This is a genomic window from Trichococcus sp. (assembly GCF_049684335.1).
Lineage (GTDB): Bacteria > Bacillota > Bacilli > Lactobacillales > Aerococcaceae > Trichococcus.
In genome coordinates this window covers 1-97082 of the sequence record NZ_JBAVFV010000004.1, presented here as the reverse complement: position 1 = coordinate 97082, position 97082 = coordinate 1, and the positions used below count along the sequence as shown (strand labels likewise).

At 45.0% G+C, this 97082-nt stretch carries 105 protein-coding genes, 2 pseudogenes and 1 other annotated feature; of the genes and pseudogenes, 11 read left to right on the top strand and 96 right to left on the bottom strand.

Annotated features, from left to right (window positions below; genetic code table 11):
- The 4 genes from WBM30_RS01065 to WBM30_RS01050 form a co-directional block, all read right to left on the bottom strand.
- Positions 1 to 652: amino acid ABC transporter permease (locus WBM30_RS01065; protein WP_424898962.1), on the bottom strand; the 652-nt coding region annotated here is incomplete at its 3' end.
- The gene (locus WBM30_RS01060) at positions 649 to 1371 is read right to left on the bottom strand and encodes an amino acid ABC transporter permease (protein ID WP_424898961.1); all 723 of its coding nucleotides are present in this window, start codon (positions 1369 to 1371) and stop codon (positions 649 to 651) included. The genes WBM30_RS01060 and WBM30_RS01065, both read right to left, overlap by 4 nt.
- Positions 1371 to 2204 carry a transporter substrate-binding domain-containing protein gene (locus WBM30_RS01055; protein WP_424898960.1) on the bottom strand — a complete coding sequence of 278 codons (834 nt, stop codon included), beginning with the start codon at positions 2202 to 2204 and terminating at the stop codon, positions 1371 to 1373. The genes WBM30_RS01060 and WBM30_RS01055 overlap by 1 nt, the downstream gene beginning before the upstream one ends.
- 41 nt (positions 2205 to 2245) lie before the next feature.
- Positions 2246 to 2968: an amino acid ABC transporter ATP-binding protein gene (locus tag WBM30_RS01050; RefSeq protein ID WP_424898959.1), complete on the bottom strand. Its 723-nt coding sequence runs from the start codon at positions 2966 to 2968 to the stop codon at positions 2246 to 2248.
- A gap of 470 nt (positions 2969 to 3438) precedes the next feature.
- Between WBM30_RS01050 and WBM30_RS01045 the strand changes: the two genes are divergently transcribed.
- Positions 3439 to 4656, top strand: a complete 1218-nt coding sequence (locus WBM30_RS01045; RefSeq protein ID WP_424898958.1) for a haloacid dehalogenase-like hydrolase — start codon at positions 3439 to 3441, stop codon at positions 4654 to 4656.
- Positions 4657 to 4706: 50 nt separating this feature from the next.
- Here the strand turns inward: WBM30_RS01045 and WBM30_RS01040 are convergent, their stop codons facing one another.
- The 4 genes and pseudogenes from WBM30_RS01040 to WBM30_RS01025 all read right to left on the bottom strand — a co-directional run bounded on the left by WBM30_RS01040 (position 4707) and on the right by WBM30_RS01025 (position 9401).
- Entirely contained in the window at positions 4707 to 5117 is a 411-nt protein-coding gene (locus WBM30_RS01040) for a zinc finger domain-containing protein (protein ID WP_424898957.1), read from the bottom strand.
- Between the two features lie 165 nt (positions 5118 to 5282).
- A complete protein-coding gene (locus WBM30_RS01035; RefSeq protein WP_424898956.1) occupies positions 5283 to 6650 on the bottom strand; it encodes an Nramp family divalent metal transporter in 1368 nt (455 codons plus the stop codon).
- Positions 6651 to 6853: 203 nt separating this feature from the next.
- Positions 6854 to 8305 carry an MFS transporter gene (locus WBM30_RS01030; protein ID WP_424898955.1) on the bottom strand — a complete coding sequence of 484 codons (1452 nt, stop codon included), beginning with the start codon at positions 8303 to 8305 and terminating at the stop codon, positions 6854 to 6856.
- 562 nt (positions 8306 to 8867) lie between these two features.
- Positions 8868 to 9401, bottom strand: a pseudogene (locus tag WBM30_RS01025) (SDR family oxidoreductase).
- Between the two features lie 249 nt (positions 9402 to 9650).
- Here WBM30_RS01025 and WBM30_RS01020 point away from each other — a divergent pair.
- From WBM30_RS01020 to WBM30_RS01005, 4 genes are read left to right on the top strand one after another with little or no spacing between them, the layout of a single operon-like run.
- Positions 9651 to 10529: a helix-turn-helix domain-containing protein gene (locus WBM30_RS01020; protein ID WP_424898954.1), complete on the top strand. Its 879-nt coding sequence runs from the start codon at positions 9651 to 9653 to the stop codon at positions 10527 to 10529.
- A 28-nt stretch (positions 10530 to 10557) separates the two neighbouring features.
- Positions 10558 to 11502, top strand: a complete 945-nt coding sequence (locus WBM30_RS01015) for an FAD:protein FMN transferase (RefSeq protein WP_424898953.1) — start codon at positions 10558 to 10560, stop codon at positions 11500 to 11502.
- Between the two features lie 53 nt (positions 11503 to 11555).
- Positions 11556 to 12164 carry an NADPH-dependent FMN reductase gene (locus WBM30_RS01010; RefSeq protein WP_424898952.1) on the top strand — a complete coding sequence of 203 codons (609 nt, stop codon included), beginning with the start codon at positions 11556 to 11558 and terminating at the stop codon, positions 12162 to 12164.
- 18 nt (positions 12165 to 12182) lie between these two features.
- The gene (locus tag WBM30_RS01005; protein WP_424898951.1) at positions 12183 to 13379 is read left to right on the top strand and encodes an NAD(P)H-dependent oxidoreductase; all 1197 of its coding nucleotides are present in this window, start codon (positions 12183 to 12185) and stop codon (positions 13377 to 13379) included.
- Between the two features lie 226 nt (positions 13380 to 13605).
- Here the strand turns inward: WBM30_RS01005 and WBM30_RS01000 are convergent, their stop codons facing one another.
- From WBM30_RS01000 to WBM30_RS00975, 6 genes are all read right to left on the bottom strand, one after another.
- The gene (locus WBM30_RS01000; protein ID WP_424898950.1) at positions 13606 to 13893 is read right to left on the bottom strand and encodes a putative quinol monooxygenase; all 288 of its coding nucleotides are present in this window, start codon (positions 13891 to 13893) and stop codon (positions 13606 to 13608) included.
- A gap of 8 nt (positions 13894 to 13901) precedes the next feature.
- Positions 13902 to 14540, bottom strand: a complete 639-nt coding sequence (locus WBM30_RS00995; RefSeq protein ID WP_424898949.1) for a nitroreductase family protein — start codon at positions 14538 to 14540, stop codon at positions 13902 to 13904.
- Positions 14541 to 14559: 19 nt separating this feature from the next.
- Positions 14560 to 14973: a MarR family winged helix-turn-helix transcriptional regulator gene (locus WBM30_RS00990; protein ID WP_424898948.1), complete on the bottom strand. Its 414-nt coding sequence runs from the start codon at positions 14971 to 14973 to the stop codon at positions 14560 to 14562.
- A 558-nt stretch (positions 14974 to 15531) separates the two neighbouring features.
- Positions 15532 to 15924, bottom strand: coding sequence for a 30S ribosomal protein S9 (gene rpsI, locus WBM30_RS00985; RefSeq protein ID WP_086626929.1), 393 nt, complete (start codon positions 15922 to 15924; stop codon positions 15532 to 15534).
- A gap of 13 nt (positions 15925 to 15937) precedes the next feature.
- Entirely contained in the window at positions 15938 to 16381 is a 444-nt protein-coding gene (gene rplM, locus WBM30_RS00980) for a 50S ribosomal protein L13 (RefSeq protein ID WP_086627527.1), read from the bottom strand.
- 208 nt (positions 16382 to 16589) lie between these two features.
- Positions 16590 to 16943: a hypothetical protein gene (locus tag WBM30_RS00975; RefSeq protein WP_424898947.1), complete on the bottom strand. Its 354-nt coding sequence runs from the start codon at positions 16941 to 16943 to the stop codon at positions 16590 to 16592.
- A gap of 248 nt (positions 16944 to 17191) precedes the next feature.
- On the opposite strand from WBM30_RS00975, the gene WBM30_RS00970 reads away from it, so the two are divergent.
- Entirely contained in the window at positions 17192 to 18304 is a 1113-nt protein-coding gene (locus WBM30_RS00970) for a PLP-dependent transferase (RefSeq protein ID WP_424898946.1), read from the top strand.
- A gap of 304 nt (positions 18305 to 18608) precedes the next feature.
- Here the strand turns inward: WBM30_RS00970 and WBM30_RS00965 are convergent, their stop codons facing one another.
- The 54 genes and pseudogenes from WBM30_RS00965 to pth all read right to left on the bottom strand — a co-directional run bounded on the left by WBM30_RS00965 (position 18609) and on the right by pth (position 61750).
- Complete coding sequence (locus WBM30_RS00965) at positions 18609 to 18875, bottom strand: chorismate mutase (RefSeq protein ID WP_424898945.1); 267 nt, start codon at positions 18873 to 18875, stop codon at positions 18609 to 18611.
- Positions 18876 to 18886: 11 nt separating this feature from the next.
- Positions 18887 to 19660 (bottom strand): tRNA pseudouridine(38-40) synthase TruA, encoded by a 774-nt coding sequence (gene truA / locus WBM30_RS00960; RefSeq protein WP_424898944.1) that lies wholly within the window; start codon positions 19658 to 19660, stop codon positions 18887 to 18889.
- Positions 19661 to 19786: 126 nt separating this feature from the next.
- Entirely contained in the window at positions 19787 to 20584 is a 798-nt protein-coding gene (locus WBM30_RS00955) for an energy-coupling factor transporter transmembrane component T family protein (RefSeq protein ID WP_424898943.1), read from the bottom strand.
- Positions 20574 to 21485, bottom strand: coding sequence for an energy-coupling factor ABC transporter ATP-binding protein (locus WBM30_RS00950; protein WP_424898942.1), 912 nt, complete (start codon positions 21483 to 21485; stop codon positions 20574 to 20576). Before WBM30_RS00950 ends, WBM30_RS00955 begins: the two co-directional genes overlap by 11 nt.
- Positions 21461 to 22300: an energy-coupling factor ABC transporter ATP-binding protein gene (locus WBM30_RS00945; RefSeq protein ID WP_086626922.1), complete on the bottom strand. Its 840-nt coding sequence runs from the start codon at positions 22298 to 22300 to the stop codon at positions 21461 to 21463. Before WBM30_RS00945 ends, WBM30_RS00950 begins: the two co-directional genes overlap by 25 nt.
- 394 nt (positions 22301 to 22694) lie before the next feature.
- Positions 22695 to 23075, bottom strand: a complete 381-nt coding sequence (gene rplQ / locus WBM30_RS00940) for a 50S ribosomal protein L17 (RefSeq protein WP_086987328.1) — start codon at positions 23073 to 23075, stop codon at positions 22695 to 22697.
- A 26-nt stretch (positions 23076 to 23101) separates the two neighbouring features.
- Entirely contained in the window at positions 23102 to 24046 is a 945-nt protein-coding gene (locus WBM30_RS00935) for a DNA-directed RNA polymerase subunit alpha (RefSeq protein WP_068558946.1), read from the bottom strand.
- A gap of 81 nt (positions 24047 to 24127) precedes the next feature.
- Positions 24128 to 24514, bottom strand: a complete 387-nt coding sequence (rpsK, locus tag WBM30_RS00930) for a 30S ribosomal protein S11 (RefSeq protein WP_424898941.1) — start codon at positions 24512 to 24514, stop codon at positions 24128 to 24130.
- A 27-nt stretch (positions 24515 to 24541) separates the two neighbouring features.
- On the bottom strand, positions 24542 to 24907 hold the full coding sequence (gene rpsM, locus WBM30_RS00925) for a 30S ribosomal protein S13 (protein WP_086626920.1): 366 nt from the start codon (positions 24905 to 24907) through the stop codon (positions 24542 to 24544).
- 20 nt (positions 24908 to 24927) lie between these two features.
- Positions 24928 to 25041, bottom strand: coding sequence for a 50S ribosomal protein L36 (rpmJ, locus tag WBM30_RS00920; RefSeq protein WP_062470716.1), 114 nt, complete (start codon positions 25039 to 25041; stop codon positions 24928 to 24930).
- Positions 25042 to 25074: 33 nt separating this feature from the next.
- Positions 25075 to 25293: a translation initiation factor IF-1 gene (gene infA, locus WBM30_RS00915; protein ID WP_068558953.1), complete on the bottom strand. Its 219-nt coding sequence runs from the start codon at positions 25291 to 25293 to the stop codon at positions 25075 to 25077.
- Positions 25294 to 25428: 135 nt separating this feature from the next.
- Positions 25429 to 26073: an adenylate kinase gene (locus WBM30_RS00910; protein ID WP_086987668.1), complete on the bottom strand. Its 645-nt coding sequence runs from the start codon at positions 26071 to 26073 to the stop codon at positions 25429 to 25431.
- Positions 26074 to 26140: 67 nt separating this feature from the next.
- Positions 26141 to 27433, bottom strand: a complete 1293-nt coding sequence (secY, locus tag WBM30_RS00905) for a preprotein translocase subunit SecY (RefSeq protein ID WP_424898940.1) — start codon at positions 27431 to 27433, stop codon at positions 26141 to 26143.
- Positions 27433 to 27873, bottom strand: coding sequence for a 50S ribosomal protein L15 (rplO, locus tag WBM30_RS00900; protein ID WP_086626918.1), 441 nt, complete (start codon positions 27871 to 27873; stop codon positions 27433 to 27435). Before rplO ends, secY begins: the two co-directional genes overlap by 1 nt.
- A 33-nt stretch (positions 27874 to 27906) precedes the next feature.
- Entirely contained in the window at positions 27907 to 28089 is a 183-nt protein-coding gene (rpmD, locus tag WBM30_RS00895) for a 50S ribosomal protein L30 (protein ID WP_086626917.1), read from the bottom strand.
- Positions 28090 to 28102: 13 nt separating this feature from the next.
- Positions 28103 to 28603 carry a 30S ribosomal protein S5 gene (gene rpsE / locus WBM30_RS00890; RefSeq protein WP_424898939.1) on the bottom strand — a complete coding sequence of 167 codons (501 nt, stop codon included), beginning with the start codon at positions 28601 to 28603 and terminating at the stop codon, positions 28103 to 28105.
- A gap of 20 nt (positions 28604 to 28623) precedes the next feature.
- The gene (rplR, locus tag WBM30_RS00885) at positions 28624 to 28980 is read right to left on the bottom strand and encodes a 50S ribosomal protein L18 (protein WP_086626915.1); all 357 of its coding nucleotides are present in this window, start codon (positions 28978 to 28980) and stop codon (positions 28624 to 28626) included.
- 64 nt (positions 28981 to 29044) lie between these two features.
- Positions 29045 to 29581, bottom strand: a complete 537-nt coding sequence (gene rplF / locus WBM30_RS00880) for a 50S ribosomal protein L6 (protein WP_424898938.1) — start codon at positions 29579 to 29581, stop codon at positions 29045 to 29047.
- A gap of 40 nt (positions 29582 to 29621) precedes the next feature.
- Positions 29622 to 30020, bottom strand: coding sequence for a 30S ribosomal protein S8 (gene rpsH / locus WBM30_RS00875; RefSeq protein WP_086626913.1), 399 nt, complete (start codon positions 30018 to 30020; stop codon positions 29622 to 29624).
- 34 nt (positions 30021 to 30054) lie between these two features.
- A complete protein-coding gene (locus tag WBM30_RS00870; RefSeq protein ID WP_072763659.1) occupies positions 30055 to 30240 on the bottom strand; it encodes a type Z 30S ribosomal protein S14 in 186 nt (61 codons plus the stop codon).
- Positions 30241 to 30260: 20 nt separating this feature from the next.
- Positions 30261 to 30800 carry a 50S ribosomal protein L5 gene (gene rplE, locus WBM30_RS00865; protein ID WP_086987322.1) on the bottom strand — a complete coding sequence of 180 codons (540 nt, stop codon included), beginning with the start codon at positions 30798 to 30800 and terminating at the stop codon, positions 30261 to 30263.
- 26 nt (positions 30801 to 30826) lie between these two features.
- The gene (gene rplX / locus WBM30_RS00860) at positions 30827 to 31135 is read right to left on the bottom strand and encodes a 50S ribosomal protein L24 (protein WP_068558971.1); all 309 of its coding nucleotides are present in this window, start codon (positions 31133 to 31135) and stop codon (positions 30827 to 30829) included.
- Positions 31136 to 31169: 34 nt separating this feature from the next.
- The gene (gene rplN / locus WBM30_RS00855; RefSeq protein WP_068558973.1) at positions 31170 to 31538 is read right to left on the bottom strand and encodes a 50S ribosomal protein L14; all 369 of its coding nucleotides are present in this window, start codon (positions 31536 to 31538) and stop codon (positions 31170 to 31172) included.
- A gap of 42 nt (positions 31539 to 31580) precedes the next feature.
- Positions 31581 to 31847 carry a 30S ribosomal protein S17 gene (gene rpsQ / locus WBM30_RS00850; RefSeq protein ID WP_086987321.1) on the bottom strand — a complete coding sequence of 89 codons (267 nt, stop codon included), beginning with the start codon at positions 31845 to 31847 and terminating at the stop codon, positions 31581 to 31583.
- A gap of 27 nt (positions 31848 to 31874) precedes the next feature.
- Positions 31875 to 32069 carry a 50S ribosomal protein L29 gene (rpmC, locus tag WBM30_RS00845; protein WP_086626910.1) on the bottom strand — a complete coding sequence of 65 codons (195 nt, stop codon included), beginning with the start codon at positions 32067 to 32069 and terminating at the stop codon, positions 31875 to 31877.
- Complete coding sequence (gene rplP, locus WBM30_RS00840) at positions 32059 to 32493, bottom strand: 50S ribosomal protein L16 (protein WP_068558979.1); 435 nt, start codon at positions 32491 to 32493, stop codon at positions 32059 to 32061. The genes rpmC and rplP overlap by 11 nt, the downstream gene beginning before the upstream one ends.
- 3 nt (positions 32494 to 32496) lie before the next feature.
- A complete protein-coding gene (rpsC, locus tag WBM30_RS00835; protein ID WP_086987320.1) occupies positions 32497 to 33153 on the bottom strand; it encodes a 30S ribosomal protein S3 in 657 nt (218 codons plus the stop codon).
- 3 nt (positions 33154 to 33156) lie between these two features.
- A complete protein-coding gene (rplV, locus tag WBM30_RS00830) occupies positions 33157 to 33513 on the bottom strand; it encodes a 50S ribosomal protein L22 (protein WP_107994920.1) in 357 nt (118 codons plus the stop codon).
- A 20-nt stretch (positions 33514 to 33533) separates the two neighbouring features.
- Positions 33534 to 33815, bottom strand: coding sequence for a 30S ribosomal protein S19 (gene rpsS / locus WBM30_RS00825; protein ID WP_068558985.1), 282 nt, complete (start codon positions 33813 to 33815; stop codon positions 33534 to 33536).
- Between the two features lie 53 nt (positions 33816 to 33868).
- Positions 33869 to 34699 carry a 50S ribosomal protein L2 gene (gene rplB, locus WBM30_RS00820; protein WP_086626907.1) on the bottom strand — a complete coding sequence of 277 codons (831 nt, stop codon included), beginning with the start codon at positions 34697 to 34699 and terminating at the stop codon, positions 33869 to 33871.
- A gap of 34 nt (positions 34700 to 34733) precedes the next feature.
- Positions 34734 to 35018 (bottom strand): 50S ribosomal protein L23, encoded by a 285-nt coding sequence (gene rplW, locus WBM30_RS00815; RefSeq protein WP_068558989.1) that lies wholly within the window; start codon positions 35016 to 35018, stop codon positions 34734 to 34736.
- A complete protein-coding gene (gene rplD, locus WBM30_RS00810; RefSeq protein ID WP_068558991.1) occupies positions 35018 to 35641 on the bottom strand; it encodes a 50S ribosomal protein L4 in 624 nt (207 codons plus the stop codon). The genes rplW and rplD overlap by 1 nt, the downstream gene beginning before the upstream one ends.
- 26 nt (positions 35642 to 35667) lie before the next feature.
- The gene (gene rplC, locus WBM30_RS00805; protein ID WP_086626906.1) at positions 35668 to 36306 is read right to left on the bottom strand and encodes a 50S ribosomal protein L3; all 639 of its coding nucleotides are present in this window, start codon (positions 36304 to 36306) and stop codon (positions 35668 to 35670) included.
- Between the two features lie 38 nt (positions 36307 to 36344).
- Complete coding sequence (rpsJ, locus tag WBM30_RS00800) at positions 36345 to 36653, bottom strand: 30S ribosomal protein S10 (RefSeq protein WP_068558995.1); 309 nt, start codon at positions 36651 to 36653, stop codon at positions 36345 to 36347.
- Positions 36654 to 37118: 465 nt separating this feature from the next.
- Positions 37119 to 37526, bottom strand: coding sequence for a P-II family nitrogen regulator (locus WBM30_RS00795; protein WP_424898964.1), 408 nt, complete (start codon positions 37524 to 37526; stop codon positions 37119 to 37121).
- Between the two features lie 174 nt (positions 37527 to 37700).
- Positions 37701 to 38903, bottom strand: a pseudogene (locus WBM30_RS00790) (ammonium transporter); the annotation flags it as partial.
- Between the two features lie 571 nt (positions 38904 to 39474).
- A complete protein-coding gene (gene tuf / locus WBM30_RS00785) occupies positions 39475 to 40662 on the bottom strand; it encodes an elongation factor Tu (RefSeq protein ID WP_086987318.1) in 1188 nt (395 codons plus the stop codon).
- A 120-nt stretch (positions 40663 to 40782) separates the two neighbouring features.
- A complete protein-coding gene (gene fusA / locus WBM30_RS00780; protein ID WP_424898936.1) occupies positions 40783 to 42873 on the bottom strand; it encodes an elongation factor G in 2091 nt (696 codons plus the stop codon).
- A 117-nt stretch (positions 42874 to 42990) separates the two neighbouring features.
- Positions 42991 to 43461: a 30S ribosomal protein S7 gene (gene rpsG / locus WBM30_RS00775; RefSeq protein ID WP_086626904.1), complete on the bottom strand. Its 471-nt coding sequence runs from the start codon at positions 43459 to 43461 to the stop codon at positions 42991 to 42993.
- A gap of 46 nt (positions 43462 to 43507) precedes the next feature.
- Positions 43508 to 43924 carry a 30S ribosomal protein S12 gene (rpsL, locus tag WBM30_RS00770; RefSeq protein ID WP_424898935.1) on the bottom strand — a complete coding sequence of 139 codons (417 nt, stop codon included), beginning with the start codon at positions 43922 to 43924 and terminating at the stop codon, positions 43508 to 43510.
- Between the two features lie 333 nt (positions 43925 to 44257).
- Positions 44258 to 45736 (bottom strand): lysine--tRNA ligase, encoded by a 1479-nt coding sequence (gene lysS / locus WBM30_RS00765; protein ID WP_424898963.1) that lies wholly within the window; start codon positions 45734 to 45736, stop codon positions 44258 to 44260.
- 107 nt (positions 45737 to 45843) lie between these two features.
- Positions 45844 to 46872 carry a tRNA dihydrouridine synthase DusB gene (gene dusB, locus WBM30_RS00760; protein WP_424898934.1) on the bottom strand — a complete coding sequence of 343 codons (1029 nt, stop codon included), beginning with the start codon at positions 46870 to 46872 and terminating at the stop codon, positions 45844 to 45846.
- Positions 46873 to 47059: 187 nt separating this feature from the next.
- The gene (cysK, locus tag WBM30_RS00755; protein WP_424898933.1) at positions 47060 to 47986 is read right to left on the bottom strand and encodes a cysteine synthase A; all 927 of its coding nucleotides are present in this window, start codon (positions 47984 to 47986) and stop codon (positions 47060 to 47062) included.
- 109 nt (positions 47987 to 48095) lie between these two features.
- Positions 48096 to 48998, bottom strand: coding sequence for an Hsp33 family molecular chaperone HslO (hslO, locus tag WBM30_RS00750; RefSeq protein ID WP_424898932.1), 903 nt, complete (start codon positions 48996 to 48998; stop codon positions 48096 to 48098).
- A gap of 159 nt (positions 48999 to 49157) precedes the next feature.
- The gene (gene ftsH, locus WBM30_RS00745; RefSeq protein WP_424898931.1) at positions 49158 to 51293 is read right to left on the bottom strand and encodes an ATP-dependent zinc metalloprotease FtsH; all 2136 of its coding nucleotides are present in this window, start codon (positions 51291 to 51293) and stop codon (positions 49158 to 49160) included.
- A gap of 122 nt (positions 51294 to 51415) precedes the next feature.
- A complete protein-coding gene (hpt, locus tag WBM30_RS00740; RefSeq protein WP_107994914.1) occupies positions 51416 to 51955 on the bottom strand; it encodes a hypoxanthine phosphoribosyltransferase in 540 nt (179 codons plus the stop codon).
- Positions 51956 to 51973: 18 nt separating this feature from the next.
- Positions 51974 to 53371: a tRNA lysidine(34) synthetase TilS gene (gene tilS, locus WBM30_RS00735; protein ID WP_424898930.1), complete on the bottom strand. Its 1398-nt coding sequence runs from the start codon at positions 53369 to 53371 to the stop codon at positions 51974 to 51976.
- Between the two features lie 88 nt (positions 53372 to 53459).
- Complete coding sequence (locus WBM30_RS00730) at positions 53460 to 53939, bottom strand: S1 domain-containing RNA-binding protein (protein ID WP_086987310.1); 480 nt, start codon at positions 53937 to 53939, stop codon at positions 53460 to 53462.
- An 87-nt stretch (positions 53940 to 54026) separates the two neighbouring features.
- Positions 54027 to 54461: an FtsB family cell division protein gene (locus WBM30_RS00725; protein ID WP_424898929.1), complete on the bottom strand. Its 435-nt coding sequence runs from the start codon at positions 54459 to 54461 to the stop codon at positions 54027 to 54029.
- A gap of 107 nt (positions 54462 to 54568) precedes the next feature.
- Positions 54569 to 54847, bottom strand: a complete 279-nt coding sequence (locus tag WBM30_RS00720; RefSeq protein ID WP_424898928.1) for an RNA-binding S4 domain-containing protein — start codon at positions 54845 to 54847, stop codon at positions 54569 to 54571.
- Positions 54834 to 55892 carry a MazG nucleotide pyrophosphohydrolase domain-containing protein gene (locus WBM30_RS00715; protein WP_424898927.1) on the bottom strand — a complete coding sequence of 353 codons (1059 nt, stop codon included), beginning with the start codon at positions 55890 to 55892 and terminating at the stop codon, positions 54834 to 54836. The genes WBM30_RS00720 and WBM30_RS00715 overlap by 14 nt, the downstream gene beginning before the upstream one ends.
- A 25-nt stretch (positions 55893 to 55917) precedes the next feature.
- Positions 55918 to 57540, bottom strand: a complete 1623-nt coding sequence (locus tag WBM30_RS00710; protein ID WP_424898926.1) for a putative polysaccharide biosynthesis protein — start codon at positions 57538 to 57540, stop codon at positions 55918 to 55920.
- Positions 57530 to 61066 (bottom strand): transcription-repair coupling factor, encoded by a 3537-nt coding sequence (gene mfd, locus WBM30_RS00705; protein WP_424898925.1) that lies wholly within the window; start codon positions 61064 to 61066, stop codon positions 57530 to 57532. The genes WBM30_RS00710 and mfd overlap by 11 nt, the downstream gene beginning before the upstream one ends.
- Before the next feature lie 114 nt (positions 61067 to 61180).
- Complete coding sequence (pth, locus tag WBM30_RS00700) at positions 61181 to 61750, bottom strand: aminoacyl-tRNA hydrolase (RefSeq protein WP_424898924.1); 570 nt, start codon at positions 61748 to 61750, stop codon at positions 61181 to 61183.
- Positions 61751 to 62137: 387 nt separating this feature from the next.
- Between pth and WBM30_RS00695 the strand changes: the two genes are divergently transcribed.
- Both WBM30_RS00695 and WBM30_RS00690 read left to right on the top strand, forming a co-directional pair.
- Entirely contained in the window at positions 62138 to 63115 is a 978-nt protein-coding gene (locus tag WBM30_RS00695; protein WP_086987304.1) for an L-lactate dehydrogenase, read from the top strand.
- Positions 63116 to 63554: 439 nt separating this feature from the next.
- Entirely contained in the window at positions 63555 to 64400 is an 846-nt protein-coding gene (locus WBM30_RS00690; protein ID WP_424898923.1) for a nuclease-related domain-containing protein, read from the top strand.
- A gap of 416 nt (positions 64401 to 64816) precedes the next feature.
- Here WBM30_RS00690 and WBM30_RS00685 read toward each other — a convergent pair whose 3' ends face one another.
- Together WBM30_RS00685 and glmU are read right to left on the bottom strand one after the other, a co-directional pair.
- Positions 64817 to 65797, bottom strand: coding sequence for a ribose-phosphate diphosphokinase (locus WBM30_RS00685; RefSeq protein ID WP_424898922.1), 981 nt, complete (start codon positions 65795 to 65797; stop codon positions 64817 to 64819).
- A gap of 96 nt (positions 65798 to 65893) precedes the next feature.
- Positions 65894 to 67270 (bottom strand): bifunctional UDP-N-acetylglucosamine diphosphorylase/glucosamine-1-phosphate N-acetyltransferase GlmU, encoded by a 1377-nt coding sequence (gene glmU, locus WBM30_RS00680; protein WP_424898921.1) that lies wholly within the window; start codon positions 67268 to 67270, stop codon positions 65894 to 65896.
- 206 nt (positions 67271 to 67476) lie between these two features.
- On the opposite strand from glmU, the gene WBM30_RS00675 reads away from it, so the two are divergent.
- Complete coding sequence (locus tag WBM30_RS00675) at positions 67477 to 68010, top strand: cupin domain-containing protein (RefSeq protein WP_424898920.1); 534 nt, start codon at positions 67477 to 67479, stop codon at positions 68008 to 68010.
- Positions 68011 to 68116: 106 nt separating this feature from the next.
- Here WBM30_RS00675 and purR read toward each other — a convergent pair whose 3' ends face one another.
- The 12 genes from purR to WBM30_RS00615 all read right to left on the bottom strand — a co-directional run bounded on the left by purR (position 68117) and on the right by WBM30_RS00615 (position 80087).
- Positions 68117 to 68944 (bottom strand): pur operon repressor, encoded by an 828-nt coding sequence (gene purR / locus WBM30_RS00670; RefSeq protein WP_424898919.1) that lies wholly within the window; start codon positions 68942 to 68944, stop codon positions 68117 to 68119.
- A 158-nt stretch (positions 68945 to 69102) separates the two neighbouring features.
- Complete coding sequence (locus tag WBM30_RS00665) at positions 69103 to 69912, bottom strand: metal ABC transporter permease (RefSeq protein ID WP_424898918.1); 810 nt, start codon at positions 69910 to 69912, stop codon at positions 69103 to 69105.
- Entirely contained in the window at positions 69858 to 70565 is a 708-nt protein-coding gene (locus WBM30_RS00660) for a metal ABC transporter ATP-binding protein (RefSeq protein ID WP_424898917.1), read from the bottom strand. Before WBM30_RS00660 ends, WBM30_RS00665 begins: the two co-directional genes overlap by 55 nt.
- A gap of 18 nt (positions 70566 to 70583) precedes the next feature.
- Positions 70584 to 71537 carry a metal ABC transporter solute-binding protein, Zn/Mn family gene (locus WBM30_RS00655; protein WP_424898916.1) on the bottom strand — a complete coding sequence of 318 codons (954 nt, stop codon included), beginning with the start codon at positions 71535 to 71537 and terminating at the stop codon, positions 70584 to 70586.
- A gap of 145 nt (positions 71538 to 71682) precedes the next feature.
- Complete coding sequence (ispE, locus tag WBM30_RS00650) at positions 71683 to 72543, bottom strand: 4-(cytidine 5'-diphospho)-2-C-methyl-D-erythritol kinase (RefSeq protein WP_424898915.1); 861 nt, start codon at positions 72541 to 72543, stop codon at positions 71683 to 71685.
- Positions 72544 to 72782: 239 nt separating this feature from the next.
- Positions 72783 to 73040, bottom strand: a complete 258-nt coding sequence (locus WBM30_RS00645; RefSeq protein WP_086987295.1) for a Veg family protein — start codon at positions 73038 to 73040, stop codon at positions 72783 to 72785.
- A gap of 264 nt (positions 73041 to 73304) precedes the next feature.
- Positions 73305 to 74204 (bottom strand): 16S rRNA (adenine(1518)-N(6)/adenine(1519)-N(6))-dimethyltransferase RsmA, encoded by a 900-nt coding sequence (gene rsmA, locus WBM30_RS00640; RefSeq protein WP_424898914.1) that lies wholly within the window; start codon positions 74202 to 74204, stop codon positions 73305 to 73307.
- Positions 74201 to 74800 (bottom strand): ribonuclease M5, encoded by a 600-nt coding sequence (gene rnmV, locus WBM30_RS00635; protein WP_424898913.1) that lies wholly within the window; start codon positions 74798 to 74800, stop codon positions 74201 to 74203. Before rnmV ends, rsmA begins: the two co-directional genes overlap by 4 nt.
- Complete coding sequence (locus tag WBM30_RS00630) at positions 74797 to 75579, bottom strand: TatD family hydrolase (RefSeq protein WP_424898912.1); 783 nt, start codon at positions 75577 to 75579, stop codon at positions 74797 to 74799. Before WBM30_RS00630 ends, rnmV begins: the two co-directional genes overlap by 4 nt.
- Positions 75580 to 75693: 114 nt before the next feature.
- Complete coding sequence (metG, locus tag WBM30_RS00625; RefSeq protein ID WP_424898911.1) at positions 75694 to 77712, bottom strand: methionine--tRNA ligase; 2019 nt, start codon at positions 77710 to 77712, stop codon at positions 75694 to 75696.
- Between the two features lie 189 nt (positions 77713 to 77901).
- Entirely contained in the window at positions 77902 to 78669 is a 768-nt protein-coding gene (locus WBM30_RS00620; protein ID WP_424898910.1) for a MerR family transcriptional regulator, read from the bottom strand.
- A 104-nt stretch (positions 78670 to 78773) separates the two neighbouring features.
- Positions 78774 to 80087 carry an NlpC/P60 family protein gene (locus WBM30_RS00615; RefSeq protein WP_424898909.1) on the bottom strand — a complete coding sequence of 438 codons (1314 nt, stop codon included), beginning with the start codon at positions 80085 to 80087 and terminating at the stop codon, positions 78774 to 78776.
- A 319-nt stretch (positions 80088 to 80406) separates the two neighbouring features.
- Positions 80407 to 80621: a binding site (T-box leader), on the top strand.
- A 70-nt stretch (positions 80622 to 80691) separates the two neighbouring features.
- Here WBM30_RS00615 and tyrS point away from each other — a divergent pair.
- Both tyrS and WBM30_RS00605 read left to right on the top strand, forming a co-directional pair.
- Positions 80692 to 81954 (top strand): tyrosine--tRNA ligase, encoded by a 1263-nt coding sequence (gene tyrS / locus WBM30_RS00610; protein ID WP_424898908.1) that lies wholly within the window; start codon positions 80692 to 80694, stop codon positions 81952 to 81954.
- A 1-nt stretch (position 81955) separates the two neighbouring features.
- Positions 81956 to 82495 carry a GNAT family N-acetyltransferase gene (locus tag WBM30_RS00605; protein ID WP_424898907.1) on the top strand — a complete coding sequence of 180 codons (540 nt, stop codon included), beginning with the start codon at positions 81956 to 81958 and terminating at the stop codon, positions 82493 to 82495.
- Between the two features lie 60 nt (positions 82496 to 82555).
- Here the strand turns inward: WBM30_RS00605 and WBM30_RS00600 are convergent, their stop codons facing one another.
- The 14 genes from WBM30_RS00600 to WBM30_RS00535 form a co-directional block, all read right to left on the bottom strand.
- Complete coding sequence (locus WBM30_RS00600; protein ID WP_106448970.1) at positions 82556 to 82738, bottom strand: hypothetical protein; 183 nt, start codon at positions 82736 to 82738, stop codon at positions 82556 to 82558.
- 20 nt (positions 82739 to 82758) lie between these two features.
- Positions 82759 to 83463 (bottom strand): NAD(P)H-dependent oxidoreductase, encoded by a 705-nt coding sequence (locus tag WBM30_RS00595; protein ID WP_424898906.1) that lies wholly within the window; start codon positions 83461 to 83463, stop codon positions 82759 to 82761.
- Between the two features lie 154 nt (positions 83464 to 83617).
- On the bottom strand, positions 83618 to 84700 hold the full coding sequence (locus WBM30_RS00590) for a Gfo/Idh/MocA family oxidoreductase (RefSeq protein WP_319996121.1): 1083 nt from the start codon (positions 84698 to 84700) through the stop codon (positions 83618 to 83620).
- A gap of 69 nt (positions 84701 to 84769) precedes the next feature.
- Positions 84770 to 85633 carry a sugar phosphate isomerase/epimerase gene (locus tag WBM30_RS00585; RefSeq protein WP_319996122.1) on the bottom strand — a complete coding sequence of 288 codons (864 nt, stop codon included), beginning with the start codon at positions 85631 to 85633 and terminating at the stop codon, positions 84770 to 84772.
- Positions 85626 to 86639 carry a Gfo/Idh/MocA family protein gene (locus tag WBM30_RS00580; protein WP_424898905.1) on the bottom strand — a complete coding sequence of 338 codons (1014 nt, stop codon included), beginning with the start codon at positions 86637 to 86639 and terminating at the stop codon, positions 85626 to 85628. The genes WBM30_RS00585 and WBM30_RS00580 overlap by 8 nt, the downstream gene beginning before the upstream one ends.
- A gap of 19 nt (positions 86640 to 86658) precedes the next feature.
- On the bottom strand, positions 86659 to 87834 hold the full coding sequence (locus tag WBM30_RS00575; RefSeq protein WP_119092371.1) for a Gfo/Idh/MocA family protein: 1176 nt from the start codon (positions 87832 to 87834) through the stop codon (positions 86659 to 86661).
- A gap of 5 nt (positions 87835 to 87839) precedes the next feature.
- On the bottom strand, positions 87840 to 88682 hold the full coding sequence (locus tag WBM30_RS00570; RefSeq protein WP_119092370.1) for an AraC family transcriptional regulator: 843 nt from the start codon (positions 88680 to 88682) through the stop codon (positions 87840 to 87842).
- Positions 88683 to 88932: 250 nt separating this feature from the next.
- Positions 88933 to 90675, bottom strand: coding sequence for a glycoside hydrolase family 3 protein (locus WBM30_RS00565; RefSeq protein WP_424898904.1), 1743 nt, complete (start codon positions 90673 to 90675; stop codon positions 88933 to 88935).
- A 54-nt stretch (positions 90676 to 90729) separates the two neighbouring features.
- Positions 90730 to 91578, bottom strand: a complete 849-nt coding sequence (locus tag WBM30_RS00560) for an HAD family hydrolase (protein ID WP_424898903.1) — start codon at positions 91576 to 91578, stop codon at positions 90730 to 90732.
- Positions 91579 to 91677: 99 nt separating this feature from the next.
- Positions 91678 to 92523 (bottom strand): SDR family oxidoreductase, encoded by an 846-nt coding sequence (locus WBM30_RS00555; RefSeq protein ID WP_086987278.1) that lies wholly within the window; start codon positions 92521 to 92523, stop codon positions 91678 to 91680.
- An 18-nt stretch (positions 92524 to 92541) separates the two neighbouring features.
- Entirely contained in the window at positions 92542 to 93597 is a 1056-nt protein-coding gene (uxuA, locus tag WBM30_RS00550; RefSeq protein ID WP_424898902.1) for a mannonate dehydratase, read from the bottom strand.
- 32 nt (positions 93598 to 93629) lie between these two features.
- Positions 93630 to 95045 (bottom strand): glucuronate isomerase, encoded by a 1416-nt coding sequence (gene uxaC, locus WBM30_RS00545; RefSeq protein ID WP_424898901.1) that lies wholly within the window; start codon positions 95043 to 95045, stop codon positions 93630 to 93632.
- A gap of 43 nt (positions 95046 to 95088) precedes the next feature.
- Positions 95089 to 95736, bottom strand: coding sequence for a bifunctional 2-keto-4-hydroxyglutarate aldolase/2-keto-3-deoxy-6-phosphogluconate aldolase (locus WBM30_RS00540; RefSeq protein ID WP_086626862.1), 648 nt, complete (start codon positions 95734 to 95736; stop codon positions 95089 to 95091).
- A gap of 256 nt (positions 95737 to 95992) precedes the next feature.
- Positions 95993 to 96766 carry an IclR family transcriptional regulator gene (locus WBM30_RS00535; protein WP_424898900.1) on the bottom strand — a complete coding sequence of 258 codons (774 nt, stop codon included), beginning with the start codon at positions 96764 to 96766 and terminating at the stop codon, positions 95993 to 95995.
- Positions 96767 to 97082: the final 316 nt, after the last annotated feature.

Sequence of the window (97082 nt, the reverse complement as noted above, 5' to 3'; positions counted from 1 at the left end):
GTTCTGCATTGCGCTTGTGCCAGCTTCTGACGACTGCTGAAAGCGTGAAGCAGATGATGAAATATACCAAAGCAAGGAAGCCATAGACCAAAAATACTTCTGAAGTTTTTGTCACTTTTCCGAGAATAACTTGCCCACTTCTTGTGAATTCCATGATCCCCAGTCCGGCAAGGAAAGACGTATCCTTGATGGTTGTGATCACTTGCGACAACAACGAAGGGATGATTTTCTTGAAAGCTTGCGGCAGAATGATGTATCTCAAAGTCTGCATGAATGAGAATCCTTGCGAATGCCCAGCTTCAAACTGCCCTTTCGGAATGGAATTCAAGCCTCCGCGCACGATTTCGGCAACAACGGCCGAGGTGTACAGGAACAGGGCGAAAGAACCTTTCAAGGTGATCGTGCTGCCCGGTATCAAGAAGGAACAGGAAAGCATCCACAACAGCAACGGTGTATTCCGGAAGAGCTCGATGTAGGCACCGGCCAACTTTCCGAACACCTTTTTCTCATAATTACGCAACAGGCCCAACACCGTACCGAAGATGATCGAAAGGATGACGACACCAATCGAAATCAGCAATGCCAGTTTCAAACCTTCCATCATGAACGACACATTCGATGGTGTGAAGACTGTTCTGATCGATTCCATCATTCCATCACCTCCGGAATATCTAAGACAACGTTGACGACAACCGAATCATTGTCTTTCAGTTTTTGCTCGTATTTCCGCGCAAATGTTGCAAGCGGGAAGCAAAGCAGGAAGTAAAGCAAACCGGCTACTGCGTAAGCAGGACCGTAGTTCAGACTTGAAGAAGCATAAGAATCGGCTACATACATCAGGTCCGCTCCGGCAATGATCGCCAATACGGAAGTATTCTTGATCAAGTTGACGGCTTGATTGGTCAAAGGCGGCAAAATGATTTTGACCATCTGCGGTAAAATGACGTAACGCATTGTTTGGATGTAGTTGAAGCCCTCTGAGTAAGCTGCCTCTTCTTGGCCTTTCGGAACAGCGAGGATCCCTGCACGAACGACTTCAGCGATGTAGGCTCCGTGATATATCCCTACACCGACTACCCCGATAGTAAATTCACTCAACACCAAGCCTGCCATGGCAAGCCCGTTATACATGAAGAAGATTTGGATGAGCAACGGGATATTCTGAAACATTTCTACGTATATTCTGGCAACAGAACGAGGCAATCGGCCTTTTGCCGTGGACATGGTCCCCACGACAACCCCGATGACCAAAGCCAGCAATAACGCCAACACAGCGACTAGGAGCGTCCGGATAAATCCGGCTCCAAAGTCGCTGCTGTTTTCAAGAAGGCTTTCCCAACGCCAGAGAGCGAATGGATTGGTACTTCTCATTATTCGCCCAAGCCCCACTCTGTAGTCAATGCATCAAGAGTGCCGTCTTCTCCCCATGCAGTGATTAAGTCATTAACAGACGTTGCCAATTCTGTGTTTGATTTTTTGGTCGCAACACCATAATCTTGTGTAGCAAAACGATCTTTAAGAATTTCAGTAGAGTCATCCAAGTAACCAGCCAAGATAGATCTGTCCACACTGAAAGCATCCACACGGCCAGAATCCAAAGCAGCTTTGATTTCTGGGTAAGTCGCGAATTCTGAATAGCTCAAAGTGATGCCGTATTGTTCAGCTTCAGCAGTAATCGCATCGGCCGTTGTCGAGCTTTGGGCAACCCCTACTGTAGCGCCGTCCATGTCAGCCAATCCTTTGTAACCTTTGTCTTTCTTAACCAAAAGGCCGACTGCATCCACGTAATAAGCATCAGAGAAGTTATACGTTTCTTTACGTTCTTCTGTTACAGTGAAAGTTGCGATGATCATATCCACTTCACCGTTATCCAATAATGGACCACGCGTTTTAGCGGTTACTGGAACCAGTTCAATTGCTTCCGCATCGCCTAAAATTTCTTCAGCGAGTTTCTTAGCGATGTCGATTTCAAAACCTTCAATTTCGTTTGTTTCAGTGTTTCTTAATCCAAAATTCGGTACATCTTCTTTAACGCCGACTTTCAATACGCCAGCTTCTTTGATTGACTCTACAGTCACTTGACCGGAAGCATCCGTTGCAGAACCAGCCGCAGAATCTGCTGTATCCGTAGCGTCACTGCCACACGCACCCAAGAACAATGCAGCTGATAAACATAATGAAACCCATAGATTTTTCTTTTTCATACCCAATTCCTCCTAATAATGTTGTATTCCGAAAAGTTCGGTTATCTTAAAATTTTACCCAGGAATGCTTTCGTCCGCTCATGCGTCGGATTATCGAAGAAGTGCTCCGGAGTGCCTTCCTCTACAATCATGCCATCAGCCATAAATATGACCCGATCGGCAACCTGTCTTGCAAAGCCCATTTCATGCGTCACGACAACCATCGTGATGTTCATGCTGGAAAGTTTGATCATGACGTCCAATACTTCCTGAACCGTTTCAGGATCCAATGCTGAAGTAGGTTCATCGAAAAGAATGATTTTCCGCTGTGAGCAAAGCGCTCTTGCAATCGCAACCCTTTGTTGTTGCCCGCCTGAAAGCGTTGAAGGATAAACATTCGCCTTTTCGCGCAAGCCAACGATATCCAAATATTCGTAAGCCATTTCTTCCGCTTCTTTTTTTGATTTCCCCTGCAGCTTCATAGGGCCGATTGTCAGGTTCCCTAACACTGTCATATGTGGATACAGATTAAATTGTTGAAAAACCATTGCAGAGGAATGGCGCACAATGTCCAACTTGTTTTTAGTTGTGACTTCTTTACCGTCTATAAAAACTTTTCCGTCTGTAGGTTCTTCGAGGAAGTTCATACAACGGACTGTTGTACTCTTACCGGAACCAGAAGGCCCAATAATAACTACTTTTTCCCCTTCGGCAACTTCTAGGTTGATATCCTTCAACACATGGTTGGCGCCGAAATACTTATTTACGTGCTCTAACTTAATCAATTTTGCCTCAACCCCTTTTGTGCTCGTCATCATACTACTATTATTTCAAGAGCATGGATTGGATCCTTATCAAGAAAGGACCGCTTCTTATTATTATACCATTAATCAAAATTATAATGAAAGCATGATTAAAAATCAATTAAATTATTCCGCGAAATTGTTAGATTTCCTAACATGGATTTCCTGTATACTTACTAAATAGTTAAAATAAAGCCTATTTTGTGCCTGTTTTATGAGAAACCCTTCCACAGAAATTACTTCCATAAAAAAAAATCCGCGTAAATGAAACTTTTTTAGAAAAAAAACACCATTCGCTATATATTGAACTATAGACAATATATCAGTAATTCTCATTTCATTTCACTATAATTACTCGAAGCAGTCAAAACGGGCACATTTCAGTATCTCTTTCAGCCATTTTTTGATAAAATGACTGCAGATGAAAATTCCATGATAAAGGGGTACTTACTTTGCCAGAAAAACATAATAAAATCCTTTCTTCCAAAAACTGGGCACCGCATACTCACCAAGCGCTGAATGCTGTCATCGCTGCCTACGGGAACCAAAACAGCTCTTTTGACCCAGCTGACCCTCCTTACGTTGTATTTGATTTCGACAATACCTCCGCCATCATGGATATCGAAGATACCTTGATGCTTTACATGTTGCTGCATTTGGATTATCGTTTAACACCCGATCAATTCCATGCAATTCTGACGGATGGCCTTGAGAATGTCAGCGCGACAGAGGATACGCTCCTTGAAAAGACCAATCCGCTTGCTACGATCGGCAATATCGCTCACGATATCAAATCGGCCTACGCTTGGTTGTATAAGCAATATGAAGGTTTTATGCAAGGTGGGACCCTTTCATTGGAAGAATCTAAAAAAACTTCTTACTATGAAGAATTCGCCGCAAAAATCCGCCTGTTCTACACGGTCATCAACAGCGACTTCAAAAGAAAAGCCGGCTATCCTTGGATGACGTATCTTTTCGCACAACGCACAAGCGAAGACTTGCGCCAATTGGCTTACCAATCCATCTCTTATTGGTTGCAGTTTGGCAAATTCGAACGCGTGACCTTGACGAGTCCGGCTGAATTGCCGAGCAAAGCCGGCGTCATCGTTTCCCATTACGATACAGGATTGGCGTTCCCTACCGAATTGAAGGAACTCTATCACGTCTTGAAGGCGAACGGCATCGTCGTCTACGTCATTTCAGCTTCACCGGCAGATGTCGTCCAGGTCGCCGCAACGCACCCGGACTTCGGTTACGGGTTGGACAACGAGCACGTCATCGGCATGTATTACAAGAAGGATGAGGACGGCCTGATCCAGCCTTGCATGCAGCCTGGCAAAAACATCACCAAAGGCCCCGGCAAAACAGCCGTCATCACGGAGCAACTGATGCCGAAGCACAACGAAAAACAGCCGCTGATGCTCTTTGGGGACAGCACCGGCGACTACGATATGATGGTGGAACTGCAGGACGCCAAACTCTGCGTCCTCTTCAACCGCTACATGAACGATGATACCCAAAAATTGGCGCGCGAAGCTTTCGACACAATCGAGGACTCGAACCCGCGCATCGTTCTGCAAGGACGCGACGAAAACAAAGGCAGCCTGCGCCCTTCCGAAAAGACGATCCTTTTGGGAACCCAAGAAGAAGTATTGATCCACGAAGCGTAAACAAAAGAAGCCTCGGCACAATAAAAATTGTGCGGAGGCTTCTTTTTTGTTTATAAAATGATGCGCGATTCGAATTTTTGATGACAGGTCGGACATTTCACTGTCTTTTTGCCGCGTTTGACAGGCAAACGCAAAGTCGTCCTGCAGTTAGGGCACTTACGGAAACGGGCCACTTTGATTTCCTTGAACCTTCTGAAAAACAGTTTCAGCTTTTTCTGGTTCGGCTGCCACCACTTCAGGAATTTGCGGTTTTCTTCCGCGCGTTTATAGATTTTTTTCGAATAGACCCGGAACAGCGCCAAAAAAATCAAGAGTTGCGCCACGAAGACCAACACACCAAAGTCTGTTATTGCACCCAAAAAGTACAGCACCATCCCCGAAATGATCAACGCATTGTAAAGCTGATCCACGCCGTATCTTCCGCGCATAAAATTCATTATTTTTCTTTTCAATTTTTCCAATTATTTATCCCCTTGTCTGCCAAGCAGCGCAATCATTCCAGTCGTTTGCTTTTATTGCTCTGCTGAATCGGATTTCTCTTTTTCATTATAGCATAGGAATTGCCCGGAATTTCTGAAAAAAATTTATAAAATACGCTCACTTTTTATCGGCTACGATTCACAAAATCAAAATATATACGAAGCAACCTCAAGAATCAATTGAATATTCAACACGGTCAGAAAAATCGTACAGCTCCAGCCTAAGATACTTATCCATAGCGGGTTTTTGAACCGCTCACCCATGATTTTTTTAGAGCTGGTGAAATATACGAGCGGAATCATGGAAACCGGCAAGGCGATGCTCAAAAACACTTGCGAATAAATCAATAATTTATCCAATGCTGCTTCGCTGCCGCCAAAGTAGATTGTACAGGCCAAAACTGGAAGTACAGAAAGCATCCGCGTAATCATGCGGCGTACCCATGCTGGAATCTTCATGTGGATGAAGCCTTCCATAATAACTTGACCCGTCAAAGTCCCCGTTATGGTTGAGTTCTGTCCGGAAGCAAGCAACGCCACAGCAAAAAGTGTGCTTAATACTGGACTGGCCACCGCTCCCGCCATGCTGGAATTCTGCAGACCATCATATAATGAAGAGAATGTACCCAGTTCATCTCCATGACCAAAGAAAAGGGCGCTTCCCAGTACGAGCAGCATACAGTTGATTATGAATGCTGCAGCCAACTGGATATTTGAATCCCAAGTCGTAAACCTAACCGCTTTCGCGATATTTTCCTCATCACTTCGATCATATTTCCTCGTTTGGGAAAGAGACGAATGAAGATAGAGGTTGTGGGGCATGACCGTCGCACCGACAATGCCTAATGCCATCATCAATTGACCATGCTTCAAAATTTGTCTTTGCGGAACGAACCCTTTCAGCATTTCCGGCACATCCGGTTGCGCAAGGATGACTTCATACAGGAAGACAACCATGATCACTGTGATTAATGCAATCACGATCGCTTCTATTTTTCTGAATCCCAACCTCATCAACAGCAAAAGCAATAAAACATCAAAAATAGTCATCAACACACCCGCAACCAGCGGTATGCCGAAAAGTAGATTTAAAGCGATTGCCCCACCAATTACTTCTGCGATATCCGTCGCCATGATAGCCAGCTCGGTCACGATCCAAAGAACAAATCCCAATTTCACCCCGGTATGCTCCCGCGTGGCTTGGGCCAAATCCATTTGTGCAACAATCCCCAACTTAGCAGCCATATATTGAAGAAGCATTGCAATCAAACTGGAAACGAAAATGACTGACATTAATAAATACCCATATTTTGCACCTCCGCCGATTGAGGTGATCCAATTTCCGGGATCCATGTAGCCAACTGCAACTAGAGCTCCCGGCCCGGAGAAAGCCACTAAATTTTTCCAAAAACTATCTGATGCGGGAATGGAAACTGAATCATTGATTTCCTCCAAACTAGCGGCATTCGTATCTTTTGTATACTTTTCATATTCCTTTTCAAATTTCTGTTCCATAATGAACCTCCCGTCTTTCGGCTTACCTAAACTATAATGAAAATACACCTAAAACGTATATTTGTCAATCCTTAAAAACTTCAAATCTATCGTTCTCCACTCCAAATATGAATCTGGCTATGTGTAAGCTAGCAACAAAATTGAAGTGGGATGAGTGCAAAAATAGGGCTGCCTCAAAATGAGACAGCCCCTTCTAGTTCCAATTAATTTTTTGTTGCTTTACGGCGTTCTGACAAGATCGCCACGTTCTCTGCAACTTTTTCCTTAGTCAACGGATAGATGAACCATAGACATAACGCAACGCCTGTGTACCCGATAGCCGGCACGAGTGTAGCCACATCGTAGATGCTGTTAAGAACAGAAGCTTCTTGTGTTGCCGCAGCTGATGCATAACCGATAGCAGCCAGTGCGAAACCGCCCAATCCGCCAGCCAATGCTTGTCCAAGTTTTCTTGAGAAGGAGTAGACGGCGTATACTGTACCGCTATCCGCACTTCCGGTTTTGACTTCTTGGTAGTCGATGATGTCTGTGATGAATGCCCAGATAACAACGTTGAAGTAGTTCATTCCCAGGCTTGCAAGAAATGCCATCGGAAGGAAGACCATTACATTATCCGTATGCATAAAGTACAGGACTGCATATACAACTGCTGAGAAGAACAACGCTACTGTCGCTGATTCTTTTTTACCAAAACGGGAAGCGATTTTATTTGCAAAAGGTGCAATCATCAGCGTACCGATAGTACCAAGGATACCGGCAACAGCCAATGTTTTGGAACTCTTGAAATAATCAGCGTACAGATATGCGTTCATCGTGTTCACCAACAGCATGGACAACAACAGGAAGATCGCTGCAGCGATGATTCCGCCTAGTGCGCGGTTTGTTGACAAGCCTTTGACAAGAACAGCCATTTCTTTACCGAAAGATTGTTTTTCAGTTGCCGGTTTTTGCGGAATCTGTACGCGTTCGATTGTGAAGTGGTAGCAGAATTGGTAAAGCGCAAAAGCTAGAACTGCAAAGATAGCGGCAATGATCGTGAAACGTTCCGGAATAACCACTTGTGCACCGTTCGCATCAGTCGTATAGACGAACAAAGGAACAAAGAATGAGATGAAGATGCTGGCAATGCTGGCGCCCATGCTGCGGAATACAGAAAGTGACGCACGGTCTTCAGGTTTCTCACTGATTACGGATGCCATCGATCCATAAGGGATGTTGATTGCTGTGTAGCAGATGCTTCCCCAGAACAGATACGTAACAAAAATGTAGACGATTTTTGCAGTCATAGACCAGTTTTGAACGACTGATAAGAACATCAGGAAACCGGCGATAACAGCGAATGGTGCTACACGTTTGATCCAAACACGGAAGCGGCCGTCTTTCGAAGGCTTCAGGGTATCAACGAGACGTCCCATCCCCATATCGGTAAAAGCATCGATAATTCGTGCTGACAAGAACAACGTACCTACAACTGCTCCGCTAATTCCTAATACTTTTGTATAGAACAACATCAAGAAAGAACTTGAGAAAATGAAGAACAAGTCATTTGCCATATCCCCCGCCATATAGGCTATTTTATCCAGTAATCCGAATTCCCTTACATTTTTTTTGTCATCGGTTACATTTTGTACTTTATTTGCGCTTGCGTGTTGCATTTCATGACCCCTTTTCTTATATTGATAAATCGACGCCGAACCAGTTGATAAAATGGATGGAAACAATATCACATCGCGATACTCGGTTGCGATTAAAAAACTATAAACGTTTTCAAATGAAACGACGTAACATTTACACACAGAATATACCACGCATTTTTTCCGCTTACAACGGATTTATTATTAACAATTTGTGAACGTTTTTCACGATATCTGTTAGGTTCTTGTTCTGCCAATGATGTAACCGATATCAAAAAGACCGACTATCTGCATGTTAACATGGATAGTCGGTCTGAAAATTAACGCTGTATTTTGACTTTCGTCACAATTGTTTCATTTTTGAAATCCGATAGAAAAAAAGATTCCTTATTATCCTACTATTGAAGAATAAGCTTATTTTTTGATATTACTTCGGATCCAAACCAAGTAAAGAACGAATGCACCCAAAACAACCACAATCGGCCATAAATCTGGAATAAGAAAGCTCCCTGATACAGTTCCCGTCACAAAAAGAACAAGAGCATTTGAACGCTCTCGTCCTTCCTTTTTCTTATTTTTGAAATTATAAATCAATAACGTCGCCGCCCGTCACGCCATAGATTTGGGCGGTAACATAGCTGGCGTTGTTGGATGCTAAGAAGACATAGACATGCGCCAGTTCAATCGGCTGTCCAGGCCTTCCCAACAAGGTTTTCTGCCCGAATTCCGGAAACGCGCCGTCCAGTTGCCCATGATCCAACTGCAACGGCGTCCAGATTGTACCCGGCGTCCCCCCGTTCACACGGATGCCTTTCTTGGTGAATTGTTTCGCCAAACTGATCGTGAAGCTCGCGATTGCGGACTTGGTGGCGGCATAATCCATCAAATGGGTACTCGGATCATAAGCTTGGATTGATATAGTCGTGATTATCGCGCCTCCCACCGGCCTTCTCTATATAATCCGCGACTTCTTCCGCCTCGCGTTCTTCGCCAGGGAAAAATTGAATCGCCACATCGGCAGCATCTTATCTCGCAAAGCGGGAGTGTCTTGATCCTAATCTGCAAATTTTCCAGTATGATACAACTCGCGTGGATCCTTCAAAATAGGTTCAGTCATCTCATTCACTCCTTTGTCTTTGTAATAATAGTCTAATACACTTACTTACACTTTGGAAATGACAAGCCTTTTCAAGAGATGTGATGCCTCTTCCAACCATCATTCTATATAATTTCTTATATATTCTATTGACCCTTATATTCAGTAAGTGTATAATCGCTTATATAAGAAATGTGAAACAAAGCACAATATCAACTCGAATATTCGCTGCTGCCATCCTAGCCGCTTCGATTATTGATGGAGGAAAAAATGAATATTGAACGATTTATTGAAGCCCGTAAAGCGTTGAACCTCTCGCAGATGGAACTGGCAGATGGTATCTGCACCCAAGCTACTTTGAGCCGCTTCGAGAACAATGGGCACGTCCCGAACCTTAAGATTCTGATCAAGCTGTGCAACCGACTGAACCTACCCTTGGGAGAATTGTTCCCTAAAGTAGGCGTCAAGTATACAGAAGCGACAGAAAAAATGAACAAAGCAGAATTCTTTCTGATCACAAGCGAATACGACCAAGCTTCGGACCTGCTGCAGAGCATCTCCGTGAGTGAAATCGAAGAGAACAGCCTGGCACTGCGCTTCCATTATTTGAACGGCTTCATCATGATTGCACAGCAGTTTCCAGTGACGGATGTATTATTCACCTTTGATCAAATCTTGCTGTCTGATGATGTGGACGACGTGGAAATCTATCGCCTGCTGGCTTATACCGGTATCGGCATGGTCTACAGCCGTGAAAAAAAAATGGAAAAGGCAGAGTTTTATTTCAGTAAGGTCCTGGAAAAAATTTACGCTTATCCAATCAACACGATGGAGGATGTATGGCGTGTACTGAATATTGTTTTCCAAAGCGGCACCTTCTATTCCCTCATAAATGAGATTGAGTTGAGCAATGCACTGCTTTCCTATGCTGTTTCCATTTGTTCAGAAAATCACGTGACCTACTATCTTGCCCGCGCAGCCATCCAGTTGGCCAAAAATGCCATCATCCAGGAGAGGTCGCAGCAAGAAGTGCTGGAATTGATCTACGATGCCAGAGCCTATTCAAAAATCAACAAAAACACGATTGCGCTGAAAGAATTGGCGCAGTTGGAAAGCGAGATCCTTTCAGGGAATCCCGCAACAGAATGACACGTTTATCCTCAAGGTGGTGGAAAATATGGAACAAAGAAAGGCAACGGTCCGTCTGATGGGAACGATCATCGATCTGCTTGTGACACACACGCGCCCGGATGTTATTTTGGAGGAGGCAATCCGACGCCTGCGGATATACGAACAACGTTTCAGCGCCAACGATCCAACGTCGGAGCTGATGCAGATCAACCATTTGGCAGGCAAAGCCCCTCTTGCTGTCCATCCTGATTTGTTCCAGTTGATTAAGGTGGGGAAATACCATAGCTTAGCTCCCGGCAGTCATCTGAATATCGCGATTGGACCGTTGGTGCAGACTTGGCGGATCGGTTTCGGTGATGCCAAAGTCCCGAATACCGAAGAGATTCAGCGGCTTCTCGCAATCACAGATCCCAACAAAATCCTCTTGTCCGAGGAGGACCAGACCGTTTTCCTTCAGCAAGAAGGCATGTCCATCGACTTGGGGGCCTTGGCAAAAGGCTATATCGCCGATCTGCTGACGGCATACTTCAAGGAAGCCGGCGTAGCTTCCGCTCTCATCAATTTGGGCGGAAATGTCATCGTGTTCGGACCATCCCAGAATCATGAAGATCCCTATTGGCGCATCGGCATCCAAAACCCACTGCTCCCCCGCGCGCATTATAGCGCGATATTGAAGATTCAGAACCAATCAGCGGTTACCTCCGGTGTATATGAACGGCGGCTTGAAGCCCAAGGCAAGCACTATCACCACATTCTGGACCCCAAAACCGGCTATCCGGCAGAAACGGATGTCATCAGTCTGACTGTTGTCGCCGATGACTCTGTCGATGGGGAAATCTGGACGACCCGCTTGTTCGGCCAACCTGCCGACGTGATCCTTGCCACATTGGACGGGTCAGAAGCAATCGACGGAATCCTGATCATGAAAGACGGCAGCCTCATCTGCTCCAAAGGCTTGAAAAACCGGTTGCAACGTAAACAGCCCGCCTAATCACCTGTTTAAATGAATCATAAAAAAACTAATATTTGGAAGGAAGTATTCATATGAATAAATTAATCGGCCTCGTCGGCACAAATTCAGACCACTCCACCAACCGTATGCTGCTGCAATACATCCAAAAACATTTTTCGGATAAGGCAGACATCGAAATCATCGAAATCAAGGACCTGCCAATCTTCGACAAACCGGTAGACATGCAGATCCCGGCTGAGGCGAAAGCCTTGGCGGAAAAGATCGAAGTAGCTGACGGCGTCATCATCAGCACACCAGAATACGATCACGCAGTTCCCGCTTCCCTGATGAGTGCCTTGAGTTGGTTGTCGTACGGCATCTATCCCTTCGTCGACAAGCCCGTCATGATCACAGGGGCTTCCTATGGCGTACTGGGTTCCTCACGGGCGCAAGCGCATTTGCGTCAAATCTTGGATGCTCCGGAATTGAAAGCCCGCATCATGCCAAGTTCTGAGTTCCTGCTCAGCCATTCTTTGCAGGCTTTCGACGCAGACAACAACCTCAAGAATCCGGATCAGGTCCAAGAACTGGAAGGCTTGTTCGAGGACTTCCTAATGTTTATCAACATCATGAAACAACTATCGCACACACACGCCGCACACGTAAAAGCAGCTGAAAACTTTTCTTGGGAAAATAACTAGAGATCGGAGACAAACATCATGAAATTAGTCGGTATTGTAGGTTCCAACGCGGAAGTATCATATAACCGCATCTTGTTGAAATACATCAAAAAGCAATTCAGCCCCTTGTTCGACCTGGAGATTTTGGAAATCAAGGATATCCCTTTGTTCAATCAGAGTGATGACCAAACAAACAGCGCTGCTGTGCAAAAGTTGAGCCAAAAAATCCTGCAGGCGGACGGCGTCATCATCGCCACTCCTGAACATAACCATACAATCCCTGCAAGCTTGAAGAGTGTACTGGAATGGTTGTCCTTCAAAATCCATCCATTGGAAAACAAACCGGTCATGATCGTGGGAGCTTCCTACTATGACCAAGGCTCTTCCCGTGCCCAACTGCACCTGCGTCAAATTCTCGATGCACCCGGCGTCAATGCCATCGTCCTTCCGGGTAATGAATTTTTGCTGGGAAAAGTCAAAGAGGCCTTCGATGAACAGGAAAATCTGAAAGACAAACGCACCGTCGATTTTCTGGGCAGCTGTCTGGAAAAATTCACCCAATTCATCACGCTGGTCTCTGCTGTTGAAGGACCGAAAAAACCGGTGCTCGAGCCGGAAGACCTGTACGCCACCGGAAAGATCGCAACAACGATTGAAGGCGTCGATAAGGAAGCCGATGACTGGTTGGAACAAGCCGCTGAACTTGTGGGCGCTGTGGAAGGCAACACCTATGTCAAACTGGACCGCGGCTTGTTGACCGTGGATCAACTGAACTACTTCCTGGCTTCGATGCCGATGGAATTGACGTATGCCGACAGCAACAACCAATTCCTCTACTACAACTATACAAAGCCTGCCGAAGAAATGCTCGCTGCGCGCGTGCCCGGCCAAGTCGGCAACCCGCTTTCCAAATGCCATCCGGAGAGAGTGCACAAAGGCGTGGAATGGGTCCTTCAACAATTGCGTTCCGGCACAATGGACGCTTTCCGTGTCAACGTTCCGACGCACGGACCTGACAAGTATGTCGTGCATAACTATGAAGCGCTGCATGACAAAGATGGCAACTATGCCGGCGTCAACGAATACATCCTGGACTTCAAACCGATCATCGACTGGTATCTGACCCAAACCGGCCAAAAACTGATTGGCGATGTCGATGCCGTTTCCAGTGCTTCTGTAAAAGACCATCACAGCGATGACGTCGATGCCGGGACGAGCGCATCGGTTAAAGCATAATCACTGTACAAAGGCCGTTGCAAATATTTTTCGCATAATAAGTTTGAAATAATGAAAAACTGCTTCCCAAGGATGCTTTTTCATCTCCAAAGGCAAAATCTATATATCAAAAAGACCTCACGCTTCAGGCATGAGGTCTTTTTGGACTAAAACTAATTATACTTATTTTAAAGGAATGCAATTTTATCAAGCATCTTTTGGAATTTGGTTATTGAGAAGATTTTGATTACTCTTTTACAAGACTAACCGTAATTTTAGGCGCGCTACGACTATAATTAGGAACTTTCTCAGCGAAATTTTGTAAGTGAGACATTTTATTATGTAACTCAATCGCTTGTGGGTTTTCCCATTTTTCAACCATTACAAAATTATATTCATCTGTAACAGCTTGGTAAAGTTGATAAGATAAGCAGCCTTCTTCTTTCCTGGATGCCTTAATTAGTTCTGAAATTTCATTTAAAAATTGTTGTTTTTGCTCGGGTATAATATAAAATTCTGCATTGATTACTATCATTTCTCCACCTACTTAAAATTAGTTATTTTTTCTGGCGCAAATCTTACGGATTCGTAGCCTTCTTCCATTGCCTTACCGATGGATAAGATCATGACCGGTACGTATCTTTCTTTGTCCAAATCAACCGCTTCTGCCAACTGATCCGCTTCAAATCCTCCGATAGGGTTCGTATCATAGCCATGAGCACGAGCCACAAGCATGAATTGCATCGCCGCCAAACTTGAATCTATTTTTACGACATCGTTCATCTGTTCTTTTGAAAAGTTCTTGTAGTAAGGAATGATGGCGGCTAATTGTTGGTCACGGACTTCGGCGGACATTTTGCCTTGTTCGACAGCTGCCGCGTAGATTTCTTCCCCATACTCGTAGCATTGCATATCGCCGAATATCAGAACCATCGCTGACGAAGTATCATTTTGTCTTGTGTTGAAACGGATCAGCGGTTTTAATTTGGCTTTTGCTTCCTCGCTCTCAACAACCACAAAACGCCAAGGTTGCATGTTTACGGATGAAGGTGTCGTCGTGGCTTCCTGTATCATTTCCAGCATTTCTTCTTGGCTGATTTTAAAATTTTCATCATAAAGACGGATTGATTTTCTTCCGAATACGATATCCGAAAAATCGTTATTGATAAGTTTGTTTGTCATGTTCATAGCCTCTTTCTTTTTATCTTTTCAAGTATAGTTTGTTTAGTAAATTGGATAATTGTTCTGCTTCCTCATCGCTTAATGTCAGCGACAGGGAAGATTTCCCCTGATCATGTTCTTTACCGCAGGCTGCCAAATCTTGGATTGCCTTGTCTGATAATTGAACAAAGATTTCCCTGTTATTCTCTGCGTTCCGATTCCGGATAACATAGCCCTTTTGTTCCAATATTTTCAGATGGCGCGTGATTGCGGCACTGTCTATCTTCATTTCTGTCTGGATCTGATTTTGGGAGCACGTTCCTTTGTCTTTCAGGAACATCAGCATCTCATACCGCGTCAAACTGAAGCCTGTTTCTTTTTCGAACAGCGTATTGATTTCCTGATTTGTGAGCTTGATCTGATAAAGCAGCCTGCTTACTTCTCTCAAGTTCATAGAATTTCACCTCGATTATGCAGATTTTCTTGACTAACCAACAATTGACTCGTCAACTGTTGATTAGTCAATCATAATGCATGATCTGACTTTTGTAAAGTAAGTTGCTTGATAAAGCTGCAATAAAAGTTTTCCAATTTGAACTAGACAAAGAAAAAAGACCCCACTCTTTCGAATTGGACCTCCAAATTTGTAATATAAAAAACATTGTGGATAACTATAGGCCGACACCTTCAAAGTACTGCAAATCGGCTTACTTATTATAAATCTTTGGGCCTTTGCGCATGTTCTTAATGTCATTTTTCGGCGTGTCAATTTGTTTAGACCTTCCGCCACCTTGTTTATTCTTGATTATTTCTAACATTTTTTCTTTTGGATTCACTGTTTACACCGCCTTTGTTAATGGAACACTCCATACTTTCATTCTATTGAATTTATGCCATAAAAAAAGCATCAGCAAAATGCCGATGCTTTTAGGCTGTTAATTGATTTGTCAAATCGGTCTTTTGAACCAAATTGAAGCAAAAAACTTTTTTGAAAACGTTGATACAATAAATATTAACGTTTTGAGAATTGTGATGCTTTACGAGCTTTTTTCAAACCTGGTTTCTTACGTTCAACCATACGTGGGTCACGTGTTAACAGACCAGCTGCTTTCAATGGTCCGCGGAAGTCAGGATCTACTTCTAATAATGCACGAGAGATACCGTGACGAGCTGCTCCAGCTTGTCCAGTGAATCCGCCGCCGTTTACGTTAACGAAGATATCGTAGCTGCCTAAAGTACCTGTAAGGTTTAAAGGTTGTTTGATTACTTCATATAAGTAAGCGAATGGGATGTATTCTTCCATGTCTTTTTTGTTGAAGATGATTTTACCTGTGCCAGGTAATAAACGTACGCGTGCAGTCGAATTCTTACGACGACCAGTTGCGATATATTGTGCTTGTGCCAATGAAATTCCCTCCTTAAATTAGGTTAGTGATATCTAAAACTTCTGGTAATTGAGCTTCGTGTGGGTGAACTGCTTCACCGTATACGTGTAACTTAGTGAATTGTTTAGCACCTAAAGAGTTCTTAGGTAACATGCCTTTAACAGACAATTCAACTAATTTTCTTGAATTCTTAGCACGTAATTCACCAGCTGAAATTTGTTTTAGCCCACCTGGATAACCTGAATGACGGGAATAAATTTTGTCAGATGCTTTTTTACCTGTTAATGTAACTTTGTCTGCATTGATAACAATCACATAATCACCAGTATCTACGTGTGGTGTGAAAGTTGGTTTGTTTTTACCGCGTAAAATAGTTGCAACTTGTGTTGATAAACGTCCCAATGGGATGTCAGTCGCGTCGATTACGAACCATTTGCGGTCGATCTCGTTTGCTTTAGCCATGTATGTTGTACGCACGTTTGTTTCCTCCATATTCTTCTCTGTCTGTTTGATCCAATTGAGTTTCCGGGGCTCATCGTGGGGCAAACAATACCGTCTTATATGATACGACATCCCAAAGGAATTGTCAATCTATCCAAAAGAAATAATTTATCCTTTTCAGCGCATTTCCAGCGCAAAAAAGGGTCCACTAGCGCGCAGAACCAGCGTTTGTGGACCCTTATTTTTATTTTTTTAAATATAAATATAATTGCTCGATGACATCGGCTGGCACAAATGGATAAGCCCCTTTGCCGGATGTCTTGTAAGGCTTAAAAGCTTCGATGATACTGTTGTCCTTCACGATGTCTTCCACCGAGACGAACTCCCCTTTTTTCGTGATTGTTAATTCAAAAGCTTCGTATTCTTCGACTGCGACATTCTTTTTCGGAACCGAGTAATGCGCCATGCTGGCTTGCACGGAAAGGACCACATCATTCGGACATCCGATTGCTTCATAAAACTGGGGCATAGCGGCAGCCACAAAATCCGGCACATCGCCGCGTGGGATACGCTTGAGTTCCTTGATGAACGTTACCATTATTCCACTCTCCTTCATTCATTCTCATACTTCCATTATACGCGAGTTTCGACTTTTTAAACAGTTTTCCCGACAAGTTCTGCCGTTCAAGCTTGATCGGTTATTTCTCGCAGTTTCACTGACAAAAAATACATAAATATATTGACCACTTTAAGCCCTCGTGCTACCATTGCACTAACATTAATTTTAAATGATAAATAAATGATAATGCACCTATGTATATCATTTCGTATAAAGGAGAATCGATGATGGACAATATCAGCATTCAAAGTTATCTTGCGCAATTGGGCAACAGAAAAGACCCGAAAACCGGTGCTGTCAGTGCACCGATTTATTTGTCCACAGCTTATGGACATCCCGGTTTGGGCCAATCGACCGGCTATGACTACACTCGCACTGCCAATCCGACTAGGGATATCCTTCAGGAAGGCTTGGCTGTGCTTGAAAACGGCATCCAAGGTTTCGCCACAAGCTCCGGCATGAGCGCCATCCAGCTGGCGTTCAGCATTTTCCCGGTCAATAGCCATTTCGTCGCATCCAGAGACCTTTACGGCGGCAGCTTCCGTTATTTCCAGGATATGGAGAGAAAAGGCTTCTACTCCTTCACTTATGTCGATGACCCGATCAACATCGCGTCTGCCCTCCAGGACAATACGGCCGCTGTCTACATCGAAACGCCGACGAATCCGTTGATGAAGGAAACGGATATCTCGGCTGTGGCTGAGATCGCAAAAAAACACGGCTTACTGGTGATTGTGGATAATACTTTCTACACCCCTCTGTTGCAACGTCCGCTCGACCTAGGCGCCGATATCGTCGTCCACAGTGCCACCAAGTATCTAGGCGGCCATAACGATCTGTTGGCGGGTGCGGTCGTGACAAACGACAAGGCTCTCGGCGAGCAACTGGCTTTCCAACTGAATACGGCAGGTGGCACTTTGGACGCCTTCGACTGTTGGCTCTTGGTCCGCGGATTGAAGACGTTGCCGTTGCGCATGAAGCAGCATCAGAACAATGCGAAGGCTGTCGTTGCTTACCTCGAGTCGGAAGAGCTGATCAAATCGGTCTATTATCCCGGCAAAGGCGGCATGCTGAGCTTCACGCTGCATGATAAAGCGTACATCCCTTCCCTGTTGGATGCCCTGAATATATTCACTTTCGCTGAAAGTTTGGGTGGCGTCGAAAGCCTGATCACCTACCCGACTACCCAGACCCATGCCGACATTCCGGTTGAAGTCCGCGAATCCTATGGCTTGACGGACGATCTGCTGCGCATCTCGACAGGAATCGAAGATGCGGATGATCTGATCGCCGATCTGCGCCAGGCCTTCGCGAAGGCTACAGTCACAGTCAAGGTCTGATAATGTAGCTCGCAAAATAAAATGTATGTTGAAAACCTCCGTAGAGCGATAGCGCTTGACGGAGGTTTTTGTTTTTCAGCGCTGTCCTCCGGTGAACGGAGGACTCGCCGGAGTTTAGACATTTTGCAGGAGCGTCAGCTCCTGTGGGAGTTGCTTCGCCGTAACTGACGGAGATTGCAGAAGCTGTCCTCCGGTGGCGGCTGCTTCACCGGAGCTGGCGCCGCTCGCCATTGCTCAAGCACGCAAAAAAGCGGCTGTGGAAAAGATCTCGTCTTTTCCACAGCCGCTTTTTCAGCATACTTACCTATTCTTCGTTCTGTTTGGTTTCGAATGCTTTGGTGATCGTCATCAGAGAACGGAAGAGGTCTTCCACGCTGCCTTCGTAGGCTTTGTTCTCAGTCAGCCCGCGCACTTTATCCAGCACCTTGTTTTCTCTGGATTGGTCCAGGATCGGCAGCTGGTGCTCTTTCTTGATCCGCGCAATCTCCGTCACGGCATCCATCCGGCGTTCGAACAGCTTCACCAACTCCTGGTCGATGGCATCGATTTCCGCTCTTTCCTTTTTAAACATCCCTATTCCCCCTATCCATTCCTTAATTTTTCTTCATCATAATACACTTCCACGAGATACAATCCTTGCGACGGGGCTGTCGGCCCGGCTTGGCGTCTGTCCTTCACTTCCAAAAGGCGGTCGATTTCCTCGACTTTTTTCAGGCCGTCAGCAATCTGTAGCAGTGTTCCCACGAAAATGCGGATCATATTGTAGAGGAATCCATTGCCCCTGAAGGTGAATACCAGCTCATTGTTTTCCTCGTCCTTCTTGACGCTCGCTTCATAGACAATCCGCACCAGATCGGTCTTGTCGGTTTTTGTCGAACAGAAGCTGGTGAAGTCATGCTCACCTTCCAGTTTTTTGATGGCCTGCTCCAGATTTTCCATATTGAAGCGGTAAGGATGGTGCGTTGTATACAGTCGTTTGAAGGGATTCGGGAAGCGATCGAGATCGACCCGGTAAATGTATTTTTTCCCCATCGCATGGTAACGCGAATGGAATTCCTCTGGAGCGAACTCCACGGATGTGATCAAAATGTCATCGGGCAGCAAGCTGTTCAATGCCCGCAGCAGATGATCCGGCTTGATCGCAGCAGGGTAATCAAAGTGGATGACTTGTCCGAGAGCATGGACACCCGAATCGGTCCGGCCGGATGCATGGATCGGAATAATCTGTCCATTCGACATTTTCTTCAGTGCTTTTTCGATTTCCGTCTGGACACTGTTGCCGTTGGGTTGGACCTGATAACCCACATAACCCGTTCCGTCATATTGCACGATGCATTTGAATCGTTGTGCACTCATTGGTGGCGTATGCCCCTTTCTTATCTTTCTGATGTATGGTTATGTTTTTTTCTATTTTAAAAGGGACCGGAAATACTACCCGGTCCCAAGACTCGTTCTATAGCGGCAGATTGCCTCTGTATGCGTTCAAGATCGGAATAACAGCAATAGCCCAGTCAGCACGACAAACGCCAGCATACTCAGCGTATCCAGCCTCTGCCAATCGAGGATACGGTATTTCGTCCGGCCTTCACCGCCTTGATACCCACGTGCTTCCATGGCATTCGCCAATTCATCGGCACGATTGAACGAGCTGACGAACAGTGGCACCAAGATTGGTGTGACTGCCTTCATCTGCTTCACGATATTGCCTTCACCGAACTCAACGCCGCGAGCCCGTTGCGCGTTCATAATCTTCGAAGCTTCATCCATCAATGTCGGCACGAAACGCAACGCGATGGAAAGCATCAGCGCGATTTCGTGGACAGGAACCTTAAAGCGTTTCAAAGGCCCAAGCAGTTTTTCAATTGCATCAGTCAACGACAACGGCATCGTCGTGAGCGTCAGCAACGTCGAAATAAAGATGATCAGGATGAAGCGCATGAAGATGAAGGCCCCATTGATCACCCCGAACGAAGTGATGCTGATCGGTCCCAGTTCCAGATACGTTTCCCCACCCCGTGTGAAGAGGATCTGCAGCAACACCGTGAACATAATCAACCAAATCAGTGGCTTCACACCGTTCAAAAAGACCGACAGTTTGATGTCGGAAAGGATGACGCACAGGAAAGTGAACAATGTCATGATCAAATAAGTCTGCCAGTTGTTGGCAAGGAAAATGACGATGATGAAATAGAAAGCACCGATCAGCTTCGCGCGCGGATCCAGTCTATGGACCAGCGAGTTGCCTTGGATGTAACGCCCGAAAAGTAATTTATCCAACATCTATGCCACCCTCTTCCTTAGCGACATTCTTGGTCCCTTGGTTCTCTTTGATTTTGGCGATCAGCACTGCCGCCAGTTGTTCTGTACGCAGCGGCCTTTCGCTTCCGAAATCGATGCCTGTCTTTTTGCTCAACGTATCGAGGAAAGCCAGTGCGGAAGGCAAGCCCAATTGTTTCTCCTGAAGCCAAACCGCATCCTGGAAAATTTCTGCAGGCGGGCCCATCCGGACAACTGTCCCCTTCTCAAGGATGACCACATGATCCGCATAGGTTGCGACATCATTCATCTGATGCGTAACCAATACGATGGTCAGTCCGTTGTCAATATGGAGTTGATTGAACATATTCATGATTTCCCGTCTGCCCGCAGGATCCAATCCAGCGGTCGGTTCATCCAGAACCAGCACTTCCGGCTCCATCGCCAAAACTCCGGCAATCGCTACGCGTCTCATCTGGCCCCCTGAGAGGTCAAATGGTGAGCGTTCCATGAAGGACTCATCCAAGCCGACCAAAGGCAACACGCGCCTCACGATCGCCATTGCGTCTGTTTCACTGACGCCGAAGTTCATCGGACCGAAGGCGATATCCTTCGCAATCGTCTCTTCGAAGAGTTGCGACTCCGGAAACTGGAACACGATCCCCACTTTTTTGCGCAGGCCCTTCAGATTTTTGTTGTTCGATTTGTTCGTTATGATGCGGTCCCCGATCGTAACGCTGCCTTCCGTTGGCTTCAATAAAGCGTTCAGATGTTGCGTGACCGTCGACTTACCGCTGCCGGTATGTCCGATTAAGGCCGTGTAGCTGCCGTCCGGGATATTCAGGTTCACATCGTAGAGGGCCCGGTTTTCGAAAGGCGTTCCGGCAGAATAGGAATAGCCTACTTTTTCGAAAGTAATGTCCATAACCAGCTCACCATCCCTTCCTCAGTCAAATATTCTTCGGGAACTTCAAGTCCCTGTCTCTTCAATTGGTATTTCAGCTTTTCAGGGAATGGGATATCCAAACCGATATCGATGATTTCCTTGCCCAAGCTAAATATCTCTTCCGGCGTGCCGATCCGTTTCAATTGCCCGGCTTCCATCACAAAAATACGGTTCGCTTTCGCAGCCTCGTCGATGTCATGGGTGATCGAAATCACTGTCAAATTTTCTTTTTCCTTGATTTCTTGGATGGTCTCGATGACTTCGTGACGGCCTTCCGGATCCAACATTGTGGTCGCCTCATCAAGGATGATGATGTCAGGGGACAATGCCACGATCCCAGCGATCGCCACCCTTTGCTTCTGCCCGCCCGAAAGACGTGCCGGTTCTTTGTCCATGAAGTCGGCCATGTTCACAGCCGCTACTGCATCAGCAACACGCTTCACCATTTCTTCGCGGGGAATGCCGACATTCTCCAAACCAAACGCAACATCGTCCTGCACGGTCGAACCGACGAACTGATTGTCCGGATTCTGGAAAACCATCCCGATTTTTTTGCGGACGTCCCAAACCGTTTCTGCATTCAAAGGTATCCCTTCAATGATAACTTCTCCGGAGTTCGCTTCTATCAAGCCGTTGATCGTTTTGGCCAAGGTCGACTTGCCTGAACCGTTGGGCCCGATGATGGCGATCCATTCACCCTGCTGGATTGTTAAGGAAACGTTGTTCAATGCCGGTCTTGCATCTTCCTCTGAATAGGAAAAAGTCACATTGCGCAACTCAATAATTTCATTCATGATTACAGTCCTACTTTCTCTATAGTTGAATCTTACTGCCCGTAACCGTTCATCCGTCCCACAGCCAAGCGGGTATAAAAAAAGATGAAAAATACGGAAAAGGAATGTCTACTTTGTAAGTATAAACTACTCCTCCATATTTTTCATCCACTGTCTTGACACAGCGCGGAAATAAAACGCTTTTATTTATATATCAAAAGAAACTAGAAAATTTATTAGCATTTTCTAGTTTCTTTTGATAAAAAAAGCACTTTTTTTGATGAAAAAATGCCCTCCCGAAGATCATGCAATCTTCGGAAGAACCTTGAGCTAGACTAGGGATGCCAGAAGCAATCCCATCATCATAACACTCTATTTCATCTAAAAGTGAACGTTTCATCTTTATGTGATTGAATTATACTAATTCAATGATAACCATTGGTGCAGCATCGCCACGACGAGGTTCTGTCTTCAAGATACGTGTGTATCCGCCTTGACGTTCTGCATAGCGAGGTGCGATATCACTGAACAATTTTTGCAAAGCTGATTGAACAACGATTTTGTCATCTTCCTCACGTACAGCTGCTACTTCGTTACGAACGTATGCTGCAGCTAAACGACGAGCAGATAAATCTCCACGTTTGCCTAAAGTAATCATCTTTTCAGTAGTTGAACGAATTTCTTTAGCACGAGCTTCAGTTGTAACGATTCGTTCGTTGATTAGTAAGTCAGTAGTCAAATCGCGAAGCATTGCTTTTCTTTGAGCGCTTGTGCGTCCTAATTTACGGTAAGCCATCCTAGGTTTTCCTCCTTTGTACAGTACTAGTCGTCTTGACGCAAGCCTAGATTAAGATCATTCAGCTTGTTTTTCACTTCTTCAAGTGATTTGCGTCCCAGATTACGTACTTTGATCATCTCTGCTTCAGATTTGTCTGTCAATTCTTGAACTGTGTTGATGCCTGCGCGTTTCAAACAGTTATAAGAACGTACGGATAAATCCAATTCTTCGATAGTCATTTCCAGCATTTTCTCTTTATGTGTTTCTTCTTTTTCAACCATTATCTCGGCCTTGCGGGCTTCATCGGTCAGATTAACAAAAATATTCAAATGTTCCGTTAAAATTTTGGCAGCCAAGCTGACTGCTTCTTCTGGGCTGATGGAACCATCTGTCCAGACATCCAACGTTAATTTATCATAAATATTCTTTTGTCCGATACGAGTGTTTTCAACTTGATAATTCACTTTGCTGATTGGAGTATAGATGGAGTCGACTGGCAAAACACCGATCGGCATATCTTCCGTTTTGTTATATTCGGAACGAACATAACCACGGCCATTTTTTACATCCAAGCGAACATGAAAATGTGCTCCCTCTGAAACTGTACATATATATAAATCAGGGTTTAAGATTTCCACATCGCTGTCATGGGTAATATCCGCTGCAGTCACGACTGCTGGACCTTTTACGTCAATCTCGATTGTTTTGTCTTCGTCCGTATACAATTTCAAAGCTAATTTTTTGATGTTCAGAATGATTTGGGTAACATCCTCGACAACACCATCAATCGTTGAAAATTCGTGTAGAACACCATCGATTTGGATAGTTGTTACAGCTGTACCAGGAAGTGAAGATAATAGAATTCGACGTAATGAGTTCCCAAGTGTTGTTCCATAACCGCGTTCTAGTGGTTCTACAACGAATTTACCGAATTTGGCATCTTCGCTGATCTCAATCGTTTCAATTCTTGGTTTTTCAATTTCGATCATTTATCAATTTACCCCTTTCAAAACGTGAAGTTCATGTTAGTGAGTCCATTGCGTTTCGTTACATACAAGTACAATTCTCAATTAAACACGACGACGTTTTGGTGGACGGCATCCATTATGAGGAACAGGCGTTACGTCGCGGATTGCGGTAACTTCCAAACCTGCTGCTTGCAATGAACGAATGGCAGCTTCACGTCCAGAACCAGGACCTTTAACAGCTACTTCAACTGTTTTCATGCCATGTTCCATAGAAACTTTAGCTGCTGCTTCTGCAGCCATTTGTGCAGCATAAGGAGTAGATTTACGAGAACCTCTGAATCCTAATGAACCTGCTGATGACCATGAAATAGCATTTCCATGAACATCTGTAATCATAACAATAGTATTATTAAAAGTTGAGCGGATATGTGCTACACCAGTTTCAACATTCTTTTTTACGCGGCGTTTGCGAGCTACTTTTTTAGCCATGAAGTTTTGACCTCCTTCACTTAATTATTATTTTTTCTTACCAGTGACTGCTTTAGATGGGCCTTTACGAGTGCGTGCGTTGTTCTTAGTGTTTTGTCCGCGAACAGGCAAACCACGACGGTGACGCATTCCTCTGTAAGAACCAATTTCAATCAATCGTTTAATATTTAGGTTAACTTCACGACGAAGATCGCCTTCAACCTTTAATTTATCCACTTCAATACGGATACGGTCTAATTCATCATTCGTTAAATCACGAACGCGAGTATCTTCTGAAACCTCAGCTGCTGCTAAAACTTTTTGAGCTGTGTTCAATCCGATACCAAAAATATAAGTTAATGAAATAACTACACGTTTGTCACGCGGAACATCTACTCCTGCGATACGAGCCATTTATAGGCACCTCCTTGTTATTATCCTTGGCGTTGTTTGTGTTTGGGATTTTCGCAAATCACCATAACACGACCATTGCGGCGAATGACTTTGCATTTTTCGCAAATGGGTTTTACTGATGCTCTAACTTTCATTTAAATTCCCTCCTATTTAGTGATGGAGTGCAATTATTTAAAGCGGTAAGTAATGCGTCCACGAGTAAGATCGTACGGTGATAATTCTACCGTAACTTTATCGCCTGGCAAAATGCGGATGTAATGCATTCTAATTTTACCAGATACGTGAGCTAATACTATGTGACCATTTTCAAGTTCGACTTTAAACATTGCATTGGGCAAAGTTTCAACGACAACTCCTTCGATCTCAATTACATCGTCTTTCGCCACGCCTGCTAACCTCCTAACATTCTGTTGAGCTGATTAATCTTATGTCTTGGCAATTTTTACTCTAACTGCTAGATTATACCATAGCAAGTATCGATTGAAAAGAAATTTTCGATTAATTTCAAATGACAGTTACAACTATTCTATAATCTTTTGGATTTCGGTAAACAAGTTGTCGATGCCGATTTCGCCATCCACATTATGTACCAATCCTTTTTCGCTGTAAAATGCAATGATTGGTTTAGACTGTTCTAGATTAATCTGAATGCGATTTTCTACGGTTTCAGGCTTGTCATCTTCACGTTGATAGAATTCGTGTCCGCCACAACGATCGCATGTTCCTTCTGTTTTAGGAGGATTGTTTTCTTTGTGGTAAGTCGCTCCGCAAGAGCGGCAAATGATTCTACCCGTTAGACGTTGCATCAAAACTTCAGGGTTCACATCAATGTTAATAACAGCATCGATTTTTTTGTCGAGTTCATTCATGATAGCTTCAAGTGCTTTTGCTTGTACGAGGGTTCTTGGAAAACCATCCAATAAAAAGCCTTTTTCAGTATCAGATTCTGCTAATCTCTCTTTAACGATTCCGTTTGTAACTTCATCTGGAACAAGTTCGCCTTTATCCATATATGATTTTGCTTCCAGGCCCAACGCTGTCTCATTTTTCATGGCAGCTCGGAACATGTCTCCTGTAGAGATATGCGGAATATTGTATTTCGCGATGATCTTTTCAGCCTGTGTTCCTTTTCCAGCACCGGGAAGACCCATAATAATTAGGTTCATCATTTTACTGCCTCCTAAAGATGTAAGAATATGTGACGAGGAAATCACTTTCCCCCCCACAAACTTACTATTGAATAAATCCTTGGTAATTACGTTTAACCATTCGACCTTCAATTTGTCTTGCCGTATCCAATGCAGTCCCAACTACAATCAGAAGACTTGTACCGCCAAGGGCGAGCGAGTTCGGCAAATCCCACAAACCTGAGGCAATGATTGGCAATAACGCAATCAAACCAAGAAATAGCGCGCCGACCGTACTTAATCGCATAATCATGCCGGAAATGTAATCTTCTGTCCCTTTACCCGGACGTACACTTGGAATATAGCCGCCTTGCTTTTGCAAGTTCTCTGCCATCTTTTCAGGATTGATCTGAATGAAGGCATAGAAGTAAGTGAAGACAACGATCAATACCGTATAGATTGTTGCACCGATGGGTTCACGGTAATTAAAGATGGTTGACAAAATTTGATACCAGCTAGCTTCACTTTGAGTTGCCGCGAAAAATCCGAGGATCGTTTGCGGGGTCATCATGAAAGAACTGGCAAAGATTACTGGAATGACTCCAGCAGAATTGATTTTTAACGGCAAATGCGCGGATTGATTTGATCCGGAAGCACGCTTGGAATATTGAATGGGGATTTTACGTTCAGCTTGTTGAACGTACACAACGAGTATGACCACCAATAATATTGCTGACAATAGCGCAACCGAGAACAAAATGTTGTTCGTCAAATCGGATCCTGCATCTACAAAACGATCATTGTAATAAGTGTAAAGATCTGTAGGGATTCTTGCGATGATACCTGAGAAGATGATCAATGACGTTCCGTTTCCGATACCGTGCATTGAAATGGATTCTCCGATAAAAACAACAAGCATCGAACCTGCTGTCATCACTAATGCGATGACCATGTAGGTTGTCACACCCGGATCGTTGACCAAACCCAAATTTGAGAGTTGGTTGAAACCGATCGAAACGCCGACAGATTGCACAAATGCTAAAATGACTGTCAAATATCTTGTAACTTGATTTAACTTTCTTCTACCTACTTCACCCTGTTTGGACCATTCCACAAATTTCGGAACAATGTCCATTTGTAACAATTGAACGACAATAGAAGAAGTGATGTATGGCGAAACACCCATAGCGAAAATGGAATACTGACTCAGTGCTCCACCTCCGAATGTGTCCAACAGACTGAACAAGCCCGTCGATGCCAAGTTTGTGATGGCACCCGCATCAACACCCGGTACAGTAATATGTGTTCCGATACGGAACACAATCAACATACCTAGAGTAAAAAAGATTCTATTTCTAATGTCCTTCGCCTGAAATGCATTTTTCAGAAGAGCAAACATTAGATCACCTCAACAGTCCCACCTGCAGCTTCGATAGCTTTTTGTGCTGCTTCGGAGAATTTATTAGCTTTAACTGTCAGTTTTTTCTCAACGCTTCCGTTGCCTAAAACTTTGATGCCTGATTTTTCATCTTTGACAATACCAGTTTCAACTAATAAAGCTGGAGTAACTTCTGTACCATCTTCGAAACGGTTTAAGATTTCTAAGTTGATGACAGCATATTCCTTACGGTTGATGTTCGTGAATCCACGTTTTGGAAGACGACGGAACAATGGAGTTTGTCCACCCTCGAATCCAAGTCTCACACCGCCGCCTGAACGGGCTTTTTGGCCTTTATGTCCACGACCGGATGTTTTACCATTACCGGATGAAGATCCGCGACCGACACGGTTACGTTCTTTACGTGATCCTACAGCAGGTTTTAATTCATGAAGTTTCATAGTAACTTGGCACCTCCTTTAATCTGATGTTTATTATTTAACTTCTTCTGATGTAACTAAGTGGCTTACTGTGTTGACCATGCCCAAGATAGCTGGGTTAGCTGGTTTAACAACAGATTTGCCGATTTTGGACAATCCCAAAGCTTTGCAAGTATCTTTTTGGTTTTGAGGACGTCCAATCAAGCTGCGTTTTAAAGTGATCTTTACTTCTGCCATTATGTAGTCCTCCTTATCCTAGTAATTCTTCAACTGTTTTGCCGCGTAATTTCGCAACATCTTCAGCATTTTTCAACTGTTTCAAACCATCGATTGTAGCACGAACCATGTTGATAGGTGTGTTAGAACCAAGGGATTTGCTTGTGATATCAGCGATACCAGCTAATTCGACAACGGCACGGACTGCTCCGCCTGCAGAAACTCCGGAACCGGATTTAGCAGGTTTCAACATTACGTTACCGCCACAGAAAGTTCCGATAACTTGGTGAGGGATTGTTGATTCAGACATTGGAACTTCAATAAGGCTCTTTTTAGCAGATTCGATAGCTTTACGAATAGCTTCAGGAACCTCAGCTGCTTTACCAGTACCGAATCCTACATGTCCGTTTCTGTCTCCTACAACAACTAAAGCAGCAAAACGCAGACGACGTCCACCTTTAACAACTTTTGTTACACGATTGATCGCAACGACGCGGTCTTCTAATTCAATATGATTTGGGTCAACATAAACCATGTGTGGTTATCCTCCTTTTCTTAGAAATCTAGTCCATTTTCGCGAGCAGCTTCAGCTAAAGCCTGTACACGGCCATGGTACAGATAGCCACCACGGTCAAAGACTACTTTTTTGATACCTTTAGCAACAGAACGTTCAGCAATCAGTTTTCCAACTGCAGCAGCAGCTTCAGTTTTAGTACCGGTTGCGATTTCTGTTTCTTTTGTAGAGGCACTTGCTAGCGTCACACCCGCTACGTCATCAATTAATTGAGCGTAGATGTTTTTGTTGGAACGGAAAACGTTCAAGCGTGGGCACTCTGCAGTACCAGAGATTTTTCTTCTTACGCGTGCGTGTCTAGCTTGGCGCACTTTGTTTTTATCTGGTTTAGTAATCACAATTGTCACCTCTTTAAATTTTTTTTGTGGGGTCGTTCAGGAAGCAAGTAATAATAGCGGACTATTATTTACCTGTCTTACCTTCTTTACGACGGATGATTTCGTTAACGTATTTGATACCTTTACCTTTGTAAGGCTCTGGTGGGCGTACGCCACGGATGTTGGCTGCCAAAGCGCCAACTTTAGCTTTATCGTAACCTTTAACGATGATTTTAGTGTTAGTTGGTACTTCCACTTCGATACCGTCTTCAGGTGTGAATTCAACTGGATGAGAATAGCCGACGTTCAATACAAGTTTTTGGCCTTGCAATTGAGCACGGTACCCAACCCCTACTAAGTCCAATTCTTTCATAAATCCTTCAGATACACCTACAACCATGTTGTTTACCAACGCGCGTGTAGTACCATGAATTGATTTAGTGAATTTCTCTTCGTTAGGACGAGTGAAAGTAACAGTGTTTCCATCGATCTTGATGCCGATCATTTCATTAAATGTGCTAGTTAATTCGCCTTTCGGGCCTTTAACTGTAACAGTGTTACCTTGTTGAGTAACGGTTACGCCAGCTGGGATTTCGATTGCTTTATTTCCAATACGACTCACAGGGCTGCACCTCCTTTATTTTCTCTTATTTTTTTGAAAATTACCAAATGTAAGCTAATACTTCGCCGCCGATGTTTTTCGCTCTTGCTTCTTTGTCGGTGATAACACCTTCAGAAGTAGACACGATTGCGATTCCTAAACCATTCAATACTTTAGGGATGTCGCCAGTTTTAGCGTATACACGCAAACCTGGTTTTGAAATACGTTTCAAGCCAGTGATGACGCGTTCGTTGTTTGGACCATATTTTAAGAATACACGGATAACACCTTGTTTGTCGTCTGAAGTGTAATCAAAGTTTTTGATGAAACCTTCAGCCTTAAGAATGTTAGCGATCTCTAATTTTGTCTTTGATGCAGGCACTTCTAAAGATTCGTGACGTACCATGTTGGCATTACGAATACGAGTTAAGAAATCTGCGATTGGATCTGTCATGACCATTTACATTATACCTCCTTTTGCGAGTATGGTTAAATTACCAGCTAGCCTTTTTCACGCCGGGAATTTGTCCTTTATAGGCAAGTTCACGGAAGCAAATACGGCAAAGTTTGAATTTGCGATAAACTGAATGTGGACGTCCGCAACGTTCACAACGAGAGTAAGCTTGAGTAGAATGTTTTGCGGGACGTTTGTTTTTAGCAATCATGGATTTTTTAGCCAATTATTATTCGCCTCCTTAGCTTATTTTTGGAATGGCATTCCAAGTTGTGTCAATAATTCTCTTGATTCTTCGTCAGTGTTAGCAGTAGTTACGATAACGATATCCATACCACGTACTTTGTCGACTCTATCATAGTCAACTTCTGGGAAAATCAATTGTTCTTTGATACCTAAAGTATAGTTTCCACGACCATCAAAAGATTTTTTGCTGATCCCACGGAAGTCACGTACACGTGGTAATGAAACTGTTACTAGTTTATCCAAGAAGTCGTACATTCTTTCGCCACGTAAAGTAACTTTAGTGCCGATAGGCATACCTTCACGTAAACGGAATGCAGCGATTGATTTTTTAGCTAAAGTGATGACTGGTTTTTGACCAGCGATCAACGTTAGTTCTTCAACTGCTTTATCTAGGTTTTTTGTGTTTGAAACTGCATCACCCACACCCATGTTGATGACAATTTTGTCAATTTTAGGTGCTTGCATGATTGAGCTGTATTCAAATTTTTCCATCAACGATGGAACGATTTCTTTTGTGTATCTTTCTTTTAAACGGTTCATTTAGAATATCCTCCTTCCTCTAATAATTAATCAATGATTTCGCCGGTTTTTTTGGAAACGCGGACTTTTTTGCCATCTACGACTTTAGATCCTACGCGAGTAGGTTCGCCAGTTTTAGCATCAATTAACATAATGTTAGAAACATGGATAGGTGCTGCTTCTTCAAGAATTCCACCTGTTGGATTTGTTTGAGAAGCTTTGCGATGTTTCTTGACAATATTAATGCCTTCGACAATAACACGATCTTTTTTAGGGAAAGTTTTAAGGATGACTCCTTCTTTACCTTTATCTTTTCCAGTAATGACTTTAACTTTATCACCAGTTTTTACGTGCATGCTTTGTTGCACCTCCTTCATTTATGACAGTTGATTACAATACTTCTGGAGCAAGGGAAACGATCTTCATGTAGTTGTTGTCACGCAATTCACGTGCAACTGGTCCAAAGATACGTGTTCCACGAGGGCTCTTGTCGTCACGAATGATTACACAAGCATTTTCGTCAAATTTGATGTAAGAACCATCTTTACGGTGTGCGCCGTGTTTCGTACGAACGATAACAGCTTTAACTACATCACCCTTTTTGACAACACCACCGGGTGTAGCTTGTTTTACTGTGCAGACGATTGTATCACCAATTCCTGCAAATTTGCGGTTTGAACCACCTAAAACTTTGATAGTTAACACTTCTTTAGCTCCTGAATTATCAGCAACTCTTAAGCGGGATTCTGTTTGTATCACGTCAGTATCCTCCTTCCGGATATAAAATATTTATTTGTCTGATTAGATGATTACTGATTCTTCAACAACTTCAAGTAAGCGGAAGTTTTTAGTAGCAGATAGAGGACGAGTCTCCATAATTCTAACTACATCTCCCATTTTAGCTTGGTTGTTTTCATCATGTGCCTTGTACTTTTTAGAGTACTTAACGCGTTTACCGTAAGTAGGATGTGTTTTTGTTGTAGATACTTCTACAACGATTGTTTTATCCATCTTGTCGGAAACAACAACACCTTGGTAGACTTTACGTTGGTTACGTTCTTCAGTCATTTCGTTGTGACCTCCTTTGCTGATCTACTATTTTTGCAATTCTTGTTGTCGCAATACAGTTTTAATACGTGCAATTGATTTGCGTACTTCTTTCAAGCGGGCAGTATTTTCTAACTGTCCGGTTGCAAGTTGGAATCGTAGATTGAATAATTCATCTTTGAATTGTTTTTCTTTATCAATCATTTCAGCAGTGGATAACTCTTTAAGTTCATTAGCCTTCATTCGATTCACCACCAATTTCTTTACGTTTTACAATTTTTGTTTTAACTGGCAATTTGTGAGATGCAAGACGTAGAGCTTCGCGTGCCACTTCTTCAGGGACGCCTGCTACTTCGAACATGATCTTGCCGCGTTTAACTGGAGATACCCAACCTTCAGGTGCCCCTTTACCAGAACCCATACGGACTCCGATAGCTTTGGATGTATATGATTTGTGAGGGAATATTTTGATCCAAACTTTCCCGCCACGTTTCATGTAACGAGTCATAGCGATACGAGCAGCTTCGATTTGACGGTTTGTGATCCAATGAGAGTCAACAGCTTGCAAACCATATTCGCCGAAAACTACTTCTTTTCCGCCTTTAGCTTCTCCGCGCATTTTTCCACGGAACTCACGACGGTGTTTTACACGTTTAGGTACTAACATTGGTTATTTCCCTCCTTTCTCAGTTGTTTTTTTTGCTGGTAAAACTTCACCACGGTAAATCCAAACTTTAACGCCTAATTTACCATAAGTTGTGTCTGCTTCTTCCCAAGCGTAGTCGATGTCCGCACGCAATGTATGCAATGGAACAGTTCCTTCAGCATGAGTTTCAGCACGAGCGATATCTGCACCATTCAAACGACCAGAAACTTGCGTTTTGATCCCTTTAGCGCCAGATCTCATTGTACGTTGGATTGCTTGTTTTTGCGCACGACGGAAAGCTACACGGTTTTCCAACTGTTTAGCGATACCTTCAGCAACTAATTTAGCATCCAAGTCTGGTCTTTTGATTTCCACGATGTTGATGTGTACTTTTTTACCAGTAAGTTCATTTAACTCTTTACGAGTTTTTTCAACTTCAGAACCGCCTTTACCGATTACCATTCCAGGTTTGGCAGTATGAATAGAAACGTTTACGCGGTTAGCCGCACGTTCAATTTCAATTTTAGAAACAGAAGCTTCGCTTAAGTTCTTTGCGATGTATTTACGGATACGTAAATCTTCATGTAAGAAAGCTGCGTAATCTTTTTCAGCGTACCATTTAGCATCCCAGTCACGAATGATGCCGACACGTAATCCTAATGGATGAATTTTTTGACCCACAGATTATCCCTCCTTCTTTTCTGATACCACGATTGTGATGTGGCTAGTACGTTTCATGATTGGTGAAGCTGATCCTTTTGCACGTGGACGGAAACGTTTCATCGTTGGTCCTTCGTTAACATAAGCCTCGCTTACTACCAAGCTTTCGATATCTAAGTCATAATTATGTTCTGCATTAGCAATTGCTGACATCAACACTTTTTCTACAACGGGCGAAGCGCCACGTGGTGTAAATTTCAGAATGGAGATTGCGTCTCCGATGCTCTTGCCTCTGATAAGATCCACTACTAAACGAACCTTACGAGCGGCAATGCGAACAGTTTGTGCAGATGCTTTTGCAGCTGTGATTTGTTCTGGCATGTTATTTCCTCCCCTCGTAATTAACGGCGACCTGTTTTCTTGTCGTCTGCGGCATGGCCACGGTATGTTCTTGTTGGAGCGAATTCTCCTAATTTGTGTCCTACCATGTCTTCTTGAATGTAAACTGGAACGTGTTTTCTTCCATCATAAACTGCAATCGTTTGTCCGATGAATTGTGGGAAAATTGTTGAGCGGCGAGACCAAGTTTTAATTACTTGTTTCTTTTCGCTAGCTAGAGCAGCTTCAACTTTCTTAATTAAATGTTCATCGACAAAAGGTCCTTTTTTCAAACTACGACCCATGGTGAAGCCTCCTTTCGATTATGTGTTGCTTCAGTTACTTATTGTTGTGATAATTATTTTTTACGTCCACGAACGATTAGCTTGCTAGATTTAGCTTTCTTGCTACGAGTTTTGTAACCAAGAGCAGGTTTACCCCAAGGAGTAACTGGCGCTTTGCGTCCGATTGGAGATTTACCTTCACCACCACCATGTGGGTGATCGTTCGGGTTCATTACAGAACCACGGACAGTAGGGCGTTTACCCAACCAACGGTTACGTCCAGCTTTACCGATGTTAATCAATTCGTGTTGTTCGTTACCTACTGAACCGATTGTTGCACGGCAAGTTGAAAGGATTAAACGTACTTCGCTTGAGTTCAAACGAACTAGTGTATATTTACCTTCTTGTCCAAGTACTTGAGCACTTGTACCAGCTGAACGGATCAATTGACCGCCTTTGCCTGGTTTTGTTTCGATGTTGTGGATAACAGTACCGACTGGGATAGTTGACAATGGCATTGCGTTTCCGATTTTGATATCAGATCCTACTCCAGATTCGATTTGTTGGCCTACTTCGATGCCTTTAGGGGCAATAATGTAAGTTTTGATTCCATCAACATATTGGATCAATGCGATGTTTGCAGTGCGGTTTGGATCGTACTCGACAGCTTTGACGATACCAACGACTCCATCTTTATTACGTTTGAAGTCGATCACACGGTAAGCACGTTTGTGTCCACCAGCTTGATGACGAACGGTAATTTTACCTTGGTTGTTGCGACCGGCTTTTCTTTTGATTGGTTCGACCAAAGATTTCTCAGGTGTTGTTTTTGTAATTTCTGCGAAATCAGAACCAGTCATATTACGACGGCCGTTTGTGGTAGGTTTGTATTTCTTAATCGCCACGTTTTTTCCCCTCCTATTTGATTATTTAAGTAAATTAATTTTCGAATAATTCGATTGTTTTAGAATTTTCAGTCAAAGTGATGATTGCTTTACGGCGTTTTTTTGTATAGCCTTTGTATTTACCCATACGTTTAAGTTTGCCGCGTACATTCATGATGTTTACGTTTTTAACATCTACACCGAACAATGATTCGATAGATTGTTTAACCAATGTTTTGTTAGCACGTACATCCACTTCAAAGGTATATTTCTTTTCATCCATTGCAAGCATAGAAGCTTCCGTGATGATTGGGCGTTTGATAACGTCTGTTGCTTCCATTATATAAGAGCCTCCTCTACCTTAGAAAGAGCAGCTTGTGTCAAGACTAATTTGTTGTTTGAAACAACATCCAATACGTTGATTCCTGTTTCGTTAACGACTGTTACGCCAGGAAGGTTACGTGCTGATAATGCTGCAAAATCGTTGTCGTTTTCTACAACAACCAATACTTTCGTATCAACGTTAAGGTTTTTCAACACATTTGCAAATTCTTTTGTTTTTGGTGCATCGAAGTTCAATGTTTCAACTACGATCAAGTCTCCTTCAGCAACTTTCGTTGAAAGAACTGATTTGATAGCTAAGCGACGAACTTTCTTGTTTAATTTATAGCTGTAAGAACGAGGTGTTGGTCCAAAGACAACTCCACCGCCAACCCATTGTGGTGAACGGATTGAACCTTGGCGTGCACGGCCTGTTCCTTTTTGTTTCCATGGTTTACGACCACCACCGCTGACAGCACTGCGGTTTTTTACTGCGTGAGTTCCTTGTCTTAAAGAAGCGCGTTGCATGATGATTGCATCGTATACAACGTTTTCGTTAGGCTCGATCCCAAAGATTTCTTCATTCAAAGTTACTTCACCGTTTTGTGTTCCATCTTGTTTAAATAAGGCTACGTTTGGCATTTTTCTCGTTCCTCCTCTCTTTTATATTATTTGTTTGCAGCTTTGCGGGCTACTTTGATTTCGATTAATGATTTTTTAGAACCAGGTACGTTACCTTTGATCAGGATTACGTTTTTCTCAACGTCAACCATAACGACTTCAAGGTTTTGGATAGTAACGCGATCGTTACCCATACGTCCTGCTAATTTTTTACCTTTGAATACGCGGGATGGGAATGAAGCAGCACCCATTGAACCCGGACGACGATGGTAACGAGATCCGTGGGCCATTGGTCCGCGGCTTTGTCCGTGACGTTTGATTACGCCTTGGAAGCCATGTCCTTTAGTGGTACCAGTGACATCAACAATGTCGCCTGCTTCAAAGATATCAACTTTGATTTCTTTTCCTACTTCGTATTCTCCTAGCTCAACATTGTTAAATTCACGAATGAAGCGCTTAGGAGCAGTTTTTGCTTTTGCTGCATGACCCTTAGCAGGTTTGTTTGACAATACTTCACGCATTTCTTGGTAGCCTAGTTGTACCGCTTCGTAGCCGTCTGTTTCGTTGGTTTTAACTTGTAAAACAACGTTTGGAGTAGCTTCGATAACTGTAACTGGTACTAACTCACCGTTTGCAGTAAAGAATTGAGTCATTCCTACTTTTTTGCCTAAGATTCCTTTGGTCATGGTAACACCTCCGTTTGTTTTTTATATGATAGGTTTGATTATAATTTGATTTCGATGTCTACGCCGCTTGGTAAGTCAAGCTTCATCAAAGCGTCAACAGTTTTTGTTGTTGGGTTGATGATGTCGATTAGACGTTTGTGTGTAAGCATTTCGAACTGCTCACGAGAATCTTTGTACTTGTGAGTAGCACGGATCACTGTGTATAGTGATCTTTCAGTCGGCAATGGAATCGGACCAGAAACGGTAGCTCCCGTTCTTTTTGCTGTTTCCACGATTTTATCCGCTGATTGATCAAGAGCACGGTGTTCATATGCTTTTAAACGAATACGTATTTTTTGTTTTGCCATGTTGTTCCCTCCTTCGTCAGATGTAATTCATAAGACTAGCTCCACGAAAATTCCCCGGCACACCCGCCGTGACAAAGCGACCGGGTGTGTCGCAACCTCTCGTCTCTTAGCTGCAGTTCCCGAATGAACGGTCCCCAATACATTATTCATAAACATGAATGCCGTACCAATATATTATACATAATCGCATTAGTTAAAGCAAGTCTTTTCTGAAAATAATATTCAGTTTCTGCTATTATCCAAATGACTGGTATTGCCTGAGCACTGTGAAGCATTTTGTCCCTTCACTATTATACTGATCCACAATAAGAATGCAAGCCATATGATAATGCCGAATAACAAAACTCAAAAATTAAACGGACACCAGAATGATATTCGCTCCTCTTAGGTATATCAAAGATACAACTCGAGAAATGCAACTAAATTAAATAAGGGACCGTCTCTCATGAGACCGCCCCTTATTGCTTATTCGTTTGGATATTCCAAAGCTTTCTTACCTTCATCGCCTGTGCTGACACGGATGACGTTTTCTACATTATAGATGAATATTTTTCCGTCACCGATATTACCTGAGTACAAAGCTTTTCTGGCAGCCTCGACTACATCATGGACAGGAACCGTACTGACGACAACTTCGACCCGGATCTTCGGCAGCAAATCCGCTTCAGTCTCTACGCCGCGGTAATAGGTGCTATGCCCTTTTTGCATGCCGTAGCCGAATACATCGAAAACGGTCATGCCTGTGATGCCGATACTGTTCAGTGCTTTTTTCAGACCCTCAAATTTACTTTCGTTCGTGATGATTTCAATTTTAGTGATTTTTGTTTGTGGATCTTGACCGCCAGTTGTTGCGCCGGAGGCTTGGTATTCCACAACCACTGATTTGTCTAAGTCTTCAAGAGATGCATTCGCGAAGGCCAATTCCTGATCGTTGCCTGCGAAAGCGCGCTCCTGGAATTTTTGGAAGGCAGATTTCAATTCACCCGGTACAACCGATGCAGCTGTATTTGAATAATTGGTTTCACTAAAAGCTACAGCCAGACTGCCGTATGCCGTTTCGCCATGAAGAGCATAATCCAATCCAATGTCTTCTTCTTCTTCAGAGACTCGCACTGGCATAAATTTACTGATCAATTTCAACAGTAGATAGGACATGATACCAGCGTATGCAAGTACAGCCAAAATGCTGATTATTTCTGCTATCAAAAGTGATGCGCTGCCGTCAACCAAACCGCCTTCGATTGCAGGGTTGATGCTGCTTGTTGCAAAGATTCCTGTTGCGATTCCGCCCCAGATACCGCCGATACCATGGCATCCGAATGCATCAAGCGCATCATCATAATCAAATTTCTTCTTCAGGACGGATACGCCATAGAAGCAGACGATCCCGCCGATGAAACCGATGGCTAAAGCTGAAATTGGGCTGACGAATCCGGCACCAGGAGTGATCGAAACCAGACCAGCTACAATACCGCTGACGAATCCAAGTGCAGTCGGTTTCTTGTGGATTATCCATTCGCAGATCATCCAGCTTATGCCGGCAGTAGCAGCGGCAGTGTTTGTAGTGATGAAGGCATCCAGTGCAATATCATTGATCGCCAAAGCGCTCCCGGCGTTGAAGCCGAACCAGCCGAATAACAGAAGGCCGGCACCGATCATTGTCATCGGAATATTATGCGGTTTGACGGAATCGTGGTTTTTTCTTTTTCCCAGATAAATGGCTGCTACCAGCGCCGATATACCGGAACTGATATGGATTACGCTTCCGCCCGCGAAGTCGAGTGCACCCAGTTCACGAATCCAACCACCATTTCCCCAAATCCAATGGGCAATCGGATCATAGACGAAAGTCGTCCATAAAAGAATGAAGGCAAGGAATGCTGGAAACTTCATGCGTTCCGCGATGCTTCCTGAAATCAAGGCTGGAGTGATTATGGCGAAAGCCATCTGGAACATCATGAATAGTTGATGCGGAATGGTCGGTGCATAATCGATCGGCGTGAAGCCTACACCGTTGAGTAATGTGAAAGACAAATCGCCGAAAAATTTCGAGTCGCCTCCGAATACAAAAGAATAGCCGAATAATAGCCATTGGATAGAAACGACTGCGATGGCAGCGTAACTGTGCATTGTTGTGCTTAGGACATTTTTCTTCCGGACCATCCCTCCGTAGAATAGGGATAAAGCGGGCGTCATCATCATGACTAAGATCGTTGCGAGGAAGACGAAAGTTGTGTCTGCATAATTAATGTTCTCCATATAGATTCTCCTTTTGCTGATAATTTTTTTGGTGTATTACTGCTTTGTGATGTTTCTTACTTTACACCCTATAAAATATAAAAGCATCAAAATGATGACGAATCGTGTGATGAAAAGTGACATGAACAAGTCGTTATGGACGCTTAATGCTGCGCAAGTTGCCCTAGCAGCAAATAAATGGCTATCCCGCCCTCGATAAGTGCTGTAACTGTGTCATGAAAACGGTTCAATCACTAAAAATGCGTTATATAACCTGACATGAACTGAGGTCGCAACAAAAAAAGTTAAAAATTGGGCAATATATCTGTAAAATAGCTGCGTTCAATGAATGGGTCACCCCAGCAAGCCCAGTCGGAAATCCTGTTTCTTCTATATAATATAAACGCCAATAAAGATAGAACTGAAATGGTAAAAATTCTGGGCTTTCCTCTCCGGGGCGCCCACTGCTCTCACCCCACACAAAAAGACGCTCTATTGAAGAGCGCCTTCCGGGATCGAAATTTTCCAAAAAAAAAAACAGGAGCCTAAGCTCCCGTTTTCCGAATTTTATTTTAAAATAAAATTATTTAGTGATTGAAGCTACAACGCCAGCGCCTACTGTACGTCCACCTTCACGAATAGAGAACTTAGTTCCGTCTTCGATAGCGATTGGGTGGATCAATTCGATAGTCATAGTAACGTTGTCGCCAGGCATTACCATTTCAACGCCTTCTGGTAAGTTACATACGCCTGTAACGTCAGTTGTACGGAAATAGAATTGTGGACGGTAGTTTGTGAAGAATGGAGTGTGACGTCCGCCTTCTTCTTTTGAAAGTACATAAACTTCAGCAGTGAAAGTTGTATGTGGAGTGATTGAACCTGGTTTAGCCAATACTTGACCACGTTGGATTTGCTCACGTGTAACACCACGTAACAAAGCTCCTACGTTATCGCCAGCTTCAGCGTAATCCAATAATTTACGGAACATTTCAACACCGGTAACAACTGTTTTCTTAGTTTCTTCAGCAATACCGACGATTTCAACTTCGTCACCAACGCGGACTTGTCCACGTTCAACACGGCCTGTAGCAACAGTACCACGTCCAGTGATTGAGAATACGTCCTCGATAGGCATCATGAAAGGCTTGTCAGTTTGACGAACTGGAGTTGGGATATATTCGTCAACAGCAGCCATCAATTCCAAGATTTTTTCTTCGTAAGCTGGGTCGCCTTCAAGAGCTCTCAAAGCTGAACCAGCGATTACAGGAACATCGTCGCCAGGGAAATCGTAGTCTGTTAACAGGTCACGAACTTCCATTTCAACTAATTCCAATAATTCTTCATCGTCAACCATGTCGACTTTGTTCAAGAATACTACGATGTAAGGAACACCAACTTGACGAGACAACAAGATGTGCTCGCGAGTTTGTGGCATTGGACCATCAGCAGCAGAAACTACTAAGATAGCGCCGTCCATTTGTGCAGCACCAGTGATCATGTTTTTAACATAGTCAGCATGGCCTGGGCAGTCTACGTGAGCGTAGTGACGAGTTTCAGTTGAGTATTCAACGTGAGAAGTGTTGATCGTGATACCACGTTCTCTTTCTTCTGGAGCGTTGTCGATTGCAGCATAGTTAGATGCTTCAGCGAACCCTTTTTTAGCTAAAACTGTTGTGATAGCTGCAGTTAATGTTGTTTTACCATGGTCAACGTGTCCGATTGTACCAACGTTTACATGGGGCTTTGAACGGTCGAATTTTACTTTTGCCATTTTAAATCATTTCCTCCTCATATTGAGTGCTTATAATTTGTCTAGACTTTAATCGTCTATCGTATAAAGTATACCGATTTGTGCTCGAAAAAGCAATATACAAGCTAAGCAACAGCGAGATTACTCTTCGCTATTTTTTCCGCTCTTCTTGATGATTTCTTCTTGAACAGATTTAGGAACAGCTTCGTAATGATCGAATGTCATTGAGAACGTTCCGCGGCCTTGTGTAGAAGAACGTAAAGTTGTAGCATATCCAAACATTTCTGATAATGGAATGCTGCTCTTAACGATTTGTGCGTTTCCGCGTGCTTCAGTACCTTCGATACGTCCACGACGAGAACTTACATGACCCATTACATCTCCTAAATAGTCATCAGGAACTGTAATTTCTACAGCCATCATTGGTTCAAGGATTGCAGGGTCAGCTTTTTTAGCTGCGTTACGCAAAGCAAGTGAAGCAGCAACTTTAAATGCTGTTTCAGATGAATCGACATCATGGTAAGAACCATCATACAATTTAGCTTTAACGTCAACTAAAGGATAACCAGCCAACACACCGTTTTCCATAGCGTCTCTCAAACCTGCTTCAACTGCAGGGATGTATTCACGAGGAACAACCCCACCGACGATAGCATTTTCGAACTCAAAGCCTTTTCCTTCTTCATTAGGAGTAAACTCAACCCATACGTGACCGAATTGACCTTTACCACCTGATTGACGAACGAATTTACCTTCAGATTGAACTGATTGACGGAATGTTTCACGGTAAGATACTTGAGGAGCACCTACTGTAGCTTCAACTTTGAACTCACGTCTCATACGGTCAACGATGATGTCCAAGTGCAACTCACCCATACCAGCGATGATCGTTTGACCAGTCTCTGGGTTAGTGGAAGCACGGAAAGTAGGATCTTCTTCAGAAAGTTTCTGTAGCGCGATACCCATTTTATCTTGGTCAGCTTTTGATTTAGGCTCAATAGCAACTTCGATAACTGGTTCTGGGAAATTCATGGATTCAAGGATTACTTGTTTCTTTTCATCACACAAAGTGTCTCCTGTAGTCGTATCTTTCAAGCCAACTGCAGCAGCGATATCTCCAGCAAATACTTCTGGGATTTCGTTACGGTGGTTAGCATGCATCTGTAGGATACGGCCTACACGTTCGCGTTTGCCTTTAGTGGCATTCTGAACGTAAGAACCACTTTGAAGAGTACCAGCATATACGCGGAAGAATGTCAGACGGCCTACAAACGGGTCAGTCATAACTTTAAATGCTAAGGCTGCAAATGGCGCTTCGTCGCTTGCAGGAACAGCGATTTGTTCTTCAGTATCTACGTCAGTACCTGTGATGGCAGCAACATCCAATGGTGATGGAAGGTAGTCAATAACTGCATCAAGCAACAATTGAACACCTTTATTTTTGAAAGCAGAACCGCAAAGCATCGGGAAAAATTCTACATTACATGTAGCAGTACGGATGCCTTGTTTCAATTCTTCTTTCGTAATTTCTTCACCATCAAGATATTTTTCCATCAAAGCTTCATCAGTTTCAGCAACAGCTTCAACTAATTTAGTATGCCATTCTTCAGCTGCTTCAAGATATTCCGCAGGGATATCCTCTTCATGGTATTCAGTACCTTCGTCGTTGTCATAGATTTCAGCCTTCATTTCGACTAAATCGATGATACCTTTGAATGTATCTTCAGAACCAATCGGCAATTGAATCGGATGCGCATTAGCATTCAGACGGTCATGGAGAGTGTCTAAAGAGTATAAGAAATCTGCACCCATTTTGTCCATTTTGTTAGCGAATATAATACGAGGAACACCATAAGTTGTAGCTTGACGCCAAACTGTTTCAGTTTGAGGTTCTACGCCTGATTGTGCATCAAGTAAAGCGACAGCGCCATCCAATACACGCAGGGAACGTTCAACTTCAATAGTGAAGTCCACGTGTCCAGGAGTATCGATGATGTTTACGCGATACCCTTTCCATTGTGCAGTAGTAGCAGCTGAAGTGATGGTAATACCACGTTCTTGTTCTTGTTCCATCCAGTCCATTTGTGAAGCACCCTCATGGGTTTCACCGATCTTATGGATTTTACCGGTATAGTACAAAATACGTTCAGTTGCCGTTGTTTTACCAGCGTCAATATGAGCCATGATACCGATATTTCTCGTATTATGTAGAGAAAATTCTCTTTGTGCCATCTTCTTCAAACACCTCTCTCTTTTAAAAGTAATTGCAAGTCCATTTTATTAAAAAAATGGTGACTTATACAACCATAAAGCAAATTTCTTGCAAGAAAAAATTCTTGCAAGAAAATTTTACCAACGGTAATGAGCGAAAGCTTTGTTAGCTTCTGCCATTTTATGTGTATCTTCACGTTTCTTAACTGAAGCACCAGAGTTGTTAGCAGCATCCATAATTTCTTTAGCTAGACGCTCTTCCATAGTATCTTCACCGCGTAGACGAGAGTAGCTTACCAACCAACGTAATCCTAAAGCCATACGACGATCTGGACGTACTTCGATAGGAACTTGGTAGTTAGAACCCCCTACACGACGTGCTTTTACTTCTAAAACAGGCATGATGTTTTTCATAGCTTGTTCGAAAACTTCCAACGGGTCGTTTCCTGTAGATTCTTTGATCATTTCAAATGCGTTATATAAGATTGTAGCAGCTTTACCACGTTTCCCATCAACCATGATACGGTTGATCAAACGAGTCACCAATTTTGAATTGTAAATTGGATCTGGCATTACTTCACGTTTTGTAACTGGACCTTTACGAGGCATTCAAATTCCTCCTTCCTTAACTTTTGTTTTTTCATTTATTGTTTAATTATTTTTTCTTAGGTCTCTTAGCTCCGTATTTAGAACGGCTTTGCATACGGTTGGTTACACCAGCTGTATCAAGAGCGCCACGAACGACATGATAACGTACCCCTGGCAAGTCTTTTACTCGTCCGCCACGGATTAGCACCACGCTATGTTCTTGTAGGTTATGTCCGATACCAGGAATGTAAGCTGTAACTTCTAACAAGTTAGACAAACGTACACGAGCGTACTTACGTAACGCTGAGTTAGGTTTTTTCGGAGTCATTGTACCCACACGAGTACAAACACCACGTTTTTGAGGTGAGTTTGTATTTGTTTGAGATTTCTTGAAGCTATTGTACCCTTTTCCTAAAGCAGGAGCAGTTGATTTTACAATAGCAGATTTGCGAGGTTTACGCACTAATTGATTGATTGTAGGCATTGATTTTCCTCCTTCCTCGATGGGATATCTAGGTCCACACATCCAGGTGGTTCCTTTTTAGTTAAAAAAATAAATAAATCGAATATTTCGACTCACTATTCTTTCTGTGACAATCATACACCAGTCAGCACGACTGAAAGATATTGTTCAGGAATCTGTGTATAAAATCACCTTATGAATCATAACATGTATATTTCTGTCCGTCAACCGTTTATCTTGTATTATTTACAATATTTTTCGTTTTTTTATTCGATTCCGGGCGCACCGGCAGCGCGCTATTCTTTAAACATACAAAAGGGCTACCGCAATTTGCAGCAGCCCCTCGCTTCTAAGTTAAATCTCTAGATTTCTCATCGTCGGGAACAGCAGGACATCCCTGATTGATTGACTGTCGGTCAACATCATCACGAATCTGTCGATACCGATGCCCAATCCGCCTGTTGGAGGCATACCATATTCTAAAGCTTCGATGAAGTCTTCGTCAACGCCATGCGCTTCGTCATTGCCTTGCTCTTTTTCCGTAGCTTGCGCTTCGAATCGTTCTCTTTGATCGATCGGATCCGTAAGCTCGGTAAAGGCGTTTCCATATTCCTTGCCCATGATGAAGATTTCAAAACGGTCCGTAAAGCGCGGATCTTCTTCATTTTTACGAGCCAATGGCGAAATCGCCAGCGGATGACCGTAGATGAATGTCGGTTGAACCAATGTGTCTTCCACGAATGCCTCGAAAAATTCATTGATGATGTGCCCTACCGTCATATTCTTCGTGAACGGCACATTGTGTTTTTCCGCCAAAGCTTGCGCTTCTGCGTCCGTCATCGGTGCCCAGAAATCGACACCTGTAATGGATTTGACTGCGTCAACCATGTGGATGCGCGGGTATGGTCCGGCCAAGTTGATTTCGGTACCGTCATAGACCACAGTTGAGGAGCCTTTGACCTTCGTTGTAACCGTCTCAAAGATGCCTTCAACCACTTCCATCACATCGTGGAAGTCTGTATAGGCTGTATACATCTCCAACATCGTGAATTCAGGATTATGGGTTGTGTCGATTCCTTCGTTACGGAATACGCGACCGATTTCATAAACCTTTTCCATGCCGCCGATCACAAGGCGTTTCAAATGCAACTCCAATGCGATGCGCATGTACAATTCCATATCCAATGCGTTGTGGTGCGTGATGAACGGTCTTGCGGTTGCCCCACCAGCCATGTTGTGTAAAGTCGGTGTTTCGACTTCCAAATAGCCAAGGCCATTCAGGTAGGTTCTGATTTCGCTGATAATCTGGCTGCGTTGCACGAACTTGTTGAAGCTTTCTTTGTTGCTGATCAAGTCAAGATAGCGTTGACGATATTTTTGTTCAACGTTCGTCAACCCATGATATTTGTCAGGCAACGGACGCAACGCTTTCGTCAAATGAACAAGCTGCGTCGGTTTGATGGTGACTTCACCGGCATCGGTTTTCATGATTGGGCCAGTTACGCCAATAATGTCCCCGAGATCGGCTTGCTTAAAGATTGCATAATTTTCTTCCCCGACAGCATCTTTGCGCACGTAAATCTGGATTTGGCCTTTGCTGTCCTGCAAATGCGCAAAGCCAACCTTGCCTTTTCCACGTTTGGTCATAATTCTTCCCGCTACGGAAACGATGGTCTCATCTTTTTCTTCGATTTCCTCTTTCGTAAAAGCATCGAACTCTTGATGGATAGTTGCGGATAAATGTGTTCTTACAAAACCATTTTGAAAGGGTTCAATTCCTTCTTCGCGTAAAGTCTGCATTTTTTCACGGCGAATCAGTAATTGGTCATTCATTTCTTCTGAATGTTTTTCTTGACTCAATGAGGTCACTCCGTTCTTAAATCTACTTGTTTCATAATCTTCTTAATATTGCCAATAAAAGAGTGAAAAATCAAGCCGTCTTAGCTATTTATTTCGATTTTTTCGGATGTAGGCGCTTCTTTTGAGGCTTCGCGTTCTTCTATTTCATAAATGAACCGATCCAGCAAGTCGACAACTTCTTGTTGTCTGGATGCAGAAGTGACTGCAGCTTTTGTTCTTGAAGCACGCGGAATGCCTTTCAGGTAATAACCCGCGATGCTGCGGAACTCTTTGACAGCGACTGTTTCACCCTTAAGATCGGTCAATCGATCCAAGTGCAGTTTTGCGATTTCCAATTTTTCACGCGGAGTCGACTGCGGCAACATCTCTCCGGTTTCCAGATAGTGGACTGTCTGTTTGATCATCCAAGGGTTGCTCAAGGCAGCCCGGCCGATCATGACACCATCCACGCCTGTTTCGTCCATCATCCGCTTCGCATCTTCAGGCGTCTTGACATCCCCGTTCCCCAATAATGGGATACGCGTCAAAGCTTGTTTGACTTCCTTGAAGATGTTCCAGTCGGCTTTGCCATCATACATCTGTACGCGTGTGCGGCCATGCATCGCAACTGCAGCTGCACCAGCGCGTTCTGCAGCCAAGGCATTCTCCACTGCAAAAAGATGATCTGAATCCCAACCAGTCCGCATTTTCACAGTTACAGGCTTATCCACGGCATCCACGACAGCGGAAACCATTTCATAGACTTTGCCCGGATCCAACAACCACTTGGCTCCTGCTTCCGCCTTGATGACTTTGCTGACGGGGCAGCCCATGTTGATGTCGATGATGGCTGCTTCTGTGTTTTCCGCTACGTACTTCGCCGCTTCAACCAATGTATCCTTGTTGCCGCCCATGATTTGTACGCTCAACGGATATTCATTCGGTTCGATGTGCAGCATCCGCAAGGTTTTCTCGTTGCGGAATTGGATGCCCTTATCGCTGATCATCTCGCAGACGACCAAACCTGCGCCCATCTCTTTGACGGTGACACGGAAGGCGGCGTTGCTGATTCCGGCCATTGGTGCGACTGCGACCGGATTATTGATTTCAATATTGCCAATTTTATACATTTTTTACTTCCTTTGTTATTTATTTATGGTGATCCCATCCGTTTGCTGGATGCTCGAAAAACTCTTGGACCATTCTATCATCTTACAATCAGTAAGAAAAGAAAAATATCTTGCCTGATGCAGATGACGCATCATCAATAAGAAAAAGGACAAGCCATTCGATCGGCCTGCCCTTCTTATCCATTTGTTATTGTACGCTGAACAAAGGCGTGGACAGGTAACGTTCTCCGTTATCCGGTGCCACAGTCACGACTGACTTGCCTTTGCCTAACCGGATGGCCACTTCGATGGCACCGGCGATGGCAGCTCCACCTGAAATACCCACCAGAATGCCTTCTTCCTGTGCGACACGGCGAGCCATTTCGAAGGCTTGTTCATTGGAGACTTGGACGATACCGTTGTAAAGTGTCGTATCCAAGACTGACGGGATAAAGCCCGCCCCGATACCCTGGATTTTGTGCGGGCCTTTCGGCTTTCCGCTCAACACAGCTGAATCGGTAGGCTCCAATGCATAAATCTCCACATTAGGATTGACTTTGCGTAAAGCCTTGCCGACACCTGTAACTGTTCCGCCCGTTCCGACTCCGGCAATAAAGGCGTCAGGTGTTTTGCCTTCAAACGCCTCGATGATTTCCGGGCCAGTGATGGCTTCATGTACAGCAGGATTAGCAGGATTATCGAATTGCATCGGCATAAAGTGGTCCGGTTGCGCTGCGATTTCCCTTGCTTTCGCAATCGAGCCATTCATTCCTTCAGCGCCCGGAGTCAAAACCAGTTCAGCGCCATAAGCTGCCAACAATAAGCGTCTTTCCATGCTCATCGTATCGGGCATGACAAAAATTGATTTGTAGCCTTTTGCAGCAGCCAGCATAGCTAAGCCGACGCCTGTATTTCCACTGGTCGGTTCAACGATTGTGTACCCGGGTTTCAGTAGGCCTTCTTCTTCCGCTACTTCAATCATATTCAGAGCGATGCGGTCTTTCACACTTCCACCCGCGTTGAACGATTCCAGCTTAACGTAAACATCAGCCACACCCGCGGGTACAACTTTATTCAGTTTGATTATCGGCGTTTCCCCGATTAAACTCGCAATTGAAGAGACTATTTTTACCATGTCGATTCCTCCAGCTCAGATAGATTTTGCTGATCAGTTCCGTCAAACGGATAGATTACTTTCATTGTAGGTTACGTGAAACCGCATTACAAGCGAAACGCCGGCGACATCAGATGTTGGCAGCGCGCTTTTCATCAATGGCCATCACCAGTTCCTGAAGATCCGCTTCCGAATAGTGATATTTTTCGCCACAGAAATGGCAGACAACCTCAGCGCCATGATCCTCTTCGATCATTTCCTGCAACTCGGTCTTGCCGATAGAACTCAACCCTTCGCTGAAACGATCTCTGGAACAATCGCAGTGGAAACGCACAGGCATCTTCTCCAACACTTCCACATTTTCTTCGCCCAATATGCGCGTCAAAATCTGTTCAGGCGTTTCCCCATTTTCCATCAATCTGGAAACTAACGGAATGGCTGCGATATTCTTTTCCACTTTTGTGATTGCTTCATCACTGGCGTCAGGCATCACCTGGATCATGAATCCTCCAGCAGCTTTGATCGAATCATCGGTGTCCACCAGCACGCTCAAACCGATGGCTGAAGGTATTTGCTCAGAATTTGCCATGTAGTAGGTGAAATCCTCGCCCAATTCACCGCTGACAAGAGAAACTTGTCCCGTAAACGGTTCTTTCATCCCTAAATCTTTGATGACGGTTAAGCTACCTTCCGTCCCCACAACTGCACGCACATCCAGTTTGCCATCGCCGTTCAAGGAAAGGTTGACGTTCGGGTTTGCAATATAGGCTTTGATATCGCCCTTGCCGTTCGCATCTGCAAGTATGCGGCCTCCCAGGCCATCCCCATTCACGATGACAGTCATTTTTTCTTCGTTCTTCAATCCGGCAGCAGCCAGCAACAACGTCCCTACCATCGTGCGCCCTAAAGCTGCAGAAGAGGCGCTCCATGTATCATGTCTTCTTTGAGCCTCTGCAACCGCTGCTGTAGCGTCGATCGCATAGGCCCGGAATTGTCCTTCATATGCCAAAGCCTTAATTAAATAGTCACTCATGTATAATCCTCCATCGCATTCTTAAATTGTTTCTCTATCATTCTACTATAGGTCCGAACGAAAGCAACCATACTTTGCTCACTTACTTTTGAAAAGTTGTTCGTTGATGACAAAAAGTCCGGGATTTTCATCCCAGACTTTTTGTTAAACGCTATTTTTTTATTTTTCTTCTGTATCGGTGGCTTCGTTTTCCGATTCTTTTTCTGAATTTTTGTCCGCTTCACTATCTGCAGAAGGTAATGAAACTTCAGATGAATCTTCGGGTTCGTCAGCAGCAAGATCCAGCTCTTCTTGACGAACTTTTTCAGCCTCTTTCTTTTCAAGGGCCCGTTTAGCTTCTTCAAAAGACTGCCCGTTTTCGCTTGGAAATTCTTCAGTGTTCGAGTCCGAAGGCATTTTGCCGGTTTCGAACAAGCTGCGGATTGTTTTCTCATCCAATGTTTCCAATTCCAATAATTTTGCAGCGATCAGATTCAGTTGTTCACGGTGCTCTTCGATGATCTGACGCGCTCTTACATGCGCTTCGCTCATCATACGACGAACTTCCGAGTCAATTTGGTATGCAATATCTTCAGAGTAAGCTTTGGTTTGACCATAGTCACGTCCGACGAATACTTGATGATTCCCTTCATACTGCACAGTGCCCAACTTCTCACTCATACCGTACTCGGTAACCATGCTTCTGATCAAGCCAGTCGCTTGTTCGAAGTCGTTACTGGCGCCTGTAGTTTGGACGTTGAAGACAACTTCCTCCGCAACACGTCCACCAAGCAAGCCAACCACTTGTTCCAACAATTCATCCTTCGTCATAAGGAATCGATCCTCTTTCGGAAGCATGATTGCGTATCCTCCAGCGCGACCTCGTGGAACGATCGTAACTTTGTGGACAATGCGCGCATCGCTAAGGACCATGCCGACTATTGTATGACCGGCTTCATGGAAAGCAACCATTTCACGTTCACGCTTGCTGATGACACGATCTCTCTTGGCCGGACCGGCAATGACACGGTCATGCGCTTCGTCAACATCAAGTGCATCGATTTTTGTTTTATTCCGTCTTGCAGCGACCAAGGCTGCTTCGTTCAATAGGTTTTCCAGATCTGCTCCAGAGAAGCCAGGTGTCTGTTGTGCGACAACTTTCAGATCGACGTTGCTTGCCAACGGTTTATTGCGGGAATGTACTTTCAGTATTGCTTCACGACCTTTTACATCCGGTCTTCCCACCAAAATTTGGCGGTCAAAACGGCCTGGACGAAGCAATGCTGGGTCGAGTACATCCGAACGGTTGGTAGCAGCAATTACGATGATGCCTTCATTACCGGAAAAACCATCCATCTCAACCAATAATTGGTTCAGTGTCTGTTCGCGTTCATCATGTCCGCCACCCATACCGGCGCCACGTTGACGTCCGACAGCATCGATTTCATCGATGAAGATGATTGCAGGAGCGGCCTTTTTGGCTTGCTCGAACAAATCACGCACACGGCTGGCACCGACACCGACGAACATTTCCACGAATTCCGAACCGGAAATCGAGAAGAAAGGTACACCAGCCTCACCAGCGACAGCTTTGGCCAATAAGGTCTTACCTGTCCCTGGAGGTCCTTCCAGCAAAACACCTGCCGGAATTCTTGCGCCAAGTGCTGTGAAACGACGTGGATCCTTCAGGAATTCCACTACTTCAACAAGCTCTTGTTTTTCTTCCTCTGCACCAGCGACATCAGAGAAACGCACTTTCATGGGTTTCTTGGTGGCATCTTCTGACTTAGTTTTACCGAAGTTCATGACATTGCGGTTACCGCCCTGTCCTCCTCCAGCTTGTCCCATCATCATGTACATGAAGAAGATGAAGATGACGATCGGCAATACACTGAACAGGATGCTGATCCATGCGCCGGACTGATCTTCTTCCAACGGCACCATCTGCGTATCCGTCGTTTCAGCGATGTCTGTAATCTGTTTCAGAGTTTCATCATTTGGTAAGACTCTGGTTGTGAAATTCTTCGTTGTTGTACTGGTCGTATCATCAAATAACAGCAGATCGCTGGATGAATCAGCAACTTCCAGTTTTTGTTCAGTGCGGTATTCACCGCTGATTTCATAAACGCCTGCACCCGGTTGGATCGTAAAATTATCAACCTCTTCCGAGTTCAAGGCATCCATAAATTCGCTTGCTGAAATCTCTTGGCTTGTTTCTGTCTCCATACCGCCTGTAATCATTGAAACCACTGCAATGATCGCAAGGAAGATCAACACATAAAAGCCGCTGCTTTTAAGAAAATTATTTTTTTTCATTAGAACCTCCTCGTCAGATATCGTTCTTCGCAGACTTTATCTTACGTCTCATCTTTTTTGTTTGTTCAATATACTGGTATCTCACTAATCATATCATATCTGACCAATTTTAACGAATGATTTTACTCATAAACTTCGGTTTTTAAAATCCCGATATAAGGGAGGTTACGGTACTTTTCATTGAAGTCCAATCCGTATCCCACTACGAACTCGTTCGGGACATTGATCCCAATATAATCCGCTTCCAAGTCCACGACGCGGCGTTCTTTTTTGTCCATCAAAGTGACCACTTTGATGGATTTGGCTTTACGGTATTTGAAGATTTCGATCAGGTAGCTTAACGTCCGTCCGGTGTCGATGATATCTTCCACGATCAACAGGTCGCGTCCGTCCACTGTCGTATCTAAATCTTTCAGAATCTTCACATCTCCACTTGATTCCATTCCAGCTCCGTAACTGGAAACGTCCATGAAATCCAACTCCAGATCGCATGCCATCGCACGAGATAAGTCGGTCATGAACATGACGGCCCCTTTCAGAACGCCAATCACCAACGGATTTTTTCCTTCATATTCTTTCGTCAATTGCGCGCCCAAGTCTTTGACTACTGCGCTGATTTCTTCTTCACTGTATAATACTTCCTTGATATCAGGATGTAACATTTCTTTCACCTCAAAATTTTATTTAATGTAAATCAATCTATAACGCGTTTGTTCATTGTCATTCTCGGACAACCAGACGGACTGGGCATAGCCCGGCACCCATAGAATACGTCCCTCGTCATCAGTGACGATACAGGCTTTTCGTCTTTCTTCATCCGGAATTTTCTTATCCACAAAAAGCCGGCTCACTTTTTTTGTGAATGGCTGATTTTTGTTCAAAACTATCTTGTCGCCCGTATGCCGGGAACGCACAGTAAAAGGCATCAGTGCCAAATCGTCCTTGATTCCAACGATCTGAGCATCCTCCGGTAGTCCTTTTGAAAACGCATTATCGCCATGAAATAATCCTATTCTACCATGAGAAGGCAAGGTTACCCATTTATTTAGCTCCAATACTTCAGAAAAATCGGAAAAAGCGATCCTGACAGAATCAGGGGATAAGAAAGTAAGTTTATCATACCTTTTTCTGGCCTGCCACCCTCCTGCCAAAGATATTTGCTTTTGGGGAGATTGGTTTTCGATAAGATCCATGATGGCAGTCAACTGGCTCCTCCGGAAGTCATGTCCTGCCGGTATCATCTGCTCCGTCACAAAATGACTAAGCGTGAGCCGTTGCAAGGAACCGTTACACATTTGCCATGCGACCAGATCCAATACCCAGTCCGCTTCAACTTTGGTGAACAACGAACGAAACGACTGGACTACAAGAGGTTGAACGGCAGTCAATACATCCTGCAGATCTTCCGAAAAATCGCCGAAATGCTTGGATGCTTGGTTGTTTTCCGCCTTCAGTAGGGGAATGATGCTGTGCCGGTATCTGTTCCGCGTGAAAGTCAGCTCTGAATTGGTTCTATCTTCCCGATAAGGAATTCCAGCCATTCCACAAATCTGATAAAGTTCGTCTTTTTGAAACGCCAACAGCGGGCGGACGAGTTGCCCAGGGCCAAAAGTACGCGTCATTGAGATTCCGGAGATACCTTTCAGCGTGCTCCCCCTCACCAGACGCATCAGAATCGTCTCCAATTGATCATCGGCATGGTGAGCTGTCGCCAAGTGAGTCGCTGGCCATTTTTCCATCATATCAGCAAAGAAGGCATAGCGGAATTCTCTTGCTGCCATTTCCAGGTTCGACCTCGGGTGGCTTTCTTCGGACCAGTGTTCTGAAAAAAATGGTATCCTTTTATTTTGACAGTAGTCTTGGATCATCCGGAATTCCTCATCTGACTCTTCCCTAAGATGATGGTGGACATGCACCACCGCGAACTGCGGTTGCCATTCCGACGGTAGCTGTTGGACAAGCCCCAGCAACGCCATGGAATCCGCACCTCCTGATACCGCCAAAAGCAAACGGCTTTCTTTATCCCAAAGTTGCTGGCGTTCCAACTCTTTGCATAGACGCAGAATATATTCCTGCATAACATCCCTGCTCTCTTTCCTAGTAAAGCAAAAAAGAGGGTGCGACAATCGGTTTCCCTTTTGCCCATCCTCTAGAAATTACTATTTTCTATCCACGTCTGCCGCCACGGCCGCCACGTTTGCCTTCCGTATTGCGCTTTATGGAAGTCAGACGGTCTTCGCTGTCCTTTAAGAAGCTGCTCATCAACGAGTCAAAGTCGTTTTTAAGACCTTTATCCTGATGGGCTGAGAAATCTTTTCTGCCTTTGGAAAAAGAACCTTCTGGACGAGGAGTTGTACTTTTTTGATAAGGTCTACTTTCTCGTTGGGGTCTGGTAACTTCCCCTGCTGGCTTGTCCACAGCTTTACGGATGGATAGGCCAATCTTCCCATCATCGGCAATGGACATAACCTTTACGATCACTTCATCGCCAACCTTCAAAACATCCTTTATTTCCTTTACAAAAGTATCAGAAATTTCACTAATATGAACTAATCCTGTCTTACCGCTACCTAAATCAATGAATGCACCAAAATTTGTAATCCCTGTAACTTTTCCTGATACTTTATTTCCAACTTCAATTGACATAAAAAAAAAGTTCCTCCTTCATTTTTGCTCAGCTAATTATAACACGGATTTTGCAGAAAAAAATAGAATCTTTATTCATCAATGGATTCATGAATCCGAATCTGCCGCATGCTCTTGTTTCTCGGCCATTTTTGTCTGATTATCTTCAGGCAAACTGAAGATGATTTCACCATCTTTACTCAAATAATATTTACCGCGCGCCAATTTGGCGATGTATTCATCATCCTGCAACAATTTGACTTCATAAGTCAATTGCGTATTTTCGTCCTTAGCCTGCTTTTTCGCTGTTTGGGCCAAAGCAATGGCAGAATCGAGATTACGGATTTCCAGCCAGTTTCCGACTGTTTTCCACAGGCAAGGCAAAATCAGGGCAGCGCCGAAGAAAAAAATCAGGGACAATCTTCTCATATGGGCTTTCTTTTCCCTCTGAAATATACGTTTCTGACTGTGCTGCGCCTTGGTAAAATCATTTTGCATCACGGTAACGTTGTCAGCTGTCGTTTTCTTCGTCTTTTCCTTCACCCCGATCGCCTCCTTGAAAACTTCCACATCCACATTATCTCTGAATAGTTTTACTCATGTAAAAGTATAGAAGAAACAGCGCGGATTGTCCATGGCCTTTCGCATCATCAGAAGCGATTTTCTTCCGGTCTGGGTGCAACCGTTTCGCTGATGAGGGTATACATTTCCTGCGCTTCATCTTTTTTGGTCGTTTCCACGATTTTGTCGACGCGCACGACGACGGTTTTGTTCCCGAATTGTAGCGTCATTTCATCTCCGGCTTTGACAGTCGAACTCGACTTAGCTTGCTTGCCGTTGATCAGGATGCGCCCCTTGTCCGCCACTTCTTTGGCCACTGATCTGCGTTTGATCAAGCGGGAAACTTTCAAAAATTTATCTAGTCTCATCAGAATTCCCCTTTTCTTTTACTTTTATTGCTTGCCACATCTTATCGATTTCTTCGATCGTATCAGCCTTCACCCCATCAAAAACATGCGGATGGCGGCGGCGCAATTTTTTGTTCAATGTTTCCAGGATATCTTCCATCGTGAAAAAGCCTTCCCGTTCGCCAAAAGAGGCGTGATAAAAAACTTGGAGAAGAATATCGCCCAACTCTTCGATCAGGTTATCAATATCATCGTTCTGGATTGCTTCCGCCACTTCTTCGCATTCTTCCTTCAGATAAGGCAACAGACTTTCGTGGGTCTGCGATTGTACCCAAACATCTTTTTCTACGATGGCATCCATGTAGGCCTGGGTCAACTCAAAACTTTTCGTGCGTTCATCTGTATCAAGCGGCGGAACATACAAAGAAAGCAGGTTATGCACGCCCTCAAGCCTGTCCATCTCGTACAACGGGCACCAAGTCACTTTCTGCATCTTGGTTCCTGCCGCATCGACCAAAGCCACTTGATGCTCATCCGGATATTTCTCCATCAGCTTCAATTTCACATCGCTGGCGACAAATTCATTGAAAACCTGCATGATGATCAGGTGATTGCCTAAACTCAGCTGGTCCTGGTGGAAGGACAAACCATCCAACAACTGGAAGCCCTCAATCGGATCGATGGCCACCGCCTGAAAGAAGTCGTCGATGAAACTCTTTCCGCCGACGATTTCCACATCGATCCCCGCCTCGTTTTCCAGCAAATGCTTAACGGAGTCCTCCGCAACCAATGGGTGTCCCGGCACGGCATAAATCAGATCTTGCGTCTTTGCTTTTTCCAATAAATAATCTGCTATCTGACGGTATACGTCATCAAAATTATCCTTCGATTCATATATGTGATCAAAACTTTCAAACTGCACGCCTGCAGCCTTCAGATTCTCAACGACCGGATGCTCTTTGGTCCGCAGATGGACGAATTCAGCTGCCAGCAAGCGACTGTATACGCCATAAGGCAGTTGTTCCAAATCACCGGCCCCAAGCCCCATTATTTGAATTTTACCCATAAATTTCTCCTTCTGTAACTTTTTTCTATTTTAAGTCGCTCGTTTTATCCGGCAATTTACGCAGCAGTTTTTTCCCGAACGGAATACTTATCCACTCCCGTAAAGTCAATAGCCTTACTTTTAGAATATACCATAAGAACACGGCTACACCAGCACAAACAGTCACAGATGCTATCACGGAATCCATAAGCCGGCCTCCGTCCGTAAAGACATACCCTTCCAAACCGATCCGCAACGCATCTACCGTTATAAAAAGGACAACACAGCCTGCCATAAGTTTGAGGAAAAAGCGATCCGTAAACCAGACTTCCCGCAAGGCGCGTTCACTGTTCAACCAAAGCACCAGCAGCATGGCACCCAGACCGGCTATCAAAGCGATGCTTGCTCCCATTGTCCCCAACGATTTCACCAACAGCAGATTCCCGAAGACCTTGACCGCAAGACCAACCGCCAAGGCAACCAAGGAAATCTTGTATTGACCCAGACTTTGCAAAATGGAATGGTAGGCGGTCATGATTGAAGCCGCAAAAATGGCCAAAATATATACGGACAAAACTGCGATGCCTTCCTGGTCTCCGAAGAGCATATTATTGACGTTCGGCAAAATAGCCAGTAGTCCCGTCACCGCGGCAGCCGAAAAAACGCTTGTCATCCGCAGCAACGAGACGGCGGATCGGGTAAATTCGCCTTGGCGTCCTTGCGCATGCGCTTGGCTCATCATTGGGATGAAGCTGGCCGAAAATCCGGTCCCCACAACCATGCCCAACTGTACTAACGGTTGGCCCCGGTCATAGATACCCTTGACATTTTTTGCCAATTCGCTGGCTATACCGCCATCCAGCAAGCCGTTATAGAGCGTAAAGGAATCGATGAGTTGGAACAGCACAAGGATAGCGCTGAGCAGGCAAATAGTCGTCCCTTCAGTCGCATAGCGTCGGACTAGGCTTCCCCATTGTGCGGTGGGCGCCTCTTGTTTTGACTGTCGATCATTACGTGGTGAAGAATCATGATTTCGTCTTTCTTTGTAATAGGCAACCAACAGAATCAGGCTGGCCAGCACTGCACCCACAGTCGCGCCGCTCATGGCATTTGCGCCCATCGCATAAAGGTCGCCTTGTGTTTTTGTGTACAGATAAGCAGCGAAAAGGATCGCCCCGACCCGCACCAGTTGCTCCGCCACCTGCGAAATCGCAGTCGGCTCCATGCGGTAGTTGCCTTGGAAGTACCCCCGCAACGTCGCCAGTATCGGCATCCACAAAAACATCCAGGATACAGACTGCAAAATAGGTTGCAAGTCAGGGTCCCCCATCAGCAGCGCTAGTTGACCGGAAAAACCATAGATGCCAAGGAACAGGATAAAGCCGAAAATGCCAAGTATGACCAGACTGCGCTTCACCATCATCCTGCGGGTCCAGCTATCCGGCGTTTCCGCAATCATCTTGGAAAGGAATACCGGAAAACCTGACAATGCGAACGTCATACCGATGCCATAGATAGGATAAACTTGCTGGTATACATAGAAACCTGTATTTCCCACCATATTCTGGAACGGCACCCGATAGACTGCGCTGAGTATCTTGCTGATAAAAGCGGCCAAAGACAGTAACAAAGCACCCTTCATCATCTGCTTCAAACGATTATTTTCCATTTGTTTCTCCCGTTGTTTCGTTTGTTTCGGCGACGCAGGCTTTGACGAATGCATTAAGATGATTCAGCCATTGGCGGTTCGGTAATTTCCCTATGACCAGACTGACAACCAATTTGGCATTATTCAAATTGATCTGTGCCTTCAACGGGATTTTGCTGAGCGCCTCAAACACAGCCGGTCCTTGCAAGCGAACTGTCGCTTCCTGTGAGAAGGTGATGACGATTGTCTCGCCTTGGCGTTTGATTGTTTCGATCTGACTCTTCTCGGCGTAATTTTTGATCAAACCGACCTCCAACAGATCGGAAACCTCTTGCGGATAATCACCGAAGCGATCGATCAGATCCGTTTCGATTTCATCATGATCATCCAAGCCGTCGATACGTTGGATTCGTTTGTAGAAGTCGATTTTTTGACGCTCATCCTCTATATAATCGGCAGGTATGTATGCGTCGATGCTCAAGTCGATTTCAACGATGGAACGCTTCGTTTTCGCTTTCAGGCCTCGTTTGACTGCAACTGCCTCTCCCAACATCTCGGAGTACAGATCGAATCCGACCGAGTCGATGAAGCCGTGTTGTTGTGCACCCAAAAGGTTCCCTGCTCCACGGATCGACAAGTCGCGCATGGCAATTTTAAAACCTGCGCCCAGTTCCGTGAATTCCTTTATGGACTGCAATCTTTTCTCACTGACTTCCGTCAGCATTTTGTTCGGCTGATACATTAAATAAGCGTAGGCAATCCGATTCGTTCTGCCGACACGTCCGCGTAGCTGGTAGAGCTGGGACAATCCCATCCGATCGGCATTTTCTATGAAGAGTGTGTTGACATTTGGGATATCCACACCCGTTTCTATGATGGTTGTGGTTACAAGCACATCGTAGCGGCCTTCAATAAAATCCATGATGACATTTTCAAGCTGAACTTCGGTCATCTGGCCATGCGCCACTGCGACACGGACATCAGGAACGAGTTCGCGGATCTCTTCGGCTTTCTTCTCGATTGTTTCAACCCGATTGTAGAGGTAGAAGGCTTGACCTCCGCGGGCCATTTCCCTTTCGATCGCATCCCGGACGGCTCCGTTGTTCTGTTCCATGACATATGTCTGAACCGGATAACGGTTGGCAGGCGGTGTTTCGATGACAGAGAGATCCCTGACCCCCAGCATCGACATATGGAGGGTACGCGGTATCGGCGTTGCGGTCAACGTCAAAACATCCACAGAGGCTTTCATCTGTTTTAAACGTTCTTTGTGCTTCACACCAAAACGTTGCTCTTCGTCGACCACCAGCAATCCCAAGTCAGCGAACACGACGTCCTTCGATAAGATCCGATGCGTGCCGATGACGATGTCGACCGTGCCTTTGCGGACGCCCGCCAATGTTTCCTCTTGCTGTTTTTTCGTGCGGAAACGGCTCAGCAAACCGATCTCAAATGGGTACTCTTCAAACCGTTGCGTCAACGATTCATAATGCTGTTGCGCCAAGATGGTCGTAGGGACAAGGAATGCAGCTTGCTTTCCTTCCTGCACCGCCTTGAAAATGGCGCGCATCGCCACTTCCGTTTTGCCGTATCCGACATCACCAACCAGCAAGCGGTCCATCGGTTTGATGTTCTCCATGTCCGCCTTTATTTCAGCGGTACTGCGCAGCTGATCGTCGGTTTCGGTATAAGGGAAGGCATTTTCGAATTCGAGCTGCTCCGGCGTATCAGGTTGATAGGCGTATCCCTTTTCAGATTCCCTATTGGCGTACAGTTCGATCAATTCATCGGCGATGTCTTCGATTTTCGAGGCGACTTTCTTTTTCGTTTTCGCCCATTCCGTTCCGCCCAACTTGTGCATTTTAGGCGTTTTGGCATCGGAAGACACATATTTTTGAATCAAATGGATTTGTGTTACAGGAATGAATAATTTAGCGCCTTCCTGGTATGCGATCGACATGTAATCTTGGTGGACGCCGCCAACTTCGATGGTTTCCATGCCTGTGTAGAGACCTATCCCGTGATTCACATGGACAACATAGTCACCAGGATCCAGTTCTGTATAGCTCTTTAATCTCTCGGCATTTGTCATTTTCTGGCGGCGAGGTTGCTTCTTCGTGACTTTGTTGAAGAGTTCCTTTTCAGTGACGAACACGACTTTTTCCTGCGGCAATTCAAATCCGTTCGCCATTCCGCCAATCATGATATTCACTTTTCCGGGAATAAACGGATCGTTTCCTCTGATGTAGCTATGGATGCCGAAATCCGCAAATATCCGTTGCACCTTTTCAGCACGTTCCAGGGAAGGAACCATGACGAATACCGTCATATGCTGCTTGAGCCAACGCTCCATTTCCAACTTGACTTGCGGCATCTGACTGAAGAAATTGTTCAATGTGCGGTATTGGAAAGGATAGACTCCATGGAACCGCATGTTGCCGAATCCTCTATGAAACAGAGCGTAATAAATCCGGTGCTGTTTGGATTTTTTGATTACCTCGCGGATATCGGCGCTGAAATCCTGTGAAGGCAGGCACACGCCTTCCGACACTTTGGCCAGCTTCCATTCCGAGGACTCACTTTCGATTGTCCTTTCCACTTCAAGGATGCGGCTATAATCATCCACAATCAGCAGTGCATCTTCAGCAATGTAGTCCAAAACTGTAGGCTGTTCCGGATAGACCAAACTTGTATACAATTGCGGATCCCTCGATAGTTCACCGCGCTTCATATTGTCTGTCAGCTCGGAGAATACACGCGTCATACTTTCTTTGACCTCTTGATTTTTGATGCCTTTGATGGCCTTTTCAGCCTTTTTCTCTACCGCGCTTGCTTGCTTTGCTATCTCTTCTTTCGTGAAAATTGTGTCATGCGCCGGCAAGATTCGGACAGTTTCGATAGATTCGCTGGACTTTTGCGTGTAGGCATCAAAATAGCGCAATGTATCGATTTCGGTATCGAATAGTTCCAATCGCAATGGGTTCTCCTCGTTCAGGGCGTAGATGTCGATGATGCCTCCGCGTATGCTGAACTCACCCGGGCTGGCAACCATCCGTTCACGGGTATAGCCCATTGCAACCAATTTTTCAGGCAGGCTGTCCAGATTCAACTCCATGCCAATGGAAAAATCAAGGCAATGCGTTTCCCAGATTGAAGCCGGAGAGAGGATTTTTTTGAATCCGGCAGCTGGAATCACGACGATCCCTTTTTTGCCGCTCTTCAGAAAATCCAATGTTTCGACCCGTTGGCTGCGGTATTCAGGTGATGAAAAAGCCAATTCCGCAGCGACCGATTCCTCTACAGGAAAGATTTGGATGGGAACGTCCGGTGCCAGTTGGCTGATGTCCTCATACACTTGGGTTGCTTGGAGCAAATTGGGGGTCAAGACGATGACCGGCTTCTGCAGTTCTTCGAACAGGATACTCGTCAACAGATTACGGCCTGATCCAGAAAGCCCAGCCACCAATTGCGGCAGTTCTGCATTGATTTCTGACAACACCGTCTGTATATTATTTGTGCTCTTTAAATATTTCTCTATTTCTTTCATGAATATTCTCCTCGTTCATGGTATGTTCTGCAGTAAAAAAGGTTATCGCCTTCATCTTGATTCACCTATGCAGGTTGGGCAGCAGACACAAAAGAGGTCCAGCTGAAGCTGAACCTAACCTTTTTTATTGAATTGATTCATTGTCTCCAAAAAATTGTTCCCTTTGATGAAATGGTCGATTGCATCCACACTTTCTTTTACGGAGTGCAACATTTCGGCGTGTTCATTTTTCGGAAACGGGCTCAGCACGTGCTGAATGACCGTCATATTATGTTGAGGCCTTCCGACCCCTATGCGAATCCGGTTGAAATCCTGTGTCCCTAAGTGCTGTATCAAACTTTTGATGCCGTTATGTCCGCCAGCACCACCCTTTTGGCGAAGCCTTATTTTGCCTACCGGCATATCCATATCATCATAGACGACAACCAAATCTTCGATCGGGATGCTGTAGTAATCCATCAGCGGTCTTACCGCTCTTCCCGAATCATTCATGAAAGTCAGCGGTTTGACGAATAAAACTTTTTCACCGTTTACCGTCGTTTCTATATATAACGCTTCAAATTTATTTTTATTGTATTTCTCTTTATTCTGAAAAGCCCATTCATCCAAGGCAATAAAGCCGACATTGTGCTTCGTGTCGGTATACTTAGGACCTGGGTTTCCTAATCCAACGATCATTTTCATTTATTTTCCCCTATTGTTTCCAGTCATAGTTACGTTCGCAAGAGAACAAGCGCATGCTTTCCTTCTCTATTACGCCAAAAAAGGCCGCACGGATGTAATCCGCACAGTTTGCTTTTGAACAGTATACCACAATCATCGGATATTCGTAAGAAATCGATTTGGGACCCGCAAAAAATATTGTGAACAAAATCGCAATTACCCATTGAAAACAGCAGTGTTTTATTTTATAATATCTTTATATAATATTTCACAGGTTGTTCACTGTCTATCACTTTCGCGCAATCATCGCTGGTTCTGAAAATCTTTGCCGAGTGAGATAGGCCCAAAGAGTAATCACCTTTGTTTAGTGTTATAATAGAATCAGCAAATAGCGAGAGGAGCATTATAATGGCAGAATTGAGTGGAAATACGGGACAAAAAATTATTTTAGTCGGTGACGGCGCTGTAGGGTCAAGTTATGCGTTTGCATTGGTTACACAAAATATTGGTCATGAGTTGGGTATCATTGATATCAACAAAGCGAAAACAGAGGGAGACGCCATCGATCTTTCCCATGCTCTAGCTTATACCTCACCCAAGAAAATCTATGCAGCATCATACGCAGATTGCCACGACGCTGATATCGTTGTATTGACTGCAGGAGCTGCTCAAAAACCTGGTGAAACACGTCTCGATCTAGTAAGCAAGAACTTGCGTATCTTCAAGTCAATCATCGGAGAAATCATGGCTAGCGGTTTCGACGGCATTTTCTTGGTAGCATCCAATCCAGTGGATGTCCTCACTTATGCAACTTGGAAATTCTCAGGACTTCCTGCTAACCGCGTCATCGGTTCCGGTACTTCTCTGGACAGTGCTCGTTTCCGCCAAAGCATCGCTGCGCTTGTAGGCGTTGATACCCGTAATGTTCACGCCTATATCTTAGGGGAACACGGCGACACCGAATTCCCTGTCTGGTCCCATGCTAACGTTGGTGGCCTGCAGATTTATGAATGGGTGAAACAAACTTCTGCTGTCGATGAAAAAGCTTTAGTCGACGTCTTCTTCAAAGTGCGCGATGCTGCATATGAAATCATCGAGAAAAAAGGAGCGACTTTCTACGGTATCGCTGTAGCTTTAGCCCGTATCACAAAAGCGATCCTGAATGATGAAAATGCGATCATGCCTTTATCCGTCTATTTGGATGGAGAATATGAACACAAAGATATCTTTATCGGCGTACCGGCAGTCATCAACCGTTCCGGTATCCGCAACATCATCGAAATTCCTTTATCTGATGCAGAACAGGAAAAAATGGATTTATCCGCTAACACATTGAAAAAAGTGTTGGAAGAAGGATTCGCCAGCCTGGAAGCAGACGCAAAATAATCGTATTCGATCTCAAGCACCCGTCAGTCCCTTTTAGGGACGACGGGTGTTTTTTTGTTGCGGGTTTCGGTGATGCGGGGTTTGGGTTTGGGTTTGGGTTTGGGGGCTCGAAAACATGAATTCTTTCGAGTTATTCATCTTTTCGCCCTGATTTAGGCTCGAAAACATGGATTCTTTCGGGTTATTCATCTTTTCGCCCTGTTTTGGTCTCGAAAACATGAATTCTTTCGAGTTATTCATCTTTTCCGGCCACAAACAGCAAACGTACTCGCAGACATGGATTGCTTCCCTTTACAGATCAAGCGACAGCACCTTGCATTCTCTCCGGAAGGCATTTACAGGTATCTGCGTATACTATATTTGACGACTCATATCAGGAGGGATTCCTATCGCATACAAAGAACGAACGAAACCAAAGATTCTGCGCATCTACGAGATATTGCACACGCGCACCCATCTTGGGAAGGCCGATCATTACCGGTTCATCAATCGAAAGAAGGGATTCGGGGGTGAAAGCGGACTTGACGTACACACCGAGCCCCTCAGTGAAAATTGCATTGTCTTGAACGATCTTCAGTTGGAAGTCAGGGAATCCCCGTTCCAGATTGATGCGCTCTTGATTTTCTCAGATATGATCAAACTCTACGAAATCAAAAATTATGAAGGTATGCATCAGTGGGGCGAAGGGTCCTTCATAAAATCATCTGGATTATTATTGGAGAATCCATCCATGCAACTGCAGAGAACGAAAGTACGATTGGAATTCCTGCTGTCGGAGATGGGACTTCAGATGAAAGTGGAGGCTTATGTCATTTTCGTAAATCCGGAATTCACCTTGGTTGGCGCTCCAAATGTAACCAGCTATATCCTTCCCAGTCAAATTCCCGGACATTTCCGGAATATGCCCAAAACAACTGGGCTAACTGCCGAACAATATAAACTTGCAGATTCGCTCGTATCTCTGCACGATCCCAATTACACTTTCAAGATACCAGAATATCACTACGAGAACATGAAAAAAGGTGTTCCCTGTCCAGATTGCGGAACTCTAAAGAATACATTTAGAGGCCATCATCAGATTTGCGATGAATGCGGAAAGAAAATAAACATCAACGAAGCAATCAGGACCGGCATATCCGACTTCCGCATCTTGTTTCCGGATGATAAAATTACAACCCGCCGCATCACAGACTGGTGTGGTGTCGGTGACCAAAATCGCATAAGCAATATACTTAAGTCAGAATTCCAAATGATGGGGAAAAACCGCGGGCGATATTTCATTTGATGAATATTTTCCTAATTCGTGAAGGCGCTGTAATAACGCGACGCGCAAATAACCGGGTAACAGCCCGGTCATTTGCGCGTCTTATTTTGTTTGCATTTGGAACTTGTTCCAGCCGGGACACAAGTTCTATCTCTTGTCGCAGGGGGCTCGGGCCCTGCCTGTGCCCGAAAACATGAATTCTTTCGAGTTATTCATCTTTTCGTCCCGATTTGTGCTTGAAAACATGAATTCTTTTGAACTATTCATCTTTTCGCCCAGATTTGGGCCCGGAAACATGAATTCTTTCGGGTTATTCATCTTTTCCAGCCGCACCAGCCACACACAGCGCTCCATTCATGCCACCCCGCAAGCGCACAGCCCTCACCCTTAAACAAAAAAAGCCCTCCAAGGAGGACTTTTTTTCAATCGTCGGATTCTTAGTCGATGATTACAAATTTTTCTTGGAACAACGGGCTTACTGAGCGGTTTTCGTGGATACGTTTGATTGCTTCGGCAATCAATTGTGACACAGATACCAGTACAATCTTATCGCTGGCTTTGTCAGCAGGGATATTGATCGAATCAGTAACGATCAATTCTTTGATTACGGAATTATTGATACGGTCAATGGCTGGGCCTGACAATACAGCATGTGTGCAGCAAGCATAGACATCCAACGCGCCTGCATCCTGCAATGCTTGGGCAGCCAATGTGATTGTGCCTGCAGTATCGATCATGTCGTCGATCAAGATACATTTTTTGCCCTCTACATTACCGATGATATTCATGACTTCGGCAACGTTCGCTTTCGGTCTTCTCTTGTCAATGATGGCAATTGGAGCTTTGATGAATTCAGCCAGTTTGCGGGCTCTTGTCACGCCACCGTGATCAGGCGAAACAACGACTACGTCATCATGCAAGACTTCATGATCCAAGAAGTAGCTTGCCAATAACGGAGCTCCCAACAAGTGATCAACCGGGATATCGAAGAAACCTTGGATTTGAGGAGCATGCATATCAAGTGTCAACAGTCGGTCAGCACCAGCATTGGTGATCATGTTCGCCACCAATTTTGCTGTGATCGGCTCACGTGATTGCGCTTTGCGGTCTTGGCGTGCATAGCCATAATAAGGCAATACGATATTGATTGTTTTGGCACTCGCGCGCTTCAAAGCATCGATCATGATCAAAAGTTCCATCAAGTGGTCGTTTACCGGAGAACTTGTCGATTGGATGACGTAAACGTGGCAACCGCGGATACTTTCGTCGATGTTGATCTTGATTTCACCGTCGCTGAATTGAGATGAAGAAAGGGTCCCTAACTCCACACCAACGTCAGCCGCAATTTTCTCAGCCAAAGGGCGATTTGAACTTAAAGAAAAAATCTTAAGTTTTGGATCTTTGTAATGTTCTGTCATGATAATCCTCCGTTAATCTTTTGTTTTTACCAAATTAAACACATACTGATATAATATTTTCAAAATCATTCTACCATACATGTATAAGGTTTTGTTTTATTTTTTGGCTGGCGGTAATTTTTCCCAATAGCCGGGTTTGTTCTCCTGGCGGCTGCGAGCGATGCCCATCGCGCCTTCAGGTACATCTTTTGTGATGGTCGAACCTGCAGCCAGGAATGTATTGGCCTCGACATTGACAGGCGCCACAATGTTCACGTTGCAGCCGATGAACGTGTTGTCACCAATGCTGGAACGGTGTTTGTGTTTGCCGTCATAATTCACGAATACAGTACCACAACCGACGTTGATGTTTTTACCGAGATCCGCATCTCCCACATAAGTCAAGTGTCCGACTTTTGTGTCCTCATTCAATACCGCATTCTTCACTTCCACAAAATTTCCGATATGGACGCGTTTTCCGATGTGGCTGTTCGGTCTCAAGTGGCTGAACGGGCCGATGTTGCTGTCCGATTCCATCACGGAGTCCTCCAGATTTGAACTTCTGATTTGGACACGATCACCAATTGTTGTATTGCTCAGTTCTGAGCCTGATCCGATGAAACAATCTTCACCGATGATTGTTTTCCCTTTCAGGAACACGTTTGGTTCAATGACTGTATCGCTTCCGATCATCACATCAGATTCGATGTAAGTACTATCCGGGTCGATCAAGGTAACGCCATTGCGCATGTGCTTTTCATTGATGCGTCTCTTCATGTATACGGAAGCTTCCGCTAACGCCACACGATCATTCACACCCAAAGCTTCTCCCATGTCGCTCATCTGATAAGCCGTCACGATTTCGCCTTGGTTCTTCAGGATTTCGATGACATCCGGCAAGTAGTACTCACCTTGCGCGTTGTTGTTGCCTACTGATTGCAGCGCGGCAAACAAGAACTTGTTATCGAAAGCATACGTACCGGTATTGATTTCCTGCACAAGCACTTCTTCCGGAGAAGCATCTTTTTGTTCCACAATTTTTTCTACATTATCTGACGCATTTCTGATGATGCGGCCATAGCCTGTCGGATCAGCAGCATGCGCAGTCAGGATAGTTGCTTTCGCTTTTTTCTCTTCATGGTATTGCAGCAAGGATTCCAACGTGTCTGCAGTCAGGAGCGGTGTATCTCCACAGATGACCAACGTAGTGCCCTCTTCGTTCTCCAGCACAGCTTGCGCTTGCAGGACAGCGTGACCTGTTCCCAATTGTTGCGCCTGCAATACATATTCCGAACGATTACCCAAGCATCCTTTAACAGTATCTGCACCGTGCCCTACAATTGTCACTACCTTCTCAATTCCAGCAGCCTCTACTTGATCCACGACGTGCTCTACCATTGGTTTTCCGCAAACTGCATGTAGTACTTTATAAAGCTTACTTTTCATGCGCGTTCCTTGACCAGCGGCCAGTATGATTGCAAAACGATTAGCCATAAGCAACTCCTATCTTTTCATTTTATTCCTTCAACTAAATTATCTTAGCCTAAAAACGTGCTTTTTTCAATATGATGTCGTGCATAAATACAGACTTCTTTTCATTTTCTAATGGAAATACGAAGAATACGGATACATTGTTTCTTATTGACCGGTATTTTGGATATACTTGTAGACAGAAAGATACATCGAAAGGATTGATTTCAATGATAAAACCGACCGCATCATTTTGGATACACGAACTGTTGCTTCAGCCACATGCGGAAGGCGGCTATTTTTGTGAAACCGGACATTCGCCCGAACTCATCATCACCGAAGATCGGCGAGAACGTTATCTCTACAGCAATATTCTTTTTTTGTTGACTGCAGATAACCCATCGCATTTTCACCGTTTAAAATCCGATGAAGCTTGGTATTTCCACGAAGGCAGCACCTTGACGATCCATTTATTGCATCCCGACGGCCGGTATGAGGCAGTCAGAATGGGACGCCATCCCGAAAAAGGCGAACTTTTTCAATTTACGGTTCCGAAAGGGGTCATCTTTGGGAGCAGCATCGAAGGATCATCAGAAGACTACTCACTCGTAAGTTGCATGGTTTCCCCAGGGTTCGATTACCGTGATTTTGAGTTGCTGCCTTTTGATGCATTGCTGAAAGTTTACCCTGATTCAGGGGATATTCTGGAAAAACTGGCCTACAAAAACCTGCCGGCGGATTCTTTCAGGAATGAACAAGCCTGAACTACTCCAACCCCTCTTAGGGATTCGCACTTTTTTCTTGCCAACACACCAAAGAGCCAGGCCTTAAACTTGCGTTTAGGGTCCAGCTCTTTTTTCATGCTTATGATCAATCGATGCTTGAATCGAAATAATTACCCAAGCCCACGCTGATGGAATGATCTTTGAGATCGATATTATTTACGCGGATCAGTGACGTATAATCGAACACTTCGCGTTTGGAATTGTAGCCAGCTTCAGCGAATACAGTCACGCCGACTGTCTCCGATTCAAATTCGGAAATCATGCTGCGCATACCGTTGATGGTGCCGCCGCCTTTCAGGAAATCATCGACGATGAGAACTTTTGAACCGCGCGGCAAACTGCGCTTGGATAGTTCCATTTTTTCAACACGATCGGATGAACCTGAAACGTAATTGATGCTCACTGTGGAGCCTTCGGTAATTTTCGAATCACGGCGCACGATGACGAACGGCACATTCAGATAAGTGGCGACTGCTTGCGCGATCGGAACCCCTTTAGTTGCGACAGTCATGACTGCATCCACTTTTTTGTCGACGTATTGAGCCGCGATGACACGTCCAATTTTCTGCAGGATTTCCGGATTGCCGAGCATGTCGGAAAGATAAACGTATCCCCCTGGCAGCAGACGGTCTTTGCTGTTCATGATTTCGCACATTTCTTCTATAATTTCGCGGGCATTTTCTTTGGTGATTGTCGGAATATATTTGACGCCGCCTGCTGCACCCGGAAGCGTTTCGACAATCCCTGTTCCCCGATCTTCAAATGTTTTCTTGATGATGGATAAGTCTTCACTGATGGATGATTTCGCTGATTCATAACGTTTAGCGAAATAGGTCAATGAAATCAACCGATGTGGTCTTTCTAGTAAGTAACGGGTCATATCGACCAACCGTTCACTGCGCTTTATTTTCAATCCAAATCTCTCCTCATATTGCGTTCTTTTCCCTATTATATAGTTGATTCCTGAAAAATGGAAGCTTTTAATTGCTGATCGTTCGTTTTTAATCGAATTTTAGCGAAAAAAACAAGAGCAACGTTCTGCTCTTGTCCATATATCTTATTGTTAAGATTCTACTTCTTTTCAACGATGACCTTATAGATACTCGTCAAAATGAACATGGCCACGAAAACCAAAGTGATGGTGGCTCCGGGAGGCGTCCCGTATTGGTAGGATGCGAACAGTCCACCGTACATTCCCGTCAAACCGATGCCTATCCCAAGCAGGATGACACCGTTGAAGGTATGCACCAGCCTCATCGAGATGGCTGCCGGCAGAATCATGATTGAAGAAACCAACAGTGAACCAGTAATCGGCATCACTACGCTAATGGCAACCCCTGTGATCACAGAAACCATCAGCGACATCATACGGACGGGCAAGCCCGCTGTATGGGCCGTATCTTCATCAAAGGTCAACACATATAACGGTTTACGGAAAACCAGATACAACAGCACGACAATGATTGCCAAAGCCAACAAAATAAGGATTTGCTCGTCGTTTATGGTGATGATCGATCCGAACAGATACTGTTCGACACTGGCGTTCTGCTTCCCCGATACGAAGCTCATCAGCACCAACGCCACTGCCATCCCCGTAGCCATCAGAATCGCGATGGATATTTCCGAATAGCCTTTGAAGATGACACGCAAATATTCGATTCCGATTGCTGCCAAAATGACGATTGCTAATGTGGTGAGCGTCGGATTAATGTTAAGAAGCATCCCTAAAGCAACTCCGGCCAGGGAAACATGCGACAGCGTGTCCGCCATCAATGATTGCCGGCGCAAAATCAGCAGCAGGCCCAAAATAGGTGCCATGATTGCGATCAATGTTGATGCTTGGAAGGCTCTTTGCATAAATCCATAGAGAAACATCTCCACGGCGAATCCTCCTTTCTGACCAACTGAATATGGGTATCCATGAACTCTTTGATATCTTCATGCTCATGCGTAACCATGATGATTGCTTTGTTGTGGACTTGTGAATTGTGTTTCAGCAAGCGATAGAATCGCTCGCGTGATTCCTTGTCCATTCCGGTTGTCGGCTCATCGAGCACGAACAAGTCCGGGTCTGTTGCGAAAATACGGGCCAAAGCGATGCGTTGTTTCTGACCACCGGAAAGTTCTCCGATTTTTTTGTTGCGCATCTCCCACATGCCCACGGATTCCAAAGCTTTTTTTACATGGGTACGATCTTCTTCATCCAATTTTTTGAACCATTTACCTTTTTGGTATCTGCCAGACTCCACAAACTCAAGGACTCTACTCGGAAAGCCTATATTGAACGACGAAATTTGCTGCGGTGCATAACCGATCGTAAGCTTTTCCCCACGATAGTTCACCTTCGAAATCGTTGCGCTGCCCTCCCGGGGATTCAATAGTCCCAGGATGCTCTTCAATAAAGTGGATTTCGCCGCGCCGTTTTCGCCTGTAAGGATGACGAATTCCCCTTCGTGCACTTGGAATGTGATATCCTGCAGGACAGGTTCATCATCGTAATAGAACGACAGATGCTGTACATCGATATAGTCCACTTGAATTCCCCTCTTCTCTTACTGGATCACTTTTTTCAAAGCTGTCAAATTTTCTTCCATCACACTCAGATAATCTTTACCTGCTTTCTGGTCTTCATCGGTTATCCCTTCAAGCGGGCTCAACACTTCCAGAGAGGCACCTGTTGCTTCAGCCAAGGTTTGCGCTGTTTTTGAGGAGGCACTGTCCGAGTAATAAACGGTAGTGATCTGATTATCGATCATAAACTGCTGCAGTTCAGCCAGTTTGGCAGGATTCGGTTCCGCATCGGATGACACTTCGGAGACCGCCACTTCAGTCAGTTCGTAGCGGCGGGCGATATAGCCAAAAGCAGCGTGCTGGACGACGAAAGTTCGGTTTTCGGCAGTCTCAAAGGCAGTCTGATAAGCCACATCCAGTTCCGCCAATTTTTCATTAAAGGCAGCTGCATTTGCTTCATAACTCTCTTTGTTGGCTTCATCCGCCTCGAGGACTCCGGCCAAAATGGCGGCGACTTCCTCTTGTGCATATACCGGATCCAACCAGACATGCGGATCGACGCTGTGGGCATCTTCGCCTTCGTCATCACTATGCTCTTCTTCGGCAGCCGCAGCCTCTTCCAATTCAAAAAGTGCGATATTCTCGGCAGCTTCGACAACGATCACATCGCTCGATTCAATGGATTCCAGCACGCTGGGTACCCACGTTTCCATTTCATCGCTGCTGTAGACGAACACATCAGCGTCAGCGATGGCCGCAATATCCTGTGGCGTCGGCTCATAGCCATGCGATTCTTGTCCAGCATCCAACAAAACGGAAACTTCGCCATTATCGCCTACCACGTTTTTCGCAAAGTCGTACATCGGATAGAAGGTTGTGACAACCTTTATCCCATCCTCAGAAACGGCCGATTCATTGCTTCCGCTCGTTCCGCACCCAACCAGAACAAGGGCTACTGCAGAAAGAATGCCTGTCAATTTCAATCTATTTAGCATAATATATTATTCCTCCAAAACGTAATGATTACTGTTTAAGTCCCGATAGACACTTTATCACAATTGGATACTACGCGTCAACCATTCCGCTTCCATTTCACAAGCAAAAACCGCAAACCCTTCAGGGGAGTTCGCGGTTTTCTATTCAATCTTCGTTGAGCAGTCTTACCATGTATACTTCTTCGCAGAATCCTCGCAAACTGTTGTAGGCTCTTTTGATGCGTGACGTGTTTCTGCTGAATCCGATGATGGTCGGGCCGCTACCGCTCATCGTCACGCCGTCAAGGCCGTACTTCTCCATCCGGTCCTTCAATTGGCGCAGTTCCGGATGCTTATTGAAGGTCACTTGTTCCAAAGCATTGCCAACGTTCTTGCACATCCGCTCGTAGTCGCCCTCCTCGATGGCTTGCGCTACGATGCGGGAAGTCGGTTTGTGCTGCAGTTGCTCGACAGCCAACAGCCGGAAAATCGTCTTCGTCGAGACGCTCAGGCGCGGTTTCGCCAAAATCACCCAACAAGATGGCATCGGCCGCAGTTTGCGGACGATTTCTCCTCGGCCTGATACGAAGGCTGTGCCGCCCACTATGCTGTAGGGAACATCAGAGCCTACTTGGTTGCCGATCGCAATCAGCTCCTCCACAGAAAGCTGCAGATCCCAGATTTTGTTCAGCGCACGCAAAGCTGCAGCGGCATCCGTGCTGCCGCCACCCAATCCGGCAGCTACAGGGATTTTCTTGTCGATTTCGATTTTGATCCCCTTCTTTATCCCGCATCGGTCTTTGAGAAGCTTCACTGCTTGATAGACATGATTTCGCGTATCCACTGGCAAAAATACTTTGTTCGTGTAGATTCTGATTTCATCTTTTTCGAGAGGAGTAAACGTAAGATGGTCCGCGAGGTCGACTGAAGCCATCACCATTTCGAGTTCATGATAAAGGTCATCCCGCTTATACAATACATCTAATGCCAAATTTATTTTTGCCGGTGCACGTTCAATCCATTCCATCGCTCCACGCTCCTCTCCACTGTTCTTATACTTACAATACTAGCTTAAGCGTGCCGTTTTTAAAAGAAATATATGTCAATAAACAAGAATTACTTTCTGAACTGGCATTATTGTCTGAATTGGTGCCCGGAACCGGTTTTCCTGCAATCTGTTCCGCCTGCCGTAAGCGATTTTTTCCATAAAAAAAAACAGACATTTCGATGTCTGTTTGATTTATTTGGAATAAGTTCTTACATAATTTAAGCGTACAGGCATTTTTCTTCATCGTAAAATAAGATCTCTACAGCTTCGGTTAAAACATCTGCATAACTGTATGATACACGTTCAAATGCATTTTCGTTTTGGTCTAGATCAACCACAAATACAGCATGATACGTTTCACGTAAAATACCTTTGCGTTCTGTCTTGCGTTTGCGTCCTGCTTGCGCAGTCAGCATAACTTTCTGCCCTAAGTGACATTCCAGTTGTTCTTTAATCTGACTCAAATTATCCGGCATTCTGTTTCACCTCACTGATTCACAGTATAACACAGATAAATTTAATTTACAAGTATATCACAGAGGACGTATGCACGCAACTATGAAACGAATAATTTTTTAAAGAAATCTTATCAACTTTTTTTACTTCTTTTTAGTAAAACTGCAGATGGGAAAATTGCACCACGGATGCATCACCTTCCCTTCGCAACGGGATTCAGAAGGTGATGCATCCGTATCGATAGTGCCTATGGATGAGAAAATATCAGGGTATCTTTTGATAGATTATTGAACGTCCAAATATTTGACCAAAGCATTCGCCAAGTCCGCAAATTGTTCGATGCTCAGGGCTTCTCCTCGTTTTGAAGGCTCAATGCCGGCTTCTTCAAGTCCGGCTGTCAAAGCTGCCTTGATCTCTTCCGTTTTGCCGTAGCGGGATTGCAGATTGTTCCAGAGCGTTTTTCTGCGTTGATTGAAACCGGCCCGCACCAAATCAAAGAAGAATGCCTCATCTGTAACCTTGACTTTAGGTTCCGCTCTGCGCTGCAGTTTCAGGATTGCCGAATCGACATTCGGTTGTGGTACAAAAACGGTTTTCGGAACGATGAAGGCAATCTCGGCTTCGGTATAGTAGTCGATTGCAATCGTCAATGAACCGAATGCTTTCGTTCCAGGCTTGGCTGTCATACGCTGCGCGACTTCTTTTTGCATCATCATTACAAACGTGTCGATCGGTAAATCAGTCTCTATGAAATTCATGATGATCGGCGTCGTGATATAGTAAGGCAGATTCGCCGCCACCACTAATCGTTCGGCCGGTTCAAAATGCTCTTCGATGACTTGCGGAACATTTGCCTCCAGAATATCCTGAAAAATGATTTCGATATTTTCGTATTCCGCAAGTTCCGTCTTCAGAATCGGTGCCAAACGTCTGTCCACTTCAAACGCCACTACTTTTTTGGCTTCTCTGGCAAGTCGTTCCGTCAAGGCTCCGATACCGGGCCCGATTTCGATGACATTGGTGTTTTCATCTATGCCGGCTGCAGCAACCATCTTTGTCAATATATTCGGGTCCACCAAAAAGTTTTGGCCTAGGCTCTTCTTCATGGTCAAATGGTATTTTTTTAAGATGGCGTTCGTTCTGCTCGGTGTTGCTATATCCTTATGGTATTCTAATCCACTCATTTGTTTTCCTCCTCCTGCCGCAAAGCGGTCAGGCTATCCTTTTCATCCAGTTCTTTCAAAATGGTCGTCATCGCTACGTTAACAGCTTCTTTTTCCAATTGGAACATGCGCAGGCGTTTCAACAACTGTTTCCCATTCGTATGGCCGATGCCGAGCGCATCCCCCAGCAACTCCCGGTAACGGCCTGAGTCAGCATGTCCGACCAAATGCCATTCATCCAGGAATTTCCTATCGATGTCGCTCGTTTCCGCATGCCTTTGCGTGTAGATATTTTTCAGCGCTTCCCTGATGATTTCCGGAGAAGCATGCTCGATTCCGAGGCTTCCGCCTTTCGGGGATTGCGCGTCATCCTTACGTAAGAACGCATGCTTGACTCCGGGAATCCGTTCCACAATCGTTGCCCGGATCTTCCCGCCCGGATAATCCGGATCGGTGAAGACGATGACGCCACGGGTCGCTTGCGCATGGGCAATCAGTTGCAAGGTTTCTTCGTTGATTGCGGATCCGTTCGTTTCGATCGTATCAGCCTCCACCGCCAGCTTGATCCGTCTGGTGTCGTCTTTCCCCTCAACCACGATGATCTCTTCTATTTTCATCTGTCCTCCAACCCAAACAATGCATTTGCGTTTTTGGTTGTCTGCAGCGCGATCTGTTCGAATGTCTGGCCGCGTAATTCAGCAATCTTTTCGGCTACATAGCGTACATAGGCCGGCTCATTTCTCTTTCCCCGGAAAGGAACAGGCGCCAGATAAGGCGCATCGGTTTCGACCAAAAGTCTCTCGATCGGCACAGCTTTGGCTACTTCATGGACTTCGGTCGCCTTTTTGAAGGTGACGACGCCGCTGATCGAAATGTGCATGCCCAAATCCAAAAACTTCTTCATGTAGTCCACGTCTCCGCTGAAGCTGTGCATGATGCCGCCGATGTCGCGCACATCCTCTTCCTTCAAAATGCGGTACGTGTCTTCGATGGCATCACGCATATGGATGCTGATAGGCAGTTCCAATTCCTTCGCGATCGCGATTTGCCTTCTGAACACTTTCGCTTGGACGTCGTGTGGCGCTGTGTCCCAGTGATAGTCCAGCCCCATTTCGCCCATGGCAACAACCTTTTTTTCTTCAAGCAGTGCCATCAGGCTGTCTTCCACTGCCGCAGTATAGGTCGCTGCTTCGGTAGGGTGCCAGCCGATAATACTGTAGATTTCAGGATATTTTGTGCTCAATTCGAGCGATTTTTTTATTGTGTCCGCGTCGAATCCTACGACCGCAAAGCTTCCGACACCGGCTTCATGGGCCCTTTTGATGGCCGCGTCCGCATCATCCGCAAAAGCGTCCACATTCAGATGCGTGTGTGTATCAAATAATAGTTTATTCATAGATTCCTTTCCGATTCCTGCGGGAAGGCCGTTGCCTGCCCTGATTCTTCTGCATCTAAAATGGACAAAGGAGTCCAGGACGACTGTCCCAGGCTCCTTGAATCACCAAAACCTTTATGCCACTGTCGAACCATTCGCTGCTGATTCAGGTGCAAGGATGACTTGAAGCACGCCATCTTTTTCAGCAGAAAGGATCATGCCTTGGCTGATTTCACCTTTCATTTTGCGTGCCTTCAGGTTAGCCACGATGATGACTTTTTTGCCAATGAAATACGCAGGATCCGGATACCATTGTGCAATACCCGACAGGATTTGGCGATGACCTTCGTCACCCGCATCCAGACGGAACTTCAGCAATTTGTCCGCACCTTCGACCTTCTGGCAATCGATTACTTCAGCAACCTTCAGCTCGACTTTATCGAAGTCTTCATATTTGATCTGTTTTTCTTTTTCGGAAGTCAGTACGGTAGTCTTCGGATCCCACTCGGCCGCGACTGTTTCCTCTTCCACCGGGGCTGGTCCACCCATTTGTTCCTTGATGTAAGCAACTTCTTCTTCCGTAACGAGACGCGGGAAGATCGGTGTGCCTTTTTCGACTACTTTCACGTCAGCCGGGAACGTTCCGAAGGCTACATTTTCCCAAGCACCTTGTTTTTCGAAGTCCAAACCAAGTTGTTCATACATTCTGAACGGTGCTTGCGTCATGAACGGAGACAGGAGGATGCCGACGACGCGCAAAGTTTCCGCCAAATACGCCATGACGCTTCCCAACTCCGCTTGCTTGGATTCATCCTTCGCCAAGACCCATGGAGCTGTCTCGTCGATGTATTTATTCGCGCGTGAAATGAGGCGCCATGTTTCGGACAATGCCGAACTGAACTGCATATTGTCCATTTCCTTCTGGTAATTCTCGGTCACTTCCGCTGCCATCGCTTTGAGTTCCGCATCGAAAGCCGTTTCCACTGCAAGCGCCGCAGGGATATTCCCTCCGAAATATTTATTGATCATGGCGATCGTTCTGTTCAATAAGTTGCCCAGGTCGTTCGCCAAATCATAGTTGATCCGGTTCACGTAGTCTTCCGGCGTGAAGATGCCGTCGCTGCCGAAGGTCACTTCGCGCATCAGATAGTAGCGCAAAGCATCCAAACCGAAGCGATCCACCAGCATATCCGGATAAACAACGTTACCTTTTGATTTGGACATTTTACCTTCCTTCATCAACAACCAACCGTGTCCGAATATTTTTTTCGGAAGCGGCAAATCCAGGGCCATCAGCATGATCGGCCAATAGATGGTGTGGAAGCGGACGATTTCTTTTCCGACCATATGCACATCAGCCGGCCAATATTTTTGGTAAAGCGAGTCATCAGCCGAACCATAACCCAAGGCAGTGATGTAGTTCGCCAATGCATCAATCCAAACATAGACCACGTGCTTCGGATTGCTCTTCACGGGAATCCCCCAGGTAAAGGTCGTCCGTGAAACGGCCAGATCCTCAAGGCCTGGTTTGATGAAATTGTTGACCATCTCGTTTTTTCGCGATTCCGGTTGGATGAAATCAGGATGCGCATCGTAATATGCCAACAGACGATCCGCGTATTTGCTCATGCGGAAGAAGTAGGACTCCTCTTTCACCAATTCGACTTCATGGCCGCTTGGCGCAACCCCGCCGATTATTTTTCCGTCGACATCGCGGTAGACTTCAGCCAATTGGGTTTCCGTGAAGAATTCTTCGTCGGAAACGGAATACCAGCCTTCGTATTCGCCAAGATAGATGTCGCCTTGTGCCAATAATTGTTCAAAAATCTGCTGAACAGCCTGCACATGATCATCATCAGTGGTGCGGATGAACTTGTTGTTGGAAATATCCAGACGTTTCCACAGATCCTGCATATCCTGGGCCATGCCGTCTACATATTCTTTCGGTGTGATGCCCAATTCTGCTGATTTGTTCTCAATTTTTTGTCCATGCTCATCTGAACCGGTCAGGTAGAACACATCGAATCCCATCAGTTTTTTATAGCGTGCCATTACATCGCATGCGATTGTAGAATACGCATTTCCGATGTGGAGCTTACCGCTCGGATAATAGATTGGAGTTGTAATATAAAATGTATTTTTGTCTTTAGCCACGAATGAGTGCGCCTCCCTGAATTCTAAGTTCTTTGCGAATGTACGCAACTTACCGTACCATTCTACCACAAAAGTCAAGAGTTGGGGCGCGAAATTCGAAACAAGCGGTAACCTCCTGCCATCTCATACACCTCCGGCTCCACGCACAAAAAAGCCGAAAGCAACGATCCGCTCCCGACTTTTCCAATGTCATTCAGCTTTTTCAGTATAGTTGTGGATCGCATCCCGCAAAAATGCGGCGGCCCCTTCGCCGGATGCTTTTTCGTAGTAAGCGGCGAACCTTTCGTCATCGACATACATCTGGGCCAGCCCGCGATGCGCTTCCGGAGAGTAGGTTGGCCAAGTATAGCTCAGCCACTGCTTATGCAACGCAGCAACCGCCAATGCAGCCTCTCCATCGGCATCTCCGGTAGCCATCGCTTCCGTCAGCAGCTCCTGCAAGTGGGCGGCCAGCTCCTGCATCGCGTCAAAATCCGCTTCGCTCATTCCTGCGAGCTTCTTGTTCGATGCGTCAACGGTCTTTTCGCCGTATTTCCCGCGGATCTCCTGCCCGTAGCGGGTTTCATTCTCGTCGAGCAGCTCCCTTTTCAATCCTTCAAATTTTTCTTTGTCGCCCATTTTTCTGCCTCCTCTTTTTTCGTCCAGCGTAGCATCCACCGTTCTGATCAGCAATTCGATTTCTGCCTTTTTCTCCAAAAGTGCCTGTTTATGCGCGACCAAAGAACGTTCCGCGTCATAGGCTGGGTCATCCATCGCTACTTTGATCTCATCAAGCGAAAAAGACAGTTGCTTGAAGAACAGAATCTGCTGCAGTCTGTCCACCTCCGCTTCTCCGTAGATGCGATAGCCGGAGGTACTAGTGCGCTTGGGCTTCAGCAGGCCGATTTCATCATAGAAGCGCAGCGTCCTTGTGCTGACTCCGGCCAATCGGCTCAATTTTTGGATCGTATATTCCATCCTATCCCCTCCAATGATTTCATCATACACCTTGACGTTGCGTCAAGGTCAACAAATTCCTGTACAAAAAAAGACAGCCCCGGAGGACTGTCGTGAATTTTGGATTATCTTGCAACACGTACGGCAAATGAAGCACCGGAAAGGTTGTAAGAAGAATAAGTAACTGTTTGTCCAGGTGCTGGAGCGTGGATGTATTGTCCACCGCCTACATAGATAGCTACGTGATAAGTCGCGCCGTTTGAACCCCAGAAAATCAAATCTCCTGCTTGTGCAGCTGATACAGCAATCTGCGTACCTGAGTTTTCTTGAGGAACTGTGTAACCGCCAATTTCAATTCCGTATGCTTGTCTGAAAACATAAGAAGTGAAACCTGAGCAGTCAAAGCCAGATGGTGTTTTTCCGCCCCATACATAAGGAACCCCGATGTATTGTGCAGCAATGGAAACAACATCGCCTGTTGGTGCAGATAATGCCGGTGCAGTTACGACTGGCGCGGCCACAACGGGTGCGCTGACGACTGGTGCAGCTGCTACTGGAGCAGATACAACTGGTGCACTTTCAACTACAGGCGTGCTGACTACTGTTTGAGTAGGTGCTGACTCAGAACTTGCAACTGCACTTGATGCAATGTCAACGGATGAGGCAGCGGATGAAGATTCTTCTGAACTTGCTTGTGCGACTGCTACAGTAGCTGCGGCAACTTCAGCGGCAGCAATGGAAGCAGCCTCTGCGGCAGCGCGTTGATCAGCTTCTTCTTTTTGAGCTAAGAACATTTCGCGGTCTGATTCAGCTGTTGCTTTTTCAGCAGCCAAAGCGGCAACTGCGCTTTCTTGTTCGATTCTCTTCACTTGCAGATCGCCTTTAAGTTGTTCCAACTCCATGGCCATTGCATTGATTTCGTTTAGGTTATCTTCAGTTTTATTTTTCTTGTCTTCAACAGCTTTTTGATCCGCAACTTGCTTCTCGACCAATTCTTTATTGGCGGAAACCATTTTGGATACGACATCGATGCGGGATACTAAATCTGTGAAAGATTCGGATGCTACGATAAATTTCAAGTAGTTTTCGTTTGAACCGTTCACTTGAACAGATCTTGCTTGCTCATTCAGTTGTTCTTCGCGTTGCGCGATGACAACTTGCAATTCAGCAATATCTTCTTGTAAAGCAACTATCTCATCTTGTGTCTTTACGCGGTTTGCCAATAATGTCTCTGCTCTTTTTTCAGCTGCATCAACTTCTGCAGTGATTGCAGACAAGTTTTCTGTTGCTGTACTTTGTTTGCTGCCCAATTCAGAAATTTTAGTTTCTTGCTGTTGGATTTTTGTTAAGATTTCATCTGCTTGCGCTGTAAAAGGCGTTACTATACTTGTTGCAAGGATCGTACCTGCTAATGCGATAGCCACTAATTTCTTCTTCAAGTCTAATTCCTCCACTTACATTCGATTGTCGTTAGTTATACTTCTTATATATCTTTTAACTTCTTATAGTTTTTCTTAAGATTCATCAACATAATGAATCATAACATAGTTTTTTTTCCTTAAGCCCGGTTTCGTCAAGTTGTATCCTAACTGTAACAATTCTGTAAAACGATTCCCCTAATGTGTCCGAATCAGCGATATCAGTAATATTTCACGCACCTCTCCCTTTTGTAACATTTCTGTAGCATTACTTTTTTCATTCTCAGTGTTGACATTTAAAGTTTTACTGCGCTATACTTACGGCAATTAAACAATATAATAAAAAGCGATGAAAAAGACAGTAGAATCGGGATTTTGTCCTATAGAGAGTCAGCGGTTGGTGGAAGCTGATGCAAGCCTGGATTCGAATTACACTTTGGAGCTTTCTTATGCGCATAAGCGGTCGGCATACGATACATGCCAGAGTGGCAAAATCTTTCCGATTCAGGATGATTCTGCAAGCTGGGTGGTAACACGGTAACTATCGTCCCTGTTCAAACAAGTATTTTCTTGTCTGGACAGGGATTTTTTTGCATATAAATTTATGAGAAAAGGAATGAAGCACATGAATATCATCGACGAATTAGAATGGCGCGGTGCCATCAACCAACAAACGGATGCAGCAGGTTTACGCAAATTAACGGAGGATGAGCAGATCGGCCTGTATTGCGGCGTTGACCCTACCGGTGACAGCCTGCATATCGGACATCTGATTCCCTTCATTGTATTGAAGAGATTCCAACTGGCCGGGCACAGACCCGTCATTCTGATCGGCGGCGCGACCGGATCGATCGGCGATCCAAGCGGAAAGAGCGAAGAACGGGTTCTACAATCGATGGATCAAGTCGTCGAGAATGCAAATGCTTTGACCTCTCAAATGAAGAAACTTTTCCTGTCCGACAGTTCGGCTGACATCCGCCTCGTCAACAACTATGATTGGACCAAAGATTTGACGCTGTTGGATTTCCTGCGCGATTTCGGCAAAAATTTCAACATCAATACGATGTTGGCAAAAGATATCGTAGCCAGCCGTTTGGATACCGGCATTTCATTCACGGAATTCACTTACCAGATTCTGCAGTCCATGGACTTCCTGCACCTATTCCAGAATGAGGGCGTCAACCTTCAGATCGGCGGTCAGGATCAGTGGGGCAACATCACTGCCGGTTTGGATCTGATCCGCAAAAAAGAAGGCGCGGAAGCAAAAGCTTTCGGTTTGACAATTCCTTTGATGTTGAAGGCGGACGGCACGAAATTCGGTAAGACTGCCGGAGGTGCCGTCTGGTTGGACCCTAAGAAAACAACCCCTTACGAGTTCTACCAATTCTGGGTGAACCAAGACGACCGTGATGTCATCAAATACTTAAAATACTTCACTTTCCTTTCGAAGGAAGAAATTGATGCGCTGACTGAAAAAGTTGAAACAGAACCTCACAAACGCGAAGCCCAAAAAGTATTGGCATCTGAAATGACGCGCTTCGTCCACAGCGAACAAGCCTTGACGGACGCTCTCAAGATCACCGAAGCACTATTTACCGGCGAAGTGAAGGAATTGACTGCCAACGAAATCGCTGAAGGTTTCAAAAATATGCCGACTTTCGAATCCGACCTGAAGGAACAGGAATTGGTCACTTGGCTGGTCGATATCGGCATCGAACCGTCACGCCGTCAATCACGCGAAGACATCCAAAACGGCGCCATCTCCATCAATGGCGACAAAGTCACGGATCTGGAATTCGTCATCACTGCCGAAAATTCTTTCGAAGGCCGCTTCATCTTAGTACGCCGCGGCAAAAAGAAATATTTCCTGGTAAAGTTGGTGTCTTGACATGACAACCCCACAACTCTTTTTGCGCGAAGCCGCACTCCGGTTAGAACCGGTCGAAAGTTTGGAGCAGATCAACGAACTATCCCGCTTGGCTGACATCATCTGGCATGAGTACTATCTGCCGATCCTGGGACCCGCACAGGTAACCTATATGTTGGAAAATATCCAATCCAGAGCGAATCTGGAAGAGGATATCGAAACAGGCAAATTGGATTATTTCCTCATCAAAAGCGAGGGGCAATCCGCCGGTTACTTGGCTATCCAATTACAGGACGACAAACTGTTCATCAGTAAGCTCTACCTGCTTCAGGAAGCGCGCGGACAAGGCTATGCCTATCAGATCATGCAAAAAATGGTCGACCTGGCCATCAGGGAACAGAAAAAAGCCCTGGAGCTTACCGTCAACAAATACAATGAAGGTTCGATCGCATTCTATGAAAAATACGGTTTTGTGCGCACAGAATCCATCGTCTCCCCCATCGGAGGCGGCTTCGTGATGGACGACTACGTCTACCAATATCCGCTCACACCAAAACAATAAACAACGCAAATAGAGGACAGCTGAACTTCCGCTCAGCTGTCCTCTATTTTTTTGCGCTTCCTAATTCGACCACTCTTTCGGGCTCCACATCCGCCCATCCAGTTCGCCTTCCATCTGTTCCATCCGTTGATGCTGTTCTTGGAAGAGTTTTTTCGTTTCCTGGAAGAGTGCTTTTTGCCGGTAATCCTTGCTCGCTTCCACTAAATGATCCAGCTGTTCCTGCACCCAATTTTCAGTTTCCATTGTCGTCCCCCGCTTTACCTTTACCCAAGCTGATTGCCTTCCATCTGTGCCAACGTCCACGCCAGATCATCCAAGTGCTCGCGGTTGTCCTTCAAAACGGCAAGCAGATGCTCCACCAGTTGCTGATCCGCTTCGGAAAGTCCCGCTTTCCCGAGCGACTGTAGCTGGAGTTTGAACCAATTTTCCGTTGCCGTCAGACTGGCATCGTTTTCTTTGGACAAATATTGCTGATAGCTGATCAGCAATTCTTTCTTCTTGCTGTCGCTCAGATAATCGAATTTCGAAACGACGTTCGTCGGCAAGTACACCATGCCGCATTTCCTTGCCATCGCCTGAAACGGCCGGGTCAGTTCCGAAATCGTGAATCCTTCCCTGCCCCCCGCTTGGTATTCGCGTTCATTCACACCCAGGGCCAGAACGAGACCGAATTCTTTCCCCGACAGCCTGCTGCCTTCAGCTCCATAAGCGAAACCTTCAGTCAGCACGACATCCTGCCATTGCTTCAATAAAGCAGGCGAACTGTACCAATAGAACGGGAATTGGAAAATGATGCGGTCATACTGGAGCAATTGCTGTTGCTCGGCCTCCCGATCAATCTGCCCATCCGGATAAACCGATTCGAGATGGTGCCACGTCACCCCTTCAGCCGGAAGACTTTCCCACAGAAACCTTTGCGCATTCGAATCAGCCAGCGTCGGGTGGCTGACTATGATTAATGTTTGCATCCTTTCACCTCATTCACTCAATAGTTCTTCATCCGAATCATAACAAGCTGCCGGCCAGAGTTCAAGTTGCATGCTCACTCATCGCGAAACCAACAAAAAATCCCTTCCATCGCCATCCAGGTAAACCGGATGCAAAGAAAGGGATAACTTTTTCTTATAGGTTTGCTGTAATGTTCAGCGCTTGTTCCTGCGCCTTCAGGCATAATTCCTGCGCCTTGAAGATGTGTTCTTGCGTCATCGCATTTTCGGTGCGGTTGATGCAGTCCAAAATCATTTCTCCGAAGAACGGGAAGCCGACTTCACCAGTCAAGGAGTAGTGCTCCTCGCCGTCCTTCGTCACCAGGAAGAGGTGATCGCCGGTCTGCTCAGTCGCCACGTTGATGTATTTGCGGATTTCGATGGTTCCTTCCGTTCCGGTGATGAATGTACGGCCGTCACCCCATGTTCCGAGTCCATCCGGTGTGAACCAATCGACTTTGAAGATGAAGGTTGCGCCATTATCGCCGACCAGCGTGGCATCGCCGTAGTCCTCCAATTCAGGCGTATCCGGGTTGTTGTAGTTTCCGACCTTGCTGTGGAGAACTTTTGCATCCACATTCCCTGTATAATGGAGGAATTGCTCAATTTGGTGGCTGCCGATGTCGGCTAAAATGCCGCCGTATTGTTCTTTTTTGAAGAACCAATCCGGACGTTTTTCCTTGTCGAGGCGGTGCGGCCCAAAGCCTGTCACTTGGATGACGCGGCCGATCCTACCCTCTTCTATTAATTGGCCGGCAAATACGGCGCCTTCCACATGCAGCCTTTCGCTGAAGTAGACCCAATATTTCTTGCCGGTTTCAGCAACGACTTTTTTAGTCTCTTCCAGTTGTTCAAGTGTTGTGAAGCCGGTCTTGTCGGTGAAGTAGTCTTTCCCGGCCTGCATGACACGGTTTCCCAGAGCGCTGCGCAAATTAGGCACTGCCGCCGCTGCGACCAATTGGATCTCCGGATCTTCCAGGATTTGCTCCAGCGAGTCAGCGACCGCCACATCCGGAAAAGATTCCAAGTAATTCGCTAGCTTTTCCGCATCGGGATCGTACACATATTTGATTGTGGCACCGGCTTCGATCAAGCCGTTCGTCATGCCGTTGATGTGCCCGTGATCCAGTGCCGTTATGCCGACATTGAACGCTCCCGGTTCCACGACCTTATTGATTTTCCCTTTCGGCGCATAATTCATTCCATCTTTACTGCCCATTTGTAAATCCTCCTTGTCTGATAAGAAAAGGTTCGAAGAGAATAATCTCCGAACCTCGTGTTGTTATGTTTAGAACAATTCTCCGTAGCCCAATTCCAATAGATATTCACGAGAAATTTTCAAGCTTTCGAACGGATCCACGCCATAAGTGTCGTCTTGCTCCACCAATAGGTAGCGCGCGCCCGATGCGATGCTTTCTTCGATGATTGCTTTCAACGGCAGGCTACCTGTCCCCAATTCAGCAAATTGAATTGTATTTGTGAAGTAGTCCATGAATTTGGCAACATCCCCCGTGTACAAAGCATCGAAGCCGTCCTGTGGGATTTCAGAGATTCGGTAGTCTTTCAAATGGATCAATTCCACTTTACCTTTGTAGTCTTTGATGACTTCAAGTGGATTTGCGCCTCCGCGCTGCACCCAGTGAACATCCAATTCAAACCCTAGTAATGGAGCTTTTTCGCGTATGATGTCCAGCAGGAATTTACCGTCATATTTGCGGAATTCGATGTGGTGGTTATGATAATACAAAGTGATGCCGTCTTCTTTCAGTTTTTGCGTCACTTCATTGACATCATGACAGAATTCCAAAACTTTATCCAAGCTGGCCATCGCATCGATCGGCAACATGCCGATGCGCAACAGATCCGTTCCCACGGCTTTGCAATCCGCTACGATTTTGTCATAGTGCGTTGTCAAAGATTCGCCGTCCTTAACTTGCGGTTTCAAGGAAGCGCTCATGGAAGCTACTTCCATGCCGAAATCAGCTGTCGCTTTTTGGATTTCAGCGATGTTCTCAGGCGTTGTCGCTACTTGAGAGACCTCAATGGAGTTATAGCCGATGTCATGTAATTTTTTCAATGTTTCATAAGGCCCGACTTCTTCAAAACTTTTTTTTACAGTTGATGCTTGTACACCTATCTTAACTTTAGCCATGTATGATTTCCTCCATTTCGATTGTACGTTTTTCTTTCGACGATGCTTTCATCGCATCGATCATCAGCATCGCTGGCAAGGCCTCCCGGACCGTCACATAATCATCCGTGTCTGCTTCGATCGCGTTGTAAAAACGCTGGATCAGGGCAGAATGACTCGGACCGTAGTAAAATTTCGTCCCTTGCATCGGTGTGTCCTGCAGGTGCAGTTCTTTTTCACCGGAACTGTTCGAACGATACAAACAGTTATCCTTGATTGTGAATTTTGCCCTTTCAGTGATGACCTGCAATTCTACGCTGGAATTCTCGGCATAGGCATTGGTAGACATGTAAAATCCGCGCGCGCCGTTCTTGAACGTGAAGTTCGCGACGGCAGTGTCCTCGACCTCGATGTCATAATCTGTGATGTTCGACAGGCTGGCTTTGCAGCGGTCTATTTCCCCGCCCAAAACCTGCATCAGATCCAGCGTATGGATGGCTTGGTTGATGATCGATCCTCCGCCAGCAAATTCCATCTGGCCGCGCCATGGTTTGGTTGTGTAATAGGTTTCAGGACGATGCCAAGCCACCAAGCCTTTGACCGCCGTCACTGCCCCGACATTTTCGTTCGCGAGCAATTTTTTGAGTTCCAAAAACGTTTCGTTGTAGCGATTTTGGAAACACACGCCGATTTTCTTGTTGCTTCCCTCTGCCAAGGCGAGCGTCTTCAAGCCTTCTTCATAATCCAAGGCTAAGGGCTTTTCCTGGAAAACATGCACGCCTTTTTCGATGCAGCGTTTCGTGATCGGATAATGCAAATAGTGCGGCAAGCAGATATGTACAACATCCAAATCCTCTTTTTCCAACATCGTCTCTATGTCTGTGTAAAAAGGCACATCAGGATATTTGGTCTTCAAGGCTTCATTTACGTCGCAGACTGCAACCAATTCACCGTTGTCGCTGGCGTCGATAGCATATTTGTGGACAGGCGATACATCGCCTAATCCGATTATTGCCGCTCTTAACATCTCTGATCACGTCTCTTTCTTATTTTCTTGTTTCGAATTTTCCTTCTTCAGCGATGCGTTTGTTCAATTCAGCCAAATATTGATCGCCATCCACGTTGTAATCTACCTCTTTGTCCAACCATGAAGATAAATGCATTGCGTTCGCTAACGTAACGCCGTTGATGCCTTCTCTGCCGTTGGCCAATAATGGCGCGCCATTTACGACATGGTCAGCGAAGTTATTCAAGACATCGATATGTTGTTGTCCAAAAACAGTCGTGAATTCTTCTTCTGTTTCGGTAACGTATTGAGCCATATCCACTTGTCCCATGAAAATTTTCATAACATCTGACATATCCATCTTCTCAGAAAGTTCCGCTTCCGGTGCAGTTAATTGTTTCACGATCAATTTTTTGGAATCCTCAACGACGATTTTCCCTTTTGTGCCAAAGATTTCAAAACGGTCTGTACCGACCAAATCATTCGTGCACGTGATGAATGAACCTGTTGCTCCGTTGCCGAAGTCCAACAATGCGTTCACTTCATTTTCAACTACGATCTCACGGCCAACGCCGTATTGCAATTTCGCGAAAACTTTTTCAGGTTTGCCGCAGATCCATTGCAATAAGTCCAATTGGTGAGGAGCTTGGTTTACTAAGACGCCGCCGCCTTCGCCACCCCACGTTGCGCGCCATGCGCTTTGGTTGTAGTAACCTTGTGGTCTCCACCAAGTAGTGATGATCCAAGTAGCGCGTTGCAGATCACCGATTGCTTTATCGTCCATCAATTGTTTAACTTTTTGGTAAAGTGGATTCGTACGTTGGTTGAAGAAAATAGCGAAAGTAGATTCCGGATTTTCATCGGCCGCAGCGATCAAACGTTCAACTTCTTTTGTATAAACACCGGCTGGTTTTTCACCCAACAAATGGATGCCGCGTTTCAATGCGTCAATACCGATCACACAGTGGTCATAGTGGGGAACAGTTGTAACGATTGCGTTGACTACACCTGATTCCAACATATCCATATAGTTATCGAAGAATGGTAGTCCTGGGAAATCAGCAGCCACTTTTTCTTTTTTAGCAGGATCATTGTCGCAGATTGCAACCAACTCGATGTTGTCGTTCAAACGCTCATCGTTGTTCTTGAAGAACCCTGCGTACATGCCGCCTTCTGCACCATAACCAATAATTCCTAATTTCACTTTTTCTGTCATTCTCATCATTCTCCTTTTTGTATGTTGATTCTATTGTTTTTTCTGTAATTACTGGGTGTACTGCCGATGTTCTGTTTGAAATATCTGCTGAAATGGGCATCGCTTTCAAAACCGCATTCGCCGGAAATCATTTTGATGGATTTGGATGGTTCCATCAATAATGCCGTGCATGCTTGTGACAACCGATATCCCATCGCATAAGCCATGATGGTCTTTCCTGTGATTTCTTTAAAAGCATGGGATAAATAGGATTTGCTCAAATTAAGGGCTTGGGCGATATCATCGATATTGAACGAGTCACGGTAATGCCTGAAAATGTATTCCGAAACCTTTTCCGCTATCTGTGTCTTTTCATCGACATAAGCCTGTCCTTTTTCTACGATTTTATCCGTTGAAGAATCAATCATCAGAAGCAACTGGACTAAAGCCAGTTTGCGTTTCGCTTCATTTGCATAGGATTGGTCCAACTGCTGTAAATGATTCATTTCCTGGATAGCATTTTCCAAAAGGAGTTCGTCCTTCTTGCGGAAAGTCCGAATGAGGCCATTGCGATTTTCAGTAAAGAATCGCAGGATATAGTCAATGTTCAGGTCCTTCAGTAAAGGTGCGATCCAGTCGGCATCGAAATGAACGATGCTGCGTTCATAGGCATCCTTATCTCCGATGACGTAGGCGCGGTGAACCGTCATCCCATCCATCATCAGCAAGTCGCCGGGCTGAAGATAATAGATTTTATTACCAACCAGGAATCGACAATTTCCGCCGTGGAACAGGAATATTTCATATTGCGGATGTGTATGGAAATCCAGGGCATAGGCTTGTCCTTTGACGTGATATGCGATCAACAATTTTTCAATGATACGTGTCCCTCCCTCTCTTCGACACTTAAAAGTATAAAATAACAGCGGTTACAATTCAATGTCCTGGAATGCTTACATTTTTAAATTAATTGACCAAGAGTGCTTTTTGTTGTTCAAAAAAACAAAGTCGAGAAAAATATTTCTCGACTTTACTTGATACAGCAGTGTTTCGGATGATTTGTGAACGAAATGGCACATTAGTGCTCAAACTCTAAGCTCAGGATTCATCACACACTGATTATAGTTTAGCTTGCCATTTGTCTGTCCAGACTAGGTCGTTGTGGCCACCTTTGAATTCGGATTTGCCTTCCAGTTTGTCGATGACTTGTTTGATTGTTTCTTGGTTGTTGTGGTACGCATTGATGAATGTTTTCACCATTGTCGCATCATGCAGGTGTGTCGTGAAGTTCAATGATACGAATGCATGCGGAACTTCCCACACAAACCATGGAACTTCGTTTGCCATTGCAGTGCTCCATTGGATACGGTAGTTGTTTTGAGCGCCATATCCAGCGACATCAGCAACTTCCAAAGCGAAGTCTACTTCATCACGGTATTTCAAAGTTGCGCCCTTAACGCGGGAGCCGCGTTCATTTACAGTCACTTCGTAGCCGCGATTCGTCAATTCATCCACGAAAAATTGTTGTGCTTTTGAACCGTTGTCCGTGATGCCGCCTTTTTCGCCTTCCAACATGTATAAACGAATACGTTTGTGGTCTACTGGATTGATCGGTAAGTTGTTTTGGGTATCTTTGATCAAAGAAATCCCTTTATCAGCCGCTTCCGCTCTCCATTGCAGATGTTCTTCACAGCCGATGATGTTCAAGTCTTCGCGCGTGCGCAACAATGTCCCGTTTGCTTGTTTTTCAGGCAAGTGCAATTTAGCTTTCAAGCCCAAGATACGACGCAAAGCATCAGTCAAACGCTCTTCCGTGATGACGCCGTTTTGGTAGCCTTTCAGCATGAAACCAAAGTCTTCTGCGATGTTATTGAAGAATAAAAACATATCGCAGCCAGCAGCAATCGATTTTGGAACGTAATCTTCGCGACGCATAGCGGACGTCATACCCAACATGTGCGTTGCATCCGTGATGACCAAGCCGTTGAAGCCTAATTCAGTCTTCAATTCATCTTGGATCAATTCTTCAGCCAATGTTGCAGGCATGATATCTTTGTCTTCCAAAGCAGGATTCAATTCTTTTTGCAAAGCAGGAACTGCAATATGGCCGGCCATGATCATTTCAACACCACGGTCGATATGATTTTGGTAAACTTTACCAAAGGAAGCGCGCCACTCTTCGGGACTTAATTCATTCACTCCCAAAACCAAGTGTTGGTCGCGTTCTTCGGTTCCATCTCCAGGGAAGTGCTTGATGCATTGGATTACGCCATCTTCCATGTTTTCGCCGTTTTCAGCAGTCAACCCATCCAAATAAGCATTTGTGTATTTGATGACTGTTTCTGCATCGGTACCGTAAGCACGCGTGTTGACGATTGTGTTTCTCCAATTGTAAAGGATGTCCACACATGGATCGAAGTTGACGTTGACGCCTAAAGCTTTTTCTTCACGCGCGGAAACCAATCCGGCATGGTAAGAAACCAGCGGGTCGCCTGCAGCCTCAGCCTGGGCACCGGAAGCGATGTAAGTACCCTCGCTGCATGCACCATTTCCGCCGGAGTCGCAGTTCGCTGCAACCAACAAAGGAATTTTGGACATTGATTGCAGGTCGTTCAATAGATCTTGGATATCTTCTTTCGAATTGCCGTGGTAACGTGCGCCACCGATGTGGAATTTTTCGATGATTTCTTTGTTGGTGAAATCGTTCCCTGAGAAGGCATCATCTCCGAAGAAGAAAAGGTTGGTGAACAATTGTCCTACTTTTTCCTCATCTGTCATACCAGCGATCATGTCATTTACCCATTCGACCTGTTTGTCGTTCAGATTATATGGTTTTGCTTTCAAATCAACTAATTTTGGCACTTTTTTTCCTCCTGATAATGTAATGTTTCTAACTTGCAAATCTTGGAATGTAGATTAATCGAATTGAGCCAATAAAGCATGGAATTCCCCAAGCACTTTTTCTTGATAAGCTCCTGCATACTCTTTGTTCAGGAATTTCTCGATTGCTTCATTGCTTAGACGTTCCCAAGAGAACTCTTCTTTGCCGAAGAGGATTGGGTAATAGAATACGCCATTTACCGTTGCCGCTTGTTCATCGCCAGGTGCGTCGCCGACCATTAAAATTTCGTCCGCTGCATAACCTTTCGTCAACAGATCAGCGATTGCATCCGCTTTGCTGCCGACTTCTTGTCCATAGACTACGTCAACTTGCGGCATCAGATTGTGTCTGTTCCATTCGCTGTTCAAAGCCTCGCTGTTGGCTGAGCTCACGATTGCGACATCCGTCAGGCCATGGATTTTTGTCAGTCCTTCCAGAACGCCTGGGAATGGTTTGTCTTCGCCAGCCAATTCCGTTTCGATTCCTTCATTGACTTTCTTGCTCCATACCAAAGCTTTTTCCAGATCTTCGGAAGATGCTTTTGCGATCTCCGCTTCCAGAGAAGCATTCGATAACGATGGGGCATTGTTTGCCCAATCGGTCAGTGCCGAAATATCACCGATGTCTTCGCCTTTTTCCTGCGCTTCGATCAATGTCAAGACCAATGCTTTAAAGCGATTGATGCCGCGTGTGCTTGAAAACAGGTTGATGCGGTTCCAGTCAGCCAAGAAAGTTTCGCGATCTTTGATGCCATACTCGTCAGCTGCCAAAGGACCGAAGAAACGTTCATGCTTCACGTTCATCGTATCCATCGCGCAACCGTCGGAGTCGACGCATACTAAGAATTTTTTTTGTTTCGTGAATTGTGTTGGGTGTGTAGACATATTTTTCTCTCCTAACTTGATATCAACGTGAAAAAAAGACAGATAGAGAAGAACTGTGCAACACATTTCGTTCTATCTGCCCTATTCAATTACCTAAAATTATACGCCTGAATACGCGTTGAAGCCGCCATCGATCGGCAATACGACGCCGTTCACAAAGCTTGCAGCTTTTTCGTCTGCCAAGAACAGCAAGCCGCCGATCAATTCATGCGGTTCGCCGAAACGGCCCATTGGTGTGCCGTTCAGGATTTTGCCTGTACGAGGAGTCGGTGTGCCATCTTCATTGAACAATAGCGCTTGGTTTTGTTTTGAAACCAAGAAACCAGGAGCGATTGCATTGACACGGATACCTACGTGCGAGAAGTGTACAGCCAACCATTCAGTCAAGTTGGAGATAGCAGCTTTTGCGCCTGAGTAAGCAACGATTTTAGTCAATGGTGTGAAACCGTTCATGCTTGAGATGTTGATGATGTTAGCGCCTGGACGGCCAACCATATCTTTAGCAAAAACTTGTGTAGGCAATACTGTACCCAAGAAGTTCAAGTTGAAGACGAATTCGATGCCGCTTTGTTCCAAGTCGAAGAACGTTTTTGTTCCTTCAGGCAGATCAGTTTCATGGTACTCGTTGTCAGTCGTTGCGCGCGGGTTGTTGCCGCCTGCTCCGTTGACTAAGATATCCACTTCGCCTAATTCGGCTACGACAGCTTCTTTAGCTGCTTGCAGACTTGGCAATTCCAATACGTTGGCTTTGAATGCTTTCGCGATGCCGCCTTCAGCTACGATTTCGTCAGCGTATGCTTGTGCGTTGTCCAAGTTTAAGTCCAAAAGGGCTACTTTTGCGCCTGCTCTAGCGAATTCTTTCGCGAAATAAGAGCATAAAACGCCGCCTGCACCTGTTACTACTACTACTTTATCGGTAAAATCATGTACGAATGGGCTTGTCATGGTGATTTTCCTTCTTTCTTATTGTTGTTTTTGAGCTTTCAAGTTTTTCTTCACTGCTTCTTCCAAACCATTCAGGTAAGTTGCACCTAGCGCACGGTCATACAAACCATAACCTGGTTTACCAGTTTCTCCCCAGATCATACGGCCATGGTCTGGACGGATTGCACCTTCAAAGCCGCCTTCAACACATGCTTTTACTACTTCATACATATCAATGGATCCCATTTCTGACAAGTGAGCAGATTCTTGGAATGAACGTCCGCCGACCAATTTCACGTTACGTGCATGTACGAAGTTCACACGTTTTTTAGCAAGCATATCTTTCAAGATAGCCACTGCATCGTTTTTAGGATCTGAAGCGAATGAACCTACGCATAGGGTAACGCCGTTATATTCGCTGTCGTACAATTTGATGAAACGGTTCAATGCTTCTCCGCCAGTGATGATACGCGGCAATCCGAAGATGCTGTATGGAGGATCATCAGGGTGAATAGCCATTTTCACGCCGGCTGCCTCAGCTGTAGGCATGATCGCTTTGATGAAGTATTCAAGGTTTCCCCATAATTTTTCTTCATCAACTTCTTTGTATTCATCCATTAAAGCGTTCAATTCTTCAGAAGTGTAGCTTTCGTCCCAACCTGGAAGAGAAAGCGTACGTGGGTCCATTTTATTTACTTCTTCTTCATCGAAGATCAACGCATTTGAACCATCCGGTAATTCGTATGCCAAGTTGGAACGAGTCCAGTCAAAGATTGGCATAAAGTTGTAACATACAACAGGAATTCCTGCTTTGCCTAGGTTACGTAAGGTTTCTTTGTATGCACTGATGTATTGATCACGGTCTGGACGACCCAATTTGATGGATTCGTGAACCGGAACAGATTCAATAACAGAGATGTATAGGCCTTCAGCTTCCACGTCTGCTTTCAATTTTTCGATTCTTTCCAATGGCCACGACTGACCAACCGGGATATCATAAACTGCAGTAACGATTCCTTTCATACCAGGAATTTGACGGATATTTTTCAAAGTAACAGGGTCCTCGTGACCGTACCATCTGAATGACATTTCCATTTCAAAAACACTTCCTCTTCTTTTTATATTTTTTATTTTTTAAAGTCAAAGTATTCTACAGCGTTGTTATAACTGATGTTCGTGATCAGCTTTTCCAGTAACTTGGCATCATTCGGGATTTCTCCACGTTCCACGAGATCTCCGATGAAATCACACAGAATACGGCGGAAATACTCATGACGCGTATAGGAGATGAAGCTTCTTGAATCTGTCAGCATGCCAACAAAATTCATCAACAAGCCTGCTTCGGATAAGGATTTCAACTGTTTCAGCATGCCGTACTTGGTATCGTTGAACCACCAACCGGAACCCATCTGAACTTTGCTCTTGATGCCTTTATCGTTCACTTGGAAGTTCGTGATTGCCGTACCCACCAAGTCAAAATAAGTAGGATCAAGATTATAAGCGATGAATTTAGGCAGTTCATTCGTCAGATCCATTGCACCCAGCAGATTGTTCAAAGCATAGGACACGTTCGGTTGATCCTGGATGGAATCGAAGCCGGCATCCGCGCCTAATTTAGCAAACATGCGCTTGTTGTTGTTGCGGATGGCGCCGAAGTGCAATTGCATCACGAAGTCTTTGGCTGCGTAAATTTTGCCCAGTTCCACTAATAAGCGTGTTTGGTATTTTGCGTATTCCGCTTCAGAAATGCTGTCCCCTGCGATCGCTTTGGCGTAGATGGCTTCAATCTCTTCATCTGTAGCTTCAGCATAGTAGATTTGGGATAAGCCGTGGTCGGAAACGTTCGAACCATGATCCGCAAAATATTGGATCCGTTCTTCCATTCCTTCCAGCAGCTCAGCAAATGTCGCCATTCCCTTGCCGGTCGCTTCTTGCATTTTTCCGATGAACCCAGCAAACTTGGCTGCGTCTTGGATAGCGAAAGCTTCATCCGGACGGAAACCAGGCACGACTGCCACATCGAATGTCTCGTCTTCAGCGATTGCTTTGTGCCATTCCAACGTATCCGTTGGGTTGTCCGTCGTGCAAATGAAGGTGACGTTGGAATTTTTGATCAACGTACGCGCTGTCAGCTTTTCTTCTTTCAACACGCGGTTGCATTCCGCATAGATTTCCTTCCAGTTGGCACTGGTAAGTGTTTCTTCTATATGGAAATACTTTTTCAATTCCAAAGCTGTCCAGTGGAACAACGGATTCCCTACTGCATTTTCAGCAGTGTAGGCCCAAGCTTCAAATTTTTCTTCAGGAGAAGCATTACCGGTGATTTTTTCTTCCGGAATTCCCATAGCACGCATCGCGCGCCATTTGTAATGATCCCCACCCAACCATAATTCCGTAATATTTTCGAACGCATAGTCTTCAGCAATCTGTTGTGGGACCAAATGGCAGTGGTAATCGAAGATAGGCATGTTTTCCGCATATTCGTGGTAAAGTTTTTTTGCCGTTTCGGACTGTAACATAAAGTCGTCATGAATAAATGACATGTGAAGAAGTCCCCTTCCAATCTTTATTTTGAAATGCTACTGATTATTGTGCTTTGATTTCTGCCAATCGATCGGCAAATTCTTTAGCTGCAGCCGCTACACTCGCGTAGCCGCCTTCTTTAAGGTTCCGTGTCAAGGCACTGCCGACACCGACAGACCAAGCTCCGTTTGCGATCCATTTGTCCATGTTCTCAATGCTTACGCCACCTGATGGCATCACGTCAACCCAAGGAATCGGACCATGAACGTCTTTGATGAATCCAGGACCCAACAAACCACCAGGGAAAAGCTTGACTACTTCGCAGCCAGTTTCCAAAGCCATTTGAATTTCTGTAACAGAACCGCATCCAGGCAAGTATGGAACAGTGTATAAGTTGCACATTCTTGAAATTTTTTCATTAAAGGAAGGGCTTACGATAAATTTCGCTCCGTTCATGATCGAAATTCTCGCTGCGACTTCATCCAATACCGTACCTGCACCTACGACCATATCCGTGCCTGCGAATTCATCAGACAGCTTGCGCATAACATTTTCAGCACCCGGTGTCGAAAATGTCACCTCGATGTTCTTGATGCCTCCTTGATAAGCTGCTTTTGAAATTTCATAACCTGCCTCTTCGGAAGCTCCGCGCACTACTGCAAACAGGTAATTCTCTTGTAATTGAGCCAGGGTATCTCTCTTGACGCTCATTTGTCATCCTCCATTCATGGTCTCACATTGTGGAACTCAGTATCATAACTCGAGTTCATTATAGAATTTACCATCTTTTATGTCAACGAAATTCCATCAGAAATATAAAAATGACCGCGCAATTGTGAAAATTTTGTGGCGCACCCTTGAATGACCCCATAAATAGCAGGGAAATCTACAAAAAACTCCCCACAAACGCATGTATCATGCGGTTCGTGGGGAGTGACTGACAGAGCGGACAAGTGTTAGGACGGAATCAAAAATGACCGAGGAAGTGTGAAATTTTTGTGGAATACTCCAGAATTTTCCCTGTATAAAAGTCTTTATCAACCATATCAGATAAAGGCAAGGAGATACTGATCGCACCTGCGGCAACTTCCCTTGCACTCGAAAACGCTGCAGCAATACAGACGATGCCCTCTTCAAACTCCTCATCGTCAAGGGCGTACCCATTTCTTCTGATTTCATCCAGTTCATTGACGAGTTCTTCATAAGTGGTGATTGTGCGTCCGGTCTTCTGTTCCGGCACGATGCTGTCCCAATATTCACGGACGGCAGCATTTTGACGGGTGCTCAGAAGCGCTTTCCCGACCGCAGTGCAATAAAGCGGCGCTTTCGTACCGATCTTTGATTGCATCCGCACGCCGCGGGACTCGCCATACTTATCGATGTAGAGCACTTCATCATTATCTTCCACAACCAGATGGACGGTCTGCTTCGTGTCATCCGACAACTGACGGATCATGCTTTTGGCCACATTCAAGAAGTCGATGTTGTGGACACGTTTGTTCCCGAGATGGAACATCTTCAAGGAAATACGATATTGCTTAGTGTCAGGATTACGATCGATGTAGCCATTTTCCATCAAGGAGTTCACCAAACGATGGGTCGTTGCTTTATGCAAGTGGACTTTTTCGCTCAACTCCATCAGGCTAAGGCTAGGATAGTCCGCCAATGTTTCCAGGATCGATAAGGCCCGATCTATCGATTGCACTTTCGGGCTTGTGTTTGTTTCTTCTTTTTGTACCATTTTTCTGATCATCCTTTTTTCGAATATAGTCTCAAACCTTATAAAATCTTTGTATATCATTCCATTTTCCATGCTTGTCTAATCAAAAATCAGCGTTTGGATTCACTAAACGGGAAACCGTTTCATATTGTGATATTATAGCAAACAAAATAAACCATGATAAGCCCCCTGAGTGATATTTCCATAAATATTTAGATACACACCTTCACGATGGACAGCTTTTGTGTCTTCTTATGGAAGCAAATGATGAAGATTATGTCAGAAATTTGACAAGCCTTTCTTGATCTCTGATCAATCCCACTGACCTCCTTTGACT

What these genes read in the sequence shown, in the direction of transcription:
- WBM30_RS00575 (WP_119092371.1), bottom strand. Translation starts at nt 87,834, where the DNA reads ATGACAGAAAAAGTGAAATTAGGAATTATTGGTTATGGTGCAGAAGGC.
- rpsQ (WP_086987321.1), bottom strand. Translation starts at nt 31,847, where the DNA reads ATGACTGAAGAACGTAACCAACGTAAAGTCTACCAAGGTGTTGTTGTT.
- truA (WP_424898944.1), bottom strand. Translation starts at nt 19,660, where the DNA reads ATGAGTGCACAACGATTCAAATGCATCGTGCAATATGACGGAACGGGT.
- rplV (WP_107994920.1), bottom strand. Translation starts at nt 33,513, where the DNA reads ATGCCAGAACAAATCACAGCTGCAAAAGCATCTGCACAAACTGTTCGC.
- lysS (WP_424898963.1), bottom strand. Translation starts at nt 45,736, where the DNA reads ATGAATGACCAATTACTGATTCGCCGTGAAAAAATGCAGACTTTACGC.
- WBM30_RS01010 (WP_424898952.1), top strand. Translation starts at nt 11,556, where the DNA reads ATGAATAAATTAATCGGCCTCGTCGGCACAAATTCAGACCACTCCACC.
- rpsK (WP_424898941.1), bottom strand. Translation starts at nt 24,514, where the DNA reads ATGGCTAAAAAAGTAGCTCGCAAACGCCGCGTAAAAAAGAATGTTGAA.
- WBM30_RS00685 (WP_424898922.1), bottom strand. Translation starts at nt 65,797, where the DNA reads ATGACAGAACATTACAAAGATCCAAAACTTAAGATTTTTTCTTTAAGT.
- WBM30_RS00630 (WP_424898912.1), bottom strand. Translation starts at nt 75,579, where the DNA reads ATGAATAAACTATTATTTGATACACACACGCATCTGAATGTGGACGCT.
- rpsH (WP_086626913.1), bottom strand. Translation starts at nt 30,020, where the DNA reads ATGGTCATGACAGATCCAATCGCAGATTTCTTAACTCGTATTCGTAAT.
- mfd (WP_424898925.1), bottom strand. Translation starts at nt 61,066, where the DNA reads ATGAAAGAAATAGAGAAATATTTAAAGAGCACAAATAATATACAGACG.
- tuf (WP_086987318.1), bottom strand. Translation starts at nt 40,662, where the DNA reads ATGGCAAAAGTAAAATTCGACCGTTCAAAGCCCCATGTAAACGTTGGT.
- WBM30_RS01005 (WP_424898951.1), top strand. Translation starts at nt 12,183, where the DNA reads ATGAAATTAGTCGGTATTGTAGGTTCCAACGCGGAAGTATCATATAAC.
- WBM30_RS00975 (WP_424898947.1), bottom strand. Translation starts at nt 16,943, where the DNA reads ATGGTAACGTTCATCAAGGAACTCAAGCGTATCCCACGCGGCGATGTG.
- WBM30_RS00655 (WP_424898916.1), bottom strand. Translation starts at nt 71,537, where the DNA reads ATGCTAAATAGATTGAAATTGACAGGCATTCTTTCTGCAGTAGCCCTT.
- rplE (WP_086987322.1), bottom strand. Translation starts at nt 30,800, where the DNA reads ATGAACCGTTTAAAAGAAAGATACACAAAAGAAATCGTTCCATCGTTG.
- WBM30_RS01000 (WP_424898950.1), bottom strand. Translation starts at nt 13,893, where the DNA reads ATGATAGTAATCAATGCAGAATTTTATATTATACCCGAGCAAAAACAA.
- rpmC (WP_086626910.1), bottom strand. Translation starts at nt 32,069, where the DNA reads ATGAAGGCTAATGAACTTAAAGAGTTATCCACTGCTGAAATGATTGAT.
- secY (WP_424898940.1), bottom strand. Translation starts at nt 27,433, where the DNA reads ATGTTTGCTCTTCTGAAAAATGCATTTCAGGCGAAGGACATTAGAAAT.
- fusA (WP_424898936.1), bottom strand. Translation starts at nt 42,873, where the DNA reads ATGGCACAAAGAGAATTTTCTCTACATAATACGAGAAATATCGGTATC.
- rpsG (WP_086626904.1), bottom strand. Translation starts at nt 43,461, where the DNA reads ATGCCTCGTAAAGGTCCAGTTACAAAACGTGAAGTAATGCCAGATCCA.
- WBM30_RS00935 (WP_068558946.1), bottom strand. Translation starts at nt 24,046, where the DNA reads ATGATCGAAATTGAAAAACCAAGAATTGAAACGATTGAGATCAGCGAA.
- WBM30_RS00605 (WP_424898907.1), top strand. Translation starts at nt 81,956, where the DNA reads ATGACAACCCCACAACTCTTTTTGCGCGAAGCCGCACTCCGGTTAGAA.
- WBM30_RS00535 (WP_424898900.1), bottom strand. Translation starts at nt 96,766, where the DNA reads ATGGTACAAAAAGAAGAAACAAACACAAGCCCGAAAGTGCAATCGATA.
- rplQ (WP_086987328.1), bottom strand. Translation starts at nt 23,075, where the DNA reads ATGGCTTACCGTAAATTAGGACGCACAAGCGCTCAAAGAAAAGCAATG.
- WBM30_RS01015 (WP_424898953.1), top strand. Translation starts at nt 10,558, where the DNA reads ATGGAACAAAGAAAGGCAACGGTCCGTCTGATGGGAACGATCATCGAT.
- WBM30_RS01020 (WP_424898954.1), top strand. Translation starts at nt 9,651, where the DNA reads ATGAATATTGAACGATTTATTGAAGCCCGTAAAGCGTTGAACCTCTCG.
- rpsE (WP_424898939.1), bottom strand. Translation starts at nt 28,603, where the DNA reads ATGGTTTATGTTGACCCAAATCATATTGAATTAGAAGACCGCGTCGTT.
- rpsS (WP_068558985.1), bottom strand. Translation starts at nt 33,815, where the DNA reads ATGGGTCGTAGTTTGAAAAAAGGACCTTTTGTCGATGAACATTTAATT.
- WBM30_RS00955 (WP_424898943.1), bottom strand. Translation starts at nt 20,584, where the DNA reads ATGTTGGATAAATTACTTTTCGGGCGTTACATCCAAGGCAACTCGCTG.
- WBM30_RS00910 (WP_086987668.1), bottom strand. Translation starts at nt 26,073, where the DNA reads ATGAACCTAATTATTATGGGTCTTCCCGGTGCTGGAAAAGGAACACAG.
- WBM30_RS00970 (WP_424898946.1), top strand. Translation starts at nt 17,192, where the DNA reads ATGGACAATATCAGCATTCAAAGTTATCTTGCGCAATTGGGCAACAGA.
- WBM30_RS00965 (WP_424898945.1), bottom strand. Translation starts at nt 18,875, where the DNA reads ATGTTTAAAAAGGAAAGAGCGGAAATCGATGCCATCGACCAGGAGTTG.
- WBM30_RS00720 (WP_424898928.1), bottom strand. Translation starts at nt 54,847, where the DNA reads ATGAGACTAGATAAATTTTTGAAAGTTTCCCGCTTGATCAAACGCAGA.
- WBM30_RS00715 (WP_424898927.1), bottom strand. Translation starts at nt 55,892, where the DNA reads ATGGGTAAAATTCAAATAATGGGGCTTGGGGCCGGTGATTTGGAACAA.
- glmU (WP_424898921.1), bottom strand. Translation starts at nt 67,270, where the DNA reads ATGGCTAATCGTTTTGCAATCATACTGGCCGCTGGTCAAGGAACGCGC.
- WBM30_RS00990 (WP_424898948.1), bottom strand. Translation starts at nt 14,973, where the DNA reads ATGAACTTGAGAGAAGTAAGCAGGCTGCTTTATCAGATCAAGCTCACA.
- WBM30_RS00710 (WP_424898926.1), bottom strand. Translation starts at nt 57,540, where the DNA reads ATGGAAAATAATCGTTTGAAGCAGATGATGAAGGGTGCTTTGTTACTG.
- WBM30_RS00600 (WP_106448970.1), bottom strand. Translation starts at nt 82,738, where the DNA reads ATGGAAACTGAAAATTGGGTGCAGGAACAGCTGGATCATTTAGTGGAA.
- WBM30_RS00585 (WP_319996122.1), bottom strand. Translation starts at nt 85,633, where the DNA reads ATGGCTAAAGTTAAGATAGGTGTACAAGCATCAACTGTAAAAAAAAGT.
- rplO (WP_086626918.1), bottom strand. Translation starts at nt 27,873, where the DNA reads ATGAAACTTCATGAATTAAAACCTGCTGTAGGATCACGTAAAGAACGT.
- WBM30_RS00620 (WP_424898910.1), bottom strand. Translation starts at nt 78,669, where the DNA reads ATGGAATATACGATCCAAAAATTGAGCCGATTGGCCGGAGTCAGCACA.
- WBM30_RS00945 (WP_086626922.1), bottom strand. Translation starts at nt 22,300, where the DNA reads ATGAATGAAATTATTGAGTTGCGCAATGTGACTTTTTCCTATTCAGAG.
- rplP (WP_068558979.1), bottom strand. Translation starts at nt 32,493, where the DNA reads ATGTTAGTACCTAAACGTGTAAAACACCGTCGTGAGTTCCGTGGAAAA.
- hslO (WP_424898932.1), bottom strand. Translation starts at nt 48,998, where the DNA reads ATGAGTGACTATTTAATTAAGGCTTTGGCATATGAAGGACAATTCCGG.
- dusB (WP_424898934.1), bottom strand. Translation starts at nt 46,872, where the DNA reads ATGTATAAAATTGGCAATATTGAAATCAATAATCCGGTCGCAGTCGCA.
- rpsJ (WP_068558995.1), bottom strand. Translation starts at nt 36,653, where the DNA reads ATGGCAAAACAAAAAATACGTATTCGTTTAAAAGCATATGAACACCGT.
- WBM30_RS00595 (WP_424898906.1), bottom strand. Translation starts at nt 83,463, where the DNA reads ATGCAAACATTAATCATAGTCAGCCACCCGACGCTGGCTGATTCGAAT.
- WBM30_RS00675 (WP_424898920.1), top strand. Translation starts at nt 67,477, where the DNA reads ATGATAAAACCGACCGCATCATTTTGGATACACGAACTGTTGCTTCAG.
- rplC (WP_086626906.1), bottom strand. Translation starts at nt 36,306, where the DNA reads ATGACCAAAGGAATCTTAGGCAAAAAAGTAGGAATGACTCAATTCTTT.
- ispE (WP_424898915.1), bottom strand. Translation starts at nt 72,543, where the DNA reads ATGGAATGGATTGAACGTGCACCGGCAAAAATAAATTTGGCATTAGAT.
- WBM30_RS00695 (WP_086987304.1), top strand. Translation starts at nt 62,138, where the DNA reads ATGGCAGAATTGAGTGGAAATACGGGACAAAAAATTATTTTAGTCGGT.
- rnmV (WP_424898913.1), bottom strand. Translation starts at nt 74,800, where the DNA reads ATGAAAATAGAAGAGATCATCGTGGTTGAGGGGAAAGACGACACCAGA.
- tyrS (WP_424898908.1), top strand. Translation starts at nt 80,692, where the DNA reads ATGAATATCATCGACGAATTAGAATGGCGCGGTGCCATCAACCAACAA.
- rpsL (WP_424898935.1), bottom strand. Translation starts at nt 43,924, where the DNA reads ATGCCTACAATCAATCAATTAGTGCGTAAACCTCGCAAATCTGCTATT.
- WBM30_RS01035 (WP_424898956.1), bottom strand. Translation starts at nt 6,650, where the DNA reads ATGGAACAGAAATTTGAAAAGGAATATGAAAAGTATACAAAAGATACG.
- WBM30_RS01030 (WP_424898955.1), bottom strand. Translation starts at nt 8,305, where the DNA reads ATGCAACACGCAAGCGCAAATAAAGTACAAAATGTAACCGATGACAAA.
- ftsH (WP_424898931.1), bottom strand. Translation starts at nt 51,293, where the DNA reads ATGAAAAAAAATAATTTTCTTAAAAGCAGCGGCTTTTATGTGTTGATC.
- rsmA (WP_424898914.1), bottom strand. Translation starts at nt 74,204, where the DNA reads ATGAGTGGATTAGAATACCATAAGGATATAGCAACACCGAGCAGAACG.
- WBM30_RS00560 (WP_424898903.1), bottom strand. Translation starts at nt 91,578, where the DNA reads ATGTCTACACACCCAACACAATTCACGAAACAAAAAAAATTCTTAGTA.
- uxuA (WP_424898902.1), bottom strand. Translation starts at nt 93,597, where the DNA reads ATGGAAATGTCATTCAGATGGTACGGTCACGAGGACCCTGTTACTTTG.
- WBM30_RS01060 (WP_424898961.1), bottom strand. Translation starts at nt 1,371, where the DNA reads ATGAGAAGTACCAATCCATTCGCTCTCTGGCGTTGGGAAAGCCTTCTT.
- WBM30_RS00590 (WP_319996121.1), bottom strand. Translation starts at nt 84,700, where the DNA reads ATGGGCAGTAAAGATGGAATGAATTATGCGCCGAAAGGGAAAATCAAT.
- rpmJ (WP_062470716.1), bottom strand. Translation starts at nt 25,041, where the DNA reads ATGAAAGTTAGAGCATCAGTAAAACCCATTTGCGAAAAATGCAAAGTC.
- uxaC (WP_424898901.1), bottom strand. Translation starts at nt 95,045, where the DNA reads ATGTCATTTATTCATGACGACTTTATGTTACAGTCCGAAACGGCAAAA.
- WBM30_RS01055 (WP_424898960.1), bottom strand. Translation starts at nt 2,204, where the DNA reads ATGAAAAAGAAAAATCTATGGGTTTCATTATGTTTATCAGCTGCATTG.
- rpmD (WP_086626917.1), bottom strand. Translation starts at nt 28,089, where the DNA reads ATGGCAGAAGTAAAGATCACTTTAAAACGCAGCTTGATTGGACGTCCT.
- tilS (WP_424898930.1), bottom strand. Translation starts at nt 53,371, where the DNA reads ATGCAGGAATATATTCTGCGTCTATGCAAAGAGTTGGAACGCCAGCAA.
- rplW (WP_068558989.1), bottom strand. Translation starts at nt 35,018, where the DNA reads ATGGAAGCAACAGACGTTATCAAACGCCCAATCATCACGGAAGCTTCT.
- rplX (WP_068558971.1), bottom strand. Translation starts at nt 31,135, where the DNA reads ATGCACGTAAAAACTGGTGATAAAGTTAAAGTCATTACTGGAAAAGAT.
- WBM30_RS00950 (WP_424898942.1), bottom strand. Translation starts at nt 21,485, where the DNA reads ATGGACATTACTTTCGAAAAAGTAGGCTATTCCTATTCTGCCGGAACG.
- hpt (WP_107994914.1), bottom strand. Translation starts at nt 51,955, where the DNA reads ATGTTACATCCTGATATCAAGGAAGTATTATACAGTGAAGAAGAAATC.
- WBM30_RS00995 (WP_424898949.1), bottom strand. Translation starts at nt 14,540, where the DNA reads ATGACAAACAAACTTATCAATAACGATTTTTCGGATATCGTATTCGGA.
- WBM30_RS00540 (WP_086626862.1), bottom strand. Translation starts at nt 95,736, where the DNA reads ATGAGCGTCAAGAGAGATACCCTGGCTCAATTACAAGAGAATTACCTG.
- pth (WP_424898924.1), bottom strand. Translation starts at nt 61,750, where the DNA reads ATGAAAATGATCGTTGGATTAGGAAACCCAGGTCCTAAGTATACCGAC.
- WBM30_RS00555 (WP_086987278.1), bottom strand. Translation starts at nt 92,523, where the DNA reads ATGACAAGCCCATTCGTACATGATTTTACCGATAAAGTAGTAGTAGTA.
- WBM30_RS00730 (WP_086987310.1), bottom strand. Translation starts at nt 53,939, where the DNA reads ATGTCAATTGAAGTTGGAAATAAAGTATCAGGAAAAGTTACAGGGATT.
- rplD (WP_068558991.1), bottom strand. Translation starts at nt 35,641, where the DNA reads ATGCCAAACGTAGCCTTATTTAAACAAGATGGAACACAAAACGGTGAA.
- rpsM (WP_086626920.1), bottom strand. Translation starts at nt 24,907, where the DNA reads ATGGCTCGTATCGCAGGAGTAGATGTTCCGCGTGACAAACGTGTAGTT.
- WBM30_RS00580 (WP_424898905.1), bottom strand. Translation starts at nt 86,639, where the DNA reads ATGTTAAGAGCGGCAATAATCGGATTAGGCGATGTATCGCCTGTCCAC.
- WBM30_RS00645 (WP_086987295.1), bottom strand. Translation starts at nt 73,040, where the DNA reads ATGCCGGATAATTTGAGTCAGATTAAAGAACAACTGGAATGTCACTTA.
- cysK (WP_424898933.1), bottom strand. Translation starts at nt 47,986, where the DNA reads ATGGTAAAAATAGTCTCTTCAATTGCGAGTTTAATCGGGGAAACGCCG.